The 114,800-nt window shown below is 70.1% G+C and carries 93 protein-coding genes and 1 pseudogene (1 of these 94 running past the window's edge); 33 read left to right on the plus strand and 61 right to left on the minus strand.

Features of this window, described 5'->3' with window-relative positions:
• Together O9255_RS10555 and O9255_RS15275 are read left to right on the plus strand one after the other, a co-directional pair.
• On the plus strand, positions 1–1,034 hold a 1,034-nt coding region (locus tag O9255_RS10555), incomplete at its 5' end, for a group II intron maturase-specific domain-containing protein (protein WP_297866821.1).
• A gap of 202 nt (positions 1,035–1,236) precedes the next feature.
• Entirely contained in the window at positions 1,237–1,641 is a 405-nt protein-coding gene (locus O9255_RS15275; protein ID WP_345781375.1) for a hypothetical protein, read from the plus strand.
• A 4-nt stretch (positions 1,642–1,645) separates the two neighbouring features.
• Here O9255_RS15275 and O9255_RS10565 read toward each other — a convergent pair whose 3' ends face one another.
• The 8 genes from O9255_RS10565 to O9255_RS10600 are packed head-to-tail and all read right to left on the minus strand — an operon-like array spanning position 1,646 to position 8,805.
• Positions 1,646–2,677 (minus strand): cyclopropane-fatty-acyl-phospholipid synthase family protein, encoded by a 1,032-nt coding sequence (locus tag O9255_RS10565; protein ID WP_297866822.1) that lies wholly within the window; start codon positions 2,675–2,677, stop codon positions 1,646–1,648.
• Positions 2,678–2,683: 6 nt separating this feature from the next.
• Entirely contained in the window at positions 2,684–3,463 is a 780-nt protein-coding gene (locus O9255_RS10570) for a DUF1295 domain-containing protein (protein ID WP_297866965.1), read from the minus strand.
• 11 nt (positions 3,464–3,474) lie between these two features.
• Positions 3,475–4,023, minus strand: coding sequence for a DUF2878 domain-containing protein (locus O9255_RS10575; RefSeq protein ID WP_297866823.1), 549 nt, complete (start codon positions 4,021–4,023; stop codon positions 3,475–3,477).
• Complete coding sequence (locus O9255_RS10580) at positions 4,023–5,297, minus strand: cyclopropane-fatty-acyl-phospholipid synthase family protein (protein WP_297866966.1); 1,275 nt, start codon at positions 5,295–5,297, stop codon at positions 4,023–4,025. The genes O9255_RS10575 and O9255_RS10580 overlap by 1 nt, the downstream gene beginning before the upstream one ends.
• A 2-nt stretch (positions 5,298–5,299) precedes the next feature.
• Entirely contained in the window at positions 5,300–6,082 is a 783-nt protein-coding gene (locus tag O9255_RS10585) for a DUF1365 domain-containing protein (RefSeq protein ID WP_297866967.1), read from the minus strand.
• 23 nt (positions 6,083–6,105) lie between these two features.
• Positions 6,106–7,347, minus strand: coding sequence for an FAD-dependent oxidoreductase (locus O9255_RS10590; protein WP_297866824.1), 1,242 nt, complete (start codon positions 7,345–7,347; stop codon positions 6,106–6,108).
• Positions 7,344–8,300, minus strand: coding sequence for an acyl-CoA desaturase (locus O9255_RS10595; RefSeq protein ID WP_297866825.1), 957 nt, complete (start codon positions 8,298–8,300; stop codon positions 7,344–7,346). The genes O9255_RS10590 and O9255_RS10595 overlap by 4 nt, the downstream gene beginning before the upstream one ends.
• A gap of 55 nt (positions 8,301–8,355) precedes the next feature.
• Positions 8,356–8,805 carry an OsmC family protein gene (locus tag O9255_RS10600; protein WP_297866826.1) on the minus strand — a complete coding sequence of 150 codons (450 nt, stop codon included), beginning with the start codon at positions 8,803–8,805 and terminating at the stop codon, positions 8,356–8,358.
• A 92-nt stretch (positions 8,806–8,897) separates the two neighbouring features.
• On the opposite strand from O9255_RS10600, the gene O9255_RS10605 reads away from it, so the two are divergent.
• Positions 8,898–9,683, plus strand: a complete 786-nt coding sequence (locus O9255_RS10605; protein ID WP_297866827.1) for a pseudouridine synthase — start codon at positions 8,898–8,900, stop codon at positions 9,681–9,683.
• Positions 9,684–9,698: 15 nt separating this feature from the next.
• On the opposite strand, the gene O9255_RS10610 is transcribed toward O9255_RS10605, so the two are convergent.
• Together O9255_RS10610 and kbl are read right to left on the minus strand one after the other, a co-directional pair.
• Entirely contained in the window at positions 9,699–10,097 is a 399-nt protein-coding gene (locus O9255_RS10610; protein ID WP_297866828.1) for an HNH endonuclease, read from the minus strand.
• Complete coding sequence (kbl, locus tag O9255_RS10615) at positions 10,097–11,311, minus strand: glycine C-acetyltransferase (protein WP_297866829.1); 1,215 nt, start codon at positions 11,309–11,311, stop codon at positions 10,097–10,099. Before kbl ends, O9255_RS10610 begins: the two co-directional genes overlap by 1 nt.
• 141 nt (positions 11,312–11,452) lie before the next feature.
• On the opposite strand from kbl, the gene O9255_RS10620 reads away from it, so the two are divergent.
• Entirely contained in the window at positions 11,453–12,187 is a 735-nt protein-coding gene (locus tag O9255_RS10620) for a response regulator transcription factor (RefSeq protein ID WP_297866830.1), read from the plus strand.
• A gap of 52 nt (positions 12,188–12,239) precedes the next feature.
• On the opposite strand, the gene O9255_RS10625 is transcribed toward O9255_RS10620, so the two are convergent.
• Genes O9255_RS10625 through O9255_RS10645 form a run of 5 tightly spaced genes read right to left on the minus strand, consistent with a single transcriptional unit; the run spans position 12,240 to position 18,366 of the window.
• On the minus strand, positions 12,240–13,634 hold the full coding sequence (locus O9255_RS10625; RefSeq protein WP_297866831.1) for a hypothetical protein: 1,395 nt from the start codon (positions 13,632–13,634) through the stop codon (positions 12,240–12,242).
• A complete protein-coding gene (locus O9255_RS10630; RefSeq protein ID WP_297866832.1) occupies positions 13,635–14,069 on the minus strand; it encodes a GNAT family N-acetyltransferase in 435 nt (144 codons plus the stop codon).
• 34 nt (positions 14,070–14,103) lie between these two features.
• Positions 14,104–15,138, minus strand: coding sequence for an L-threonine 3-dehydrogenase (gene tdh, locus O9255_RS10635; RefSeq protein ID WP_297866833.1), 1,035 nt, complete (start codon positions 15,136–15,138; stop codon positions 14,104–14,106).
• A gap of 37 nt (positions 15,139–15,175) precedes the next feature.
• Positions 15,176–17,197 (minus strand): GGDEF domain-containing phosphodiesterase, encoded by a 2,022-nt coding sequence (locus tag O9255_RS10640; protein ID WP_297866834.1) that lies wholly within the window; start codon positions 17,195–17,197, stop codon positions 15,176–15,178.
• Positions 17,198–17,205: 8 nt separating this feature from the next.
• Complete coding sequence (locus O9255_RS10645) at positions 17,206–18,366, minus strand: autotransporter outer membrane beta-barrel domain-containing protein (protein WP_297866835.1); 1,161 nt, start codon at positions 18,364–18,366, stop codon at positions 17,206–17,208.
• Between the two features lie 193 nt (positions 18,367–18,559).
• Here O9255_RS10645 and O9255_RS10650 point away from each other — a divergent pair, with 193 nt between their 5' ends.
• A complete protein-coding gene (locus O9255_RS10650; RefSeq protein ID WP_297866836.1) occupies positions 18,560–20,743 on the plus strand; it encodes a S46 family peptidase in 2,184 nt (727 codons plus the stop codon).
• A gap of 115 nt (positions 20,744–20,858) precedes the next feature.
• Positions 20,859–22,271 carry an MBL fold metallo-hydrolase gene (locus O9255_RS10655; protein WP_297866837.1) on the plus strand — a complete coding sequence of 471 codons (1,413 nt, stop codon included), beginning with the start codon at positions 20,859–20,861 and terminating at the stop codon, positions 22,269–22,271.
• Between the two features lie 10 nt (positions 22,272–22,281).
• On the opposite strand, the gene O9255_RS10660 is transcribed toward O9255_RS10655, so the two are convergent.
• From O9255_RS10660 to O9255_RS10670, 3 genes are read right to left on the minus strand one after another with little or no spacing between them, the layout of a single operon-like run.
• Positions 22,282–22,956 carry a PilZ domain-containing protein gene (locus O9255_RS10660; RefSeq protein ID WP_297866838.1) on the minus strand — a complete coding sequence of 225 codons (675 nt, stop codon included), beginning with the start codon at positions 22,954–22,956 and terminating at the stop codon, positions 22,282–22,284.
• Between the two features lie 28 nt (positions 22,957–22,984).
• Positions 22,985–24,070: a dihydroorotase gene (pyrC, locus tag O9255_RS10665; protein ID WP_297866839.1), complete on the minus strand. Its 1,086-nt coding sequence runs from the start codon at positions 24,068–24,070 to the stop codon at positions 22,985–22,987.
• 34 nt (positions 24,071–24,104) lie between these two features.
• A complete protein-coding gene (locus O9255_RS10670; RefSeq protein WP_297866840.1) occupies positions 24,105–24,848 on the minus strand; it encodes an SGNH/GDSL hydrolase family protein in 744 nt (247 codons plus the stop codon).
• A 124-nt stretch (positions 24,849–24,972) separates the two neighbouring features.
• Here O9255_RS10670 and O9255_RS10675 point away from each other — a divergent pair, with 124 nt between their 5' ends.
• Entirely contained in the window at positions 24,973–25,707 is a 735-nt protein-coding gene (locus O9255_RS10675) for a superoxide dismutase (protein ID WP_297866841.1), read from the plus strand.
• A gap of 16 nt (positions 25,708–25,723) precedes the next feature.
• On the opposite strand, the gene O9255_RS10680 is transcribed toward O9255_RS10675, so the two are convergent.
• The 10 genes from O9255_RS10680 to O9255_RS10725 form a co-directional block, all read right to left on the minus strand.
• Entirely contained in the window at positions 25,724–27,052 is a 1,329-nt protein-coding gene (locus O9255_RS10680; protein WP_297866842.1) for a hypothetical protein, read from the minus strand.
• A gap of 72 nt (positions 27,053–27,124) precedes the next feature.
• Positions 27,125–27,760 carry a DJ-1/PfpI family protein gene (locus O9255_RS10685; protein ID WP_297866843.1) on the minus strand — a complete coding sequence of 212 codons (636 nt, stop codon included), beginning with the start codon at positions 27,758–27,760 and terminating at the stop codon, positions 27,125–27,127.
• A 5-nt stretch (positions 27,761–27,765) separates the two neighbouring features.
• Positions 27,766–29,589 (minus strand): DUF885 family protein, encoded by a 1,824-nt coding sequence (locus O9255_RS10690; RefSeq protein ID WP_297866844.1) that lies wholly within the window; start codon positions 29,587–29,589, stop codon positions 27,766–27,768.
• An 86-nt stretch (positions 29,590–29,675) separates the two neighbouring features.
• Positions 29,676–30,197 carry a hypothetical protein gene (locus O9255_RS10695; protein ID WP_297866845.1) on the minus strand — a complete coding sequence of 174 codons (522 nt, stop codon included), beginning with the start codon at positions 30,195–30,197 and terminating at the stop codon, positions 29,676–29,678.
• A 3-nt stretch (positions 30,198–30,200) separates the two neighbouring features.
• Entirely contained in the window at positions 30,201–30,968 is a 768-nt protein-coding gene (locus tag O9255_RS10700; RefSeq protein ID WP_297866846.1) for a queuosine precursor transporter, read from the minus strand.
• Positions 30,965–31,612, minus strand: a complete 648-nt coding sequence (locus O9255_RS10705; RefSeq protein WP_297866847.1) for a DUF502 domain-containing protein — start codon at positions 31,610–31,612, stop codon at positions 30,965–30,967. The genes O9255_RS10700 and O9255_RS10705 overlap by 4 nt, the downstream gene beginning before the upstream one ends.
• Before the next feature lie 18 nt (positions 31,613–31,630).
• On the minus strand, positions 31,631–33,988 hold the full coding sequence (locus O9255_RS10710; protein ID WP_297866848.1) for a bifunctional serine/threonine-protein kinase/formylglycine-generating enzyme family protein: 2,358 nt from the start codon (positions 33,986–33,988) through the stop codon (positions 31,631–31,633).
• 86 nt (positions 33,989–34,074) lie between these two features.
• The gene (locus O9255_RS10715; protein ID WP_297866849.1) at positions 34,075–34,590 is read right to left on the minus strand and encodes a DUF4442 domain-containing protein; all 516 of its coding nucleotides are present in this window, start codon (positions 34,588–34,590) and stop codon (positions 34,075–34,077) included.
• Positions 34,591–34,649: 59 nt separating this feature from the next.
• The gene (gene trxA, locus O9255_RS10720) at positions 34,650–35,561 is read right to left on the minus strand and encodes a thioredoxin (protein ID WP_297866850.1); all 912 of its coding nucleotides are present in this window, start codon (positions 35,559–35,561) and stop codon (positions 34,650–34,652) included.
• Between the two features lie 76 nt (positions 35,562–35,637).
• A complete protein-coding gene (locus O9255_RS10725; protein ID WP_297866851.1) occupies positions 35,638–36,927 on the minus strand; it encodes an amidohydrolase family protein in 1,290 nt (429 codons plus the stop codon).
• Positions 36,928–37,083: 156 nt separating this feature from the next.
• Between O9255_RS10725 and leuS the strand changes: the two genes are divergently transcribed.
• From leuS to rlmH, 6 genes are all read left to right on the plus strand, one after another.
• Positions 37,084–39,711, plus strand: a complete 2,628-nt coding sequence (leuS, locus tag O9255_RS10730) for a leucine--tRNA ligase (protein ID WP_297866852.1) — start codon at positions 37,084–37,086, stop codon at positions 39,709–39,711.
• A 5-nt stretch (positions 39,712–39,716) separates the two neighbouring features.
• Positions 39,717–40,211: an LPS assembly lipoprotein LptE gene (lptE, locus tag O9255_RS10735; protein WP_297866853.1), complete on the plus strand. Its 495-nt coding sequence runs from the start codon at positions 39,717–39,719 to the stop codon at positions 40,209–40,211.
• Complete coding sequence (gene holA / locus O9255_RS10740; RefSeq protein WP_297866854.1) at positions 40,211–41,251, plus strand: DNA polymerase III subunit delta; 1,041 nt, start codon at positions 40,211–40,213, stop codon at positions 41,249–41,251. The genes lptE and holA overlap by 1 nt, the downstream gene beginning before the upstream one ends.
• Before the next feature lie 19 nt (positions 41,252–41,270).
• Complete coding sequence (nadD, locus tag O9255_RS10745) at positions 41,271–41,954, plus strand: nicotinate-nucleotide adenylyltransferase (protein WP_297866855.1); 684 nt, start codon at positions 41,271–41,273, stop codon at positions 41,952–41,954.
• Positions 41,955–42,050: 96 nt separating this feature from the next.
• A complete protein-coding gene (rsfS, locus tag O9255_RS10750) occupies positions 42,051–42,395 on the plus strand; it encodes a ribosome silencing factor (RefSeq protein ID WP_297866968.1) in 345 nt (114 codons plus the stop codon).
• A gap of 4 nt (positions 42,396–42,399) precedes the next feature.
• The gene (gene rlmH, locus O9255_RS10755; protein ID WP_297866969.1) at positions 42,400–42,870 is read left to right on the plus strand and encodes a 23S rRNA (pseudouridine(1915)-N(3))-methyltransferase RlmH; all 471 of its coding nucleotides are present in this window, start codon (positions 42,400–42,402) and stop codon (positions 42,868–42,870) included.
• Here rlmH and O9255_RS10760 read toward each other — a convergent pair.
• Positions 42,867–45,941: a ligand-binding sensor domain-containing diguanylate cyclase gene (locus O9255_RS10760; RefSeq protein ID WP_297866856.1), complete on the minus strand. Its 3,075-nt coding sequence runs from the start codon at positions 45,939–45,941 to the stop codon at positions 42,867–42,869. The two genes, rlmH and O9255_RS10760, sit on opposite strands and share 4 nt — an antisense overlap.
• A gap of 50 nt (positions 45,942–45,991) precedes the next feature.
• Between O9255_RS10760 and O9255_RS10765 the strand changes: the two genes are divergently transcribed.
• Genes O9255_RS10765 through tldD form a run of 4 tightly spaced genes read left to right on the plus strand, consistent with a single transcriptional unit; the run spans position 45,992 to position 53,307 of the window.
• Entirely contained in the window at positions 45,992–46,561 is a 570-nt protein-coding gene (locus tag O9255_RS10765; protein ID WP_297866857.1) for a Maf family protein, read from the plus strand.
• Positions 46,558–48,039 (plus strand): ribonuclease G, encoded by a 1,482-nt coding sequence (gene rng, locus O9255_RS10770; protein WP_297866858.1) that lies wholly within the window; start codon positions 46,558–46,560, stop codon positions 48,037–48,039. The genes O9255_RS10765 and rng overlap by 4 nt, the downstream gene beginning before the upstream one ends.
• Positions 48,040–48,053: 14 nt before the next feature.
• On the plus strand, positions 48,054–51,881 hold the full coding sequence (locus O9255_RS10775) for a YhdP family protein (RefSeq protein ID WP_297866859.1): 3,828 nt from the start codon (positions 48,054–48,056) through the stop codon (positions 51,879–51,881).
• Complete coding sequence (gene tldD, locus O9255_RS10780) at positions 51,868–53,307, plus strand: metalloprotease TldD (RefSeq protein ID WP_297866860.1); 1,440 nt, start codon at positions 51,868–51,870, stop codon at positions 53,305–53,307. The genes O9255_RS10775 and tldD overlap by 14 nt, the downstream gene beginning before the upstream one ends.
• A gap of 2 nt (positions 53,308–53,309) precedes the next feature.
• Here the strand turns inward: tldD and yjgA are convergent, their stop codons facing one another.
• Entirely contained in the window at positions 53,310–53,987 is a 678-nt protein-coding gene (gene yjgA, locus O9255_RS10785) for a ribosome biogenesis factor YjgA (RefSeq protein WP_297866861.1), read from the minus strand.
• A gap of 41 nt (positions 53,988–54,028) precedes the next feature.
• Here yjgA and pmbA point away from each other — a divergent pair, with 41 nt between their 5' ends.
• Positions 54,029–55,369, plus strand: a complete 1,341-nt coding sequence (gene pmbA, locus O9255_RS10790; protein ID WP_297866862.1) for a metalloprotease PmbA — start codon at positions 54,029–54,031, stop codon at positions 55,367–55,369.
• A 104-nt stretch (positions 55,370–55,473) separates the two neighbouring features.
• Positions 55,474–55,854 carry a DUF4870 domain-containing protein gene (locus O9255_RS10795; RefSeq protein WP_297866863.1) on the plus strand — a complete coding sequence of 127 codons (381 nt, stop codon included), beginning with the start codon at positions 55,474–55,476 and terminating at the stop codon, positions 55,852–55,854.
• Here O9255_RS10795 and O9255_RS10800 read toward each other — a convergent pair whose 3' ends face one another.
• The 8 genes from O9255_RS10800 to O9255_RS10835 all read right to left on the minus strand — a co-directional run bounded on the left by O9255_RS10800 (position 55,855) and on the right by O9255_RS10835 (position 65,025).
• Entirely contained in the window at positions 55,855–56,760 is a 906-nt protein-coding gene (locus tag O9255_RS10800; protein ID WP_297866864.1) for a polyprenyl synthetase family protein, read from the minus strand.
• Complete coding sequence (locus O9255_RS10805) at positions 56,750–56,992, minus strand: exodeoxyribonuclease VII small subunit (RefSeq protein ID WP_297866865.1); 243 nt, start codon at positions 56,990–56,992, stop codon at positions 56,750–56,752. Before O9255_RS10805 ends, O9255_RS10800 begins: the two co-directional genes overlap by 11 nt.
• Positions 56,993–57,001: 9 nt before the next feature.
• Entirely contained in the window at positions 57,002–58,336 is a 1,335-nt protein-coding gene (gene tilS, locus O9255_RS10810; protein ID WP_297866866.1) for a tRNA lysidine(34) synthetase TilS, read from the minus strand.
• 102 nt (positions 58,337–58,438) lie between these two features.
• Positions 58,439–58,843 (minus strand): phosphate ABC transporter substrate-binding protein, encoded by a 405-nt coding sequence (locus O9255_RS10815; RefSeq protein WP_297866867.1) that lies wholly within the window; start codon positions 58,841–58,843, stop codon positions 58,439–58,441.
• A gap of 13 nt (positions 58,844–58,856) precedes the next feature.
• Positions 58,857–59,990 carry a porin gene (locus O9255_RS10820; RefSeq protein WP_297866868.1) on the minus strand — a complete coding sequence of 378 codons (1,134 nt, stop codon included), beginning with the start codon at positions 59,988–59,990 and terminating at the stop codon, positions 58,857–58,859.
• Positions 59,991–60,205: 215 nt separating this feature from the next.
• On the minus strand, positions 60,206–61,165 hold the full coding sequence (locus O9255_RS10825; protein ID WP_297866869.1) for an acetyl-CoA carboxylase carboxyltransferase subunit alpha: 960 nt from the start codon (positions 61,163–61,165) through the stop codon (positions 60,206–60,208).
• 106 nt (positions 61,166–61,271) lie between these two features.
• The gene (gene dnaE, locus O9255_RS10830) at positions 61,272–64,781 is read right to left on the minus strand and encodes a DNA polymerase III subunit alpha (protein WP_297866870.1); all 3,510 of its coding nucleotides are present in this window, start codon (positions 64,779–64,781) and stop codon (positions 61,272–61,274) included.
• Between the two features lie 61 nt (positions 64,782–64,842).
• Positions 64,843–65,025, minus strand: coding sequence for a hypothetical protein (locus O9255_RS10835; protein ID WP_297866871.1), 183 nt, complete (start codon positions 65,023–65,025; stop codon positions 64,843–64,845).
• A 207-nt stretch (positions 65,026–65,232) separates the two neighbouring features.
• Between O9255_RS10835 and O9255_RS10840 the strand changes: the two genes are divergently transcribed.
• The gene (locus tag O9255_RS10840; protein ID WP_297866872.1) at positions 65,233–66,237 is read left to right on the plus strand and encodes an alpha/beta hydrolase; all 1,005 of its coding nucleotides are present in this window, start codon (positions 65,233–65,235) and stop codon (positions 66,235–66,237) included.
• Here O9255_RS10840 and rnhB read toward each other — a convergent pair.
• The 12 genes from rnhB to pyrH all read right to left on the minus strand — a co-directional run bounded on the left by rnhB (position 66,203) and on the right by pyrH (position 78,190).
• The gene (rnhB, locus tag O9255_RS10845; protein WP_297866873.1) at positions 66,203–66,805 is read right to left on the minus strand and encodes a ribonuclease HII; all 603 of its coding nucleotides are present in this window, start codon (positions 66,803–66,805) and stop codon (positions 66,203–66,205) included. The genes O9255_RS10840 and rnhB overlap by 35 nt on opposite strands.
• Positions 66,802–67,959 carry a lipid-A-disaccharide synthase gene (gene lpxB, locus O9255_RS10850; protein WP_297866874.1) on the minus strand — a complete coding sequence of 386 codons (1,158 nt, stop codon included), beginning with the start codon at positions 67,957–67,959 and terminating at the stop codon, positions 66,802–66,804. The genes rnhB and lpxB overlap by 4 nt, the downstream gene beginning before the upstream one ends.
• The gene (gene lpxA, locus O9255_RS10855; protein WP_297866875.1) at positions 67,959–68,744 is read right to left on the minus strand and encodes an acyl-ACP--UDP-N-acetylglucosamine O-acyltransferase; all 786 of its coding nucleotides are present in this window, start codon (positions 68,742–68,744) and stop codon (positions 67,959–67,961) included. The genes lpxB and lpxA overlap by 1 nt, the downstream gene beginning before the upstream one ends.
• Positions 68,741–69,208: a 3-hydroxyacyl-ACP dehydratase FabZ gene (gene fabZ / locus O9255_RS10860; RefSeq protein WP_297866876.1), complete on the minus strand. Its 468-nt coding sequence runs from the start codon at positions 69,206–69,208 to the stop codon at positions 68,741–68,743. The genes lpxA and fabZ overlap by 4 nt, the downstream gene beginning before the upstream one ends.
• Positions 69,205–70,236, minus strand: a complete 1,032-nt coding sequence (gene lpxD, locus O9255_RS10865; RefSeq protein WP_297866877.1) for a UDP-3-O-(3-hydroxymyristoyl)glucosamine N-acyltransferase — start codon at positions 70,234–70,236, stop codon at positions 69,205–69,207. The genes fabZ and lpxD overlap by 4 nt, the downstream gene beginning before the upstream one ends.
• Positions 70,237–70,242: 6 nt before the next feature.
• Positions 70,243–72,693 (minus strand): outer membrane protein assembly factor BamA, encoded by a 2,451-nt coding sequence (bamA, locus tag O9255_RS10870; protein ID WP_297866878.1) that lies wholly within the window; start codon positions 72,691–72,693, stop codon positions 70,243–70,245.
• A gap of 46 nt (positions 72,694–72,739) precedes the next feature.
• Positions 72,740–74,089, minus strand: a complete 1,350-nt coding sequence (rseP, locus tag O9255_RS10875; RefSeq protein ID WP_297866879.1) for an RIP metalloprotease RseP — start codon at positions 74,087–74,089, stop codon at positions 72,740–72,742.
• Positions 74,086–75,228 carry a 1-deoxy-D-xylulose-5-phosphate reductoisomerase gene (locus tag O9255_RS10880; protein ID WP_297866970.1) on the minus strand — a complete coding sequence of 381 codons (1,143 nt, stop codon included), beginning with the start codon at positions 75,226–75,228 and terminating at the stop codon, positions 74,086–74,088. The genes rseP and O9255_RS10880 overlap by 4 nt, the downstream gene beginning before the upstream one ends.
• 11 nt (positions 75,229–75,239) lie before the next feature.
• Positions 75,240–76,064: a phosphatidate cytidylyltransferase gene (locus tag O9255_RS10885; protein WP_297866880.1), complete on the minus strand. Its 825-nt coding sequence runs from the start codon at positions 76,062–76,064 to the stop codon at positions 75,240–75,242.
• Positions 76,061–76,807 (minus strand): polyprenyl diphosphate synthase, encoded by a 747-nt coding sequence (uppS, locus tag O9255_RS10890; protein WP_297866881.1) that lies wholly within the window; start codon positions 76,805–76,807, stop codon positions 76,061–76,063. The genes O9255_RS10885 and uppS overlap by 4 nt, the downstream gene beginning before the upstream one ends.
• Positions 76,808–76,818: 11 nt before the next feature.
• Positions 76,819–77,376, minus strand: coding sequence for a ribosome recycling factor (frr, locus tag O9255_RS10895; RefSeq protein ID WP_297866882.1), 558 nt, complete (start codon positions 77,374–77,376; stop codon positions 76,819–76,821).
• Between the two features lie 94 nt (positions 77,377–77,470).
• A complete protein-coding gene (gene pyrH, locus O9255_RS10900) occupies positions 77,471–78,190 on the minus strand; it encodes a UMP kinase (RefSeq protein WP_297866971.1) in 720 nt (239 codons plus the stop codon).
• Between the two features lie 135 nt (positions 78,191–78,325).
• On the opposite strand from pyrH, the gene O9255_RS10905 reads away from it, so the two are divergent.
• The gene (locus O9255_RS10905) at positions 78,326–79,024 is read left to right on the plus strand and encodes an AIM24 family protein (RefSeq protein ID WP_297866883.1); all 699 of its coding nucleotides are present in this window, start codon (positions 78,326–78,328) and stop codon (positions 79,022–79,024) included.
• A 108-nt stretch (positions 79,025–79,132) separates the two neighbouring features.
• On the opposite strand, the gene tsf is transcribed toward O9255_RS10905, so the two are convergent.
• Positions 79,133–80,005 (minus strand): translation elongation factor Ts, encoded by an 873-nt coding sequence (tsf, locus tag O9255_RS10910; protein WP_297866884.1) that lies wholly within the window; start codon positions 80,003–80,005, stop codon positions 79,133–79,135.
• 93 nt (positions 80,006–80,098) lie between these two features.
• On the minus strand, positions 80,099–80,977 hold the full coding sequence (gene rpsB, locus O9255_RS10915) for a 30S ribosomal protein S2 (protein ID WP_297866885.1): 879 nt from the start codon (positions 80,975–80,977) through the stop codon (positions 80,099–80,101).
• A 292-nt stretch (positions 80,978–81,269) separates the two neighbouring features.
• On the opposite strand from rpsB, the gene map reads away from it, so the two are divergent.
• The 4 genes and pseudogenes from map to O9255_RS10935 all read left to right on the plus strand — a co-directional run bounded on the left by map (position 81,270) and on the right by O9255_RS10935 (position 85,897).
• Positions 81,270–82,046, plus strand: coding sequence for a type I methionyl aminopeptidase (gene map, locus O9255_RS10920; protein ID WP_297866886.1), 777 nt, complete (start codon positions 81,270–81,272; stop codon positions 82,044–82,046).
• A complete protein-coding gene (gene glnD / locus O9255_RS10925; RefSeq protein WP_297866887.1) occupies positions 82,043–84,700 on the plus strand; it encodes a [protein-PII] uridylyltransferase in 2,658 nt (885 codons plus the stop codon). The genes map and glnD overlap by 4 nt, the downstream gene beginning before the upstream one ends.
• Positions 84,684–85,526, plus strand: a pseudogene (dapD, locus tag O9255_RS10930) (2,3,4,5-tetrahydropyridine-2,6-dicarboxylate N-succinyltransferase); the annotation flags it as partial. The gene glnD and the pseudogene dapD, both read left to right, overlap by 17 nt.
• On the plus strand, positions 85,523–85,897 hold the full coding sequence (locus O9255_RS10935; protein WP_297866888.1) for a Spx/MgsR family RNA polymerase-binding regulatory protein: 375 nt from the start codon (positions 85,523–85,525) through the stop codon (positions 85,895–85,897). The pseudogene dapD and the gene O9255_RS10935, both read left to right, overlap by 4 nt.
• Positions 85,898–85,927: 30 nt before the next feature.
• Here the strand turns inward: O9255_RS10935 and O9255_RS10940 are convergent, their stop codons facing one another.
• On the minus strand, positions 85,928–88,975 hold the full coding sequence (locus O9255_RS10940) for a MupA/Atu3671 family FMN-dependent luciferase-like monooxygenase (RefSeq protein ID WP_297866889.1): 3,048 nt from the start codon (positions 88,973–88,975) through the stop codon (positions 85,928–85,930).
• Positions 88,976–89,081: 106 nt separating this feature from the next.
• On the opposite strand from O9255_RS10940, the gene O9255_RS10945 reads away from it, so the two are divergent.
• From O9255_RS10945 to asnB, 4 genes are all read left to right on the plus strand, one after another.
• Positions 89,082–95,897 (plus strand): type I polyketide synthase, encoded by a 6,816-nt coding sequence (locus O9255_RS10945; RefSeq protein WP_297866890.1) that lies wholly within the window; start codon positions 89,082–89,084, stop codon positions 95,895–95,897.
• Entirely contained in the window at positions 95,894–97,033 is a 1,140-nt protein-coding gene (gene dapE / locus O9255_RS10950) for a succinyl-diaminopimelate desuccinylase (protein ID WP_297866891.1), read from the plus strand. Before O9255_RS10945 ends, dapE begins: the two co-directional genes overlap by 4 nt.
• A 113-nt stretch (positions 97,034–97,146) precedes the next feature.
• On the plus strand, positions 97,147–98,442 hold the full coding sequence (locus O9255_RS10955) for an MFS transporter (RefSeq protein WP_297866892.1): 1,296 nt from the start codon (positions 97,147–97,149) through the stop codon (positions 98,440–98,442).
• A gap of 159 nt (positions 98,443–98,601) precedes the next feature.
• Complete coding sequence (asnB, locus tag O9255_RS10960; RefSeq protein ID WP_297866893.1) at positions 98,602–100,293, plus strand: asparagine synthase B; 1,692 nt, start codon at positions 98,602–98,604, stop codon at positions 100,291–100,293.
• A gap of 22 nt (positions 100,294–100,315) precedes the next feature.
• Here asnB and O9255_RS10965 read toward each other — a convergent pair whose 3' ends face one another.
• Positions 100,316–101,314, minus strand: a complete 999-nt coding sequence (locus tag O9255_RS10965; RefSeq protein ID WP_297866894.1) for an META domain-containing protein — start codon at positions 101,312–101,314, stop codon at positions 100,316–100,318.
• 252 nt (positions 101,315–101,566) lie between these two features.
• On the opposite strand from O9255_RS10965, the gene O9255_RS10970 reads away from it, so the two are divergent.
• Entirely contained in the window at positions 101,567–102,466 is a 900-nt protein-coding gene (locus O9255_RS10970; protein WP_297866895.1) for a DUF808 domain-containing protein, read from the plus strand.
• On the opposite strand, the gene O9255_RS10975 is transcribed toward O9255_RS10970, so the two are convergent.
• From O9255_RS10975 to O9255_RS10995, 5 genes are all read right to left on the minus strand, one after another.
• Positions 102,463–103,035 (minus strand): hypothetical protein, encoded by a 573-nt coding sequence (locus tag O9255_RS10975; protein WP_297866896.1) that lies wholly within the window; start codon positions 103,033–103,035, stop codon positions 102,463–102,465. The genes O9255_RS10970 and O9255_RS10975 overlap by 4 nt on opposite strands.
• A gap of 111 nt (positions 103,036–103,146) precedes the next feature.
• The gene (locus O9255_RS10980) at positions 103,147–105,528 is read right to left on the minus strand and encodes a penicillin acylase family protein (protein ID WP_297866897.1); all 2,382 of its coding nucleotides are present in this window, start codon (positions 105,526–105,528) and stop codon (positions 103,147–103,149) included.
• A gap of 70 nt (positions 105,529–105,598) precedes the next feature.
• Positions 105,599–107,848 (minus strand): DNA topoisomerase IV subunit A, encoded by a 2,250-nt coding sequence (gene parC, locus O9255_RS10985; protein ID WP_297866898.1) that lies wholly within the window; start codon positions 107,846–107,848, stop codon positions 105,599–105,601.
• Between the two features lie 85 nt (positions 107,849–107,933).
• Positions 107,934–108,494, minus strand: a complete 561-nt coding sequence (locus O9255_RS10990; RefSeq protein WP_297866899.1) for a response regulator — start codon at positions 108,492–108,494, stop codon at positions 107,934–107,936.
• A complete protein-coding gene (locus O9255_RS10995) occupies positions 108,491–109,741 on the minus strand; it encodes an ATP-binding protein (RefSeq protein WP_297866900.1) in 1,251 nt (416 codons plus the stop codon). The genes O9255_RS10990 and O9255_RS10995 overlap by 4 nt, the downstream gene beginning before the upstream one ends.
• Before the next feature lie 124 nt (positions 109,742–109,865).
• Between O9255_RS10995 and O9255_RS11000 the strand changes: the two genes are divergently transcribed.
• On the plus strand, positions 109,866–111,308 hold the full coding sequence (locus tag O9255_RS11000) for a PepSY domain-containing protein (RefSeq protein ID WP_297866901.1): 1,443 nt from the start codon (positions 109,866–109,868) through the stop codon (positions 111,306–111,308).
• Positions 111,309–111,319: 11 nt separating this feature from the next.
• Positions 111,320–113,422 (plus strand): TonB-dependent receptor, encoded by a 2,103-nt coding sequence (locus tag O9255_RS11005; RefSeq protein WP_297866902.1) that lies wholly within the window; start codon positions 111,320–111,322, stop codon positions 113,420–113,422.
• Between the two features lie 109 nt (positions 113,423–113,531).
• Here O9255_RS11005 and trxC read toward each other — a convergent pair whose 3' ends face one another.
• The gene (trxC, locus tag O9255_RS11010; protein ID WP_297866903.1) at positions 113,532–113,990 is read right to left on the minus strand and encodes a thioredoxin TrxC; all 459 of its coding nucleotides are present in this window, start codon (positions 113,988–113,990) and stop codon (positions 113,532–113,534) included.
• 143 nt (positions 113,991–114,133) lie between these two features.
• Here trxC and O9255_RS11015 point away from each other — a divergent pair, with 143 nt between their 5' ends.
• Positions 114,134–114,601 carry a CopD family protein gene (locus O9255_RS11015; RefSeq protein WP_297866904.1) on the plus strand — a complete coding sequence of 156 codons (468 nt, stop codon included), beginning with the start codon at positions 114,134–114,136 and terminating at the stop codon, positions 114,599–114,601.
• Here the strand turns inward: O9255_RS11015 and O9255_RS11020 are convergent.
• Positions 114,588–114,800, minus strand: the 3' end of a protein-coding gene (locus O9255_RS11020) for a bile acid:sodium symporter family protein (RefSeq protein ID WP_297866905.1). Its footprint extends 654 nt past the window's final position; the window shows 213 of its 867 coding nt (coding positions 655–867); the start codon falls outside the window, past its right edge — the gene reads right to left on this strand; the stop codon is at positions 114,588–114,590. The genes O9255_RS11015 and O9255_RS11020 overlap by 14 nt on opposite strands.

Below are 114,800 nucleotides of genomic sequence, written 5' to 3' on the forward strand. Positions count from 1 at the left end.
GTGGCGACGTCCTATCTGCCGAACTATCTGGGCTGGTTCCGCGCCTTGGAGCGGAACGCCCAAACCGGCGCAGGAGCCGCATCATTGCTCAGGTTGGCCATGGCGTGACCGAATCAACCACAATCAACGCGAACAGCGCCAAGATCAATGTGGTTCGGTATGCCGACGACTTTGTCGTGACCGGCGCCTCGCAAGAGGTGTTGGCCGACCTCGTCCGACCATGGGTGGAGCGTTTTCTCGCAACCCGTGGTTTGGAGCTGTCGACGGAGAAGACCCGGATCACGCACATCGACGCCGGTTTTGATTTCCTGGGATGGAACTTCCGCAAGTACAAGGGGAAGTTGCTCATCAAGCCGAGCAAGAAGAACGTCTCGGCGTTCTACCGAAAGGTGGAAGGGGTCATCAGTAGCCAGAAGACGGTCAGGCAGGACGGCCTGATCAAGATGCTGAATCCTGTACTCAGAGGGTGGGCGAACTATCACCACCCGGTTGTGGCGAAGGCGGAGTTCAGCCGTCTGGATGCCCTGATCTTCGGGGCGATCTGGCGGTGGTGCCGACGACGCCACAACAACAAGGGCTCGCAATGGGTGAAAGAGCGTTACTTCCACCCCGTTGGGAACCGGCGCTGGGTATTCGCGGCACACCGCATCGACAAGGACGGGAAGAAGGGGGAACTGCGGACGCTCTACCGGCTCGCGGATACGCCGATCGTGCGACATGTGAAGGTCAAGGCGGAGTACAACCCGTACGACCCCGCATTCGAGCAATACGGCGAGAAGCGACGTCAGGACCGGCTAATGCGGTCTCTGGCCCACCGGACGCAATGGATTCGCCTGTACCACTCGCAGGGCGGCCGATGCGTTCACTGCGGGCTGCCGATCACCCGGCAAACCGGCTGGCACGACCATCACATCGTGCAGCGGACGGCTGGGGGGTCGAATGCCCTGTGGAACCGGGTTCTGCTCCATCCGTTCTGCCACATGCAGGTCCATGCCTTGGGTTTAACAGTGGTGAAGCCTGTTTCTGGGGCTTGAGCCGTGTGCGTCGAAAGGCGCACGCACGGTTCTTAGGGGGGAGGGGGCCAGCAATGGCTCCCTCCCACCCAACGGCGTTCTCCGGCAAGGCAGATTTTCTTTTGTGCGTCGTTCGTCGGGCATGACTCCCACCCCCCGGCTTGCCGCACCGCGTCACGCTGCGTAAGCTCCCGCTCACGTTCAGTTGCACGGAGTTGCCGCCATGGCGCGTCGCCACGTCCTTTCGTTCGCCCTGGCGGTCCTGGCCGCGTCGACGGTCCATGCCGCGCCCGCCCTCGAGCTGTCCGGTGGCCCCGTGGCTTCGCCGTCCCACTCTCCGGTGTCGGTGCAGGCCTTCCTGCAGCGCATCCGCCAGCCGGTGGCCGCGACGCCGGCGGCGTCGGCGCCCGGCGGCTACGTGCCGCGCACCGCGCACGACAACTCGCCCTACCGCTTCGACATGACCCAGAACGGCCGCCGCATGACCGCGGAGGAGTTCGACGCGTGGATGAAAGCCCGCGGCATCCGCGTGGCGACCGGCAAGCCTGCCGGCAGCGAGCCGGCCGCCGCCGCGCCGGCCGCGGCGACCGCACAGGCCTGCCAGCCGACCGCGACGACGTCCTGCTGAGGAATCAGCGCTTTACGAAGCGGTAGTGGGCGACGCCCCACTCCGAACCGCCGGCGTAACCGAACAACTCGGCGCAGGCCATCCAGAACATCCGCCAGCGCTGCGCCCAAACCGCGGCGTTCTTCGCGCCGTAGGTTTCGGCCAGCACGCGATGCACTTCCTCGGCGTGGCGATCCTGGTTCTCGAGCCAGTGGTTCGCGGTCTTCTCGTAGTGGATGCCCGAAAGCACCCAGCGCTGTTCGATCCGCAGCGCGTTCTGGAAGTGCAGCAGCGTGTCTGCGCTGGGCATCAGGCCGCCGGTGAAGAAATAGCGGCCCATCCAGTTGTCCGAGCCCTCGGTCTCGAACGGGTACATCAGGCTGCGATGGCAGAAGATGTGCACGAACAGCTTGCCGCCCGGCTTCAGCCAACGCGCCACGTTGCCGAGCAGCGTGTCGTAGTTGCGCATGTGCTCGAACATCTCGATCGAGACGCAGCGGTCGAAGGTCTCCGGGCTGAGGTCGAGCCGGTTCACGTCGGTGGTGATGATCTCGACGTTCGCCAAGCCGCGCACCGCGGCCTGCGCGAGGATGTGCTCGCGCTGCGTGCGTGAGTTGGAGACGCCGGTGATGCGGGAGTTCGGGAAGCGTTCCGCCATCCACAGCGTCAGCGAGCCCCAGCCGCAGCCGAGCTCGAGGATGCGCATGCCGTCCTTCAGCTCGGCGCGCTCGCTGTAGAGCGCGAGCATCTTCTCCTCGGCCTCGTCGAGGGTCTCGTTGCCGTCGGGGTAGTAGCAGCCCGAGTACTTCAGGCGCTTGCCGAGGCTGAGCTCGAAGAAGCGCGTCGGCACCTCGTAGTGCTGCTCGTTGGCGGCGGCCGTCTCGATGGCGATCGGGCTGGAGCGTAGCTCGGAGAGCAGGGTGCGGAAACGCGCATCGGCCCGGTCGAGGTCGGCGTCATGCTCGTCGCGAAGGCGCTGCTCGCAGAGCTTGCGGATGCCGTAGCGGGTGAGGAAGTCGGGCACGAGGCCGCGTTCACACAGATCGATCAGCGCCATGGGTTCTCAGTTCGAAGAAGGGTCGGACGCCTTGGGCGGCCACGGGAAGAATGCACTGACTTCGCGCTGGTAGCGACGGTAGGCGTCGCCGCGGCTGCGCAGGGCCTGCGCCTCCGTCCACGGGATGCCGCTGACCCGCCACAGGAAAGCGAACATCACCACCGGGCCCAGCAGGCTCCACCAGAAGTAGGGGCCGCACCAGGCCAGCAGCACGTAGGCGAACCAGTGCACCCACTCGAAGAAGTAGTTGGGGTGGCGCGACCACGCCCAAAGCCCCGCGCGGCACAGCTTGCCCTTGTTGGCCGGATCGCCGCGGAAGGCGTCGAGCTGGCGGTCGGCAAGGGTTTCACCGCCGATGGCGACGATCCACACCACCACGGCGAGCAGCATGATCGGGTCGATGCCGTCGGCGTCTCCCGAGGCAGCGGCGGTGAACGGGATCGCGAACAGCGCGACGATGAGCGCCTGCACTTGGAAGAACGCGAACCAGCGCAGCGGGGAACCGCCGATGGCGGCGCGCATGGCCTGGTAGCGGCCGTCCTCCGGCTCGCGCAGCACGCGATGCATCAGGTGCAGGCACAAGCGCGAACCCCAGACGCCGCCGAAGACGGCGACCAGGCCGCGCGGCATCTCATCGCCCTCGCCAGCGAGGCCGGCGAACATCGCCGCCAGCGCCATCAGGCCGGCCCAGGCCACGTCGACCCAGCCGGCGTTGCGCACGCGCATCGAGAAGGCCCAGACGGCCGCCATGCCCAACGCGGCGCCGATCCAAGTCAGCAGGATGATGGTCCAAAAGCTCACGCCGTCGCGCCCTCGCGCGCCGTGGCGGCCGGGGCCGTGCGATGCAGGGCGTAGAGAGCCGGCATCGCCACGCCCCAGACCACGGCCAGCGCGGCCAGGGCGATCGGCAAGCCCAGGCCGAAGTCGACCGCATCGAAGCCGCGTGCCGCGCCCCAGTACGCCAGCGGGCCGCCGATGGCGCCGAAAGCGGCGGCGACCAACCATCGACCGCGCAGGAAGGCCATGGAGTGGTTCAAGGTGAGCGCGAAGCCGGCCCACATGGCGAGGATCCACACCGGGGCGGCGAAGGTCCAAGGCCACGGGCTGGCGAAGGCCAGCACGCCGGTGGCGGCAAGCAGCGAGTCGGCCAGCACGCCCATGGCGAGGGCGATGGCGAGCATGCGCAGGTCACCGAGGCGGTCGGGCGTCCAGGCGAAATGCGCCGCGGCATAGATCACGACGGCCAGCGGCCCAGCCCACGGCAGGCCGTTCGCGGCACCGATCACGCTGGCGAACCACACGGTCTGGAAGCCGAGCACGTTCGCGATGAGGAACGCTTTCGGCATCACACGGACTCGGGCGCGGGCATCCACGGGTCGCGGCGGTTCATCGGCCGCGCGAACAGCAGCTGCGAGACACCGATCGAGCGCTCGAGGAAGCCGCCCTCGCAGTAGGCGAGGTAGAACTCCCACATCCGCACGAAACGCTCGTCGTAGCCGAGGGCGCGCACGTCGGCGAGCTTGGCCATGAAGCGCTCGCGCCAGTGGCGGAGCGTCAGGGCGTAGCTCGGGCCGAAATCCTCCTGCGAGACGAGCCGGAGGTCGGTGCTGCGGCCCATCGCGCCGGTGATCGCGCTGATCGAAGGAATGAAGCTGCCCGGGAAGATGTGGCGCTTGATGAAGTCGACCGAATGCAGCGCCTGCTCGTAGCGGTGGTCCTCGATGGTGATGGCCTGGACCATCGCGAGGCCGTCCGGCTTCAGCAGCGACGCGCACTTGGCGAGGTAGGTGTCGAGGTACTGGTGGCCAATGGCTTCGATCATCTCGATCGACACCAGCTTGTCGTAGGTGCCGGTGAGGTCGCGGTAGTCCTCGAGCAGCAGGGTCACGCGGTCGGAGAGCCCGGCGCGGGCGACGCGCTCGGTGGCCAGCGCGTGCTGCTCCTTCGAGATCGTCGTCGTGGTGACGCGGCAGCCGAAGTGCTTCGCGGCGTGCAGGGCCATGCCGCCCCAACCGGTGCCGATCTCGACGAGATGGTCCGACGGCTTGAGGTCGAGCTTGCGGCCGATGCGCTGGAGCTTGCGGAACGAGGCCGCTTCGAGCGTCTCGGTGGGATCCGCGAAGATGGCCGAGGAGTACATCAGGTCGTCGGACAGGAACAGGCGGAAGAGCTCGTTGCCGAGGTCGTAGTGCGCCGCGATGTTCTTGCGCGAGCCCGCGCGGGTGTTGCGGCGGAAGGCGTGCACGGCCTTCAGCAGCCAGCCGGACAGGCGGGCCATGCCGCCTTCCATCGCGTCGAGCAGGTCGCGGTTGAGCACCAGCAGGCGGATCAGGTCGACGAGCTCGTCGCAGCTCCACTGGCCGTCCATGTAGGCCTCGGCCGCGCCGACCGAACCGCCGGTGGCCATGCGGGCATAGGCCTCGAGGTCGTGCACGCGCAGGCGCGCGATGGGGGCGCCAGCCGCCGGTTCGGCCTCGCCGAGGCGGGTTTCGCCCAAGGCGTCGCTGATGATCAGGGCGCCATGGCGCAGGCCGCCGAGGCGCTCGAACAGGCGCGTGCGCAGCCAGCGCTCGTAGCTGCCCGATGAGGCGTTTTCGTTGGGCAGGGCGTCGGCGGGCAGGCTCACAGGCGGGCGTCCGGGTTGGGATGGGGATGGAAGGGCACGCGCTTCAGGCTCAGCTTCAGGGCCTGCCAGTAGATGGCGGCGGCCACCTTCACGGTGATGAATGGATACGCGGCGAGGCATGAAGCCAGCGTGTTGCCTCGCAGCGGACGCCGCTCCAGCGTGAGCGTCGCGTCGAACTCGCGCGTCTCGCCGGCGAGGACGTCCATGTGGATGTGCAGGTCCTCGCCGGGCGGGGTGAAAACCCAGTGGTAGCGGCGATCCATCGGCAGGAAAGGCGAGACATGGAAGGCCTTGTCGAAGCCAAAGTGCAGGGCACGGCCCTTCCGCTCCGCGCGCTCGACCGGCAGCAGGTAGGCGTGGCGCTCGCCCCAGGGGGTGTTGGTGATCTCCGCGAGGATCCAGTCGAGGGTCTCGCCGTCCTCGCGGTAGCCGTAATAGATGCTCACCGGGTTCTGCACGTAGCCGAAGTAGCGCAGGTGCGTCAGCACGCGGATGGGGCCGGGTGCCGGGCGGCCGAGCTCCGTTTCGACGCGCCGGCGCACGGCGACGTCCAAGGGCAGGGCGGCATCGCCGAAGTAGTCGCTGCGGCGGAACTCGGCGAGGTTGCGGCGGTTCACCGACCAGAACCAGCGCCGGTCGAACACGCGGTCCAGTTCGGCGAGATCGAGGTAGGGCTGGAAGATCCGGTAGCGGAAGGCGTTGTTCGCCACCGCGAAGCGGCGGTGCTGGACGCGGCCGACGTAGAGGGCGCTCCGCAGGCCGGAACCCGCGGGCGCCATCCGTTCGTCGCCGCCGTCCGTGTTCACCAGCGCACCCCGAGGCCGGCCGCGGCCTCGACGCCGGCGCGCATGCCGTCCTCATGGAAGCCGAAGCCCCAGTACGCCCCGGCGAACCAGGTGCGGCGGCGGCCATTGAGCTCCGTGCGGCGTTCCTGCGCGGCCACGCTCTCGTGCGTGTAGATCGGGTGGTGGTAGGTCATCCGCGCGATGACCTTGGCCGGGTCGATGGCGGCGGTGCGGTTCAAGGTGACGACGAAGGGCTCGGGCGATTCGATGCCCTGCAGCAGGTTCATGCAGTAGCTCACCGAGCACTCGGCCTTCGGGTCGGCCGGCACGAAGGCGTTCCATGCCGCCCAGGCCTTGCGGCGGGCGGGCAGGATCCGGCGGTCGGTGTGCAGCACCACCTCGTTGCGCTGGTAGGGCATGGCGCCCAGCACCTCGCGCTCGAGCGCGTCGGCATCGCCGAGCAGCGCCAGAGCCTGGTCGCTGTGCGTGGCCACCACGATCGCGTCGAAGCGGTCTTCGCCGGCGACATGCTTGACCGTCACGCCAGCCTCGTCGCGGGTGATCCGCTGCACCGGGCAGGCGAGGCGGACGTCCACCGTCCAACGCGCCTTCAGCGCGTCGATATAGCTCGACGAGCCGCCCTCGACCACGCGCCACTGCGGCCGGCCTTCCACCTGCAGCATGCGGTGGTGGTCCATGAAGCGCACGAGGTACTTGGCCGGGAAATCGAGGATCGTCGCCGAGGGCGAGGACCACAGCGCCGAGGCCATCGGGATCAGGTGGGCATCGCGGAACAGGGTGGAGTAGCGGTTCTGCTCCAGGTAGTCGCCCAACGACGGCCCCGGGCCCGGGTCGCGCAGCAGCGCGCCGGCCTCGCGGTAGAAGCGCAGTATCTCGCGCACCATCCGGATGAAGGACGGCGAGAGCAGGTTGCGGCGCTGGCAGAACAGGGCGTCGAGGTTGGTGGCGTTGTACTCGAGGCCGGTGGCCTCGACCTGCGCCCCGAAGCTCATCGTCGTGTCTTTCGACGCCACGCCGAGCTCGTCGAACATCCGCGTCAGCAGCGGGTAGTTGTGCGTGTTATGGACGATGAAGCCGGTATCGACGCGATAGCGCTTGCCGTCCTGCTCGACGTCATGCGTGTGCGTATGGCCACCGAGGCGCGCTTCGGCTTCGAACAGCACGACCTCGTGTTGGCGGGAGAGCAACCAGGCGGAGGACAGGCCGGCGATGCCGCTGCCGACGACGGCGACCCTCACGCGGCCTCCGCGGTCGGTTTGCGGAAGGTTTCCGGCACCGGCTTCAGGTCCCAGACGATGCGGAACAGGCTGAGCGCCTTCAGCGTGTAGTACGTGAAGTCATACTCCCACCAGCGGAAGCCCTGCCGCGCCGAGCCCGGGTAGTGGTGGTGGTTGTTGTGCCAGCCTTCGCCGAAGGTGAGCAGGGCGAGGAACCAGTTGTTGCGCGAGTCATCGCGGGTGGCGAAGCGGCGGCGGCCGAAACGATGGGCGAAGGAGTTGATCGTCACGGTGACGTGGAACAGCACCACTGTCGAGACGAAAAAGCCCCAGACCAGCAGCTGCGGGCCGTTGGTTTCCAGCGCGGGCGCTGCGGTTTCCAGCCAGCCACCGAGCAGGAAGAGGCCGACGGCCAACAGCACGGGCACGAGGATGTCGAAACGGTCGAGCAGGCGAAGTTCGGGGAACTTCGCGAGGTCCTTCACCGCGTCGAGATCGGTGCGGAATGCCCCGCGGGTGAGGAACCAGCCCATGTGGCTGTACCAGAAGCCCTTGTGCTTCGGCGAATGCGGGTCGTGCTCGGTGTCGCTGGCGCGGTGGTGCTGGCGATGGTGCGCCGCCCACCACAGCGGGCCGCGCTGCACGCTGCTGGCGCCGACGACGCCGAAGAGGAACTGCACTGGCCGCGAGGTACGGAAGGCCTTGTGCGAGAAGTAGCGGTGGTAGAAGCCGGTGATGGCGAACATGCGCAGCGCGTAGAGCGCCAGCGCGACGCCGACGGCGAACGGGCTGATGCCGACCCAGATCACGCCGAGGCAGGCCAGGTGCAGGCCGATGAAGGGCACGACGCGCAGCCAGTCGATGCGGGCGGCGGCTTCGGCGTCCACCGCGTCGGCCGCGGACGTGTCGAACCAGCGCACGATGGCGGTCAGCGAGCGAGCCCAGAGGGAGGCGGGAGGGGCGGTTTCAGACATGGCGCAAGCCTAGGGGAGCGGGCGGTGAGAGCGTGGTGAACCGGGGGCGGCAGGTTCAGCGCGGTTCGACGGCGACTTCGGCGCGGATCGAGCTGCCGATGAAGCAGTTCGCGTGCGCGCGCTCGTGCAGCTTCGCCAGTTCCTCGGCATTGGGCTGCTTGTCGCCCGAGAAAACGACCTTCGGCCGCAGCGTGATGCGGGTGATGGCCATCCTTCCCTCGGCGTTCTTGTCGAGGAGGCCCGAGGCCGCGTCGTCGTAGTGGTCGACCACGTAGCCGCGCCTCGCGCAGATCGCGAGGAAGGTGAGCATGTGGCACGAGGACAGCGAGCCGACCAGCAGGGTCTCCGGATTCAGCGCCTCGGGGTTGCCGAGAAAGGCGGGCGCCGAGGACGCGAGCGTCTTCTGCCCGTTCTCGAACGTGAGTTCGTGGTCGCGCGAGAAGGTCTCATAGCTGAAGTCGCGGCCATGGCGTGACCAGCGCAGCGCGGCGGTGTGTTCGGACATGGACGCTTCCTCGGAAAGTCGCGCCAAGGCTACACTCCGGCGCCGCGTCGCACATGCGGAAACCGTCAACGGCATCCGAAGGGAGAGTGAGGATGAGGCGGACGCCGCGACCTCCGAAGGCCCCCGGTCCAGGCCCGCGCCGCGAGGCGCAGGGGCAGGGCACCGTCGTCCGCCACGGCGTGGCCCGCGTCATTTCCAAGGCTGGCCTCGCGTCGCGGACGCAGGCCGCGGCGTGGGTGCGCGAAGGCCGCGTCAGCGTGGGCGGGCGTGTCGTGCACGATCCCGAGCATCCGGTGCGCGCCGGCGTGGATGAGGTCTGCGTGGATGGTCGGCCGCTGGGTTCGGAGGCGCGGGTCTATCTCGCCTTGAACAAGCCGCGTGGTCTGGTCACCACGGCGAGCGACGAGAAGGGCCGCGACACGGTGTACCGCTGCTTCGACGGTGCCGGCTTGCCGTGGGTGGCGCCGGTGGGCCGGCTCGACCAGGCCAGCGAGGGCCTGCTGCTGTTCACCAACGATCCGGCGTGGGCAGCCCACATCACCGACCCGGCCACCGGCCCCGACAAGACGTACCGCGTCCAGGTCGACGGCGTGCCGGGTGAGGACGCGCTGAGGGCGATGGTCGCTGGCCTCGATGAGGGCGGCGATCGGCTGTCGGCCAAATCGGTGGCGCTGCTGAAGAGCGGCGGCAAGACGGCATGGCTCGAGGTGGTGCTGGACGAGGGCAAGAACCGCCAGATCCGCCGCCTCGTGAAGGCCGCCGGCTTTCCCGTGCTGCGCTTGGTGCGCGTTGCGATCGGTGGGCTGGCGCTCGGTGAGCTGCCGAAAGGCGGCTGGCGCAGGCTCAGTGACGACGAGGTGGCGGCGCTGCGCTGCTGAGTCCCCGGGCGCTCATCAGCCTGTGGGGGTGTCCGCGACGGGCCGCCAGCGCGCAAGCCGCTTGGCCAGCAGGGCCGCCACGACCTCGCAAGCACGCGCATCCTGCGGCCCTTTCGCGTCCGGGCCCTTGCCCTTGTCCTGGTTGCAGCGGCGGCAGGCCACGGCGAGGTTGCGCGGGTCGTCGCGGTCTTCGCCGACCTGCGCCGTGAGGTCGGCGGCCGCGCGCAGGTCGAACCAGGCCTGCGGCACCACGTGCTCCAGCGAGCTCGCGCCGATCGCCTCGCCGTCGGCCGCCACCTGCAGCCGGGTGCGGCAATGCAGGCAGCGCGTGGTCCAGATGCCGTCCGGCGCCTGCACGGCCTCGGCGTCGGTGGCGATGGCGAGACGGAACAGGTGGCGGAGCTTGGCCCGCATCAGCCCGGGATGACTCCGAGCTCGCGGCCGACCTTGGCGAAGGCGTCGATGGCGCGGTCGAGGTGCTCGCGGGTGTGCGCTGCGCTCATCTGCGTGCGGATGCGGGCCTGGCCCTTCGGGACCACGGGGAAGAAGAAGCCGATCGCATAGATGCCCTCTTCCAGCAGGCGCGCGGCGAACCTCTGTGCCAGCGGCGCGTCGTAGAGCATCACCGGGCAGATCGGATGCACGCCGGGCTTGATGTCGAAGCCGAGCTTGGCCATTTCCGCCCGGAAGTAGGCGGTGTTGGCCGCGAGGCGCTCGCGCAGCTCACCGGCCTTGGCCAGCATGTCGAAGGCGGTGATCCCGGCGGCCACGACGTGCGGCGGCAGCGAGTTGCTGAACAGGTAGGGCCGCGAGCGCTGGCGCAGCAGTTCGATCACATCGCGGCGGCCGGTGGTGAAGCCGCCCAGCGCGCCGCCCATGGCCTTGCCGAGCGTGCCGGTGAAGATGTCGATCTTGTCCATCACGCCCTTGACCTCGGCGCTGCCGCGGCCGGTCGCGCCGAGGAAGCCGGTGGCGTGGCATTCGTCGATATGCACCATCGCGCCGTACTTCGCGGCCAGTGCGGTGATCTCGTCGAGCGGCGCGATGAAGCCGTCCATCGAAAACACGCCGTCGGTGGTGATCAGGATGTCGCGCACGCCGTCGGCGCGGGCCTGCTTCAGCTGTGTTTCCAGATCGGCCATATCGCAGTTGGCGTAGCGGTAGCGCTTGGCCTTGCAAAGGCGCACGCCGTCGATGATCGAGGCATGGTTCAGGCTGTCGGAGATGATGGCGTCCTGCTCGCCCAGCAGGGGCTCGAAGAGGCCGCCGTTGGCGTCGAAGCAGGCGGCGTAGAGGATGGTGTCCTCGGTGCCGAAGAACTCGGCGATCTTCGCTTCCAGCTGCTTGTGAAGATCCTGCGTGCCGCAGATGAAGCGCACCGAGGCCATGCCGAAGCCGTGGGTGTCGAGGGCCGCCTTGGCCGAGGCGATCACGTCCGGGTGGTCGGCCAGGCCCAGGTAGTTGTTCGCGCAAAAGTTCAGCACCGTGCGGCCGCCTTCCAGCGCAATCTCGGCCGACTGCGGGCTGGTGATGACCCGTTCCGCCTTGAACAGGCCGGCGGCGCGGATCTCGGCCAGTTCGGCGGCGTAGCGGGCGAGGGCGGGCGTGACGGGGGCGTTAGCGGCCATGGCGGTCGAGGTGTGCGGGGCGGGGGCGGCATTATGGACCGGGGCCGGGATGTCTTCCGTTGTCCTCCGGCGCTTGACACAATTCACACTTGTAAAACATGTTGCGGAACCGGACCTCCCGATCCGGTCACCCAGGGGACCATGTCGCGCACTCTGCAAATCGGACTCGTCGAAGACGATTCCACCCAGGCCAAGATCATCGCCACGATGATCGAGAACTCGGGCATGGATTGCCTTCACTACGGTACCGAGCTCGATTTCCGCCGCCGCATGGGGCCGGAATCGATCGACCTCCTGCTGCTCGACTGGAACCTGCCCGGTGTCTCGGGAATCGACCTTCTGCGCGAACTCCGCCAGACGAACGCCACGCTGCCGGTGATCTTCCTGACCGGCAACGATCAGGAATCCGACATCGTCACCGGCCTGCAGGCCGGCGCCGACGACTACATCGTGAAGCCGGCGCGCGCCGCCGAGCTGGTGGCGCGGATCAAGTCGGCCATGCGCCGCGCCGCGCCGCTCAGCAACGCCAACATCATCGAAGACGTCGAGCCCTTCGGCTTTGATCTCGACCGCCGCCGCCTCACCCTGCACGGCGAGCAGATCGAGCTCACCGACCGCGAATTCGACCTGCTGGTGTTCCTGTTCCAGCGCCGGGGCAAGGTGGTTTCGCGCGAGACCCTGCTCTCGCAAGTGTGGCGTGTTGGCCCGAACGTGGCCACGCGCAGCATCGACACCTACGTGAGCCGCCTGCGCAAGCGCCTCGGCCTGCAGGGCGACAGCGAATGGCGCCTCGAGGGCATCTACCAGCACGGTTACCGCTTGGTGCGCAGCAGCAACGACGATCCGGCCGACCTCCCCGAAGCCGACGTCGGCTGAGGCCTCGGGGGAGGCTCCGCGCGATGCCGGGGTTCGGCATCGCGCCCCCGGCTCAGTACCCCGCGTCGAAGCTCGGCTGCCGCACGCTGAATTCGCGGGCCGGCCCCATCGACTGCTCCACCACGGCCCAACCGTCCGCCAGCAGCGCGGCGCGTGCCCGCGGGCTGGCGTCGCGCGCGAGCAGCAGGCGCTTGTCGGCCACCCGCGCGAGCGCCGGGTCGGCGAAGAAGTCGGCGGTCTCGGGTGTCCACTGCAGCAGGTCGACGGGCAGCGCCAGCCACAGCCGCTCCTCGCCATCGCGCAGCACGAGGGCTTCGCCGAAGATCTCGAAACGCGTCGGGAAGCGCGGCCGTGCCGCCACCATCAGTTGCAGCGCATCGACGACGAAGCGCGCCTCGGCCTCGCGCTGCACGCTTGCCGCCAGCCCAAGGAAGCTTTCGCAGCCGCCCTGCGGCGCCAGCTCCAGCAGCGCATCGACGGCCTGCGTCTGCAGCGTCGGGCTGTAGCGCGAGTTGTCGAAGAAGGCGTCCTGCACGTCGGGACGGCAGGCCAGTGGCGCAAGGCGCGCCACGTTCCAGGCCTCGACTTCCTCCGGCGGTTTTTCCCACACCATGCGGTGGATGCGGCCGCTTTCGCCGAGCACCGTGCCGGCCGCCCCGCCGACTTGCCCGAGGCCGAAACCCACGCCGCGCCGACCGACCAGGGCCGACCAGGCGAGCCGGTCCATCTCGGCGCCCAGCCAGGGGTTGGTGGAGTAGGGGTCGATGCCCAGTTCGCGACCGAGTTCGCGTCGCGCCGCGTTGTAGCCCAGCCAGCGCTTCCCGAGCTTCAACGCGACGCCGCCGCCCTTCTGCCACCAGGGTTCCGGCTCGGGCGGCAGCGGCTCCGCCTCGCGCGGACGCAGGCTGGCGTCGAACAGGGCCTCGTCGGAGACGGCCTCGTAGGCGCGCTCGCCCAGATCGGAGGCCTGCCGTCCGTAGCGCGTGGCACGACGGCCGAACACCCGCAGCATGCCGGCCGGCAGGCCGATGACGCTCTCCACCGGCCGGGTGACCACGCCGGCCAGCGCCTCGCCGGTCTGCACCAGCGAGGAAGCCGCCGCGCGGCCCGCTGTGCCGGCCGCGCCCTGGGCGCGCAGGCGGCGCACCACCTCCATCTCGACGGCGCGGATCTCGAGCAGGTCGAGGCTCTCGACGCGGAGCTCCGCGGGCTCGATGTCGTCCACGCCCGGGCCGTGAGGGCGCAGCACGAACTGCGCCATGCCGCCGACGATGGTCGCGCAGGGCGAGGCGCTGAAGTCCTCGGCGCCGAGCAGGGTGGGCGAGGCGAGGGCTGCCGCGGGAAGGGCATCCGGGCCGCAATCCGGGGAGGACGCGTGGGCACCGGCATGGACGAACAGCAGGCCCGCTGCCAGCCAGGCGCGGGGTTCACGGAGAAGCGAAGGCATTCAGTCGAAGCGTTTTTCGAGGTAGTAGCGGGTGTAACCGGGCGGATTGTCCGCCTGCTGGCCGAACTGCCGGTAACCGAGCCGCTCGTAGAAGCCCAGCGCCTGAAACTCGATGGTCTCGAGGTACACGCCGAGCGCCCCGCGCTGCCGCGCCCAGTGTTCGGCCTGCTCGAGCAGCTGCATGCCGATGCCGGTGCGCCGGCGCTCCGGCAAGACGGCCAGCATGTCGACGTGCAGCCAACCCAGCCCGTACTGGCCGGCCAGCCCACCGACGAGATCGTCCTCGGCGTCGAGCGCGGTGATCACCATCGGCAGCCAGTCCGGGCGGCCGATGAAGCGCGCGTTGTAGTCGCGAAGCATCTCGCGGATGGCGAGGGCCTTCTCGCCGTCGAGGTCGGGGTCGACGGCGATGCGGACGCTGGAGGCGGAGCACATGGGCGTGGCCTCGTGGGGAGGGGGATGCCGCGGGTCAGTTCCAGCTGCAGACGACCTTGCCGCAGATGCCGGCATCCATCAGGTCGAAGCCGCGCTGGAAATCGTCGATGTGGATCTGGTGCGTGAGCACCTTCTGCAGCGGGAAGCCGGTGAGCACCATCTGCGTCATCTTGTACCAGGTCTCGTACATGCGCCGGCCATAGATGCCCTGCACGGTGAGCCCCTTGAAGATGATCCTGTCCCAATCCACGCCGGTGCCCTTGGGGAGGATGCCGAGCAGCGCGATCTTGCCGCCGTGGTACATGCAGTCGAGCATGTCGTTGAAGGCGCGCGGGTTGCCGCTCATTTCGAGGCCGACGTCGAAGCCCTCCATGTGGAGGTCCTTCATCACGTCCTTGAGGTTCTGGTTCGCGACGTTGACCACGCGGGTGGCGCCCATGTCGGCGGCCAGCTTCAGGCGGTAGTCGTTGACGTCGGTGACGACGACGTTGCGCGCGCCGATGTGCTTGCAGATGCCGGCGGCGATGATGCCGATGGGGCCGGCGCCGGTGATCAGCACGTCCTCGCCGATGACGTCGAACTCCAGCGCGCAGTGCGCGGCGTTGCCGTAGGGGTCGAAGAACGCGGCCAGCTCGCTCGGGATCTGGTCGGGGATCGGCCAAAGATTCGATGCCGGCATCGCGATGTATTCGGCGAAGGCGCCGGCGCGGTTCACGCCGATGCCGACCGTGTGCGGGCACAGGTGCTGCTTGCCGGCCCGGCAGTTGCGGCAGACGCCGCAGACGATGTGGCCTTCCGCCGAGACGCGGTCGCCAACCTTGTAGCCGGTGACGCCGTTTCCGAGTTCAACGATGCGGCCGACGAATTCATGGCCGATGACGAGGCCCGGCGTGATGGTGCGCTGGCTCCACTCGTCCCACTTGTAGATGTGCAGGTCGGTGCCGCAGATGGCGGTCTTCTCGAGCTTGATCAGCACCTCGTTGGGGCCGATCTTCGGGACCGGCACCTCCTCCATCCAGATGCCCTTCTCGGCGTGGCGCTTCACGAGCGCCTTCATCATCATGCCCATCGCGTGCTCCCGGGGCCCTCGGCCCGAAGGGCGCCGATTATACCGGCGTGCTTCCGGCCTCGCGGTGAGCGTCCGGGCCCGGCGGGGCGATCTGCTGGCCGTCGGGCCAGCGGACCGCTGGGCGATGGAACAACCAGCCCTGCACCTTGGCGAAGCCCTGGGCCTGGCAGAAGGCGAACTGCTCCGGCGTCTCCACGCCCTCCGCCACCACGTCCAGGCCGAGCGAGCGGCCGAGCACGCCGATGGCCGCGGCGATGGCATTGCCGAACCGGTCGCCGCTGCCGATGAAACTGCGGTCGATCTTCAGCCGGTCGGCGCGCAACTCGCGGAGGTGCGACAGCGAGGAATAGCCGGTGCCGAGGTCGTCGAGGGCGATGCGCACGCCGAGGGCGCGCAGCGCATCGACGATGTCGCGGGCGCGGGCGAGGTCGTGCATCGCGGCCGATTCAGTGATCTCCAGTTCCAGCAGGGCGGGCGGCAGCCGGTTGCGCCGCAGTTGCGCCTCGACGGCTGCGGGCAGGCCGAAATCGAGCACGGAGGCCGCGGACAGGTTCAGTGCCACGGGCACCTCCGGCAGGCCGGCCTCCTGGCGTTCGCGCAGGTGCCGGCAGACGCGGTCGAGCACCCAGCGGTCGATGTCGCCCATGAGGCCGCCGCGTTCGGCGGCCGGCAGGAAGCGGCCGGGCGGCAGCACGCCTTGCACCGGGTGCTTCCAGCGCAGCAGGGCTTCCACGCCGTCCAGATGCCCAGTGGCCACGTCGAAGATGCCCTGGTACTCGAGGAAGAGCTGGTCTTCGCCAATGGCGCGGTAGAGCGCGCCGACGATCTCGACCTCGTCGGCGTCGGAGCGCGCCTGCTCGGGCTCGAAGCGCAGCATGTGCATGCCGGCGGCTTCGGCCTTCTCCTGCGCGAGGCAGGCGCAGGCCAGCAGGCTCTCGACGCTCTCGCGCTGCTGGCGGACGGCGTAGCCGAAGCTCACGCCGACCGGATGGCCGAGGCCTTGGGCGACGGATTCGACCTCGCGGCGGCGGGCCAGCACGTCGGCGTCGGCCAGCGAACCGTCGGCGGTGATGGCGATCGCGAGGCGGTCGCTGTCGATGCGGCCGATCGCGAGGAAGTGGTAGCTGCGCCCCGCGACCAGGGCCTCGCCGACGCGCTGCAGCGCCTCGCGCGCCCAGGCAGAGCCGAGCGTGCGTTCCAGCATCGGGTAGCGCTGCAGGTGCACGGTCATCAGTGTGAGGGGAGCACCGCCCGCGGCCCCCTGGTCGATGCGCCGGAGGAAGCCGTGCCGGTTCGGCAGGCCCGTGTCCTCGTCGAAGTGCGCCATGCGTTCGGCAGTGAGCGTCTTGGCTTCGGCCATCGCCTGGGTGCGCTCCTGCACCCACACCAGCATCGCGATGGCGAGGGCCATCACGCCGACGAGGCAGAACAGCTGCAGCCACACCGTCACGTCCGCGCCCCAGGCCTGCCAGTCGTGCACGAGGGTGGTCACGGTGTTCACACCGTTGCTGGCGGCGAGGATCGACAGCGACCCCACCACCAGCCCTTGCCCGAGCGTGCGGCCGCTGTCGGGCCGGTGTCGCGCCATCAGCACCACGAGGGCCGCGTAGGCCAGGGTCGTGATCAGTGAGCGGACGCCGACGCGCAGCGTGGTGCGCAGTTCCGCACCGGCCGCGTCGAAGGCCCCGGGCCACGCGAGTGCGACGCCGACGACGACCGCTGCCGCGATGCTCAGGCGGAAGGTGCCGGGGCGAAGCCCTTGCCGCAGCACCGTGAGGTACAGCGCGAGGGCGAGGAAGACGAGATGGATGACCGAGGCGGACTGCGAGGCCGCGCTCACCAGCGTGCGCGTCAGGACCCACTGCGGCCCTTGCCCGGCCAGCCAGAACGAGAGCATGGACAGCGCGTGGAAGGCGCCCAGCGCGGCGAAGCTGGTGGCGAGGATGCGGCGCGACATCCGCAGCCGGTTGCCGCCCATCTGCGCCGCCACAGCCGCCATCGCGAAGGCGATGACCGCCTGCGTGATGTTGAGGAAAACCAGGATCTCGCTGCTCTCCATCGACGGACTCAGCGCTCGATGCGGATGCCGACGGCGAGCTGGTGCTCCCGCAGGAAGCGGTGGCCGAGCCGATGGCGGGTTTCGACGAAGAACGAGCGGCCGCCGGTGCGGACCCAGGTCAGCCCGAGGGCGACGTCGATCCACTGGTCATCGGGTTCTTCGGTGGCGAACCGGACCGGCGTGCCGCGCGCATCGTCGAGGAAGCGCACGCCCAGGGTGCGCGAGGGGTCATCGAGCTCACGGATGGCGGTGAGGCGCGCGCTCGGCACCCAGACGCCGGAGGGGCGGGAGATCGCGCCGGACACCAAGGCATCGAGCTGGACCCGGCGGGTGCGGCGCTCGCGCGCCGGCACCGCCAGCGCCCATCCGGCGCCGCCCGATTCCGCGTAAGGCGCGATGCGGACGCGCGAATCGTCGATGCCGAGCCCGCTGTCGATCGAGATCGCGCCAAAGCTGTCGTTGCGCCGGACCGCCAACGCCGCGCCGCGCCGGCGGGTGTCGGTGCGTGCGCGGGCTTCGCTGTCGATTGCTTCCCCGCCAGGCAGGGCGTAGCGCACGCGGCGCCGGCTTTCGAGGCGGCCCTCGCTCCAGTCCGCCTGGGCCTCGAGGCGCCAGGTCGTCGAAGGCATCCACGCCGCGACCAGCAGCGGGCCATCGACCCGGGCGTCGAGTCGGCCGTCCGAGGCGGTGTAGTCCAGCGTTTCGCGCAGGGACTGCCAGCCGCCGTCGAGGCTGAGCGTCGGCAACGGCTGCCAGCCCGCGCCCAGCAGCAGGCCGGTCCGTCCGGCCTCGAAACCGGCTTCGATCCGGCCCTCGCGCCGGTCGAGGCCGCCATCGATCACGCTGGCCCAGGCGCTCCAGCGCTGGGCCGTTTCGTCGGTCCGGGGTGCCGAAGGATCGGAGGTGCCACCTTGCGTGTCGGCCACGCGCGCATGTCCGGGCAGTTCTCCGAGTCGCTGCGCTTGGGCCGCGCTCTCGAAGCCGCCCGACCCGACGGCACCCAGCGCCGCGCAGCGTGAGGCCAGCTCGCGGACCGCGCCGGCACAGACCGCGGGCAAGGCGGCCCGGAGGGCATCGCTGGGGCTGGGCGCAGGCTGGGCCCGTGCCTGTGGCAGGAGGGCCGACGCGACCAGCAGGCTTACGAGGACACTGTGGCCGCGGATTCCCATCGCCTTGCTCCGTTCTGTCCAGCGGACACAGTAGAGACCTTGGCGCAGCGGCGAAAGTCGCCGACGGCCACGCCGCGTGAAATCGCACCCCCGACTTCCGGCAGGGGGGAGGGGGGAGGGGGCGGGCTAGACTCGGGAAGTTTCGTTCGCAAGCATTCCGCTGCGCCTAATTGTCCGAACCGGGGAACCCCTCATGCGTCGACTTCCGCTTGCCGCCGCCGTCGCGGCCACGCTCATCGCTTCCGCCGCCACCGCCCGCGAGGGCATGTGGGTGCCGCAGCAGTTGCCCGAGATCGCCGGGCCGCTGAAGGACGCCGGCCTCGAGCTCTCGCCCGAGCAGCTCGCCAACCTCACTGGCGACCCGATGGGCGCCGTCGTCGCACTGGGCGGCTGCACGGCGAGCTTCGTCTCGCCGAATGGCCTCGTCGCCACCAACCACCACTGCGCCTACGGCGCCATCCAGCTGAACTCGACGCCCGAGAAGAACCTGATGGCCACGGGCTTCAACGCCGCGACGCCGGCCGATGAAGTCTCCGCCGGCCCGAATGCGCGCGTGTTCGTGATGGACCAGATCACCGACGTCACCGCCGACATGCGCGCCGCGATCGCCGGCGCCGCCGACGGCCTCGCGCGCCAGAACGCGCTGGAGGCCAAGCAGAAGGCGCTGATCGCCGCCTGCGAAAGCGAAGCCGGCTTCCGCTGCACGCTTTACTCGTTCTTCGGCGGCCAGACCTTCCGCCTGTTCCGCCAGATGGAAATCCGCGACGTCCGCCTCGCCTACGCGCCGCCGTCCTCGATCGGCAACTACGGTGGCGAGGTCGACAACTGGATGTGGCCGCGCCACACCGGCGACTTCACCTTCTACCGCGCCTACGTGGGCCCGGACGGCAAGCCGGCCGCGTTCTCGAAGGACAACGTGCCCTACCAGCCGAAGCACTGGCTGAAGCTCGCCGACCAGCCGCTCGAGGCCGGTGATTTCGTCATGGTGGCCGGCTATCCGGGCCAGACCAACCGCTACGCGCTGTTCGACGAGTTCCAGAACGTCGCCGAGTGGCAGTACCCGGTGGTGGGCCAGCACCTGAAGAACGTCGTCGCCCTCGTCGAGACGGCCGGCAAGGCCGACAAGGACGTGGAGGTGAAGTACGCCGCCACGATCCGCGGTTGGCAGAACGCGATGAAGAACTGGGACGGCCAGCTGGAAGGCTTCCAGCGCATCGATGCGCTGGCCACCAAGCAGGCCGAGGAGCAGGCCGTGCTCGACTGGCTGCGTGCCGGCGCGGCCGGTGCCGAGGGCCTCGATGCGAAGGCCGCCCTCGACGCGCACGCCGCGCTCGAAGCCCTGGCCGCCAAGGCCCGCGAGACCCGCGAACGCGACCTCGCCCTGGGCCAGGTCGGCAACACTGGCCTGCTGGGCAGTGTGCGCCAGCTCTACCGCCTCGCCGTCGAGAAGGCGAAGCCGGACCTCGAGCGCGCGCCGGGCTTCCAGCAGCGCGACCTGCCGGGCATCGAAGGCGGCCAGCGCCAGCTGGAGCGCCGCTACGCCCGCAGCATGGAGATGCAGCTGATGGCCTACTGGCTGGGCCACTACGCCAAGCTGCCGGCCACGCAGCGCGTGCCGGCGCTGGACGCCATCGTCGGCGACGGCAGCGAGGCGGCGATCAAGGCCGGTCTCGAGAAGCTCTACGCGGGCACCCAGCTCGAAGGCACCGATGCGCGCCTTGCGCTGCTGACGGCCGACAAGGCCACGCTCGACGCGAGCACCGACCCGATGGTGAAGCTGGCCGCGGCCCTGCACCCGACGATGCTCGCCCTCGAGAACGAGGCGAAGTCGCGCGGTGGCGACAGCCTGCTGCACCGCCCTGCCTTCCTCGCCGCCGTGCAGGCCTACCGCAAGTCGAAGGGCGGCCACGTTTATCCGGACGCCAACCTCAGCTTGCGCATCACCTTCGGCAACGTGACGGGCTACACGCCGCGCGACGGCGTGGCCTACACCCCGTTCACCACGCTCGAAGGCCTCGCGGCCAAGGCGACGGGCACCGAGCCCTTCGACGCCCCGCAGGTGCAGCTCGACGCGATCCGCGAGCGCCGCCACGGCAACCGCGCCGATGCTGCGCTGGGCACCGTGCCGGTGAACTTCCTGTCCGACCTCGACATCACCGGTGGCAACTCCGGTTCGCCGGTGATGGACGCGCGCGGCCGCCTCGTTGGCCTCGCCTTCGACGGCAACTGGGAATCGGTGAGCTCGAACTGGGTGTTCGACCCGAAGATGACGCGCATGATCGCCGTCGATTCGCGCTACATGATGTGGACGATGGAGCACGCCTACCCGGCGCCGCAGTTCGTCAAGGAGCTCGAGGACGCCGCCAAGCCGCGCTGAGTCGCACGCGCCCGGCGTGCCCTTCGGGGCATGCCCGGGGCCTCGCACCGGGGGCGGCCGCAAGGCCGCCTTCGTCGTTTCCGGCTACGCTCGGGGCATCGACAGGAGAACGTGCATGCGGGTGATCTTCCACGGGGCTGCAGGCGAAGTGACGGGTTCCTGCCACGAGGTCGAAGCGGCTGGCCATCGCGTGCTGCTCGATTGCGGCCTGATCCAGGGCAGCCGCGCCGACGAGGCGCGCAACCGCGAGGATTTTGGCTTCGATTCCGAGGCCATCGATGCGGTGGTGCTGAGCCATGCGCACATCGACCACTGCGGCCGCCTGCCGCTGCTGGTGAAGCGCGGCTTCCGCGGCCCGATCTGGACCCAGCGCGCCACCGCCGATCTGCTGAAGGTGATGCTGGAGGATTCGGCGAAACTCGCGCAGGCCGATGCCGAGCGCGCGCGTCGTCGTTTGCACGAAGGGCGCGGCGGTCGCGACGACGAGGAGGAGCTCGAGCCGCTGTACACGCTCGACGACGTCACCAAGACGCTCAAACACGTGCGCGCGATCGGCTACGACGCGCCGACTGCGCTGTTCCCAGGCCTCGTCCTGACGCTGCGCGATGCCGGCCACATCCTCGGCTCGGCCAGCGTCGAGCTGGTCGAGACCGCCGCGGATGGCACGCGCCGGACCCTCGTGTTCTCCGGCGACCTCGGGCCTACGGGAACGCCGATCCTGCGCGACGCCGCGCCGGTGCCGCACGCCGACCTGCTGCTGCTGGAGGCCACCTACGGCGGCCGCCTGCACCGCGAGCGCGCGGCCACCGTCACCGAGCTCGGCGAGATCTTCGACGAAGCGTGGCGCGATCGCGGCAACGTCGTCATCCCGGCCTTCGCCGTCGGTCGCACGCAGGAGCTGCTCTACGCGTTCGCCCAACATTTCGACGACTGGGGCCTGGGCCGCTGGCAGATCTTCCTCGACAGCCCGATGGCCACCAAGGTGCTCGGCGTCTACGAGCGGCACGCGGAGCTCTTCGACGAGGAAGCGGCGCGCGTTTTCGCGACGACGCCCCATCCGCTGCGGCTGAAGAACCTGCACCTCACCGACAGCACCGAGGACTCGATGGCCATCAATCGCATCGACAGCGGGGCCATCATCATCGCCGGCTCGGGCATGGCCAACGGCGGGCGTGTGCGCCACCACCTGCGCCATCGCCTGCCGTTCGACCGCAACCACGTGGTGTTCGTTGGCTACCAGGCTGCGGGAACGCTGGGCCGACGCCTCGTGGATGGCGCGGCCTACGTGCGCGTGCTCGGCAGCGAGGTGCCCGTGCGAGCGAAGCGGCACACGGTGGGCGGGCTTTCGGCGCACGCCGACCAGGCCGGCCTGCTTGACTGGTACGGCCGCGTGGGCGGCCGCCCGGACACCGTGCTCGTGCACGGTGAAGACGATGCCCGCGAGGCCATGGCGCGCGAATTGCGCCGCCGCTTCGACGCCGACGTCGAACTGGCCCGACCGGACATGGCCCGCACCGTGGGCCGCTGAGCCGCGAACCTCAGGCCGCGTCGAGCGTGTCGGCGATGTCCTTGAGGTAGATCGAGAGCACGAGTCGCTCCGTCTTCGGCAGGGCGCGGAAGCTCAGCCCCAAGCGCTCGCGGCTGGGCGCCTCCATGGCGCGGCGATGGCAGATCACCGCCTCGGTGGTGATCTGCGTCTTCTCGCCGTCGGCATCGACGACGAAGCTGATGCGCAGCGTGTCGCCCACGTCGCCCATGGGATGCAGGGATTCCATCAGCGCTCCCGAAGCGCTGAGGTCGAGCACCGAGGCCGCCTGCGTCTCGCCTTTCGCGCTGACCGGCGCGAGCTGTGCCGGCAGCAGGGTGCGCACGCGCAGGGCCTGGCGAACCAGGCGCGCCTGCACGGCTTCCGGCCACGCCAGCAAGGCGTAGACGAAGGGCGCGTCGAAGGTGCCGACGGCCTGGGTTTCGAACTGGAAGTCGTACTGGCCGGTGAATCCCTGGACGCCGTAGCGCGCGCCGGCGGTGACCGGCGCCATCTTCTGCCCGGGCAGCGGCGCGAGCATCAGCCCTTTGCCCTCGATCGCCGCACAGAACTGCCACTCCTGCGCGATGCCGGTGTCACCGATGCGCCAGGTCTGCAGCAGGGTCTTGGGGCGCAGGCGCAACTGTCGGAGCGGGATGGCGCTTGCGTTGGAAGCGTCGGCGGGCATCGGGGGGGTCCTGCAGTGGGGGGGGGTCTCAAGCGGGGCCGAGGAAGCGCCACGCCATCGATTCGCCGGCTGCCAGCGGCACGAGCGTCTGCGTGCCGTAGGGCAGGGCGGTCGGGATCACGTTCGATTCCCTGCGCAGCTGGACGCGCGAGGCGTGCCGCGGCAGGCGGTAGAAATCCGGGCCGAAGTGGCTGGCGAAGCCCTCCAGCTTGTCCAGTGCACCGGCGGCCTCGAACGCACTCGCGTAAAGCTCCATGGCATGCAGCGCGGTGTAGCAGCCGGCACAGCCGCAGTCGGATTCTTTGTCCCCTTTGGCATGCGGCGCGGAATCGGTGCCGAGGAAGAAGCGCGCGCTGCCGGAGCTCGCCGCGGCGACGAGCGCCTGGCGATGCACTTCGCGCTTCAGCACCGGCAGGCAGTAGTAGTGCGGGCGGATGCCGCCGGTGAAGATCGCATTGCGGTTGTAAAGCAGGTGGTGCGCGGTGATCGTCGCCGCGATGTCGCCTTCCGCGTCGCGCACGTAGTCGGCGGCGTCCTTCGTCGTGATGTGTTCGAACACCACGCGCAGCCCGGGGAAATCGCGCCGCAGCGGGATCAGCTTCTCGTCGATGAACACCTTTTCGCGGTCGAACACGTCGATGTCGCGGTCGGTCACCTCGCCGTGGATGGCGAGCACCATGCCCACCTCCTGCATCGCCTCGAGCGCCTTGTAGGTGTGCTTGAGGTCGGTGACGCCGGAATCCGAGTTCGTCGTGGCGCCGGCCGGATAGAGCTTCACCGCATGCACGAAGCCGCTGTCCTTCGCCCGGCGGATCTCCTCGCCCGGCGTTTTGTCGGTGAGATAGAGCGTCATCAGCGGTTCGAAGTCCGAGCCCGCCGGACGTGCCGCGAGGATGCGCTCGCGGTATTCGGAAGCCAGTGCGGTGGTGGTCACCGGCGGCTTCAGGTTCGGCATCACGATGGCGCGGCCGAACTGCGCGGCCGTGTGCGGCAGCACGGCCTTCAAGGCCTCGCCGTCGCGCAGGTGCAGGTGCCAGTCGTCGGGACGGGTGATCGTGAGCGTGGTGCCGTCGGGCACCGAGGCCGGCTGGGTGAAGTGGTGGGCGAGGGTCATGGGACGTCAGCGAAGGCAAGCAGGGCCGAGGCCGCTAGTCTGCCATTGCCGTCAAGGGCGCCGGCTGCCAGCGCGCCGCAAGGCGCCGCGCCAGCACCGCTGCCCACGCCCCCTGCGTCGCGGCGTTGGCGTGGTAGCCGTCCGGAGCAAACTCGTCGGGGCGCGGCACGTAGGTGGTGGGCTCGTGCAGCACGCCCGGTCGTCGCGCGGCCACCCCGGCAGCGAGCGCATCCAGGCTCTGCGCGCGTAGTCCGGCCGCGAACCGCAGGGGCTGGGGGAGCAACGGGAAGTGCTGCATGCGCGGCAAGCCGCAAAGCAGCACCGTGGCGTTCGGCGCACGCGACTGCAGGCCCTCCACGAGTTCGACGAGGCGTCGTTCGAAGGCGGCGCTGCGCGTCAGCCCGGACACATCGTTCACGCCCACCGAGACCAGCACGAGGTCCCATGGCCCCGCGGGTACCTCGGGAAGCAGCGTTTCGCCCAACTCGCGCACGCAGGCGCCGGTGCGGCCGAGCGCGCGCCAGCGCACCTCGCGTTCGAACACCTGGGCCAGCTCGCGGCTGAAGTGGCCGGTGAGGGCGTACTCAATGCTTGGACAGCCCACGCCGTCGATTACCGAATCCCCGATCGCCAGCAGATGCAGCGGCGGGCCGTCGCCGACGCGCCCTTCGCGCGGCCCGGGGGCGGGCGCGAATCGCGGCGCCGTGCGCTTCAGGCGCAGGCCTTGCGGTGCGGCGAGGGGCATCAATCCCCAGAACAGGGCACGTTTCCAGAGCATGGCGGGGCGGGCAGGGGGGAAAAACCGGAGTATGGCCGGGGCGCTGCCTATGCGGCGCGCGGCGTGACGCCCCGCCGACGGCGCGCCGGGCACCATGGTCGTCCCGAAAACCGCTGGAACCGCCATGCGCCTCGCCCCCATCGCCCTCGCCCTCGGTCTTGCCATCGCCCTGCCGGTTGCCGCACAGGCGCCCGCCGCGCCGGCCACGGCCGCCGCACCGGTGGCGCAGGGCCCGTACGCGCTGCCGTCGCTGCCCTACGCCGCGAACGCGCTGGAGCCGGCGATCGATGCCGAAACCATGACGATCCACCACCAGCGCCACCACGGCGCGCAGGTGAATGGCCTGAACCAGCTGGCCGCCACCGTGCCGGAGTTGAAGGAAGGTGCCATCGAGCCGCTGCTGGCGCGCGTGTCGACCCTGCCGCCCGGTGTGCGCAACAACCTCGGTGGCCACTACAACCACAGCCTGTTCTGGACGGTGATGGCGCCGGCGGGGCAGGGCGGCGAACCCTCGGCCGAGCTGGCGGCAGCAATCACCGCTGCGTTCGGTTCGATGGACGCGATGAAGCAGCAGTTCTCGCAGGCCGCGGCCACGCGCTTCGGCTCCGGTTGGGCGTGGCTCATCGTCAAGGTCGACGGCACGCTCGCCATCACCAGCACGCCCAACCAGGACAACCCGCTGATGGACGTGGCCGAGCTGCGCGGCACGCCGGTGCTCGGGCTGGACGTCTGGGAGCACGCCTACTACCTGAAGTACCGCAACGTCCGCGGTGACTACATCGCAGCCTGGTGGGACGTGGTGAACTGGAACGAAGTGAACCGGCGCTACGCGGCCGCGCGCGCCGCCACGGCGCCCTGAGCCGCCGGCGAGGCCCTCAGCGCCAGAACGGGATGCGCCACGGGAGGTCGTCGTCGCCCGTGGCGTTGCCGTCGAGCTTCCGCTGCGATTCGGGCTGGTCGATCTCTAGCAGGAAGGGCCCGGTGCGTTTAGCCCGCAGGTCGATCATCACCTGGAAGCCGCGGCGATCGTGCCGCGCATCCTCGCTCCACCACCACAGGGCATCGACAGGGCGTCCGTCCAGTCGGATAGGCTGCGTGGCGGCGAGGCAGTCGAGCACGGCGCGGCTTTTCGCGAAATCGGCCCGCCAATCGCTGCGTTCTTTTGGCGCGCAGCGCGTCAGCGCAGCGTCGTGCCACTCCGATACGTAGGGAATCCAGAGCTTCGCGTAGGGGCTGGTGAGCACGTCGCTGGGGAGCGACGGCGCATGCTGCAGGTCGCCCGCACGCTGGCGGTCGAGGTAGTGCGCGGCGCGCAGCGTGCCGGCATCGCCGCCGTGCAAGCCCGGGAAATCGCCGTCGAGCAGACCGCCGATGCCGCGGTTCTGCAGCACCGGCACCAGCAGTGCCACCAGGATGACGCTGGTCACGATGGCCGCGATGGCGAACTGGGCCCGCCAGCCCCGCTTCACCCCGGCCACGCGGTAGGTGGCCATGGTCGTGCCGAGGTTGCGGTCCGCCGTGAATCCCGCCAGCGCATACCCCCGCAGGACCGGCATCACCCAGCGCGGTGCCGCTCGGCCGTGTTTGCCAGCATGGTTGTCGACCATCGTGGCCAGCATCAACGGCACGATCCACAGGGCCAGGAAGGCGAAATTGATGGGGACAAGGTGCTTGTCGAGCCCAAGGCCCTTCGCGAAGGCATACGCCAGCAGGAACAGCGCGCCGAGGGTCAGGGTGAGCCCCGTCATCATCTTGGCCAGCCCCAGGGCCGCACCGAACACCAGCGTGGCGGCGTCGTCGAGCGCTGCGATCCGCTGGGGCAGGGCATCGAGGGCCTCGCCGAGCAGGGCGCGCTGCGCCGGCCCGAGGTTCTCGTTCTCCCGCAGCCGGCCTTCCGGATCCACCGATCGCAGCCCGACCAGCGACACCCAGGCGGCGCGCAGCAGCAGATGCACGAGGAAGCCGAGCGCGAGCCCGAGCACGGCGCCCTGCACGTACAAGCCCAGCGGGCTGACGATGCCCCCCAGGTCGCTCGGCAGTCGTTCGAACAGCCAGAAGACAGCGACGTTGAGTTCGGCGTAGGCCTGGAACAGCGCGAAGACGGTCGCGCCGGAGAGCAGGGTCTCCATCTCCCAGGTCGGGGTGGTGCGCTGGGGCAGCGTGTCGCCGGTGTCGCTGGCTGCGGGCGTAGGGGTCTGGGTCATGGGCCGGGGGTTCCGAATTCGTTGGAACGCTGCCACGCCGCGTCGCTCCGGGCAATCACACCTGCTGAGCGTTCAAGCCTCGGGAAGGCGGCGCGCGTCGCTTTCCGGCCACGGGAATTCCATGTGCGCCGCGGTGGTGCGCGCGAGCGCCTCGCCGAAATCGGCTTCGATGAGCTTCAGCGCGAGGTCGATGCCGGCGCTGATGCCCGCGGAGCTGGCGACGCGCCCATCGATCACCCAGTGCCGTTCGCGCTGCACCTGCACCGACGGCCAGTCCCGCGCCATCCAGTCGAGGCTCTTCCAGTGCGTGGTGGCCCGCACGCCGTCGAGTTGCCCGGTTTCCGCGAGCAGCAGGCTGCCCGTGCACACCGACGCCAACCGGCGCGGCTGCGGCGCGGCCCGGCGAAGCCAAGCGAGGAAGGCGGCGTCCTGCAGCAGCGGGCGGACGCCGTAGCCGCCGGGCACGAGGAGCGTGTCGAGCGAGGCCGGGTCGAGTTCGGCGATCGTCGTGTCGGGTTGCACCTTCAGCCCGCCGCGGCAATGCACGAGGCCGGGCCGCACCCCGGCGACGATCACCTCGTACGGCGACGCGGTTTCACGCCGCGTGGCTTCGTCGAGGCGCAGCGCCGAGAACACCTCGAAGGGGCCGGCGAAGTCGAGCACTTCGACCTCGTCGAACACCACGATGGCGACGCGGCGCCGTTCCATGCGGCTCAGCCCTTGCGCGCCGCGATGAAGCGGTCGAGCTTCGCCTCCAGCACCGAGAGCGGCAGCGAGCCGTCCTCCAGCACTTCGGCGTGGAAGGCCTTGATGTCGAAGCGGTCGCCCAGCGCTTCTTCCGCACGGGCGCGCAGCTCGAGGATCTTCAGCTCACCGATCTTGTAGGCCAGGGCTTGGCCCGGGATGGCGATGTAGCGCTCGGCTTCGGAGACGGCCTCGGTGTCGGTCGTCGCCGAGTTCGCCTTCATGTAGGCGATGACCTGTTCGCGCGTCCAGGCCTTGCTGTGCAGGCCGGTGTCGACGACGAGGCGGATGGCGCGCCAGATCTCGGCCTGCAAGCGACCGAAGTACTGCTGCGGCGTGTCGTAGGCGCCGAGCTCCTTGCCGAGCGACTCGGCGTACAGGCCCCAGCCCTCGGCGAAGGCCGTTTCGCCACCGAAGCGGCGGAACATCGGCAGGTCGGTGAGCTCCTGCTGCAGCGCGATCTGGAAGTGGTGGCCGGGCACGGCTTCATGCAGGTACAGCGCGTCGCGATCCCAGTTCTTGCGGCTCGGAAGGTCGTACGTGTTCACGTAGAACACGCCCGGGCGCGTGCCGTCCTGGCTCGGGCCCTGGTAGCTGCCGCCGGCTGCCGAGGCGGCGCGGAAGGCTTCCACCGGACGGATCTCGAAGCCGGCCTTCGGGACCAGCGAGAACATGTCTTTGGCACGCAGATCGATGCGCTCGCGCAGCGAGTTGTAGTCGGCGAGCAGCGCCTCTTCGGTCGGGTACTCGTACTCCTTCGCCGTCGTCATGTGCACGAAGAAGTCCTGCAGGCTGCCTTCGAAGCCCATCTGCTTCATCACGTCGTGCATCTCGCCCTGGATGCGCGCCACTTCGGCGAGCCCGATGTCGTGGATCTGCGCCGGCGTGAGGTCGGTCGTCGTCTGCACCTTGGCGAGGTAGGCGTACCAGGCCTCGCCGTCCGGCAGCGCGGAAATGGCGACGGTCTCGCGGGTCTTCGGCAGGTACTCGTCGGCCACGAAGCGGCGCAGCTCGCGGTAGGCCGGCATCAGCTCGTCGGCGATCAGCGCGCGGTAGGCGGCGGTCAGGCGCTCCTTCTCCGCGGCGGGCATGTCGGCGGGCAGGTTGGCGATCGGGCGCCAGAACAGCGTGTCCTCGGGCTTGTCCTTGATCAGCGCGTCGAGCTGCGGGATCACTTTCTGCATCAGCACGCGCGGCTGCACCACGCCGCTGGCCATGCCTTCGCGCATGTTGCCCTGCATGGTGGTGAACAGCACCGGCAGGCGCGAGGCGCGCTTCAGCCAGTTGTCGTAGTCCTGCACGGTCTTGAACGGCTGGGCGTTCGTGCCCGAGCCGAGCTGGGCGAACAGGGCTGCGACGTTGCGGAACTGGTCGAGCGGCTGCTGCCAGCTCGGGAAGCGCTCGCCCTCGATCTCGAGCTTGAGGTCGCGCAGCAGGATCTCGGCGCTGAGGCGGCGCTGCGGCGACAGCGCGTCGAGGTCGAGGGCTTCCACGCGGGCCAGCCAGGCCTTGTTGAAGGCCGAGGCTTCGGCGCGGCTCTCCGCACTGAAGAGGTCGGGCAACTGGTCGTTGTAGCGGGCGTCGCCGACGAAGGTGGCGCGCAGCGGCGAGAGCTTCAGCGAAGCTTCCCAGTACTCGGCGAACAGCGCGTCAGCAGCGGCATCGGCGGGCTGCACAGCCTCGCTGGCCGTCGTGGTCGCCGGTGCCGCGGACGTCGCCTGCGCGTGGGAAACGGCGGGCAAGCCGACGGCGAGGCTGATCGCCAGGGCAAGGGTGAGCGGGCGCAAAGGCATGGCGGGGAACTCCGGCAGCGGTCGACACGGAAGGTCGGGGAATGCCGAGCTTCCGCCGACGTGAGGACGGCCGCATGGGCCTGAGGTCACGGTGCGGCGGGAGGAAGCGCGCCCTCGAGCCGCAGGGCCCGGTCGAGGCGCGCCCGGGCCTCGGCATTCCACGGGCCAGCGTGTTCGAAGCGCCATCGCGCTCGTTCGTTGCGCAGCACGACCGCGGGCAGCGTGGAGCGCGTGAGGTCGGCAGGCAGGACGGCGGCGCGTGGCACGCGTAGGCGGGCGGCCCAGTCGTCGAGCGCCGCCGCGTCCGCCACCGGCCCCGCGCCCTCGCGGGTGAGCAGGTGCACCACGCGAAGTCCGCCGGGCAATGTGGAGCGAAGCGCCTTCCACTCCTCGATGCAGGTGCTGCACGACGGTGCGCCGTAGACCACGAGGAAGGGCTGGCCCCGCATGGGCGAGAAGTCCGGTTCGCCGCGCAGGCCTGGGGGCTCGTCGCCGTGCACCCACCACGCCAAGGCCAACACCAGCCCGACGCCGACGAAGAAACCGGCGTTCAGGGTGAGGGTGCGCTGGCGCGGCTTGGGCCGTTCACCGGTGCGCGAGGCGCGCATGGTTCAGCCCTGCGCGGCGGCCATCCGCAGCTGCTCGGCGCGTTCGCGACCGAGCCACGCGGTGAAGGCGCGGCGCGCGAGGTAGATCAGCGGGATCAGCGCGATCGCCGCCGCCAGCTTGTAGCCGTAGTTCACCGTGCCCACCGCCAGCCACAGCGAGGTCGGCCAGGCCTGCGGGCCGATCACGAAGGCGATGTACAGCACGATGAAGCTGTCGATGAGCTGCGAGATGGCCGTCGAACCGGTGGCGCGCAGCCACACCCAGCGCTCGCCGGTCAGCCGGCGGATGCGCACGAAGATCGCGATGTCGATGAACTGGCCGATGAGGAAGGCCACGGTCGAGCCGAGGATCGACCACAGCCCCTGCCCGAAGATCGCCGCGAAGGCGGCCTGCTGGTCCGGCACCCCCTGCGCACTCGCGGCGCCCACCCACCAGCCGGCCGGCACCAGCGCGATGGCCGCATAGGCGAACAGGAAGCCGTAGACGATCAGGCCCACCGACAGCAGGCTGATGAAGCGCACGCCGCGCCGGCCGTAGAACTCGTTGACGAGGTCGGTGAGCACGAAGATCAGCGGCCACACCAGCACGCCGGCGGTGAACGAAAGCGAGCCGCTCTGCCCGAACAGCGACCACTCGAACGGCGCGAGGCCCAGCGTGTCCTCGAGTGCGAAGATATTGATGCCGATGAAGTTCGCCAGCACCGCGTTCACCGCGAAGAACGCGGCAAGCACCAGGAAAAGCCGCGTCGCGCGGTCGTCGAGCAGGGTCACGGGCGCGGCCCTTCGAAGGGCACTTCCTTCGGAGCCACGGCACCGCCGGAAATGATGAAGGCCATCGCCTCGTCGAAGGTCCACTGCGTCGGCGTCAGGCGGTCGACCGGCACGATCTCGAGGTAGCCCGAGGTCGGGTTCGGCGTGGTCGGCACGTACACGGCCGCGAGTTCGCGGCCGGTGCCTTCCTCGCGCAGCGTGCGGGTGACGAAGCCGACGGCCTTCATGTCGCGATGCGGGAAATCGATCAGCACGACGCGCTGGGCACCGCCCCCCGGCGGGTGCTGTAGCAGGTCAAGCAGTTTGCGTGCACTGGAGTAGATGACGTTCACCAGCGGCACGCGGGCGATCAGGCCTTCCGTCCAGCGCAGCAGGGTCTGGCCGACGACTCGGCGGGTGAGGGCGCCGACGCCGAGGATGATCACCAAGGTGCCGACGAGGGCCACCACCGGCAGCACCCACGGGTGTACGGCCCAGCCGAACATCTCGGGCTGCGCGCCGGCAAGGCCGTTGAGCAGGGGGCCCACCCACGGCCGCGAGAGGTCGGAGAGCAGGGTGAACAGCAGGCTGATGACGAACCACGCCAGCCAGAGCGGCAGCAGGGTCAGGAGGCCGGTGAGGAACCAGGTGCGGAGATTGCGCATGCCGCCATCGTAGCGGGCTCAGCGTGGACGGCGGGGCGAAGCGTCGAGCAATTCATCCAGCGAGACCTCGCGCACGAGGCGGAAGCCGAGGTCGTCCTGCCCGCGTTCGTCGGACACCGCCTGCGTCGCACCGGCACGGGCCTGCGCGGCATTGGTGCGCCAGCCAGCGCCGGCCGTCTGACGGCCGGCCGCCAGCCATTCACGGGCGTTGCCACCGATGTCCACGAGTCCCAGCGACGAGGCCTTGCCATCGCCCACGGGCACCGTGCCCTCGCGGCGGTCGCAATTCAGTCGGGTGCCGGCGCAATCGCCCGCGGCGCCCTGGCTCAACTGGCTCCATTCACCGGCCGTCGGCAGGCGATAGCGCACGCCATCGCGCTGGCCGCGCCATTGCGCGTAGGCGTCGGCGTCGGCGGCGGTGACGCACACCGCCGGGTCGCGCGTCGTCTGGGCGAAACCGGGATCACTCCAGGTGCGGCGCTCGAGGAAGCCGCCGCGGCAGCGCGACACCGGTCGGCCGGTGGCCTGCACGAAGGCGAGGAAATCGCCGCGCGTCACTTCGGTTTCCATCGCCGCGAGGCCCGGCCGTGCCTCGCTCGGCGCGGTGACCAGACGCATCGCCGGCCCACCGCCTTCGAGGCGGGCGCCCGGCCGCGGCAGCAGCGCCACGCGGGCGGTGCGGATGGCGTCGGCGAAGCGCGCCTCGTCGAGGCCGTAGATGGCGATCTCGTCGGTGGCGCGCTTCAGTTCCCGCGCACTGCGGCGGGAGGCGGCGTTGGCCAGGCGGCGTTCCACGGCGGTGGCCCGCGCGTCGACCAGCGTCGTCCAGGACTCGCTGTCCTTCAGCTCGGCCTGCTCGACGTAGCGCTGGGCGCGCTGCCACAGCGCGACCGCGTTGGCGTTGTCGTCGTCGTCGAGGGCCTTGTCGATCTGCGCGCCGAAAGCGGCGATGAGCGCGGCCTCCAGCCGTGGCAGGGCGGGGTCGCGAGGGGCCAGGGCGCGTGCCGCCAGCAGGGATTCGATGGCGTTGTCGCCGGCCGGCGTGGACAGGCGCAGCCGCGCGATCTGCCGCTGCGCGGCGGCGAGTTCACGGGCCGCCGGCACGCGCGGGTCGTAGGGCAGGGCCTGCGAGACGAAGGCAGCTGAAGCCGTCGGCGTCGGCGCGTTGTCGGCGCGATCCGCAGGCGTCGCTTCGGCCAGAGGGGCGGTGGGCGGCATTGCGGCGTCGGCGCCCGCCGGGGCGGGTGCGGCCCCCGCGGCGATCGCGACGGAGCCGATCGGGTCGTCGACCACGGTCGGTGCGCTGCCATCGATGGTGAGGAAATCCGTTGCCTGATCGCGTGAGGCCATCCACCAGGCCGCACCTGCCGCGATCACCAGCGCCGCGGCACCCACGCCCAACCAGCGTCCGGCGGGCCGCAAGGTGGAAGGGCTTTCGCCGTTGGTGCGGCCCGGGGGCGTCGCTGCTGGTTCGGGCGTCGCGTCGCCGCCGGGGCCGAGCCGATGCCGGCGCTCGAGTTCGTCGAGCGCGCTGAGCATCTGCTCGGCATTGCGGAAGCGTTGTTCCTTCGTCTTCGCCATCGCCAGCGAGATGAAGGGCTGCCAATGCCGGCGGTTGCTCGGCAGGGGCGGGATCGGGTCGTGGGCGTGCATCACCGCCAATGCGAGGGCGTCATTGGCCTGGAACGGCAGATGGCCGGTGACCATCTCGTAGGCCAGCACGCCAACGGCATACAGGTCGGCGCGGCCATCGACGTTGTCGCCACGGGCCTGTTCGGGCGCCATGTAGGCCGCGCTGCCGACCGCGAAACCCACATTGGTGATGCGCGTCGAGCTGCGGAACGGCAGGGCGATGCCGAAATCCGCCAGCACCGGGCGATCGGCGTTGTCGAACAGGACGTTCTCGGCCTTGACGTCGCGGTGCACGATGCCGCGCGTATGCGCATAGCCCAGCGCCGACAGCAGCGAGCGCAGCACGGCGATGATCCGCGGCTCGTCGTTGCGCAGGTCGCGCTGGCCGAGATGCCCCTTCGACAGGTAAGGCATCACGTAGTACATCAGCCCCTGCGGCGAGCGGCCGACTTCGTAGATGCCGACGATGCAGGGGTGTTCCAGTTTCGCGATCGTCCGCGCTTCCTGCTCGAAGCGCTGCTTGCTGATCTCGTCGCGGAGGATGTCCGGCGCGGTGATCTTGATCGCGACCTGGCGGTCGAGCGATTCCTGCACCGCGAGGTAGACGAAGCTCATCCCGCCCTTGCCGATGCGCCGCATCACCCGGTAGCCGGGGATGTCCGGCATCATCGAGGTCAGCAGGGCCGACAACTCCTCCGGCGACATCTCCTCGTCGGGCGACGGCGTGAAGCGCAGGATGGCCATGCAGGTCGGGCGGGGGGGTATGGGCCGCCAGCTTCGCGTGTCGTCCAGGGCCTGTCCAGCAAAGAAACCGCCCTGATCCGCGTCGATCAGGGCCTTGGGGCGGTGGTGCCGTGCTGGCTGTGAACCCCGTCACGTTCCGCGGCGGCCTCGCGGCGCACCCGCGGCTTCAGGCGCACGTAGACCTGCTTGCGCACCCGCGCGACCACGTCGCCTTGGGCATCGACCACCGGGCAGTCCATCCAGCGCAGCACCTTGCCGCCGCCGGCCGCCTCGGCACGCAGTTCGTCGAGCACGGCGTCCGTGAGGTCGAAGCGGCAGCGCACGGTGCCGCGGCCGGGCTTCACGAACTCGATTTCGCCGGCCTTGTCCCAGACGACGTAGTCCTCGCCCAGCGCGCGCAGGGTGAGGATCATCCAGAACGGGTCGGTCATCGCGAACAGCGAGCCACCGAAGTGGGTGCCGACGTAGTTGCGGTTCCAGGGCCGCATCCGCAGCTCAACTTCGGCGCTGCGCCAGTCGGCACCGAGGTGGGTGACGTGGATGCCCGACAGCAGGAACGGCGGCCAGACGTTGAAGAAGTGACGGAGCAGGCGGGGTGACATGGCGGCAGGACACCGGCAACGGGTGCCGGATCATGCCATACGCAGGCGTACGGTGGGGCTCAGAACAGCACGGTGGCCATCTTCCGCCGGTAGGTGCCGACCAGGTCCTCGTCGTCCACCACGCGGAACGCATCGATCAGCGCCTTCTTCGGCAGGCCGTCTTCGTGGGCCCGGTTGCGCTTGAGCATCTCGAGGAACTGCACGAGGCCGGCTTCCGAATCACCCTCGACGATGCAGCGCGCGCCAAGCAGATGGCGGGCGCGCAGGTCGTCGGGGTTCGCGGCGATGGCCTGCTCCAGCACCACGGCCGGCGGTGCGTCCTTCAGCAGGGCAGCGAAACCCAGCCGCGCGCGGGCCTTCACGGCCCGGTCGTCGGTGGCGAGGTTCGCGGGCAGGGCGTCGAGCAGGGTTTCCGCCTCGGCGGCGGCGCCGACTTTCAGCAGGGCCAGCACGAGGTCGAGCTTCAGCGCACCGTCGTCGGGGGCTTCGGCCACGGCGTGGCGCAGGCGGATCACCTCGGCTTCCGGGTCGACCGGCGGGGCCTCGGCCGCGGCCGCCTCGGCCACGGGTTCGGCCGGCGTGATGCCGTGCTGGGCGAGGAACTGCTTGAGTTGCCCTTCCGGCAGCGCCCCCGGGAAGCCGTCGACGATCTGGCCGCCCTTCAGGAGCATCACCGTCGGCACGGAGCGGATCTGGAAATAGCCGGCGAGCTGCTGCTCCTTGTCCACATCGACCTTCGCCAGCAGGAAGGCGCCGTGGTACTCGGCGGCCAGCTTCTCGAGGATGGGGCCGAGCGTCTTGCAGGGGCCGCACCACGTGGCCCAGAAGTCGACGAGGACCGGCACCTCCTTCGACTTCAGCAGCACCTCGGCCTCGAAGCGCTCCAGCGTCACGTCGAACACGTGCGGCGACGCGGCGTCGGCGGTGGGGGTGGAGGCGGGCGGCGTGCCGAAGGCGTCGAGGCGGATCATCCAAGTCTCACGAGTGGAAGGCGCAAGGCGCCGATGCCCCCACGGATGGGGGCGGGAGCACCGGCTTGCAAGGCGGTCAGTTGGCGAGCGGCTTCACGACCTGGCCGCCCTTCATCACGAAGTCGACCTTGCGGGTCAGGCTGATGTCGGCCAGCGGATTCCCCGGGACGGCGACGATGTCGGCGTGGAAGCCCGGCGCGATCTGGCCGAGGTCGGTGGCACCGAGCACGGTGGCGGCGTTCACGGTCGCGGCCTGCAGGGCCACGTTGGCCGGCATGCCGCCCTCCACCATGAACTCGAACTCGCGGGCGTTGTCGCCGTGCGGGCTGACGCCGGCGTCGGTGCCGAAGGCGATGGGCACGCCCGCGGCATACGCGCGGCGGAACGTCGCCATGATCTGCGTGCCGACGGCGCGCGCCTTCGGACGGATGATCTCCGGGTAGAAGCCGTCGATCTCGGCCTTCTCGCCGACGAAGCGGCCGGCGGAGAGCGTCGGCACCCACCACGTGCCCTTCTCCTTCATCAGCCGCATGGTGGCGTCGCTCATGAAGGTGCCGTGTTCGATGCTGGTGACGCCGCCCTCGATGGCACGGCGCATGCCGACATCGCCGTGCGCGTGGGCCGCCACCGTGTAGCCGTAGTCCTTCGCCGTGTCGACGATGGCGCGGATCTCTTCCACCGTGAACTGCGGGGCGTCGGCGCTGCGGGCGTAGCTCAGCACGCCGCCGGTCGCGGTGATCTTGATGGTGTCGCTGCCTTCCTTGTAGCGCTGGCGCACGGCCTGGCGGGCCGCGTCGACGCCGTTGATCACGCCATCGGTCGGGCCGGGCGGGCCCATCAGCGTGGACAGGGTGTTGTTCAGGCCGTTCGTCGGGTCGGCGTGGCCGCCAGTGGTCGCGATCGACTTGCCCGCGGCATAGATGCGCGGGCCCGGGATCGTGCCGGCATTGATGGCATCACGCAGGTGCGGGGCGATCTCGCCGCCCAGGTCGCGGACGCTGGTGAAGCCGGCTTCGACCGTGCGGCGCGTATAGAGCGTGGCGCGCAGGGCGAAGTCGACGTCATCGAGGCGGAAGCCTTCCGAATAGCTGTTCGGATTGGATTCCTGGCCGACGTGCACGTGCAGGTCGATCCAGCCCGGTGAGCAGGTGTGGCCGCCGAGGTCGATGGTCGTGGCGCCTTCCACCGCCACCTTGCCCGGCTGGAGTGCCGTGATGCGGCCGGCATCGACCACGATGGTCTGGGCGCCGATCAGGCGGCCGGCCTTGGCGTCGAAGACGTCGCCGCACTGCAGAGCGGTGGGCGCGGCCTGCAGGGGCAGGGCGAACAGCATGGCGGTGGCCAGCAGGCCGGGGCGAAGCGACATCGGCACTCTCCTTGGACGCCGGTGGGACGTTCACCGCGGGCCCCGGCACAGCCCATGGCGCGACGCCCGACTCTACGGCCTGCGCAGCCGCTGCGGTACTCTTGGCGGCTTGCCGAATTCCGGGCAGCCCGTCGCGGGCGCCCCCGCCGAGAGCCCATGCACGCCGAATCCACCGCCCCGAACGACACCGCCGAGACCGGTTTCCAGCCCAAGGCCCTCGAGGCTGCCGCCCAGCAGTGCTGGGACGCCGCCAAAGCCTTCGAGGTCGTCGAAGACCCGTCCAAGCCCAAGTACTACGCGCTGTGCATGCTGCCGTACCCCTCGGGCGCGCTGCACATGGGCCACGTGCGCAACTACACGATCGGCGACGTGATCAGCCGCTTCAAGCGCATGCAGGGCTTCAACGTGCTGCAGCCGATGGGTTGGGACGCCTTCGGCCTGCCGGCCGAGAACGCCGCGATCAAGAACAACACCGCGCCGGCGAAGTGGACCTACGAGAACATCGGGAAGATGCGCAACCAGCTGAAGTCGCTGGGCTACGCCTACGACTGGTCGCGTGAGGTCACCACCTGCACGCCGGAGTACTACCGTTGGGAGCAGCAGTTCTTCACCCGCCTGTATGCCAAGGGCCTCGTCTACCGCAAGAACAGCGTGGTGAACTGGGACCCGATCGACCAGACGGTGCTCGCCAACGAGCAGGTGGTCGACGGCCGCGGCTGGCGCTCCGGCGCGCTGGTGGAAAAGCGCGAGATCCCGCAGTGGTTCCTGAAGATCACCGATTACGCGCAGGAGCTGCTGGACGGCCTTGACGCGCTGCCGGGCTGGCCGGAATCGGTCAAGACCATGCAGCGCAACTGGATCGGTCGCTCGGAAGGCTTGGAGATCAGCTTCGCGGTTGAAGGCGAGCGTGATCCGATGGTGGTGTTCACCACCCGCCCAGACACGCTGATGGGCGTGACCTACGTGGCCGTCGCCGCCGAGCATGCGCTGGCGGCGAAAGCGGCGGCGATGAACCCCGAGGTCGCGGCCTTCGTGGCCGGTTGCAAGCAGGGCGGCGTGTCCGAGGCCGAGCTGGAGACGCAGGAGAAGCGCGGCATCGCCACCGGCCTGTTCGCCATCCACCCGATCAGCGGCGCGAAAGTGCCGGTGTGGATCGCCAACTTCGTGCTGATGGGTTACGGCACCGGTGCCGTCATGGCCGTGCCCGGCCACGACGAGCGCGACTTCGAATTCGCCACCAAGTACGGCCTGCCGATCACGCAGGTCATCGCGGTGGACGGCGAAAGCTACGACGCCACCCGCTGGCAGGACTGGTACGGCGACAAGACGGCGCCGAGCCTGCGCACGGTGAACTCCGGCGCGATGGACGGCCTGGGCTACAAGGCCGCCTTCGACAAGGCCGCCGCGCTGCTGGGCGACAAGGCCACCCGCCGCGTGAACTACCGCCTGCGCGACTGGGGCGTTTCCCGCCAGCGCTACTGGGGTTGCCCGATCCCGATGCTCTACGACGCCGAGGGCAACGCCCACGCGGTGCCGGAAGAGCAGCTGCCGGTCGTGCTGCCGGAAGACGTGCGCTTCGAGGGCGTCGCCTCGCCGATCAAGTCGAACCCGGCGTGGCGCCAGCACACCGATGCGAACGGCCAGCGCTTCGAGCGCGAGACCGACACTTTCGACACCTTCATGGAGTCGAGTTGGTACTACGCGCGCTACTGCTGCCCGGGTGCCACCGACATGTTGGACGACCGCGCCAAGTACTGGCTGCCGGTCGACCAGTACATCGGCGGCATCGAGCACGCCGTGATGCACCTGATGTACTTCCGCTTCTTCCACAAGCTGCTGCGCGATGCGGGCTACGTGGACAGCGACGAGCCGGCGACGAATCTCCTTTGCCAAGGCATGGTGATCGCCGAGACCTTCTATCGCGAGAACGCCGACGGTTCGAAGGATTGGCACAACCCTGCCGATGTCGACGTCGAGCGCGACGAGCGCGGTCGCGTGGTGGCCGCCAAGCTGCGCGCCGACGGCCAGCCGGTGATCATCGGCGGCACCGAGAAAATGTCGAAGTCGAAGAACAACGGCGTCGACCCGCAGGTGATGGTCGACCGCTACGGCGCCGATACCGTGCGCCTGTTCTCGATGTTCGCCGCGCCGCCGGAGCAGTCGCTGGACTGGAACGAGTCGGGCGTGGAGGGCATGGCGCGCTTCCTGCGCCGCCTGTGGAACCAGGTGCAGAAGCACGTTGACGCGGGTGTGGCACCGAAGCTCGATGCCGCTGCGCTGTCGCCCGCGGGCAAGGCGATCCGCCGCCAGCTGCACGAAACGATCCAGAAGGTGACGGACGACTACGCCCGCCGCTACAGCTTCAACACCGCCATCGCCGCGGTGATGGAGCTGCTGAACGCGCTGTCGAAGTTTGATGAGGCCGGCGACGCCTCCCGCGCGCTGCGGCAGGAGGCCTTCGAGGCCGTCACCCTGCTGCTCAACCCGATCACCCCGCACACCAGCCACGCGCTGTGGCAGGTGCTGGGCCACCCGGAAACGGTGCTGGAGACGCTGCCGTTCCCGGCCGTCGACCCGGCGGCGCTGGTGCGCGACTCGCTGACGCTGGCGGTGCAGGTCAACGGCAAGCTGCGCGGCACCATCGAGGTGCCGGCCGCCGCCGACAAGGCCGCCATCGAGGCGATGGCGCTGGCCGAGCCGAACGTGGTGAAGTTCATCGAAGGCCAGGCGGTGAAGAAGGTGATCATCGTCCCGGGCAAGATCGTCAACATCGTCGTCGGATGACCCCCATGCGCGCTCGCTTCCTCGTTCCCGCCCTCGTCGCCGCGCTCGCATTGGGTTGCGGCTTCGCCCCGCGCGGCGCGCTGAAGGTGCCCGAGGGCTTCGGCGCCATCGCGGTGACCGCGGCCGATCCCTACAGCCCGCTGGCCGACGAACTGCGCCGCTCGCTGCAGCGCGCGGGCGCGAACACCACGGCCTCGGCCGAGGGCGCGGCGCGCCTCGCGATCACCAGCGAGAGCTGGGAGACGCGCCCGATCTCGGTCGACGCCTTCGTCGCCGTGCGCGAGGTCGAGACCCGCTACCGCGTCACCTTCGACCTCGTCGACGCCGCCGGCGGCAAGCGTCTCGACCAGCAGACGGTCGAGCTGACGCGCGACTACGTCTACGAAGCCGCCGAGGCCTTCGGCAACCCGGGCGAGCAGGAGATCGTGCAGCAGGAGCTCCGCCGCGACATGCAGGCGGCGATCCTCCGTCGTGTCGACCTCGCCCTGCGCGCCGACTGATGGCGGAGATCCGCCCCGACGCCTTCATGAAGCGGGTGGCGGCGGAGGCGCTGCCGTCCGTGATCCTGATCGCCGGGGACGAGCCGCTGGTGGTGCAGGAATGCGCCGACGCCGTGCGCGAGAAGGCCAAGGCCGAAGGCTACGGCGAGCGCGAGGTGCTGGATGCCGAGGGCAACTTCGACTGGAACCGGCTCACGCAGGGCCTCGCCTCGCTCAGCCTGTTCGCGCAGCGCCGCCTCTTCGACCTGCGCCTGCCCAGCGGCAAGCCCGGCAAGGACGGCAGCGAGGCGATCCGCGATTACTGCGCGAACCCGCCGCCCGACACCGTGCTGCTGATCACCGCGCAGGACTGGAGCCGGCAGCACGCGGGCAAGTGGAGCGAAGCGATCACCGCGACGGGCCACATGGTGCCGGTGTGGCCACTGAAGGCGCACGAGCTGCCCGAATGGCTGGCCACGCGCCTGCGTCGCAAGGGCCTCGCCGCCACGCCCGAAGCGCTGGCGCGCCTCGTCGAACGCGTCGAAGGCAACTTGCTGGCCGCCGCGCAGGAGATCGACAAGCTCGCCCTGCTGCTCGACAAGGGCGCCGGCCCGATCGACGTCGAGACGCTCGAGCGCCTCGTCGCCGAAGCCTCGCGTTACGACGTCTTCAAGCTGGTCGACGCCGCGCTGGCCGGCGAAGCCGCCCGCGTGCCGCGCATCCTCGCCGCGCTGCGCGGCGAGGGCGAACAGGTGGCCGGCCTGCTGGGCTGGACGCTCGGCGAGATCACCAAGATCGCCGGTTTCGCGGCGGTGAAGGCCCGTGGCGGCAACGTCATGGCCGAGATGCGCGCGGCGAAGCTCTGGGAATCGAAGATGGCGCAGTACACCCGTGCGCTGGAGCGGCATCCGCCCTCGTCCTGGGAGCGTTTCGCGATCGCCGTCGGCGAGGTCGAACGCATGGCCAAGGGTCGGGCCAGCGGCGATGCGTGGCGCGCTCTGGAGCGCCTGCTGCTGGCGGTCGCGCGGCCGCGCGCGGCGATGACCCTGCTGGCGAAGTGAGCGGCCGGGAGCGCGCCGGATGAGGCCTGCCACCGCTGTTCCCCTGCATCTGCTGTACGGCGGCACCTTCGACCCGATCCATCTCGGCCACTTGGCGGTGGCGCGCGCCGCACTGGCCACCACCGGGGCGGCGCACCTCGATTTCCTGCCGGCCGCGGACCCGCCGCACCGCGGCCCACCGGGCGCTGCGTTCGCCGATCGGCTCGACCTCCTTCGCGCCGCGCTGGCCGGCGAGCCGCCGCCGACCGTCGGCACCTGGGCCATCGATCCCCGCGAGGGGGCGCGCCAAGGCCCCAGCTACACCGTCCACACCTTGCGGGAGTGGCGGCAGGAGCAGGGCGAGGCCCGCCCGCTGGGCTTCGTCCTCGGCGCCGATGCCTTCCTCGGCCTGACCAGCTGGCACGAGTGGCGGTCGCTGTTCGGCTTGGCCCACCTGCTGGTGGCGCGCCGCCCCGGCTGCGCCCTCGAAGGCCTCCCGCCAGCGCTGCGCGAGGCGCTGGACGGCCGCTGGGCCACCGAACCGGCCGATTTCCACACGGCACCGGCCGGGCGCGTCGCGGTGCTCGACCTGCCCCTTCAGCCGGAAAGCGCCACCGCCGTGCGCGAGGCCGTGGCCGGCCGACGGCCGCCCTTCGGCCTGCCTGCGGGCGTGGCGGCGGTGATCGCCGCCCGGGGCCTGTACCGCGATCCAGCGCCGGGTTGAGGCGGGAGGGTCGGGGGTATACTCCGTGCCATCCCACACAGGACCGCCCCGTTGTCGCATCCGCAGCACGTCATCAAGCCGCAGCCGCCGAACCCCCTGCCGGCCCCCGCCGACCTCCTGAAGCTCGCCACCGCGGCGCTCGAGGAGATCAAGGCCAAGGACCTCGTCGAGATCGACGTGCGCGGCAAGACTTCGGTCTGCGACTACATGCTGATCGCCTCGGGCACCTCGACCCGCCACGTGAAGTCGCTGGCCGACGAAGTGGTGAAGGCCTCGAAGCACGCCGGCTACCAGCCGCTGGGCGTCGAAGGCGAGCGCGAAGCCGAGTGGGTGCTGGTCGACCTCGGTGATGTCGTGGTCCACGTGATGCTGCCGCGCGTGCGCGAGTTCTACGCGCTGGAGCGCCTGTGGACGGTCGGCGACCAGCCGCCGGAAGCCTGATCGCCTGAAAGCGAAGCTGATCGCCGTCGGTGAACGGCCGCCCTGCTGGGTGGCCGAGGGCTACGCCGACTACACCAAGCGGCTCTCTCGCGAGCTCCCGCTGGAGCTCGTCGAGGTGGCACCCGGAATGCGCGGCAAAGGCCGCGACGCCGCCCGTGCGATGCATGACGAAGGCGAGCGTGTGCTCGCTGCGCTGCCGAAGAACGCCTGGGTCGTCGCCCTCGATGGCCGCGGCAAGCCCTACACCTCCGAGCAGCTCGCCGAACGCCTCGCGGCGTGGCGCCAGCAGGGCCGCGATCTCGCCTTCCTGATCGGTGGGCCGGAAGGCCATGCGCCCGACGTCTGGGCGCGCGCCGACGAACGTTGGGCCTTTGGCCCGATGACGCTGCCGCACATGCTGGTGCGCCTGCTGGTGGCCGAGCAGCTCTACCGGGCCTGCTCGATCCTCGGCAACCACCCCTACCACCGCGCCTAGGCCGAGCGCTCCTCGCGGGGCACGGGCGTGAGGCGGGGGCGGAGGTTCTGCCACTGAAGGCGGCCTTCGCCGACGAGTTCCGCGATGCGCTTGCCCGGATGGCCGCCGAGCGCGGCGTCGCCCATGTGCGGGCCCGCGGTGAGGCCCACCCAGGTGTTCCTTCCACTGGCTTTGGCCTGGTACAGCGCGGCGTCGGCGAGCTCCAGCGCGTGCGCCCAGTCGGACTGTGCGGTGGCGCCGAGCGGATGCCGGGTCCAGCCGACGGAGAAGGTCAGTGTCAGCGGGCGCTCGGTGCCGAGGTCGAAGTTGAGGCTGTGACCGTCGTTGAGCAGCCGGGTCATGCGTGCGGCGACCGCGTCCTCGCGCAGGCCGCCGAAAACGATGATGAATTCCTCGCCGCCCCAGCGCGCGAGCAGGTCGCCTTCGCGCGTCGCCCGGCGAAGGAAGCCGGCGAAATCACGCAGCACCGTGTCGCCGGCGGCGTGCCCGTAGTCGTCGTTGACGTGCTTGAAGTGGTCGATGTCCACCAGCGCCAGAACCACGCCTTCCGGGTATCGCGCAAGCATCGCCGGCATCTGCTGGAACACCGCGCGCCGGTTCGGCAGGCCGGTGAGCGCGTCGGTCTGGCTTTCGACGGCCAGCACGGCGTTCGCCTGCTCGAGGCGTTCGTTCGCGCGCTGCCATTGCGCCGTGCGCTCATCGACGAGGGTCTGCAGGTGCGCCATCCGGGAACGCTGCCGGCGCTGGCCCAGCATCACGCCGCCCACCAGCAGCAAAAGGCCGGCCACGACGGCGAGCACGCGCAGCTCCGGCCGCTCCGACCAGCGTGGCTCGACGCGCAGGTCGAGCGGGTTGCCGGCCTGCACGGATTTGCCGAATTCGTCGCGCGCGCGCACCTGGAACCGGAAGTCGCCCGGGGGCAGGTTGGTGTAGAACGCGCTGCGCCGGTCGCCGGCATCGACCCAGTCACGGTCATAGCCGTCGAGGCGGTAGTCGAAACGCATGGCGCGCGGGCTGCGGAAGTTCAGCGCGGTGAAGTCGAAGCGCAGGTCGCGCAGCTCGCCGTCGAGCACCAGCGGGCCGGCATCCGCGGGGTGGCGGCGGTCGCCGACGGTGGCGGCTTCGACGTGCACCAGCGGCTCGGTACTGCCGCTGCCAATGGCGTCGAGGTCGACACGAAGCACGCCGGAGATCGAGGGCAGCCAGAGCTGGCCGCCGACGAGCAGGGCGCGCGAGCGGGCGCCGCCGTTGCAGCAGCGGGCCCGCTGGCCGCTCTGGTTGCGCCCGGCCATCGACAGCACCCACGAGGCCCCCACGTCGGCGCCATGCGCGGCATCGGCATTGGTCGTCGTCGGGTCAGGCAGGCGGGACAGCGGCACGCGGTACAGGCCTTCGATCGAACTCACGTACAGATGGTCGTCGTGGGTCCGAAGCGTCCACGCATTCATCGTGGGCAGGCCTTCATCGAGGGTGATCGCCCGCTCGCCGGCCACGAGGGTCAAGCCGGAATCGAGCGTTCCCGCCACCAGCAGGCCGTTCGGCAGCCGCAGCAGGCTGCTCACCATCCGGCCGCGCAGCGTGCGTGCCCAGTCCGGAACGCTCACCTGGGCGCCATCGACGTAGCGCAGGCCGTCCTCGGTGCCGACCAGCACGCGCTGGCCGTCGATCGGCAGCAGCGAGCGGATGCGCAGCGCCGACCCCTCGAAGGCGCCCTCGCCGACGGGGCGCAGGCCGTCGTCCGGCGTCGAGCGGTACAGGCCGTTGGACGTGCCCACCCAGACGGCCTCCGCCGTCGGGGCGATCACGTTGACCTGCGTGCCTTCCAGGGCCTCGGCGCCGCGCGGGACGCTCAGCTGGCCGTTCGAGCGCTCGCGCAGGCCGCCGCGGGTGCCGATCCACAGCCGCTCCGCGTCGAGTCGCGCGAGCTCGTAGACCGCGGGTTCCGGCAGCGCGCTGCCGGCGACCAGCGTCTCGATGCGCCCGTCGCGCCAGTGGGACAGCCCCGAATTCGTGCCAACCAGGACGCCGCCCCGTCCGTCGTCCTCCAAGGCCCAGACGAAGGGGTCGACGAGGCCGTCGGCTTCGGTCAGGCGTGTGACGAGGCCGTCCCAGGCGCGGAACAGGCTTTCCGTCTGGCTGCCCAGCCACAGGTTCCCCTCGCGGTCTTCGAAGCAGGTGTTCACCCAGGGATTGCGGACGAACTGCGCGTCCTCGATGGCGTCGAGCTCACCGTTCGAGCGGAGCCGGTAGAGGCGCGGCGCCGTGCTGATCCAGAGGCTGCCGCCGCTGTCGGTGCACAGCGTCTCGATCGGCTGGCGGGCGAGCTCCGGAAGCGGCGCGAACGGCGCCGGCGGTCGGTCGCCGTCCTGCAGCCAGAGCCCGCGCGGCGTCGCGATCCACAGCCTGGGGCCGTCAGCTAGGAGGTGGGTGATGCGCAGGTCCTCGCCGCCGGGCAGGGTGATGCTGCGGGTCTGTTCACCCTCGCGGCGCAACAGGCGGCCGCGCGCGCCGATCCAGAGCACCGGGCCGTCGGACACCAGCGCTCCGATGTCCAGACCTTCGAGGCCGGCGGGCACGAGCGTCCCGTCCTCCTGCTCGTAGAGGCCGCGCGCCGTGCCGAAGAGCATCCGCCCCACCGGCCATTCGGTGATGGCCTGAACCGCCACGCCGGTGCCCGCGGCGGCAACGCGCGTCACGCGGTCGCGGCGCAGGCGCAGGGCCCCCGCGCGGTTGGCGAACCAGACATCGCCGTCGCGCGAGCGGTAGCTGGATTCCGCCATCGACGTGTCGATGCCGCCCGTGCGGCGGCGATCGAAGGGTTCGAAGCGCACGCCGTCGAAGCGCGCGATCGACGACTGCGTGCCGACCCACACGTAGCCATCGCCGTCCTGCGCGAGGCTCTGCACGGCCACCTGGGGCAGGCCGTCGGCGACGGTCCAGTTGTCGATGGCGAAGTCGCTGAAGCGACGATCCTCGCTCAGGGCCAGCGCGGCGCTGCTGACGCACAGCAGCGCTGCGCCCATCCAGAGGGCGAAGCGGGTGCGTCGGCGTTGGGGGGGCTGCCGTTCCATGGAGTAAGGCTAGCGTGCCTGCGGCCTGAACGGGCGGCTATGCTTGGGGCATGCTTTATCTCGCGTCCCAATCGCCGCGTCGTCGTGCGCTGTTGCAGCAGCTCGGCGTCGAGCCCGGCCTCCTCGATGTCGATGTGCCGGAGGTCCGCCAGCCCGGCGAGCCGGCCCTCGACTACGTCAACCGCGTCGCCCGCGAGAAGGCGGGTGCCGGCCTGCTCGCCGTGGCCGCGGTTCCCGGGGCGCGGGTTCTGGCCGCCGACACCGAGGTGATCCTCGACGACGAGGTCTTCGGCAAGCCCGCTGATGCCGCGGACGCGGCGCGCATGCTCCGCAGGCTCTCGGGGCGGACCCATGCCGTGGCCACGGTGGTCTGGCTGCTCCATGCCGGCGGCGAGGCCTCGGCCACGTCGTTGTCGGACGTGACCTTTGCCGCGCTGGACGAGCCGACCCTCGAGGCCTACCTCGCCAGCGGCGAATGGCAGGGAAAGGCCGGGGCCTACGCCATCCAGGGCCGTGCGGCCGCCTTCATCGCCCATCTTTCCGGCAGCTACACCGGCGTGATGGGCCTGCCCCTGTTCGAGACGGCCGCGCTGTTGCGCCGCCACGGAGTGACGATTTGAGCGCCGAGATCCTGATCAACGTCACGCCGCGCGAGACGCGCGTGGCGCTCGCCGAGCAGGGCATGCTGCAGGAGCTGCACATCGAGCGCAGTTTGCGCCGGGGCGTGGTCGGCAACCTCTACAAGGGCCGCGTGCAGCGGGTGATGCCGGGCATGCAGGCCGCCTTCGTGGAGCTCGGCCTCGAGCGCGCCGCCTTCCTGCACGCCTCCGACATCGTCCGCGTCCCGCAGGTGCAGCCCTCCGAGAGCGAGGAGCTGGGGCCGCCGGCGCCGCCGCCGTCGATCACCTCGCTGGTGCACGAGGGCCAGGAGATCGTCGTGCAGGTGGTGAAGGACCCGATCGGCAGCAAGGGCGCCCGCCTCACCACCCAGGTCAGCATCCCGTCGCGTTACCTCGTGCTGCTGCCCTATTCGAAGGTGATTGGCGTCTCCGCGCGCATCGAGGACGACACCGAGCGCGCGCGGCTGAAGGGGCTGGTAACCGAACTGGCCGAAGGCAGCGGCATGGGCTTCATCGTCCGCACCAATGCCGAGGGGCTGGATCGCGATGCGCTGGAGGCCGACGTGGCCTACCTGCGGCTGGCCTGGCAACTCATTCGCGAGGCCAGCGCCAGCACACCGGTGGGCGCCCGCATCTACGAGGACCTGTCGCTGCCCATGCGCGCCCTGCGCGACATGATGAGTACGCAGATCGACCGGGTGCTGGTGGATTCCCGCGAGACGCATGAACGGCTGCTGCGCTTCGCCGGGCAGTTCATGCCCGATTTGGCCGGGCGGATCGAGCATTACGCTGGCGAGAGGCCGCTGTTCGACCTGAACGGCGTGGAGGACGAGATCTCCCGCGCGCTGCAGAAGGAAGTGCCGCTGAAATCGGGCGGTTACCTCGTGGTCGACCAGACCGAGGCGATGACCACGGTGGACGTCAACACCGGGTCCTTCCTCGGCCAGCGCAACCTCGAGGAAACCGCCTTCCGCACCAACCTCGAAGCCGCGCAGGCGGTGGCGAGGCAGCTCCGGCTGCGCAACCTCGGCGGAATCATCATCATCGACTTCATCGACATGCACGACGCCGACCATCGCCGCCAGGTGCTTCGCACGCTGGAGAAGGCCTTGGCGCGCGACCATGCGAAGACGACGGTGTACGACTTCTCGCCGCTCGGCCTCGTGGAGATGACGCGCAAGCGCACGACCGAGAGTCTCGAGCACCAGCTTTGCGAGACCTGCCCGACCTGCAGCGGGCGCGGCATGCTGAAGTCGCCGGAGACGTTGAGCTACGAAATCTTCCGCGAGGTCACGCGCGCCGTGCGTCAGTTCGAGGCCGAGCGCCTGCTGGTGATCGCCGCGCCGAATGTCGTCGCGCGCATCACCGACGAGGAGTCGGTCGCCGTCGCCGAACTCGAGGAATTCCTCGGCAAGACCATCCGCTTCCAGCCCGACGAGCAATACGGGCAGGAACAGTACGACGTCGTCCTGCTGTGAGCTGCGCCTGAGCCATGGCCTCCGTCGCGCGCCGCTGGTGGCGTCGCTGCCGCCGCATCGGCGGCTACGGGGTATTGGTCGTACTGATCGTCGTGGCCCTGCTCGTCGCGGTGGCGAACCAGTTCCTGCCGGCCGTCGAGAAGCATCCTGACGAGGTCGCGCGCTGGCTGTCGGAGCGCGTCGGACAGTCGGTGCGTTTCAGCGGCCTCGATGCGCGCTGGACCCGGCAGGGCCCGCGTTTTGCGCTGGACGGCCTGGTGGTCGGCGAGGGCGATCGGCAGCTCGCCATCGGGCGTGCCGACCTGCAGGTGTCGGTGTATTCCGGCCTCTTCCCGGGCATGCCGCTGACCGAGCTGAGTGTCGATGGGCTGTCGCTCACGTTGCACCAGGATCTCGAAGGTCGTTGGCGGATGAGCGGCCTGCCCGAGCCGGCACGGCCGGGCATCGATCCCTTCGACGTGCTCGCCGGCTTCGGGGAATTGCGCGTGCAGGACGCGAGGTTGCGCATCCTCGCCGAGCGCTGGGACATCGACCACACGCTGCCGCGCATCGATGGCCGCCTGCGCGTCAGCGATTCGCAGGTGCGTGGCGGTGTCCGCTTGTGGTCGGCGGACGGCCGCGCACCGCTGGATGTCAGTGCCGATGTGGCCCGCGACGGCCGCCTCGGACGCCTCTGGGTGGGCGCCGAACAGGTCGATCTGCCGGCATGGGGCCCTCTGCTCGCGGCGCTGGGCGTCGAGCCGCTCGCCGGTCGAGGCGAATTGGGCGCGTGGGTGGAGTTGGATGATCGCCGCATCGCCCGCGTGCAGGTGCGCGCGGCGCTGGAAGGGGTGAGCCTGCGGCGCGTGGGGACGGCCTTGCCGCCCGTGCGTTTCGAGCGCGCCGGTTTCGATGCGCAATGGCGTCTGGAGGCGCGGGGCTGGCAGGTCTCCGTGCCGGCCGGCACGTTCGCCAATGGCTCGAGCGAGCAGCGCATCGACGGATTCTGGATGGCGGGTGGCGAGCGGGTTGCCATCGAGGCCGAGCGCATCGACATGGGGCCGCTGCTGGCCCTAGGTGCCCTCAGCAACCGCCTGCCGGGCGGTGTATCCGCGTGGGTGGCCGAAGCGCGTCCGTCCGGCACGGTGCGCGCCTTGTCGATGCCCGCGTCGCTCCCGGGAGCCTTCGCCGGTCGGGCGACGCTCGAAGACGTCGGTTTCGCGCCTGTCGGCTCGCGTCCCGGCCTGCGCAGCCTGGCGGGTGAGGTGGCGTTCGACGCCGACGGGGGCGTGCTGGCCCTCGATGGGGCGCCGATCGGCCTCGACTGGCCGGCGGAATTCGGGCCAGTGCTGCCGCTCGGCCTGCGCGGGGAACTGGCGCTTTGGCGCGACGGCGAGGGCTGGAGCCTCGGCAGCGACGCGCTCGGCATCGAGGCGCCAGGTCTTCGGATCGCCACACGCTTCGCCCTCGGCTTCCAAGGCGACGGCACGCGGCCGACGCTGGACCTCGCCGCCGACCTCGATGATTTCAGTGTGGTGGACGCGAAGCGCTTCTGGCTGCAGACCACGATGAAGCCGCCGGTGCGTCAGTGGCTCGACACCGCACTGGTGGCCGGGCAGGCGCGCGGTGGACGGGTCGCGATGGGCGGTGATCTCGACCACTGGCCGTTCCGCGACGGCGGCGGACGCTTCGATGCGCGCGTCTCGCTGGAGGACGTCACGCTGAAGTTCAACAACGCGTGGCCAGCGGCGACCGCATTCCATGGCGAGGCGCTGTTCAATGGCCCGGGCATGGCCCTGAACAGCATGCGCGCGAACCTGCTCGACGCCGTGGTGAGCGAGGCCAGCGGCGGCATCGACGACTTCAAGTCGGCATGGCTCGACCTGCAGGTGCGCGGCGGCGGCGATGCCGGTGGCCTGCGCACGCTGGTGATGCAGAGCCCGCTCTACGCGCCGCAGCGCGCGAACATCGATGCCCTGTCGATCACTGGCCCTGCCGCGGTCGACCTGCGGCTGCGGCTGCCGTTGAAGAAGGAGTTCGGGGAGCGCGAAGTCGAAGGCACGCTCTCGCTCGACAACGCCAGCGTCGCCGATGCGCGCTGGAAGATCGGTTTCGAAGGACTGAGCGGCGCGATTCCCTTCACCGACAAGGGCTTCCTCGCCGACGCGCTGCCGGTGCGCTACGGCGACAGCGACGGCGCGCTGTCCTTGCGCGTCGGCGATACGGTGCGTGACGCCGAGAACGTGGCCGAACTGCAGCTCGATGCCGCGCTGGCGCCGTCGCAGTTGCTCGAACGCAGCCCGGAGCTCGCATGGCTGAAGCCCTGGCTCGAGGGCCGCAGCCTGTGGGACGTGCGCGTCGACGTGCCGCGGGCGCGCGCCGATGCGCCACCGCCGCCGGCGCGCCTCAGCCTTCGTTCCGACCTCGTTGGCACACGCCTCGGGTTGCCGGCGCCGCTGCGCAAGAGTGCGGCCACGCCGCTGCCGCTGCGTCTCGACCTTCCGCTGCCGGCCAGTGCCGGGGCGCTCCAGTTGCGACTGGGCCGTCTGATGCAACTGCGCGGGCGGATGGCCGACGGCGAGCGCCCGTTCGCCGCCGTCGCCGAGTTCGGCAACATCGGCGACCCGCTGCCGATTCCCGAGGCCGGCATCGCCGTGCGCGGCCAGGTGCCCAGCCTCGACATCGGCGGTTGGGTGGCGGCGGCGTCTGGCGGAGGCACTGGGCAGGGTGGCCTGCAGTCCGTCGACGTCCAGGTTGGTGCCATCGATGTGCTCGACCGGAGCTTCGGCGAGGGCCGGGTGCGCCTGCGACGCGAGGCCCAGGGGCTGTGGGTCGGCTTCGACGGCGCCGCCATCGCTGGCGAGATCCGCGTGCCCTCGGCCGAAGGCGCCGCGGTGGACGGCCGCTTCGCGCGCCTGCACTGGCCGCCGATGGATACCAAAGCGATGACCGGCAGCCGCGCCGAGTCCACCCCAGCGGTCGACCAGACCGACCCCTCGGGGCTGCCGCCGCTGCAGTTCCGGATCGAGGATTTCCGCCTCGGCGAAGCGCGCCTCGGCCGCACCGAGCTGCAGACCTTCCCGACGCCGGAAGGCATGCATGTGGACCGCTTCAGCACCACGTCCGAGGCGCTGACGGTGATGGCCAGCGGTGACTGGACGCGGATCGGCGGGCAGACCCGCTCGCGTTTCGCGGTGGATTTCGACGCCGACAGCCTCGGCGGCATGCTCGATGCGCTCGGCTTCACGGGCATGGTCGAGGAGGGGCCGGTGAAGTCGCGCATGGTCGGCGACTGGCCGGGCTCGCCGGGCAGCTTCCGGCTCGACCGCTTCGACGGCAATTTGCGCGTGGACGTTGGCGCCGGCCGACTGCTCGATGTCGAGCCCGGCACCGGCCGGTTCATCGGCCTCGTCTCCATCGCCGAGATCCCGCGCCGCCTGACCTTTGATTTCAGCGATTTCTTCGAGAAGGGTTTCGCCTTCAACGGCATGAGCGGCGACTTCGAGTTCAAGGGCGGCGATGCGCGCACCGCCAACCTGCGCATCGATGGGCCCTCCGCGGAAATCAACGTGAGCGGCACCACGGCGCTCGCCGCGCGCGAGTACGACCAGCGCGTCGAAGTGTTGCCCAAGGCCGGCGGCGTGCTCCCGGCGATCGGGGCCGTGACTGGCGGGCCGGCGGGTGCAGCGCTGGGCGCCGTGGCGCAGGCCGTCCTGCAGGTGCCGTTGAAGCAGGCGACGCGCACGGTCTACAGCGTGCAGGGCCCCTGGGCCGAACCTGATGTCGATGTCGTCGAACGCGGCCCGCGCCGCACCAGCCCCAATCGTGAAACCCCCGAAGGAATCCGCAATGACGCCGCTTGAACTGGCCGAACGCACGCTGCTCACGCCGACCGGCCTCGGCCTCGACGATGTCGACCGCGCGCTGGCCGAACTGCTCGGCCCCGGCGTCGACGACGGCGACCTCTATTTCGAGCACAGCCGCCGCGAGAGCTGGACGGTGGAGGACGGCATCGTCAAGGACGGCGCCCACAGCATCGAGCAGGGCGTGGGCGTGCGCGCCATCAGCGGCGAGAAGACCGGCTTCGCCTACACGGATGAAATCGACCTGCTGGCCCTGCTGGAATCGGCCCGCGCCGCCCGCGCGATCAGCCGCGAGGGCCTGAAGACCGCCCGCGGCCAGCGCGTCCAGGTGGCCGGCCACTCGCTGTACCCGGCCATCGACCCCATCGACCGCTTCGCGCCGGAAGGCAAGCTGTCGAAGCTGCGCGAGATCGAGGCCTGGGTGCGCGCGGCCGATCCGCGCGTGGTGCAGGTCAGTGCTTCGCTGTCGGCCGCGGTCGACACGGTCCTCGTGGCTCGCGCCGACGGCACGCTGGCCGCCGACGTGCGGCCGCTGGTGCGCTTCAACGTGCAGGTCATCGTCGAGCAGGGCGGGCGCCGCGAATCCGGCTACGCCGGCGGTGGCGGGCGCTTCGACTACGTCGAACTGTTCGCGAACGGCCGCGCGGAAGGCCTCGCGAAAGAAGCGCTGCGGCAGGCGCTGGTGAACCTCGAGGCCATCGACGCCCCGGCTGGCGCGATGCCGGTGGTGCTGGGCCCCGGCTGGCCCGGCGTGCTGCTGCACGAGGCCGTCGGCCACGGGCTGGAAGGCGACTTCAACCGCAAGGGCACGTCGATCTATTCGGGCCGCGTTGGCGAACGCGTGGCGGCGCCGGGCGTCACCGTCATCGACGACGGCACGCTCGATGCCCGCCGCGGCTCGCTGAACATCGACGACGAGGGCGCGCCGACCCAGCGCACCGTGCTGATCGAGGACGGCATCCTCAAGGGCTACATGCAGGACAGCCTCAACGCCCGCCTGATGGGCGTGGCCCGCACCGGCAACGGCCGTCGCGAGAGCTTCGCGCACTTGCCGATGCCGCGCATGACCAACACCACGATGGCGGCGGGCTCGCACACACTGGAGGAGATGATCGCCTCGGTCGAACGCGGCCTGTTCGCGCCGAACTTCGGCGGCGGCCAGGTGGACATCACCACCGGCAAGTTCGTGTTCTCGGCCAGCGAGGCCTACCTGATCGAGAACGGGAAGATCACCGCGCCGGTGAAGGGCGCCACGCTGATCGGCAACGGCCCGGAAGTGATGAACCGCGTGGTCATGATCGGCAACGACCTGCAGCTCGATGCCGGCGTCGGCGTGTGCGGCAAGAACGGCCAGAGCGTTCCCGTGGGCGTGGGCCAACCCTCGCTGAAGATCGCCCAGATGACGGTGGGCGGGACGAAGGCGTGACCTCAGTCGTCGCGGCGCCCGCCGAAGTCGTCGTGGCGGTATTCGTCCAGCCCTTCGAGGCCGCCGATCTCGTCGATGTCCTCGAGACCGTGGTCGACGCTGTTCGCCTCGGCTTCCAGCGCCTCGTCGATCGCATCGGCGTCGTCGCCACGGCCCTCGTCGGCCTCGGCCATCAGCTCGCGCAGCACGCGGAAGATCTCGCGGAAGCTGTGCGGCGGCTTGTTCGCCAGGCGCTCGGCCTTGGCATTGCGCGCCAGCGTGCGCAGCTGCTGGCGGTCGGCCATCGGGTACAGCGCGATGAACTCCGCGAGGCCGGCATCGCCGCCATCGACGATCTTCAGTCGCCAGTGTTCCACGCGATGCAGGGCCGCGGCTTCGCGGCGGGCGTCTTCCTTGGTGTGCTCGAGCGCCGCGCGCAGCGTGTCCAGCACGGCGTCGTCCTCGCGCCGCATCTGCTTCGCCAGCCATTGGGTCTGGCGCTTGCGGGCGATGTTCGAGCGGATTCGCTGCGAGTCGACCACCAGCGCGCGCAGCTCGTCGGGCATCGGCAGCAGCGCCAGTGCGGCGTGGCCGGTGTCCATCAGTTTGCCGGCCATGGCCAGAACATCAAGGGCCTCGCGCCGCTTCGCGCTGCGGCTCTCGTCGAGGAATTCGCCGGTTTCGGGGTCGCGTCCGCGCATGCGCCGGGGCCGTACAGTTGAACGATGCACAGGATAACGCAGTGACCACCGACGCCACCCTCGACCGCCTCGCCGAGCTCTCGGCCCTTGCCGTGGCCGAAGCCCGACGCCTCGGCGCCTCCCAAGCCGAAGCCAGCGCCAACGACGAGCGCGGCCTGAACGTGAACGTGCGCATGGGCGAGGTCGAGTCCGTCGAGCGCACGCGCGACCGCGGCATCGCCGTCACCGTTTACTTCGGCCAGAGGAAAGCCAACGCCAGCACGGCCGACCTCAAGCCCGAGAGCTTGAAGCGGACGGTTGAGATGGCCTGCGCCATCGCGAAGCACACCGAGCCGGACACGGCGAACGGGCTGGCCGACGAAGCTCGCATGGCGCGCGAATCGCGGGATTTCGACCAGTGGCACCCGTGGGCCATCGAGGCCGATGCCGCGGTGGCGCTGGCGCTGGAGGCCGAAGCCGCGGGGCGCAGCTTCGACCCGCGCATCAGCAATTCCGAGGGGGCCTCCGTTTCGACCAACGAGGGGTTGTCGGTCTACGCCAACTCGCACGGTTTCGTCGGCCGCGAGAAGAGCACCAGCCATTCGATCAGCGCTTCGCTGATCGCCGGGGCCGGCGAGGCCATGCAGGGCCAGTACTGGTACACCGCGGCCCTTCGCGCCGACGCTCTCGAGAGCGCCGCCGAAGTGGGGCGCAAGGCGGCCGAGCGCACGCTGGCGCGGCTCGATCCGCGCAGCGCGCCGACCGGCGAGTTCCCGGTGCTGTTCGTGCCTGAGGTGGCGCGTTCGCTGATCGCGCACCTCGTCGGTGCGGTGTCGGGCGGCGCGCTTTACCGCAAGGCCAGTTTCCTCGTCGGGGCACAGGGGCAGCGGCTGTTCCCCGAATGGTTCCGCATCGTCGAGCGCCCGCATCTCGTCGGCGGGTGGCGCAGCGGTGATTTCGACGCCGACGGCGTGGCCACGTGCGAATCGCCGCTGGTCGATGGAGGCGTGCTGCAGCGCTACGTACTTGGCACCTATTCCGCGCGGCGGCTCGGCTTGGAAAGCACCGGCAATGCCGGCGGCGTGCACAACCTCGAGGTCGCGGCCAATGCCGAGGGCTTCGACGCGATGCTGAAAGGAATGCGCCGCGGACTCGTCGTGACCGAGCTGATGGGGCAGGGCGTCAACACCGTCACTGGCGACTACTCGCGCGGTGCGGCCGGTTTCTGGGTCGAGGACGGGGCCATCGCCTACCCGGTGGACGAGCTCACCATCGCCTCCAATCTCCGCGACATGTTCCTCGGCATCGAGGCGGTCGGCGCGGACATCGACCGGCGTTCAGCGACGGCCATCGGCAGCCTGCTGGTCGGGAAAATGACCGTGGCGGGCGGTGACGGGGGCTGAAGTCGCCCCCGCGGTTCCGAGGGCTCAGGCACGGCCGGATTCCTTGACAGCCATTCACCTTTTCTCGACAGTGACCGGGCGTTTTCACCACCAAGGAAATCCCGATGTCCGACGCCTTTTCGCCGCCGCCCTCCCCCGGGGGTGAAGTCTCCGCCGAACAGCGCCAGTGGGGCCTGTTCGCCCACTTGTCGTCGCTGGTCGGATTGATCATTCCGCTGGGCAACATCCTCGGCCCGCTGATCATCTGGCAGGTCAAGAAGGACGAGATGCCCTTCGCCGCCGACCAGGCCAAGGAAGCGCTGAACTTCAACATCACCATGGCCATCGCCGGCATCGTGGCGTGGCTGCTGGTCTTCGTGCTGATCGGCTTCCTGCTGCTCCCGCTGATCGGCATCGCCTGGATCGTGCTGACGATCCTCGCGGCCATCAAGGCGAACGGCGGTGAAGCCTACCGCTACCCCTTCGCGCTCCGCCTGGTCAAGTAATCAGCGCGAGCGCTGCACGGCCATGACGGCCAGGTCCGCGAGGGCCTGGCCGTTGTCGTTTCCTCTGCCGGTGAGCGACGCCAGCGCCGCGTCGAGATCGCGCGCCACGGCGTCGAGCCGCGCGCGGGCGCCGTCGAGGCCGAGCAGGGTCATGTAGGTGCTCTTGCCCTGCGCTTGGTCCTTGCCGGCGGTCTTGCCCAGCGTGGCGGAATCCGCCTCGGCGTCGAGCAGGTCGTCCTTGATCTGGAAGCCGAGGCCGAGCAGGGCACCAACACGGCGCAGGGCGTCGATCGTCGCGGCGTCCGCACCGCGCAGCAGGCCGCCCATCACCACGGCCGCTTCGATCAGTGCGCCGGTCTTCATCCGGTGCATCGTCGCGAGGGCCTCCAGCGCCTGCGACTGGCCAGTCATCGCCATGTCGATGGCCTGGCCGCCGCACATGCCGCGCGAGCCGGCGGCGTGGGCGAGTTCGCGCAGCGCGGCGCGCACCGCGTCGGCCGGCGCCGGCGCGGCCGAGAGAACGAGGAAGGCTTCCGATTGCAGCGCGTCGCCGACGAGGATCGCCGTCGCCTCGTCGAACGCGATGTGCACCGTGGGCCGACCGCGGCGCAGTGCGTCGTCGTCCATCGCGGGCAGATCGTCGTGCACCAGCGAATACGCGTGGACGAGTTCGATGGCGACCGCAGCGTGGTCCAGCGCGTCGTCGTGTGCATCCTCGGGCGGGCTGCCGAGCGCGGCGCCGGCGGCGTAGACCAGCAGCGGACGCAGGCGCTTGCCGTCGCCGAGCACGGCGTAGCGCATCGCGGCGTGGAGGGTGCGGGGTTCGCGCGTGTCGTCGGGAAGGTGCCGCGCCAGCGCGGCGTCGACGCGTTCGCGCCACGCGTCGAGCGTGGCCTTACTCCGCATCGGCGCGGAACTCGCGCGCGCTGCCCGGGTCGGCCGGATCGGCCAGCAGGCGGATACGCAGTTCGGCCTGCTCCAAAGCGCCCTGGCATTGCCGGTAGAGGGCGACGCCGCGCTCGTAGGCGCCGAGCGATTCCTCGAGGCTCAGGTCGCCGCCTTCCAATCGTTGCACCAGCGCCTCGAGTTCATCGAGGGCGCGCTCGAAATCCTGCGGCGGCGTCGGGGTCGGGCTCATGACTGCAGTTTACCCGGCTGGGTCGGCTGGCTGCCAAACCAGACGCGCGCCGCGGGCGCGTAGCCAAGTGTCGAGCTCGGCCCCATAGGCGAGATCGCCCAAGGCTTGCAGCTCGCCTTCCGCATCGATGAGCAAGGGCACGGCGTCGCGCGCCCACGGCGGCACGCCGAGCGCAGCGAAATGCGTCTGCAGCGCGCGGGCGTGCCGGTCGCCGGCGGCACGGAAGCGCGCGGGGGCGTCGCGTCGCGCGACCCGTCGGAGCGGTGCCTCGAAGCCCTCGGCGCCGAGCAGTTGGAGCGTGCCCGCGTCCGCGTCGTCGGCGCCGTGGCCCAGCCGCAGCGGGGCGCGGCCGTCCCATGCGAGCTGGGAGAGTGGCGCGATGGCGTGCGCGTCCGTGGCGGGCTCCGTCGATTCGCGCGGCGTGAGCCAGAGGCGTCCGCCCCACTGCCGCAGCGTGGCGTCGCCCAGCGGATGCCGGAGCGCCCGGCCGGCCGGCCGCCGCGACCAGTCGCCGAGCACGCGCCGAAGGGCATCGCCGGTGAGCCGGAGGTTCCGCGATTCCGCCCACAGCCGCAGCGCGCGCGCGGCGCGCTCCTGCGGAAGAGCGCGTAAGGCCGACACCTCGACCACGTCATCGCGCAGCCCCAGCACCGTGGCGAGGTCCCGCTTCGCTTGCGCCCGCAGCAGGCCGTCCGCCTCTGCCAGACGCTGCGCACTGGCAGCGAGCGCCGCGTCCGCTTGCGGCCAGTGGCGGCGCAGCAGCGGCATCACGGTGTACCGAAGCTGGTTCCGCGACAGCCGCTCGTCACGGTTCGAGGGGTCCTCGATCCACGACAGCTCGTGCTGCGCGGCGTAGTCCGCCACCGCGGCACCGGGCGTGGCGAGCAGCGGGCGCCAGATCGGTCCGCGGGCATCGACGGTGAAGTCGCGCATCGCCGACAGCCCGCGTTCGCCGCTGCCGCGCAGCAGCGCCAGAAGCAGCGTCTCGGCCTGGTCGTCGCGGTGGTGGGCGAGCACCAGGCACTCATCGGCGCGACGTTCCGCGTCGAAGGCGGCATAGCGGGCTTGGCGTGCGGCGTCCTCGAGGCCGCGTCCCTCGCGCTTCACCGCCACACGGCGCACGGCGCAGTCCACGTTCCAATCCCGTGCCTGCGCTTCGCACTGCTGCGCCCAGCGATCGGCGCCGGCATGCAGGCCATGGTGCACGTGGATGGCGCGAAGCCCGGCCCAAGGCGCATCCGGGAGCGTCGCCAGGCGGTGCAGCAGGGCGGTCGAATCGCGCCCGCCGCTGAAGCCGACGAGCAGTCGTCGCGGCGCGTCGGCGGGGAAGGGCGTCAGGTCCATCCGGCAAGCCTGCCGTTTGCCGCCCGGCCCACGCAAACCGCGGGGCTCGAAACGACAACGCCCGCCTCAGGGGCGGGCGCTGCCGATGCCACGGAGGCGCGATCAGAAGTCGAACAGCACCTTGACCGAGGCGTCCACGGCGCCGTCGCTGATGTAGCCGATGGCGCCCGGCGTCGAAGCCACCTTGGCCTTGACCGCGGCGTCGTCCGCGAGGTCTTCCGGGGCCTTGGCGCGGCCGGTGAACACCAGACGCGACCAGTGCGAGGCGAGCTGCGCGCCGGCGCGGCCGACGACACCCGATTCGAAGGGGGCGCGGACCGGCCCTTTCTGGAACACGACGACGGCCGGCTGGCCACCGACCTGGGCCGTACGGCCGAGGAAGATGGCCTGCACGCCGGCCTTGTCGAGGGTGCCCTGGCTGGAGTTGGCGGCAACCACCACCTTGCCGGCGAAGGCCGGAGATGCGGTGAGGAGGGCGAGGGCGGCGATGCTGAGAATGCGCTTCATGGTCGTCCTCCGGTCAGAACGTGAACACGACGCCGACGGCGAGTGAATCCGCGTCTGCGCTGGCGGGCGTGTCGTTGGTGTACTGGGTGTAATCGGCCTTCAACGCGACGTTGGTCGCGACGTCCCAGCGAAGGCCATAGCTCCAGTACGTGGCGTCGAGGGCTTCCGACTGAACCACGCCAGAGGTTGCTGCGCGCAGTCCGGCCAGCGGCGGGACGTTCGGCAGCAGGGCGATGATGCCCGGCTTGGCCTCGTTGTCGCGACGGCCCCAAGTAAGGTTTGGCGTCCACGCGCCGAAACGGTATGCGCCGGTGACGTAGTACTGGGTACGGTCCGAGTAAGAGGAGTCGTCGATAGTGGTCTTGGTCCACTCTCCGATCACCAGCCAATTTCCGCGGTTAATCTCGGCAGAAATTCCGACAAATTCGGCTGGGTCCTCGCTGTAATCGATTTCCTCGGCCACATTGGAGAATCCGTTGCCTCGCAAGGCCGATAGCAGGGGTTCGAGATCGAGGATGTTGACCGACACATCTGCCTGCAAATAGCTCGCACGCAGACTCAGCCAATCGCTATACGTGGTGTCGACGTAGACACCCGTGAGCGAGTCGATCTCTTGCGAGGCGTTGTCGCTCAACTCTTCCTCGTTCTTGCCGCCGACGACGCCGACATTCGAGAACCAGTCGCCCGAGCCGAACGAGTAGGCGGCGCTGAAGCCGTCGTAGTTGCTGAAGGAAGCGTTGTAGACGGCATGCGGCGGACGCAGCCACGGGTAGGCGTAGCCCACCTCGAGGAAGTCGGAGTAGCGGAAGAAGGGCACGCGCTGGCGGCCGGCCTTCGCCGACCAGCCGTTGCCGCCGTTCCAGCCGACGTAGGCCCAGGCGAACTCGGGGTCGAAATCGTCGCGGCCACGGGCCACGATCTGCGCCGTCGCCGACCACTGCTCGTTGAGGTCGCCACGGACCTGCAGCGCGAAGAGCGATTCGTCCTTGAAGTCCCAGTCCGAGTCATAGCCGGTGCCGGGGAAAGTCGTTCCGTCGGAGACGGTGCCGGCCACCATCTGGCCGAAACCGGTGATCTGGACGCTTTGTGCCGCAGTGGACGTCGCCGCAAGGGCGGCGAGGATGCCGAGGGCCAACAGGCGCTTCATCGAGAGTTCTCCGATAGGTGGTGACGCGAACAGGGCATCGGCCCCGGGCAGCGAAACTTTAACGTTTGCCTTCACGCGAACACTTGAAGCCGATCCCGCAATTCACACACGGGACACGCCATTTTGCGATTCCGTCGACATTCCCTTGACGCGGTGCGACATCGTTCAGCCTGGACGCCCTCACGGCGTGCTGCAACACACCATCAAGCGATCGCTCAGGCCGACGCGAACGCCCCGTACTTGCGCAGACGCGCGTAGCGGCGGTCAAGCAGGGCGTCCTTCGACAGCCCTTCGAGTTTCGCCAGCTCCGCCATCAGCGTGGTCTTGAGGGTCTGGGCCATCGCCGCCGGGTCGCGGTGGGCGCCGCCCAGCGGCTCCTTGACGATGAGGTCGATGAGCCCGTTGTCCTTGAGCCGCGGCGCGGTCAGGCCCATGGCCTCGGCCGCGTCCTTGGCCTTGTCGGCCGACTTCCAGAGGATCGACGCGCAGCCTTCGGGCGAAATCACCGAGTAGGTGCCGTACTCGAGCATCAGGGTGACGTCGCCCACGCCCACGGCCAGCGCGCCGCCGGAGCCGCCTTCGCCGATCACCGTGCACAGGATCGGCACGCCGAGCTCGGCCATCTCGAGCAGGTTGCGGGCGATGGCCTCCGACTGCCCGCGCTCTTCGGCGCCGATGCCCGGGTAGGCGCCCGGCGTATCGATGAAGGTGAGGATGGGCAGCTTGAAGCGCTCGGCCGTCTGCATGAGGCGCAGCGCTTTGCGGTAGCCCTCGGGGCGCGGCATGCCGAAATTGCGGCGGATCTTGCTCTTGGTGTCGCGGCCCTTCTGGTGGCCGATCACCATGACGCTGCGGCCGTCGATGCGGGCGAGGCCGCCCACGATCGCGGCGTCGTCGGCGAAGGCGCGGTCGCCGGCCAGCTCGTGGAACTCCTCGGCGATCAGGCCGAGGTAGTCGAGCGTGTAGGGGCGCTGCGGGTGACGCGCCAGCTGGCTGATCTGCCAGGGCGTGAGCGTGGCGAAGATCTCGGCGGTGCGGGCCTTGAGCTTGTCCTCGAGGCCGCGGATCTCGTTCTCGATGTCCACGGCGGGGCCCGTGCTTGCATGCCGGAGCTCGTTGATCTTGGCTTCAAGATCGGCGATGGGCTGTTCGAAATCGAGGGAGTTCGGATTCATTTGCTTGGGACTTGGAGGGCGTTCCCCGATCGTTCCGGGGCCGCTAGAGCAAAGAGTCTAGCTGGCGGGGCGGGGTGCCGGCCATGGGGCCGGGCGGGGTAAGCCCTCAGCCCTGCAACCAGGGTTTGTGCAATTGGAGCTTGACCGCCTCCACGAAGGGCAGGTGGCGGAGGCGGGACAGCAGGTCGGAGGCTGTCCGGACGCCCTCGCGGCCGCCGAGGTCGAGGCTGCCCGCCGCGCCGGGGCGCTTGATGTCCAGGCGCAGCGGGGTGGGGCCGGGCCGGTACTCGGCCAGCAGCGCCTGAAGCTGTTCGAAGGCGCCCTTGCCCCGCAGGTCGGCCGACAGGGCGATGCGGCGGGCATGGGTGTCGAGCAGGGCCTTGAAGTCCCAGGCCTGCTTCACTCGCATGGAGAGCTCCCCGCTCACCCGGTCCGCGCCCACCTGGCCCTCGACGATCAGGATGCGGTCGCGGGAGAGGAGGTGGCCGAAGCTGGTGCAGGCCTCGCGGAAGAAGGCCAGCTCGATCTGGCCGTGACCGTCGTCGATCTGCGCGAAGGCCATGGCGTCGCCGCGCTTGCGCACGTTGCCGACGAGGCCGGCGAGGATCATCGTCGCCTCGTTTCGGCGGTCCTTGCGCTGGGCCCACGTGGCTTCGACCTCGCCGAGGTGGATGTTGACCAGCTCCGAGAGTTCGGCCCGCCACGGGTCGATGGGGTGGCCGCTGAGGTAATGGCCCAGCGTCTCGCGTTCGCCGGCCAGCAGCTGCTCCAGCGGCCACTCGTCGCAGGCCGGCAGGTCGACCTTGGCTACCGGCGCATCGGCGAAGCCGCCGAACAGGGAGACCTGCCCGGCCGCCGCCGAGCGCGCGGCCTGCTCGCTGGCCTTCACCGCCTCCGGCAGCTGCAGCAGCAGCGAGGCCCGGTTCGGCGCGAAGCCGTCCAGCGCGCCGGCATTGATCATCGCCTCGACCGCGCGCCGGTTCATCTTGGTGGGGTCGACGCGCTCGCAGAAATCCAGCAGGTCGCGAAATTTTCCCGATGAAGAGCCTGGCCCCTTGGCGCCACGCGCCTGCACGATGGCTTCGGTCAAGCCGGTGCCGACACCCTTGATGGCGCCGAGGCCGTAGCGGATCGTCCGCGCGTCCTTCGCTTCGAACATCGTCGCCGACTCGTTCGCCTTCGGCGGCAGTACGGTGAGCTGCAGCGCGCGGCACTCGTCGAGGAAGTTGACGACCTTGTCGGTGTTGTCCATGTCGGAGGACAGCACCGCGGCCATGAACTCCGCCGGGTAATGCGTCTTCAGCCAGGCCGTCTGGTAGCTCACCAGCGCGTAGGCCGCGGCGTGCGACTTGTTGAAGCCGTAGCCGGCGAACTTCTCCATCAGATCGAAAACGGCGTCGGCCTTGGCTTCGTCGATGCCGTTCGTCGCCGCGCCTTCGCGGAACATGGCGCGGTGCTTGGCCATCTCCTCGGGCTTCTTCTTGCCCATCGCGCGGCGCAGCAGGTCGGCGCCGCCGAGCGAGTAGCCGCCCAGCACCTGCGCCATCTGCATGACCTGCTCCTGGTAGACCATGATCCCGTAGGTCTCCTCCAGCACCGGCTTCACGCGCGGGTCGGGGTACTCGACTTCTTCCTTGCCGTGCTTTCGGGCGTTGAAGCTGGGGATCAGGTCCATCGGGCCCGGGCGGAACAGCGACACCAGGGCGATCAGGTCCTCGAAGCGGTCGGGCCGCGCTTCGCGCAGCAGGTTGCGCATGCCCGAGGATTCGAACTGGAACACCGCCACCGTCTGCGCGCGGCTGAACAGCTCGAAGGTGGGGCGGTCGTCGAGCGGGATGCGCGCGATGTCGAGCGGTGCTTCGCCTTTCGCGGCGCGGCGCGTGTTGATGGCCTTCACCGCCCAATCGATGATCGTCAGCGTGCGCAGGCCGAGGAAGTCGAACTTCACGAGGCCGATGGCTTCGACGTCGTCCTTGTCGAACTGCGTCACCGCGCCCTTGCCACCCGGTTCCGAGAACAGCGGGCAGAAGTCGGTGAGCGGCGTCGGCGCGATCACCACACCGCCCGCATGTTTACCGGCGTTGCGCGTGAGGTCCTCGAGCTGTCGCGCCAGGTCCATCAGGTCGCGCACGTCGTCCTCGCGGGCGTAGCGTTCGATCAGCTCACCCGAGCGCACGGTGTCGTCGGTCTTGCCCTTCTCCGTTTCGCCCAGCGCGTCGTCGAGGGCGATGCCGAGCACGTTCGGGATCAGTTTGGCGACGCCGTCGACGAAGCCGTAGGGATGGCCGAGCACGCGGCCGCAGTCGCGCACCACGGCCTTCGCGGCCATGGTGCCGTAGGTGATGATCTGGCTGACGCGTTCGCTGCCGTACTTGCGGCTGACGTAGTCGATGACCTCGTCGCGCCGGTCCATGCAGAAGTCGATGTCGAAGTCGGGCATCGACACGCGTTCCGGGTTCAGGAAGCGCTCGAACAGCAGGTTGTAGGCCAGCGGGTCGAGGTCCGTGATGCCGAGCGCGTAGGCCACCAGCGAGCCCGCGCCCGAACCGCGGCCCGGGCCCACGGGGATGCCGTGTTCCTTACCCCAGTTGATGAAGTCGGCCACGATCAGGAAGTAGCCGGGGAAGCCCATCTTGATGATGACGTCGACTTCGCGCGTGAGGCGGTCGGCGTAGTCCTGCGCGGTCAGGCCCGCCGCAGGATCGTGCGAGGCGAGTCGCTTGGCGAGGCCGCGTTCGGCTTCCGAGCGGATCCAGGTGTCCAGCGTCTCGCCGTCCGGCACCGGGAAGGCTGGCAGGTAGTAGGTGCCGAGGTTGAGCTGGAAGTTGCAGCGCGCCGCGAGGTCGACGGTGTTCGCCAAGGCATCGGGCAGGTCATGGAAAAGGGCTTCCATTTCCTCGGTCGATTTCAGGTACTGCTCGGCGGTGAAGTCGCGCGGGCGCTTCGGGTCGTCGAGCACGCGGCCCGTCGCGATGCAGACGCGCGCCTCGTGCGCGTCGAAATCATCGCGGTCGAGGAAGCGAACCGCATTGGTCGCGATCGCCGGCAGGCCGCGCGCGGCGGCGAGTTCCAGTGCGGCGCGGTTGAAGGCTTCATCGCCCGGTTTGCCCGTGCGCGTCAGCTCGAGGTACAGGCGGTCGTCGAAGCGGCGTGCGTAGCGGTCGAGCAGTTGGGCGGCGTGGTCGTCGCGGCCGCCGCTGAAGGCCTGGCCCGGCGGACTGTCGGCACCGAGCGCAAGGATCAGGCCCTCGTGGTCGTCGAACAGCCAGTCCGGGCGGACGCCGAGCACGTCGCCGCGCTGGCCGTCGGCATAGGCGCGGGTGATCAGGCGCGAGAGCGAGAGGTAGCCGCGGCGGTCGAGGCACCAGGCGGTGACGCGGCCCAGCACGGCCTCGCCGTCGTCGAGGGTGAGCTGCGCGCCGGCGATGGGCTTGAGGCCCTTGCCCTCGGTTTCCTTGTAGAACTTCACCAGCCCGAACAGGTTGGTCGGGTCGGTGAGCGCGACCGCCGGCTGCCCGCGCTGCGCGCAGCGCTTGGCGAGGTCGGGCAGACGGATCGTGGAATCCGTCAGCGCGTACTCGCTGTGGACGTTGAGATGGACGAAGCGGGGCGGCATGGCGGCGTCCGGGGCAGACGCCGCAGGCTACGTGCCCCGCTGCGGCGGGACAAGGCTTGACTCAGCCGGCGTAGCGGGCCGTCGCGTAGCTGCGCTCGCGGTGCAACTGGCGGTCGAGGCGCTGCACCCGGTCGGCCAGCTGGCGCAGGGCGAGGTACTCGGCTTCGCGGCGCTGGTGCTCGGCGCGCGGCGACGGGTTGGGCGTCGGAGCGTGGGTGGGGTAGGGGCGGCTGGGGGCGTTCATGGCAGGGCTCGTCGCGGGTCTCGGGGCATCGCCGCGGAATGTGGCGATGTGGCGACAGTCTCTACGCACGTCCGTCGTGCGGTAAGTCACAAAAGTCAGAATGACCACCGGCGCAATGCCGGAAGTCATGCCCTTGCCGTCGCGATGTCATTTGCCGCCCCGAGACTGCCGAGAGGCAACTGGGCGCTGTGTGGAATGAACCGACGGATGTCCGAACTGAGAATCTTCGTCCTCATGCTCGTTGCCCTCGCGTGGTTGCCGCCGCCTTTGGGCGCCGCTGGCGTGCCAGCGCCGGAGGGCTTTACCAAGCCGTTTCCGAACAGCCGCCATGTCGCGGTGCAGGGCGTCGAGCTGCACGTCCGCGAATGGCGTCCCCGGGGCGAAGCCCCAGCCGCGGACCGCGCGCGCTGTCCGGTGTTGCTCGTCCACGCCCTTGCGGGTTCGACCTACTCGTTCCGGCACGTGGCACCGGCCTTGGCGAACGCCGGGCATCGGGTGCTGGCGGTCGACCTGCCGGGCTACGGCTACAGCGCCCGTCGACCTTTCGAGGGCAGCGCAGCGGCGGCGCTCTGGTCGTTTCTCGAAGCGGAGGCTCCGGCACACGCGTGGTGCCTGGTTGGGCATTCGATGGGCGCGCGCGTCGTGGGGCAGATGGTGGCGGACGCGCCGTCGCGGGTCGCCGCCGTCGCCTACCTTTCCGGCTCCCCGATGCGGGAGCGCCGACGCAATCCCGCGATGTTCCGTGCGCAGCCTCTGCGCGGGATCGTCCTCGCGCTCGCGGAGCGCCGCTACCTGCACGCGCAAGGCCTTTCCAAGGCTTTGGAGGATGGCCTGGGGCGTCCTCCCGATGCTGCGGAGTTGGCCGCGTATCTCGCGCCGCTGCAGGTGCCCGGTACCTTGCCGGCGATTCTCGACGGCTATGCGAGCGACATGGGTCCGGACCGCACCGATCCCTCGCGGCTTTCCGGCGTGCCCAGCCTCGTGTTGTGGGGGAGCCACGACCGTTGGTTGAAGCCGGACGTTGGGGAGCGGCTGGCTTCGTCGCTGCCCGCCGCGACCTGGGTGCAGGTGGACGGTGCCGCGCACAGCCCGATGGAGACGCATCCCCGCGAGGTCGTCACGCCGATGCTCGACCTGTTCGCGAAAAGCAACGAAGGCGGGGCCTTCGCCGGCTCGATCAATCCAGCAGCGGCGGAACCATCGATGCCCTGACGGGCGCGAAACTGCGCCGATGCGCCGGGCAGGGTCCGAAGCGGCGAAGCGCGTCGAGGTGCTCGGGCGTCGGATAGCCCTTGTGTGCGGCGAAGCCGTACTCCGGGTGCGCCGCATTGAGGTCCAGCATCCAGCGATCGCGCGCCACCTTGGCGAGAATCGAGGCCGCCGAGATCGCAGCGATCTTCGCGTCGCCCTTGACGATGGCTTCGGCGGCGATACCCAGGCCGGGCGGCACGCGGTTGCCGTCGACGAGCACGCGCGAGGGCGTGGTCGCCAGCGCCGCCACCGCGCGCCGCATGCCGGCCATCGTGGCCTGCAGGATGTTGAGGCGGTCGATCTCGTCGGCGTGCACGAACACGATGGCGAAGGCGAGCGCCTCGGACTGGATGCGCGGGAACAGCGCCTCGCGGCGGGCTTCCGACAGCGCCTTGGAATCGCCGAGACCGTCGATGCGTCGGGCCGGGTCGAGGATCACCGCGGCCACCGCCACCGGGCCGGCCAGCGGCCCGCGGCCGGCTTCGTCGACGCCGGCGACGCCGGGCACGGTCCACGACGGATCGATCATTGCGGCAACAGCGTCGACACCGCCTCGGCCGCCGCCCGCGGCATCGGGGCGTGCAGCGCCTCGTGCAGGCCTTCGAAGCGCAGGCGGTGGGCCGGCGTGAGGCCCTCGCGCAGCAGGCGCTCGATGTCGTCCGCCAGCACGTCGGCGCGGCAGTCGGCCTGCATACGTTCCGGCACCAGCGATTCGCCGGCCAGCACGTTCGGCAGGCTGTAGCGCTCGACCTTCAACAGGCCGAAGGCCTTGACGATGAAATGCGTGAGCGGCGCGATGCGGTAGGCCACGACCATCGGCCGCTTGGCCAGCATCGCTTCGAGGGCCGCCGTGCCGGAGGCCAGCAGCACCGCATCGCTGGCCACCATGGCCTCGCGTGCACGGCCGTCGACGAGGTGCAGGGCCCCATGCAGGGCGAGCGAGGCCGGGTGTGCCGCGAGCAGGGCCTGGAAGCGTTCGCGGCAGCGCGGGTTCGCCATCGGGGCGAGCACGCGGAGGTCCGGCAGGCGCTGGCGCAGCAGGTCGACCGCGTCGAGGAACACCGGCCCGAGCCGGGCGATCTCGCTGCCGCGGCTGCCGGGCAGCAGGGCGAGCAGCGGGCCGCCGCCGTCGAGGCCCAGCGCGCGCCGGGCGGCGTCGCGGTCCGGGTGCATTGGCAGCATCGCTGCGAGGGGGTGGCCGACGAAGCTCGCCTCGACGCCGTGCTTCGCATAGATGGCCGGCTCCATCGGGAACAGGCAGAGCACGCGGTCGGCCGACGTGCCGATTTTCGCGGCGCGGCCTTCGCGCCAGGCCCAGACCGAGGGGCTGACGTAGTGCACGGTGCGAATGCCGCGCTGCTTCAGCCACTTCTCCAGCCCGAGGTTGAAATCGGGGGCGTCGATGCCGATCACCACGTCCGGCTGCCAAGCCAGCAGGTGTTCGCGCAAGTTGCGGCGGAGGCGAAGCAGGCGCGGCAGATGCTTGAGCACCTCGACGAGGCCCATGACCGCGAGTTCCTCGCAGTCGTGCCAGGCGGTGACGCCGGCGGCGCGCATCTCCGGCCCGGCGATGCCGACGAACTCGGCATCAGGGTGCAGGGCCTTCAGGTCACGAACGAGGGCAGCGCCGAGCAGGTCGCCCGAGGCCTCGCCCGCGACCAGCGCGATGCGCGGCGAGCCCATCAGCGCAGCAGGCCGCGCTCGCTCGACTCGATGAAGGCGAGCATGCGGGCGACGTCTTCCGATGTGGTAGCGGCTTCCGCGAGCTGCTGCTTGGCCTCGGCCAGCGGCGCGCCCGACATGAACACGGCGCGGTAGGCGCGCTTGATGGCCGCGATGCGTTCGGCGTCGAAGCCGCGGCGCTTCAGGCCTTCCGAATTGATGCCGCGCGGCACCGCGTACTTGTCGGCGACGATCACGAAGGGCGCGACGTCGGCGTTGACCAGGCTGCCCATGCCCACGAAGGCATGCGCGCCAATGCGGCAGAACTGATGAATGCCCGCGAATCCACCAAGAATCGCCCAGTCCTCCACGACGACGTGGCCGGCGAGCGTGGCGTTGTTGGCGAAGATACAGTGGTTGCCGATCACCACGTCGTGGGCGACGTGCACGTAGGCCATCACCCAGTTGTCGTTGCCGACGGTGGTGACGCCGCCGCCATCGACGGTGCCGCGCGAGAACGTGGTGAATTCGAAGATGGTGTTGCGGTCGCCGATGACGAGCTGCGTCGGTTCGCCCTTGTGCTTCTTGTCCTGCGGCTGGCCGCCGAGGCTGGCGTGCGCATGGATCACGTTGTCCCGGCCGATGCGGGTCGGGCCGAGGATCGAGCAGTGCGAGCCGATGCTCGTGCCCGCGCCGATCTCGACGTCCGGCCCGATCACCGTGAACGGCCCCACGGAGACGCCGTCGTCCAGCCGGGCCTTCGGGTCGATGATGGCGGTCGGGTGGATGGCGGCGTTCGCGTTCATGCGGCCTTGGTCTCCGCGCACAGCATCTCGGCGCTGGCCACTTCCTTGCCGTCCACGAGCGCCTTGCCTTCGTAGAGGGCCATGTTGCGGATGGTGCGCTTCAGCGTGACTTCGAGGATGAGCTGGTCGCCGGGCACCACCATCTTCGAGAAGCGCGCGTTGTCGACCTTCACCAGGTAGAACTGGCTCGGGCCGTTGTTCTCGGCGCAGGCCTTGCCTTCCGAGAGCATCGACAGCAGGCCGCCGGCCTGCGCCATCGCCTCGATCACCAAGACGCCCGGCATCACCGGGTTGCCGGGGAAGTGGCCGGTGAAGTGCGGCTCGCTCGCGGTAACGTTCTTCAGCGCGACGATGCGCTGGCGCGGCTCGACGGACAGCACGCGGTCGACCAGCAGGAACGGGAAGCGGTGCGGCAGCAGGCGTTCGATGCAGCGGACGTCGAGCGGGAAGGGGGGCAGGGTCATGAGCTGGAATCGTTCTTCTTGAGCAGGATTCTGGCGAGTCGGTCGAGCTGGCCGAAACGGGCGGCGTTCTTGCGCCATTCGCGCTTGGGCTGCAGGGGCGTCCCGGAAGCGTACTCCCCCGGCTCGCCGAGCGAATGGGTGACGAGGCTCATGGCGCCGATCGTCACCTTGTCGGTGATCTCGAGATGGCCAATGATGCCGGCCGCGCCGCCCACCAGGCACCAGCGGCCGATGCGCGTGGAGCCCGCCACCGCGACGCAGCCGGCCATCGCCGTATGCGCGCCGATGCGGACGTTGTGGCCGATCTGGATCTGGTTGTCGAGGCGCACGTCCTCCTCGAGCACGGTGTCATCGATGGCGCCGCGGTCGATCGTGGTGTTCGCGCCGATCTCGCAGTCGTCGCCCACCACCACGCCGCCGAGCTGGGGCACGTTGATCCAGCGGCCACCATCCACCGCGAGCCCGAAGCCGTCGGCGCCGAGCACGGCGCCCGGATGGATGCGGACGCGCTCGCCAAGTCGCACGCGGCGCACGAGGGTGACGCGCGCCACCAGCTCGCTGCCCGCGCCGACCACGCAGTCCTCGCCGATCACGCTGCCCGCACCGACCATCGCGCCCGCGGCAACGACGCTGCGCGCGCCGACGCTGACAAAGGCGCCGATGTGCGCGGTGGGATCGACGGTGGCGGTCGGGTCGATGTCCGCGCTGGCGTGGACGCCCGCCGGGCGCGTAGGCACGCGCTCGAACAGCGCGGCGATGCGCGCGTAGGTCGCGTAGGGATTCGCACTCAGAAGCGCCGGTACCGGGCAGTGCTCGGCTTCCGCCGGGTGCAGCACCACGGCCGCCACGCGGGTGGCGGCCAGATGCTTGCGATAGGCCGGGTTGGCCAGGAAGGCCAGCGTGCCGGGCGGGGGCGCCTCCGCCTGCAGCGGCGCGACGCCGTAGACCTCCGCATCCTCGCCGCGCCACTCGAGCCCGAAGCGTTCGGCGAGCGCGGACAGCCGGAAGCGCGGGGTCGTCGCTTCCATCCGCCGTTAGAACTGGCCGCCGAAGGTGAACTGCAGGTTCTCGGTGCGGTCCGTGTCCTCGGAGCGGAACGGCGACGCCCACGAAATCGAGATCGGGCCCATCGGCGACTGCCACTGCAGCGCGATGCCCGTCGAGGCGCGGATGTCGCCCGAGCCGAACTCGCGCGTGTTGCGCCACACGTTGCCGAAATCGAGGAAGGCCGAGATGCGGATGCCGCGCGAGTCGAACAGCGACGGGAAGTAGGTTTCCACCGAGCCGATGGCCTTGAACGCACCGCCGAGCGACTGGCGGAAGTTGGAGTTGCTGCCGAAATCGAGCGAGGAGACCGGGCCCAGCGTGTTCTGCTCGAAGCCGCGCAGCGAACCGGGGCCGCCGGCGTAGAAGTTCTCGAAGAACGGCAGGCCGGCGTTGCCGGTCTTGCCGTAGCTGTCGCCGTAGCCGATCGAGGTGCGCGTCTCGACCACGAGTGCGCGGTTGATCGGCCAGAACTTCGAGAAGTCGTACGAGAGCTTGTAGTACTCGAGGTCCGAGCCCGGCAGTGCCACTTCGGCGCTGATGCGGTTGAGCGTGCCCGCGGTCGGCGCGTAGAAGTCATTGCGCGTATCGCGGGCCCAGCCGGCCTGCATGCGCCACGCGTTCACCGTCCAGAGGCGGTTGAAAGCGACCTGGGTGATCACGCAAGGCTGCGGGACACCGTTGATGGGGTCCCGCGGCAGGCAAGGGAAGGCATTCGTGGTGTCGCCGGGGGCGAACGCGAAGCGCGCGCGGTCGCCGAGCGTGGCCACCAGGTAGTCGATCAACTCCGGCGGCGTCGAGCCGTCGACCGAGGTCAGGTCGACCTTGTCGATGCCGATCGAGGCCGAGATGCTGTCCGTCTCCGAGAGCGGCAGGCCGAACACCGCCTCGAAGGCAGCGTTGTCGGTCTGGTAGCTGGCGATGTTGAAATCGCTGAAGTCGTTCTCGCTGTAAGACAGGTTGTAGCCCAGCGAGACGCCGCTATCGGTGAAGTAAGGGTCCATGAACGAGAAGCTCACGCCCTTGCTGTAGCTGTTGTTCTGCACCGACACCGACACCTTGTTGCCGGAGCCGAGGAAGTTGTTCTGCGAGAGCGACAGCTGCACGCTCGCGCCGTAGAGCTGGCTGTAGCCGAGGCCGAACTGGAACTGGCCGAACTGGCGTTCCTTCACGGTGACCACCACGTCGACCTTGTCCGGCTCGCCGGTGACCGCCGGCGTCTCGATCTCGACGGTGTCGAAATAACCCAGGCGCTGCAGGCGGATCTTCGAGCGGTCGATCGCCGCCTGCGAGTACCACGTGCCCTCGAACTGGCGCAGTTCGCGGCGCATCACCTCGTCGGCGGTGGTGTCGTTGCCCTTGAAGGTGATGCGGCGGACCTGGACGCGCGGGCCCGGGTTGACGACGAAGTTGATGGCGACCTCGGTCTTCTCGCGGTCGATCGTCGGCACCGGATTCACTTCGGCGAAGGCGTAGCCGATGTTGCCGAGCACGGCGGTGATGCCGTCCGAGGTGAGCTCGAGCAGCTGTCGCGAGAAGGTCTGGCCTTCGCGCACGAACAGCATGCTCTCGACTTCCTCCACCGGCAGGATGGTGTCGCCGCTGACCTGCACCGACGAGATGCTGAACACCTCGCCCTCGGTCACGCTGGCGCCGATGGTCATGTCCTTGCGGTCGGGGCTGATCGCGACTTGTGTCGATTCGACGTTGAAGTCGACGTAGCCGCGGTCGAGGTAGTAATTGGTGAGCTTCTCGAGGTCGCCGGAGAGCTTCTCGCGCGAGTACTGGTCGTCGCGCTTGTACCAGGACAGCCAGTTGCTGGTGTTCGATTCCCAGCTCTGGCGCAGCTCGTCGTCGCCGTAGACGGTGTTGCCGACGATGTTGATGTCGCGGATGCGCGCGGCCTTGCCCTCGTCGACGGTGATGGTCACGTCGACGCGGTTCAACGGCAGGTTGGTGACCGTCGGGGTGATCGTCACCGAGTACTTGCCGCGGTTGTTGTACTGGCGGATCAGCTCCTGGGTCACCCGGTCGACGTTGAGCGGGTTGTAGGTCTCGCCTTCGGCGAGGCCGATGCCGCGCAGGCCCTTCATCAGCTCCTCGGACTTGATGTCCTTGTTGCCGGAGAGGGTGATCTTGTTGATGGCCGGGCGCTCGACCACCTTGATGACCAAGATGTTCCCCTCGCGGGCCAGCGACACGTCGCTGAAGAACCCGGTCCGGAACAGCGCGCGGATCGCTTCGCCGGCGCGGCCCTGGTCGAGGGTCTCGCCGCGTTCGACGGGCAGGTAGGAGAAGACCGTGCCGTTCGAGATGCGCTGCAGACCGTCGACGCGGATGTCCTGCACCTCGAAGGCGCCGATGGACTGGGCCATGGCGGTGCCCGACAGGGCAGCGGCGAGGGCGAGGGCGAGCAGGCGGCGGGTGGGGCGATGCGTCATGGAAACGTCCAAAAGCGGCAGGCCCGGTGGGCCCGCGGGGTGACGGTCAGGGAACGAGCCTCAGCACGTCGTTGAAGAGAGCGAGGCCCATCAGCGATGCGAGCAGGACGAGGCCGAAGTACTGCCCGGCCACGAGCACGCGGTCGCCCAGCGGCCGCCCTTGAACCAGCTCGATAAGGTAAACCAGCAGGTGCCCCCCGTCCAAGACAGGAATGGGCAGCAGGTTCAGGATGGCGATGCTCACCGAGAGCATCGCCAGGAAGTACAGGAACCAGGCCACGCCGCGCGCCGCGGTGGTGTTCGCGACCTGGGCGATGGTGATCGGGCCGGAAAGGTTCTGCAGCGAGGCGGCCCCGGTGACCATCCGCCAGAGCATGCCGACGGTGTCATTGGCCAGCTGGCCGGTGGCCTTCACGGCTTCGGGCAGGGCCTCCAGCGGGCCGTGCCGGAGCAGGGCATCGCGCGGGTCGGGGGCCGACACGCCGAGTCGCCAGGCGGCCGGAGCGCCCTCCGGGGCCACGCGCTGGGGCACGAGCGCGCGCTCGAGGGTCTCGCCGTCGCGCTCGATCCGCAGCCGGAGCGTCGGCGCCGGGCCGTCGGCGGGGTGGGCGGCGAGGGCAGCTTGCAGGTCGTCGAAGTCGGCCACGGGCGCGCCGTCGATGGACACGATGCGATCGCCGACTTCGAGCGCCCCGGAGGCCGGGCTGCCTGGTGCGAGGCCGCCGACCACGGCCGGAGGGACCGGTCGGCGCGGCACGAAGCCCAGCGCCCGGAACGCCGCCGTTTCCTCCAGCGCCGGGTCGAGCGTGGCCAGCTTGAGCTCGCGCTGGACGAGGTTCCCGTCGGCATCGGAGACCTCGATGGCGATGCTGCGGCGGTCGACCATCGGGCCGAGCAGTGCGTTTTGCGCGTCGGTCCAGGTCGGCGTGTCGCGGCCGTCGACGACGAGCAGGCGGTCGCCAGCCTCGAAGCCGGAGGCCGCCGCCAGCGCCTGCGGTTCAGCCAGCACCGGCACGTAGTCGGGCTTGCCGACGACGAACATCACGTAGAGCAGGCCGACGGCGAGCACGAGGTTCGCCAGCGGGCCCGCGGCGACGATGGCGATGCGCTGGCCGACGGGCTTCGACGTGAAGGCGCGCGGGCGGTCCGCATCGGCGACCTCGCCTTCGCGCTCGTCGAGCATGCTGACGTAGCCGCCCAGCGGGATCAGGCCGATCCTCCATTCGATGCCGTCGCGGTCGGTGCGCGACCAGAGGGCACGGCCGAAGCCCACCGAGAAGCGCAGCACCTTGACCCCGCAGCGGCGCGCCACCCAGTAGTGGCCGAACTCGTGGAAGGTGATGAGCACGCCGAGCGCGACCACCAGCCAGAACGCGGAGGAGATGATTTCGCTCACGCCAGCAGCCCGGTGGCGACGCGGCGCGCCTCGGCATCGGCCGCGAGGCGGTCGTCGAGGGTCGCGCTGGACAGGGCAGGCAGGCGATGCATGGTGCGTTCGATCAGCGCAGGGATGCCAAGGAAAGCGAGCCGGCGCTGAAGAAAGGCTGAAACGGCCACTTCATTGGCGGCATTCAGGACTGCCGGCGCGCTGCCGCCGGCCCGCAGGGCTTCGAAAGCGAGGCCGAGGCAGGGGAAGGCGGCGAGGTCCGGGGCCTGGAAATCCAGCCGGGCGATGGCGAGCAGGTCGAGCGGCGCGACGCCGGCCTCGATGCGCTCGGGCCAGGCCAGGCCGACCGCCAGCGTCGTGCGCATGTCGGGCTGGCCGAGCTGGGCCAGCATCGAACCGTCGACGTAATCGACCAGCGAGTGGATGGTCGACTGCGGGTGGACGACCACGTCGATGCGTTCCGCCGGAAGGTCGAACAGGTGGTGCGCCTCGATGACTTCGAGGCCCTTGTTCATCAGCGTGGCCGAATCGACCGAGATCTTGCGGCCCATCGACCAGTTCGGGTGCGCGCAGGCCTGTTCGGGCGTGATGTCGACGAGCTGCTCGCGCGACCAGCCGCGGAACGGGCCACCCGAGGCTGTCAGAACGATGCGCCGCACGCCGCCGTGGCCGCCCTGCGAGGGCAGGCACTGGAAGATCGCGCTGTGTTCGCTGTCGATCGGCACGAGGGTGGCGCCGCCTGCGGCCACTTCGGCCATCAGCAGCTCGCCGGCCAGCACCACCGACTCCTTGTTCGCCAGCAGCAGGCGCTTGCCGGCGCGCGCGGCGGCGAGGGTCGAAGCGACGCCTGCGGCACCGACGATGGCGGCGATCACCGTGTCGTTGCGGTGGTCCGTGGCGATGGCGTCGAGGGCGGCCGCGCCGGCCACCGCGACGGTGTCGAGGCCGGCGGCCGCCAAACCCTCGCGAAGCGCGGCGTAGCGCGTTTCGTCAGTGATGGCGGCCACGCGCGGGCGGAAGCGGGCGCACAGGGCGACCAGCGCCTCGACCTGCGAGTGCGCGCTGAGCGCATCGACGGCATAGCGGCCGGGATGCCGGGCGATGACATCGAGGGCCGAGGCGCCAATCGAGCCGGTCGCCCCGAACAGCGCGATCCGTTTCAGAGGCCCAGCCACAGCTTGCCCACCATGAATACCGGCAGCGCCGCGAGCAGGCTGTCGAGACGGTCGAGCATGCCGCCGTGCCCGGGGATCAAGCGGCCCGAATCCTTGTGGCCGGAATGGCGCTTCAGCAGGCTCTCGAACAGGTCGCCGGCCACCGACATCATCGCGGCGACGATCGTGAGGAACACCAGCACCGGCAGGTCGTCCCAGCCGAGGCCGAGTGGCTTCACCGCGAGGACCGCAATCAGCGAGGCGCCGGCGAGACCGCCCCAGAAGCCTTCCCAGCTCTTGTTCGGGCTGATGCGCGGGGCCATCTTGTGCTTGCCCATGCGCACGCCGACGAAGTACGCGCCGGTGTCGGCGGCCCACACCAGCATCACCGCGAACAGCGCCCAGCGCGGGCCGTGCCCGGGCAGCTGGTGCAGCCAGACGAGGGCCGCCCAGGCCGGCACGGCGGCGAGGCTGCCGGCCAGCAGCTTGAGGATGCGGAAGCGGCCGCGGTCGGCCTGCCCGAACTCGAAGCGCCAGAGCCAGGCCAGCGCCAGCACCCACCACGCCACGCCGAGCAGGGCCGCGGCCTTGAGTGCGAACAGGTTGGGGCCGGCCGCCCAGGCCAACGCGGCGATCATCAGGGCGTTGGCGGTGATGTAGCCGAGCCGCGGCATCGGGTCGGACAGGCCGGTGAGGCGCGTCCACTCCCACAGCCCGGCCAGAAGCAGCACGGCCGCCACCAGGGCCAGCCACTCCGTGGGCAGCCACAGCAGGCCGGCGACGGCGGTTGGCGCGAGCACGAGCCCGGTGAGGATTCGGGTGCGGCTCATCGCGCCTCCAGGGCCGGGGTCGGCAGCTGTTCGGAAATCAGGCCGAAGCGCCGTTCGCGACCTGCGAAGTCGGCGATGGCTGTATCGAGCAGCGCGTCGTCGAGGTCGGGCCAAAGCACGTCGGTGAACCAGAGCTCGGTGTAGGCGAGCTGCCAAAGCAGGAAATTGCTGATGCGGTGCTCGCCGCCGGTGCGGATGAAGAGATCCGGCGGCGGCAGGTCGGCGAGGCTCATCGCTTCGCCGAGAGTGGCTTCATCGATCTGGTCCGGACGCAGTGTGCCGGCCTGCACGCGCTCGGCAAGGCGGCGCGCGGCCTGTGCCAGGTCGGCGCGACCGCCGTAGCCCGCGGCGAGGGTGAGCGTGAGCTTCGGCGAGGGCAGGCGGATGGCTTCCGCGGCGCCCATGCGGGCGCGGATCCCCTCAGGGAAGCGCGAGCGGTCGCCGATGAAGCGAAGGTGCACCTGCTGCCGCGTCAGCTCCTCGACTTCCGATTCCAGCACGCGCAGGAACAGGCGCATCAGCGCGCCGACCTCGTCCTCGGGGCGGTTCCAGTTCTCGCTGGAGAAGGCGAACAGCGTCAGTGCGGGGATGCCGCGCTTCAGGCAGTACTCGACGATCGTGCGCACCGCGCGCGCGCCGGCGCGATGGCCGAGCGAGCGCGGCCGCTGGCGCTGCTTCGCCCAGCGCCCGTTGCCGTCCATGATGACGGCGAGGTGGTTGGGCAGCGCGGCAGAATGCGACATGCGGCTGGCGCTCAGAGGGCCAGCAGTTCCTGTTCCTTGGCCTTCACCACGTCATCGACGCCCTTGACCCAGGTGTCGGTGAGCTTCTGGATGTCTTCCTCGGCCTTGCGCTGCTCGTCCTCGGAGATCTTCTTCTCCTTGAGCAGCTCCTTCACATGGGTGATGGCGTCGCGGCGCACGTTGCGGATGGCGACCTTGGTGTTCTCGCCTTCGCCGGCTACGTGCTTGGAGAGATCGCGGCGGCGCTCCTCGGTGAGCGGCGGCAGGTTGATGCGAATGACCGTGCCGGCGGTGTTCGGCGTCAGGCCGAGGTCGGAGGCAAGGATCGCCTTCTCGACGGCGCCGACCATCGGCTTCTCCCACGGCGTGATGGTGAGCGAGCGGGCGTCGGCGACGGCCACCGAAGCGACCTGCGACAGCGGCACGTTCGAGCCGTAGTAGTTGACCTGCAGGTGATCGACGATCGCCGTGGTGGCGCGGCCCGTGCGCAGCTTCGTGAGGTCGGTCTTCAGCACCTCCACGCACTTCTGCATGCGGGTCTGGGCGTCCTTCTTGATGTCGTTGATCATGGGGCGGATCTCTGGGGGTGGTGCGGCACGGTGGCCCGGCCGGGAAGTATAGATCGCCGCGCCGCCGGGGCTTCCGGGCGGGGCGGGGCCGGCCTCAGCCGGCGTGGACGAGGGTGCCGAGCGGCTCGCCGCGCAGGATCCGCATCAGGGCCCCCGGCTGCATCATGTCGTAGATGCGGATCGGCAGGTTCTGGTCACGGCAGAGGGCGAAAGCCGCGGTGTCCATCACCTGCAGGTTGCGGGCGATGACTTCGTCGTAGGTGAGGCTGTCGTAGCGCTTGGCTTCCGGCACCTTCTTGGGATCGGCCTCGTAGATGCCGTCGACCTTGGTGGCCTTGAGCAGCAGTTCGGCGCCGACCTCGATGGCGCGCAGGGCGGCGGCCGAATCGGTGGTGAAGAAGGGGTTGCCGGTGCCGGCCGCGAAGATCGCGATGCGGCCCTTCTCGAGGTGGCGGATGGCGCGGCGGCGGATGTAGTCCTCGGCCACTTCGTTGATCTTCAGCGCGCTCATCGTGCGGGCATAGGCGCCAAGGCGCTCGAGGGCATCCTGCATGGCCAGCGCGTTCATCACCGTGGCGAGCATGCCCATGTGGTCGCCGGTGACGCGGTCCATGCCCTTCGATTGCAGGCCGGCACCGCGGAAGATGTTGCCGCCGCCGATCACGAGGCCGATCTGCGCCCCGGCCTTCTGCGCCTCGATGACCTCCTTGGCCAGCCAGGTCAGGACTTCCGGGTCGATGCCGTAATCGCCGCGGCCCATGAGGGCTTCGCCGGAGAGCTTCAGCAGGACGCGCTTGTACTTCAGTGCAGGCACGCTCATTCGTGATCTCCGTTGGGCAAACGGCGGAATTCTAGCGGTTGGGCGGGTTGCCGTCACGCGCGGATGACATCCGCGGCCGGGTGCCGCAGGCTTTCCGGCGACGATCCGTCCACCCCCGGGAGCCCCGCCATGCCGATCACCAACGTCGCCGACTTCCTCGCCGCCACCGCTGAACGCGACCGCGGGCAGGGCGAAGTGTTCGAGCTCGAAAGCCCCTACATGCTGGAAGCCAAGGTCACGGGGCGGGTCTGGGCCAAGGCCGGATCGATGGTGGCCTACCGCGGCGGCATCAAGTTCAAGCGGCAGGGCCTGCTCTCGCAGGGCATGGGCACGCTGTTCAAGAAGTTCATCAGCGGCGAGGGTGCCTCGCTGATGGCGGTCGAAGGCAATGGCCGGGTCTACCTCGCCGACCGCGGCAAGAAGATCACGCTGCTGCGGCTGTCGGGCGAATCCATCGTCGTCAACGGCAACGACGTGCTGGCCTTCGAGGACGGCATCGCCAACGAGATCACGATGATGCGGCGGGTCGCCGGGATGCTGGCGGGTGGTCTGTTCAACATCCGGCTGTCGGGCAGCGGCGTGGTCGCCATCGCCAGCCACTACGACCCGATGACGCTGGCGGTGAAGCCTGGCCAGGCGCTGTACACCGATCCGAATGCCACCGTCGCCTGGTCGGGCAACCTCGAACCGGAATTCGCCACCGACATTCAGCTCGGCACGGTGTGGGGCCGCGGCTCCGGCGAGAGCGTGCAGATGAAGTTCCAGGGCGAGGGCTGGGTGGTGGTGCAGCCCTACGAGGAGATCGCCTGGCAGCCGCAGGCGCGTTGAGATCGCTGCGCCCCTGGCCCCGGTCGCCCGCCGATCCGAAGCCGGGCCCATGAATGCGAAGAGCCCGCTTTCGCGGGCTCTCCGTTCCATCGACGATGCGGCGGTCGATCAGACCTGCATGGCCTTCGCCACTTCCGCGGCGTAGTCCTCGACGACCTTCTCGATGCCTTCGCCGACGGCGAGGCGGGTCATCGACACCATCTCGGCGCCGCCGACCTTGAGGGCGGCTTCGACGGTCATGTTGGTGTCCATGACGTAGGGCTGGCCCGTCAGGGTGTTGTCATTGACGATCTTCGCGATCTTGCCGCTGATGATCTTCTCGAGGATGTCGGCCGGCTTGTTCTTGTCCTTGTCGGACATCTTGGCCAGCTCGATGTCCTTTTCCTTGGACAGGAACTCGGCCGGGACCTGCGCGGCGGTCATGTAGGGCGGGTTCATCGCCGCGACGTGCATGGCGATGCCGCGGGCCAGCTCGTCGTTGCCACCCTTGATCTCGACCAGCACGCCGATCTTGCCGCCGTGGATGTAGGCGCCGACCGTGTTGCCGCCGTCGACGCGCACCATGCGGCGCACCTGGACGTTCTCGCCGATCTTGGCGATCAGCAGGGCGCGGGCTTCCTCGACGGTGACGTCGCCGAGCTTGACGGCCTTGAGGGCTTCCACGTCGGCGGCGCCGGACTCCAGCGCGGCCTTGGCGACGCCGTCGGTGTAGGCGACGAAGTTGGCGTCCTTGGCGACGAAGTCGGTCTCGGAGTTGATCTCGACCAGCACGGCCTTCTGGCCGGCGGCGGCCATCGCGATGCGGCCTTCGGCGGCCACGCGGCCGGCCTTCTTGTCGGCCTTCGCGAGGCCCGACTTGCGCAGGGCTTCCATCGCGGCTTCGATGTCGCCGCCGTGCTCGGTGAGCGCCTTCTTGCACTCCATCATGCCGGCGCCGGAGCGCTCACGCAGGTCCTTGACGAGCGAAGCAGTGATTTCCATGGGGAACCTCGTTGTGTCTGTAATGGAAGCGGCCCGCAGGATGCGCGGGCCGCGTTGCGGTACGGCGACGGCGGGGCGTCGCCGGCGCGGGTTTTACTCGCCGTCGGTCTCGGCGGTGGCGCGGCCGGTGCCGTTGCCACGGCGCGGGGCGCCCTTCTTGGCCGGCGGACGACGGTCGTTGCGCGGCTTGTCGTTGCGCGGACGGCGGTTGTCGGCTTCCTTCGCGATCGGGTTGCCCTCGGCGTCGAGCTCGACGAACTCGTCGTCACCGGCGTTGGCCTGGATCGGGGCGGCGGCCTTGCCTTCCAGCACGGCGTCGGCCACGGCGCGGGTGTACAGCTGAACGGCGCGGATGGCGTCGTCGTTGCCCGGGATGGCGTAGTCGACGAGGTTCGGGTCGTAGTTCGAGTCGACCACGGCGACGACCGGGATGCCGAGCTTCTTGGCTTCCTGGACGGCGATCTCTTCGTGGCCGATGTCGATGACGAACAGGGCGTCCGGCAGGCGGTTCATCGCCTTGATGCCGCCCAGCGAGGCTTCCAGCTTGTCGCGCTCGCGGCGCAGCGAGAGCACTTCATGCTTGACGAGGCGCTCGAAGGTGCCGTCGGTCTCAGCCGCTTCCAGTTCCTTCAGGCGCGAGATCGAGCCCTTCAGGGTGCGGAAGTTGGTGAGGGTGCCGCCGAGCCAGCGCTGGCTCATGTACGGCATGCCGCAGCGGATGGCTTCTTCCTTCAGCGACTCGCGCGCCGAGCGCTTCGTGCCGACGAACAGGATGGTGCCGCGCTTCTGGGCGATGCCCGAGATGAAGTTCATCGCGTCGTTGAAGAGCGGGAGCGTCTTCTCGAGGTTGATGATGTGGATCTTGCCGCGGGCGCCGAAGATGTACGGGCCCATCTTGGGGTTCCAGTAGCGGGTCTGGTGGCCGAAATGGACGCCGGCTTCCAGCATCTGGCGCATGGTGACCTGGGGCATTGCTCTTTCCTTCTGAATGGAGCGCGGCCGGGCCCGTTCGCGGGCATCGCGGCTTGGTCACTCCGGGGTTGGGCCTCCCCGCGCGTCCGTGGCCGAACCCCTCGCGCCTTCGTGAAGGCTTGGGGGCACCCCGGCACGGGATGGTTCACGCGGGTGTGGATTCCTCTGTCGCCGGGGCTTTGGAACCCGGGCCGCCGGAGGTCGGCGCCCACGCCGGCCGGGTGGCCGAAGCGTGAGGCGCGGGATTCTAGCCCGCTGGCAGGGTTGTGGACAAGTCGGCACAATCCCGGGCATGAAAGTGACCTTCAAGACCCCCGAGCAGATCGAGAAGATGCGCGAGGCCGGCCGGCTGGCCGCCGAAGTGCTGCAGGTCGTGGCCCCGTACGTGAAGGCGGGCGTGACCACCGCCGAACTCGACCGCATCTGCAACGAACACATCGTCAACGTCCAGAAGGCCATTCCGGCCAACGTGGGCTACAGGGGCTTCCCGAAGACGGTCTGCACCTCGGTCAACAACGTCATCTGCCATGGCATCCCGTCGGAGGCCAAGGTGCTGAAGGACGGCGACATCCTGAACATCGACGTCACCGTCATCAAGGACGGCTGGCACGGCGACACCTCGCGGATGTACGTGGTGGGCAGTCCGTCGGTGCTGGCGAAGCGCCTGATCGACGTGACCCGCGAGGCCATGTTCCGTGGCATCCGCATGGTGAAGCCGGGCGCCACGCTGGGCGACATCGGCCACGCCATCCAGAGCTATGCGGAAGCCGAGCGCTTCTCGGTGGTGCGCGAGTACTGCGGCCATGGCATCGGCCAGATCTACCACGAGGACCCGCAGGTGCTGCATTACGGCCGCCCCGGCGAGGGCGTCCGCCTGCAGGAAGGCATGACCTTCACCATCGAGCCGATGATCAACGCCGGTGCACGGCACACCAAGCTGCTGCCGGACGGCTGGACCGTCGTCACCAAGGACAAGTCGCTGTCGGCGCAGTGGGAGCACACCGTGGCGGTCACCCGTGATGGCGTGGAGATCCTCACGCGCCTGCCCGGCGACGACAACGACCTGTGAGCACGCCGGCCTCGCCCGTGCCGGTGGCGGCGTCGCTCGCGACGCCGGACGGTGTGCGAGGCTGGCAGGACGCGGCGAAGGCCGCCTTCCTCGAGGTGCGTGCCGCGATCGTGGCCCGTTTCGATGCTGGCGAAGGCATCGAACGCTTGCTGGGTGCGCAGGCCGCCGCCGTCGACGCCGCGGTGCGCGCGGCTTGGGCCGCGTGTTTGCCGACCGAGGCGCCGCTCGACCTGCTGGCCACCGGAGGCTACGGCCGCGGCGAGCAATACCCCTTCTCCGACGTCGACCTGCTGGTGCTCGGCGAAGTCGAGGCGCAACAGGCGCATGAGGCGTCCCTGGGAGCGTTCTTCGCCGCGCTCTGGGACCTCGGCCTGAAGCCCGGCACGGCGGTTCGCTCGCTCGCCGATTGCGTGCAGGCCTGCCGCGAGGACGTGACCACGCTGACCGCGCTCACCGAAGCGCGCTTGCTCGCCGGTTCGCCGGCCGTGCTCGACGCGCTCGAGGACGCGCTGCGCAGCGATGGGCTCTGGCCGGCGGCGGACTACTTCGATGCCAAGCGCGCCGAATGGAACGGCCGGCACGCGCGCTACAACGACACGGCGAACAACCTCGAACCCAACCTCAAGGAAGGCCCGGGCGGTCTGCGCGACCTGCACACGCTCACCTGGCTGGCACGGCGCATCTACCGCGTGCCCGGACTGGAGGCGCTGGTGCCGCTCGGCCTGTTGGGCCCCGACGAGGAGCGCACCTTGAAGCGCGACTGGGCGGTGATCGCCCGCCTGCGTTTCGGCCTGCACCTCGTCGCGAACCGTCGCGAGGAGCGGCTGCGCTTCGACCACCAGAAGGTGCTGGCCGCACGCCTCGGCTACAAGGACGAGGCCAGCGACAACCTCGCCGTCGAGCAGATGATGCAGTCGATGTTCCGCGCCGCGAAGACCGTGCAGCGCATCAGCGAGCGCCTGCTGCAGCGCTTCGAGGAGCAGTTGGCCGGCCGCGTCGAGCGCGTGCCGGTAGCGCCCGGCTTCGCATTGGTGAACGGCTACCTGCAGCGCGAGGCGCAGGGGCCGGTGCGTTCCGCGATCGAGGCCTTCGCCGTGTTCGCGACCTGGGCGGCCTGCCCCGAAGCCAAGGGCCTGCATTCAGAAACCGCGCGGGCCATGGCCGAGGCGCTGCCGCGCATTGCGCCCGGCGAGCAGCAGGATGCCGACACGCGCGCGATGTTCCTCTCGCTGCTGCAGGGCCCGCAGCCGGTCGACACGCTGGCGCGCATGGCGCACCTCGGCGTGCTCGGCCGCTACCTCCCGGCCTTCGCGCGCGTTTCGGGGCGCATGCAGTACGACCTGTTCCACGTGTACACGGTCGACCAGCACACGCTGGAAGTGCTGCGCATCATGGCCAGCTTCGTGCAGGGGAGTGATCCACGCTTCCCGAAGGCCAAGAGCGTGCACGACCGCCTGAAGGCGCCGTGGCTGCTGCTGGTGGCCGGGCTCTTCCACGACATCGCCAAGGGCCGCGGTGGCGACCACTCGGTGCTGGGCGCGGTCGACGTGCGCGAGTTCGGCGCCGCGCATCGGCTGAAGGAGCACGACATCGAACTGCTGGCTTGGTTGGTCGAACAGCACCTGCTGATGTCGACGACCGCGCAGCGCCAGGACATCAGCGACGCCACCGTGGTGGAGCGCTTCGCCCGCGCGGTGGGCGACCGCACGCGGCTCGACTTCCTCTACCTGCTGACCTGCGCCGACATCGCCGGCACCAGCCCCAAGCTGTGGAACACCTGGAAGGAGCGCCTGCTCGGCGACCTGTACGACGCCACGCGCCTGGCGTTCCGTCGCGGCCTCGAGCATCGCGTCGATGCCGAAGCGCGCGTCGCCGAGGCTCGGGCCGAGGTGCGGGCGCTGCTGGCCGACATCGGCGATGCCGAACTGGCGCGCGTGTTTGGCGAGTTCCCCGACGAGAGCTTCCTGCGCTACCGGCCCGAGCAGCTGGCGACGCAGGCCCGCGCGATCCTGCGCCACGGCGACCCGGGCAAGCCGCTGATCATCGTGCGGCCGCAGGGCGAGGCCTTCGAGGTCTTCGTCTACTCGCCCGACCGCGACGGCCTGTTCGCCACGCTGACCGCGACGCTTGATCGCCTCGGGTTCTCGGTGGCGGTGGCGCGCATCGTCACGTCGACCTCGGGCATGAGCCTCGACACCTTCCAGCTGCTGCCGATCCATGACACCGGCGAAGCGCCGGACGCGCGTGCCGCCCACGCCAGCCGCGTGCTGGGCGAGATGCTCTCTCGGACGGCGGCGGTGCTGCATCCGCCGCGTCGCGCCATGCCGGCCGCGCTGAAGCATTTCCGCGTGTCGCCGCGCGTCGAGGTTCGCGACATGGGCGATGGCGCCCGCACCCAGCTCGTGCTCATCGGCACCGACCGCCCCGGCCTGCTGGCCGACATCGCCCGCGTGCTGCGCGAGCAGCGGCTGCGCGTGCACGACGCCCGCATCGCCACCTTCGGCGAGCGTGCCGAAGACTTGTTCCTGATTTCCGACGAGCACGACCATGCGCTCGCCGACACCGCCCAGATCGAGCGCCTGACCGCCGCGCTCACCGCCTGCCTCGAAGGAGACCGTCCGCATGCCCCGCCGCAAGACCCCCGTCCTCGCTGACCTTCAGCCGATCATCGAATCGGCCTTCGAACGCCGCGCCTCGCTGTCCGAAGCCGAGATCGAAGGTTCGCTGCGCGAGATGGTCGAGACCGTCGTCGCCGCGCTGGAATCGGGCAAGGCACGCGTGGCGGAGCCGAACAGCGACGGCACGTGGCGCGTCAACGAGTGGCTGAAGAAGGCGGTGCTGCTGTACTTCCGCTGCAACGACATGCGTCTGGTCGAAGCCGAGCCGGCGCCGTTCTGGGACAAGGTTCCGCTGCGCTTCGAGGGCTTCGACGCGGCGGATTTCCGCGAAGTCGGCGCGCGCGTGGTGCCGGGTGCGGTGGTGCGCCGCGGTGCGCATATCGGCAAGGATGTGGTGCTGATGCCGAGCTTCGTGAACATCGGTGCCCACGTCGGCGCCGGCACGATGGTCGACACCTGGGCGACGGTGGGCAGCTGTGCCCAGGTCGGCGCGCGCTGCCATCTTTCGGGCGGCGCCGGCATCGGCGGCGTGCTGGAGCCGCTGCAGGCCAGCCCGACGATCATCGAGGACGATTGCTTCATCGGCGCACGTTCCGAAGTGGTGGAAGGCGTCGTCGTCGAACGCGGCAGCGTGATCGGGATGGGCGTGTTCATCGGCCAGAGCACCCGCATCTACAACCGGATGACCGGTGAGATCAGCTACGGGCGAGTGCCGGCCGGCAGCGTCGTGGTCTCCGGCCAGCTGCCCTCGGCGGACGGCAAGTACTCGCTGTACGCGGCCGTGATCGTCAAGCAGGTCGACGCCAAGACGCGCAGCAAGACCTCGATCAACGAGCTGCTGCGCAGCGGCCACGCGGAATGAGCGCCGCCCCTGCGAACGTCGTCTTCGGGCTCACGGCCTGCGACAGCTGCAAGAAGGCGCGGAACTGGCTCGAGCGCTTCGACGTGCCGTACGCCTTCGTCGACTTGCGCACCGACCGCCAGCCGCCCGAAACGCTGAAGGCCTGGGCGATGCAGCTCGGCGGCTGGGACAAGCTGATCAACAAGGCCAGCACCACGTGGCGACAGTTGCCCGACGCGCGCAAGGTGCCGGGCAGCGATCCGGAGTGGTTCCTGCTGTTGAAGGAGCATCCGGCGCTGGTGAAGCGGCCGGTGCTGGTGACGGCGGACGGCGTGGTCTCAGTGGGCTTCACCGACAACGCTTACAAGGCGCGCTTCGGGCTGCGCAAGTAGGCGACGCATGCGGGCGGTGCCCGCGACGCGTCATTCCCCGCGCAGGGCAGCCAATGCGCGCCTCGCCTCGGCGCGGGCGCGTCCGCGGTCGAGGGCGATGGGGGCTTCGCCGCCGGTCGTGGCCGGCGTGTCGACGGTTCCCGCAGGCGCCGCTGCCGGAGCCTGGGGAGGCGCAGCCGGGGCCACCAGCGAGGCGACGAAGCGCGTCTGTGCCGAGAGCGTGACGTGGCGGAACAGGTCGGTGACGCGGATCGATTCGCTGAAGCCCTCGCGCAAGTGGCGCAGCAGCTGCACCACCAGCAGCGAGTGGCCCCCGATGTCGAAAAAGTTGTCGTCGCGGCCGAAGTCGTCGATGCCGAGCAGCGCGATCCAATGCGCACGGAGCGTGGTTTCGATCGCACTGGTGTCGATCGACCGCGTCGTGGCGGGGCGCTGCGGTGCGGGCGTCGGCGCGGGAGACGAAGGCTCGGGCCGTGTTGCGATCGGCGTGGCCGGCCGGGGTGCCGATGCGGATCGCCCGACGGTGGCGGCGTTCGCGTTGGCCGTCGTCGACGTCGCCAATGCCGCGCGCACGCGATCGAGCGCTGGCAGGTGGGCGAGCACCGTGTCGGCGTCGAGGCCGAAGTCGATCAGGCAGGCAATCTCGTCCACGTCGATGCCGGCCACGCGCCGCGCCATCGCGATCGCGTCGGATTCGCTGCCAAACAGCCCGCTGTCGCGGAAGTAGCGCTGGAAGGCGAATTCCAGCAGCTCATCCATGTCCTCCGGCGAGGCCGACTGGAAGAACGCGTCGAGGTTCTGCCCCTGTTCCGCCGACATGCGCTTGAAGGTGGGGAACTGCCAGGCCGCGGCCTTGACCAGGGCCATCGCGGTCTTCAGGTAGGCCTTCATCGGGCCGCGCACGACGGCCTCCACGGCCTCGCGGTTGTCGCCGACCAGCGTGTGCAGCATCAGCGAGACGATGCCTTCGCCGGCATGGCCGGCCTCGCGCCAGGCCTTGCGGTAGGCGGCGATCTTCGCGGCGAGTTCCTCGACGGACTGCCCGAGCAGGTGGGTGAGCAGGTGCGCGCCCATGCGCCCGGCCTCGGCGAAGGTCTCGGGATTGCCCGCCGTCGTCACCCAGATCGGCAGTTCCGCCTGCAGTGGCCGGGGCAGGGTGCGCACCTTCACCGGGCCCTGCGGGCCGGGGAACTCCAGCGCTTCGCCGCGCCACAGGCGGCGGACCTGCTCGGCGGCTTCGAACATCACGCGCTTGGCTTCGGCGTGGTTCTCGGGGCGCAGCGCGAAGTCCGGCGTGGCCCAGCCGGCGGCGATCGAGATGCCGACACGGCCGTTCGACAGGTTGTCGACGACGGCCCACTCCTCGGCGATGCGGATCGGGTGGTGCAGCGGCACCACGCAGCTGCCGGCGCGTAGCGCGACCTTCGTCGTGATGGTCGCGAGCGCGGCGCTGGTGACGGCCGGGTTGGGGAAGAGGCCGCCGAAGGCCTGGAAGTGCCGCTCGGGCGTCCACACCGCGTTGAAGCCGTGGGTGTCGGCGAAGCGCGCGCTTTCCAGCAGCAGGCGGTACTTGTCGCTGCGGCCGAGGTCGTGCTCCTCGGCGACGTTCCAGAAGAACAGGCCGAACTGCAGGGCACGTGCGGCGGCAGGCCGCTGGATCGCGAGGCTTGCGCGGCCGTGTGCGGGCCAGCCGCCCGTCTGTTCGTCGAGCTGCAGCTGCGCGGGCCAGTCCGCCGGTGCGGCGGTACCCGCGAGGCGCGGATCACGGGCGCGGAGATCGTTGGGCACGCCGCCGGCACGTCGGGCTGCGTCGATGGCGGCGACGAGCCGCGAGGCGAGAACGTCGAGGGCCAAGCCATCGTCGTTGGCTGTGCCGTCCGGCAGTTCCACCACCAGCGGCAGCACGGGATCGACCCATCGCGAGGGCTCGGACGCGCTCGCGAAGCGCAGGCCTACGGCGAGGTGCCGGCCATCCGCGCCGCGGGCGACGGCAAGCAGGGCGCGGGCGAGTGCCTGCGGGTCGGTCAAGCCCTCCGCCGGCACCTCGGTCGTCGATGGCACTGCCGTGGGCTGGGCACGCTGCAGCGCGGCGCGCGCCCCGGCCTCGTGCCGGGCGGCGCGGCGGAGCGCCTTGGCCTCGTCGTCGCGGGGCCGTGCCCATGCGGGCAGGCGAACCCCGGCGCCACCGGCGAGGGCGAGTGCCTCGTCGGCAGAAAGCCGTGTGCCGTCGAGCCGCGCCAGTCCGCCGAGGTGCAATACGCCGTCGCCGCAGCGCAGGCGCAGGCCGTCGGCGTCGGCGCCGATCAGGGTTGCCGGCGGCAGCGTGGTTTCGGTCGGGAGCATCTCGACGGGCTCGGCGGCAGCCACCAGCACATCGACCTCGGCGAGCCGCAGCCGTGGTTTCAGCAGCGCCTGCCAGTAGGCGCCGTTGTCGAGCGCGCGGACGATGCGCGCGAGTTCCACGGCGGGGCGCATCGGGTCGAGCAGTGCCTCACGCATCGGCCGGTCGGCACCGAGGTGCACGCGACGCTCGCCCGGGGGCTGCGGCTCGCCGGCCTCGTCGCCCGTGGCCAGCCGGTCCAGCAGCGCGTCGAATCCGGCGAGTCCGGCTTCGAAGCACTTGGCGTTGAGGCTGAAGGCGGTCTCGTCGGCATCGATGGCGAAATCGCGGGCCACCAGCACGCGGCCGCCGTCGATCTCGGTGGTCATCCGGTGCCAGCGGATGCCGTGGCGGGTTTCGCCATTCAGCAGGGCCCACATCGGGGTGTTGAGGCCGGCGTACTGCGGCAGCGGGCCGTCGTGGAAATTCAGCGCGCCGCGTCGGCCCAGGGCGAGCACCTCGTCGGCCAGCGGCTTCAGCCAGGTGATGGCGAACAGCCAGTCCACGTCGGCGGGCGGCGCGGCGAGCAACGCCTCGGGCGTGTGTTCGATGCGAAGCGAGCGCTGCACGGCCCATTCGCGAAGGCGCGGCGTGTCGGTGACCACGGCGGCGATGGTGTGTCCGGCGGCGAGCATGCGCTCACCGCACTCGACCAAGAGGGCTTGCTCGCCGAGGAGGACGCAACGGAAGGGGGGCAAGGCGGGGTCGTCCATGAGCCGGAGGGGGCGGCGGTGCGGCGGGCACCGGGTGAATATGGGATTCTAATCACGCTTTTGCATCCCTTTCACGGAAACGCCCCCCCGCATGGATCCGCGCGCCCCCCTCGACCCCCGCAGCCACATCGCCATCGTCGGCATGGCCTGCGACCTGCCTATGGCCGACTCGCCCGAGGCCTTCTGGCGGGCCCTGGCCGAGGGGCGCTGCGCCGTCGAGGACTTCGACGATGCCGCGATGCGGGAGGCCGGAGCACGGGACGCGGACCTCGCCCTGCCCGAGTACGTGCGCGCTGGCGTGCGCCTTCCCGCCCACGACCAGTTCGACGCGGCCTTCTTCGGCCTGTCGCCGCGCGAGGCGGCGGTGATGGACCCGCAGCACCGGCGCTTCCTGCAGTGCGCCTGGGCGGCGTTGGAGCATGCCGGGCATCGTCCGGACGACCTCGATCGGCAGACCGGCGTGTTCGCCGGCGCCGGCATGGGCTGGTACCTGATCCGCAACGTGATCGGCCACCGCGCGCTCGTCGAGGACCTTGGCGAATTCCTCGTGCGCCATCTGTCGAACGACAAGGATTTCCTGTCGACACGGGTGTCGTACCAGCTCGACCTGCGCGGCCCCAGCCTCAACGTGCAGACGGCCTGTTCGACCTCACTGGTAGCCGTGCATCTGGCCTGCCAGAGCCTGATCGCCGGCGAATGCGACATGGCCTTGGCTGGTGGCGTCACCCACGAAATCCCGCAGGGGCAGGGCTACCGCTATCGCGAGGAAGAGGTGCGCTCGCCCGACGGCCGCTGCCGCGCCTTCGACGCGAGATCCGGCGGCACGGTGTTCGGCAGCGGTGCCGGCATCGTCGTGTTGCGGCGGCTCGGTGACGCGCTGCGCGACGGCGACACCATCCATGCGGTGATCCGCGGCACCGCCATCAACAACGACGGCGCCGGCAAGGCCGGTTACCTCGCGCCCAGCGTGGACGGGCAGGCCGAAGCGGCGGCGCAGGCCCTGGCCGTGGCCGGCGTGGACGCCGACAGCCTCGGCTACGTCGAAGCCCACGGCACCGGCACGCGGCTCGGCGACCCGATCGAGATCGCTGCGCTGTCGCAGGCCTTCGACGGGGCGACACCGGGCGGCTGTGGCATCGGTTCGGTGAAGACGAACATCGGCCACCTCGACACCGCGGCGGGCGTCGCTGGCCTGATCAAGACCGCGTTGTCCCTGCGGCACGGCGAGCTGCCGGCCTCGTTGTTCTTCGAATCGCCGAATCCGGAGATCGACTTCGCGCGCTCGCCGTTCGCGGTGGCTGCCAGCCATCGCGCCTGGCCGAAGGCCGGGCCGCGCCGAGCCGCGGTGAACTCGCTGGGCGTGGGCGGAACCAATGCCTTCGCCGTGCTGGAGCAGGCGCCGCGCGAGGGCGAGCCGCCGATCGATGCCGGCGACACCCCGCAGGCGGCGCCGATCGTGTTGCCGCTTTCCGCGAAGACGCCTGACGCGCTGCGTGCGCGCGCCGAAGCACTCGCCGAGACGCTGGCAACGAGCACGTTGCCTCTGGTCGATATCGCTTGGACTCTCCGCCAGGGCCGCGTGGCCATGCCGGTGCGCGGCAGCGTCGCCGCACGCACGCGCGCCGAAGCCGTGGACGCGCTGGGCGCGATGTCGCGGATGCGCGACGGTGATTTCGCCACGGCGAACGATGCGGCTTCGGCTCCGGTGTTCGCGTTCCCCGGGCAAGGCGCGCAGCGCGTCGGCATGGCACGCGGGATCGCGCGCGCCGACGCGGCGGTACGCGAGGCGCTTGAGGCCTGCGTGGCCGAGCTTCGCGCCTTGGGTGCACACGAGGTCGTGGCCCTTCTGCTCGATGCCGAACCCACGCCTGGGACGAGTGCGCGCCTCCGGGGCACCGAGATCGCGCAGCCGGCGCTGTTCGCGGTCGAATACGCGCTGGCGAAGGGGCTGATGGCTCGCGGCCTGAAGCCGGCTGCGATGCTCGGCCACTCGCTGGGCGAGTACGTGGCGGCGACGCTGGCCGGTGTATTCACGCTGCCGGCGGCGCTGCGCCTGATGGTGGCGCGCGGCGCGCTGTGCGCCGCTGCGCCGGAGGGCGCGATGCTGGCCGTCGCCCTCGACGAAGGCGAGTTGCGCGCGCTGCTGCCCGCCACGCTGGATGTCGCGGCCATCAACGCACCGGGGCAGACCGTCGTCGCCGGTGCCGACGTTGCCATCGCTGACTTCGAGCGCGCGCTGGTCGAACGGGGTGTCGGTGCGCGTCGCCTCGAAACCTCGGCGGCCTTCCACTCGCGGCAGCTCGATGGTGTTCTCGACACGTTCCGCGCCGCCGTGGTGGTCGCGGCGCCGGCGCGCGTGGACGGCCTGCGCGTGGTCTCGACCTGCACGGGCGATTGGCTGACCACAGAACTCGCCGCCAGCCCCGACTACTGGGTGCGCCATCTGCGCGAGCCGGTGCGCTTCGTCGAGGCACTGGCCACGATCGACCGGCTGCGCCATGCCGTGCTCGTCGAAGTGGGGCCGGGCCGCACGCTGTCGACGTTCGCGGCGATGCGTCGGGCCGATGCGCGCACGGTGCTGCTGTTGCCCAAAGACGCCGACGACACTTCGGCGTGGGCCGCGCTTCCGGGCCGGCTGTGGGCCGGCGGTGTGGCCGTCGATTGGGCACGCTGGGGCCAGCCGACGGCGGGACGGCGCGTGCCGTTGCCGACGTACCCGTTCGCTGCTGTGAAGCATTGGATCGACCCACCGAAGGCTGTGGCCGCGAGCGACGAAGGCGCCGCCGCGCTGCCGCCCGAGAGTTGGCTGCAGACGCCGGTGTGGCAGCCCGTGCCGCTGCCGCGCGAGCTGTCGAGCGCGCTTCCCGCCTCGGCGCTGGTGCTCTGCGATGGCGCCGGGATCGGTGATGCCCTGGCCGATGCCCTGGCCGCGGAAGGCGTGGCGGTGCGTCGCGTGCATCGCGCGGCCGCCTTCACGCAGGAGGAATCCCACATCACGCTGGACCCGGGCGAACGGGCGCATTGGCATGCCCTGGCCGCCACGTCGGCCCCGGCCGTGCTGCTCGATCTCTGGGCGCTCGATGCGCCGCTGGACGGACTCGAAGCGTCCTGCCGCATGGTGTTCGACGATGCGTTGCGAATGGCGCAGGGGCTGGCCGCCTGGGCTGACGGTGCCGGGATGACGTGGCTCAGCGTCGGCGTGCATGCGCAGGCGGTGGGTGACGCCTCGGCCCTTCGCCCGGCCCAGGCCTTGCGCGCCGGCCCCGTGCGCACCTGGCCGCAGGAGGCCACGGCGCTCCGAACCTGCTGGTTCGATCTCGACGCCGCCGCGCTGGCCGTGCCTCGGCGCGCGATCGACGCCGTGCTGGCGGAGCTGCGCGCCAGTTGCCCCGCGGAGACCGTCGCCCTGCGCGGCCGCCAGCGCTGGGTGCCGCATTCGCAGCCGCTGGGTATCGCGCCGGCCAAGGCCGATGCCGCTGCGGCGTTCCGCGGCCACGTGCTGCTGACGGGTGCGTTTGGTGGCGCCGGTCGCGACATCGCGGAGCGTCTCGCACTGGCGGGTGGCGTCGAGTGCCTGTGGCTGGTGAGTCGGACGGCGATCGAGGCCGGTTCCTCGCGCGCCGCGTGGATCGACGCGTTGCGCATCTTGGGGCTCGATGCGCGCGTGCTGGTCGCCGACCTCGCGCGGCCCGGGGCGCTGGCCGGAGCCGCGCAGGCCGCAGGCCTGGTGCGGCTCGACACCGCGCTGCATGCCGCCGGCGTGCTCGACGACGCCTTGATCGCGATGAAGTCGACCGAGGCCGCCCACGCGGTGCTCGCGCCGAAACTGGTGGGCGCCCACGAGGTCGCGGCCCTGGCCGAGTCCCTCGGGGCCTCGCAGGTGCTGTACTTCTCGTCGATCAGCGCGCAGATGGGCGCCTCCGGGCAGGTCGACTACACGGCCGCGAACGCCTTCCTCGACGCCTTCGCCGCCCATGCGGATGCGAGGTCGGCCACCACGCGGCACACCGCGCTGGCCTTCAGCATCTGGCGCGACGCCGGCATGGCGGCGCGCCTCGCGGCCGAGCGTGGACTCGCGCCGCCGCCGTTCGATGACGGCCTGCCGCAAGCGCATCCGCTGTTGCGCCATCGCCGCGACGAGGGCCTTGCCGCCGTCTTCGGCGGCGTGGTCGGCCCGGAAAGCGACTGGGTGCTCGACGGGCATCGTCTCGCCAGTGGTGACGCGCTGCTTCCCGGCACGGGCCTGCTCGACCTGGTCGCTTGGGGACTCCAGGCGCTGCGCGGTCGCTTCACGCCCTTCGCCTGCGAAGGACTGACCATCGCGGCACCGCTGGTGTTCGCGGGTGGCGAATCGCGTCAGATCGCCTTGCGCTTCGTTCCTCTCGATGCGGCCGGCCAAGCCACGACGCCCGCATCGGCGAAGCGCTTCGAGGTGAGCCTGACCAGCCGAGGCGCCGGTGAAGGCGAAGCCACCGAGCACGTCCTGCTGCAGCTCGACGTGTTGGCCGACGGCGCGCCCTCGGGCCCGACGTTGCCGCTCGACTTGCAGGCACCGCGCACGGCGCGCCCGCCGGTGTACGCCCATCCGGCACTGCACTTCGGGCCGGAGTGGGACTGCCTGCGCGGTTTCGAAGTGGGTGAGGGCGAGGCGGAGTTGCAGCTCGAAGCCGCGCTCGGCCTCGATGGCCCGCATCCGCTGCATCCGGCCCTGCTCGACATGGCGCTCGGCGCCGCGCAGGCGGCGCTGGCACCGCCCGGGGTCGATGCCGCGCGGCTGCTGCCCTTCCGCTACGGCCGCATCGAGGTGCTCGCGCCCCTGCCGCCCCGCGTGACCAGCCGCCAGCGCGCCCGCGCCGAGGACGACAGCCTCGTGCTCGACATCGACGTGCTCGACGAGGTCGATCGTCCCGCTGTTCGCGTGCGCGGCTTCATTCTGAAGCCCGCGCGCCGGCTCGGCACCGCGACCCGGGCCCGACGCGCCGGCACGCCCGGCGGCGCACTGCTCGACGTGGGCTTCCGCGACGGTTTCGGCAGCGACGACGCGTTCGCCGCCATCGCCACCGTGCTCGTCCATGCGCTGCCGCCGCAGGTCGCGCTGGCGCGTCGCTCCGTCGACGCCTTGGTGGCCGACACGCGTCGCGCCGCGCATGCCGCGGACGCTTCGGCCGATGTCGGCACGACGAGCGCGACGCCGGTGGCGCGTCGCTCCGGCGGCACGCCCTTCATCGCCGCAGGAACCCCGATGCAGTCGAGGATGGTGGCGCTGTGGGAACGCCTGCTCGACCTCTCCGGCATCGGCATCGAGGATGACTTCTTCGCCCTTGGTGGGCACAGCCTGCTACTGACGCGCGCGCTGTCGCGACTGAAGCGCGAGGACGGCGTATCGCTGCCGATCGACGCCGCCTTCGAAGCACCGCGGATCCGCGACTGGAGCGCCTTGGCCGAACAGGCTGGGGCCTTGTCGCCCGGCGGCGCCTCGCCGCTGACCCCGCTGCAATCCGTGGCGCGTGTTCCCGGTCTGGACGGGCGCTTCCGCTTCCCGACCACCCACAGCCAGCGCCAGTTGTTCTACGTGCAGGCCACCGCGCCGGAGAACACGGCCTACAACATTCCCTTCGCCTTTACGCTGCGCGGCCCGCTCGATGCCGATGCGTTGGCCGGTGCGATCCGCGATGTGGTCGCCGCCCACGAGGCCCTGCGCACGAATTTCGAAGTGGCCGATGGCGAGGTGCGGCAGGTCGTCGACCCCTCCGCCGTGCCCATGCACGAATCGGTGGATCTCTCGGTGATGCCGGAGACCGAGCGCGCGGCGGCGCTGGCCGAAGTGCGCGAGCTGGTCGCGAGGCATGTCTTCGATCTCGCCGCCGGTCCGCCATGCCTGTTCCTCACCGTCAAGCTCGCCGCCGAGGAGCACGTGCTGCTGTTCTGCCTGCACCACGTGCTGGTCGACCACCTCGCCGTGCTGCACATCGGTCGAGCGCTCGAAGAGCGCTACGCGCTGCGTCGTCGGGGTTCGGTGCCGGCCCTCGTCGCCGCCGGGTTGCAGTTGCCGGACTTCGCCGTCTGGCAGGCCGCCGCCCTCGATGCGTCGGCGATCGCGCAGCGCCTGCCGCACTGGATGGACAGCCTGGCCGCCTGTTCGCCGGTGCTGCGCCTGCCCACGGATCGTCCGCGACCCGCTCGGCAGGACTTCGCCGGCGCGGAGCATCGGTTGGCCCTGTCGGCCGGCACCAGCGCGCGACTTCGTGCCTTCGCGCAGGCCACGCAGCAGACGCCCTTCGTCGTCATGCTGGCGGCACTGGCGCGGTTGCTGCGCGCGGCCAGCGGCCAGGATCGCCTCGTCATCGGCTGCCCGTTCGCGAACCGCAACGCGGAGGAATTGGAGCCCGTCGTCGGCCTGTTCATGAACCTGCTGCCGCTCGGACTGCATTTGCCGGAAGGGCAAGGCTTCGACGAACTGCTGGCGCAAGTGCGCCGCCAGGTGACGCGCACGCAGGCCGTGCAGGACACGCCGTTCCCGGCCATCCTGCAGGCGCTCGGCGTGCCGCGTGACCCCTCGCGCAACCCGCTGGTGCAGGTCTGGTACACCTTCCAGGAGGCGCCGATGGCCCTGCGCTTCGATGGCCTCGAGGTGACGAGCGAGGCGCTGCCGAACGGCGGTGCCAAGCTCGACCTGAGCTTCTGGTTCTGGGACGACGGTGAGCGGGTTCGCGGGCTCGTGGAGTACGCGACGGCGCTCTACGACGAGCCCACCGTCGAGGCGCTCGTTCGCGAACTCGAGGCGACGCTCGATGCGTGCATGGCGGGAGTGGGCGGACTGTCGCCGCCGCCCGCGGACGATGTGGCGTCCACATCGCCATCGCTAGACTCTGCACCTCTCGACGTGATTACGACGGTGCTCGAATGAGTGATGTGGTCGCCCTGGCGAAGGACCTGATCGCGCGTCCTTCGGTGACGCCGGAAGACGCCGGCTGCCAAGCCTTGATCGCCGCGCGGCTCGCACCGCTGGGCTTCCGCTGCGAGTCGCTCGACTTTGGCGACGTGAAGAACCTCTGGGCCACGCGGGGGCAGGGCAGCCCGGTCATCGTGCTGCTCGGCCACACCGACGTGGTGCCGCCGGGCCCGCGCGAGGCCTGGGCCTCCGATCCCTTCGTGCCGACGGTGCGCGACGGCGTGCTGCATGGCCGAGGTGCTGCCGACATGAAGGGCAGCGTCGCCGCCTTCGTCGTCGCGATGGAACAGCTGGTCGCCGCGAACCTGGACCACCCCGGAACCCTGGCCGTGCTGCTGACCTCCGATGAGGAAGGCCCGTCGATCGACGGCGTCCGCAAGGTGGCCGAGCACTTCCGCGCCACCGGCCAGCGCATCGACTACTGCATCACCGGCGAGCCCTCGTCGAGCGAGCGGCTCGGTGACGTATTGCGCGTCGGTCGTCGTGGCTCGCTGTCCGTCGCGGTCGACGTGCGCGGCGTGCAGGGCCACGTGGCCTATCCCGAGAAGGCGTTGAACCCGATCCACGCGCTGGCCCCCGCTTTGGCCGAGCTCTGCGCGCGGCGCTGGGACGAGGGCTATGCCAGCTTCCCGTCCACCAGCTTCCAGGTGTCGAACATCACGGCGGGCACCGGCGCGGACAACGTCATCCCCGGCGCGCTGCAGTTCGTGGCGAACTTCCGTTTCAACCCGAACTGGACCAGCGATGCGCTGGTGGCCGAGTTCGAGGCGATCCTCGCCAAGTACGGCGTCGATGCCGCGTGCCGCTGGCGCCGCTCGGGCGAACCCTTCCACTGCGATGAAGGCGTGCTGCGCCGAGCCGCCCGCGCGGCCATCCAGGCGCGCTGCGGGATCACGCCGGACGAGAACACAAAGGGCGGCACCTCCGATGCCCGCTTCATCGCGCCGCTCGGCGCCGAATGCGTCGAACTGGGGCCGGGCAACGCCAGCATCCACAAGATCGACGAGGGCGTGCGCCTCGACGAGCTCGAGGCGCTACCGGCGCTGTTCGCCGAGGTCATCACGCGCGTCTGGGACGGGCACGGCGCTTAGTCGTCGGCGGACCGGTGGGGCCATCGTGGTTGGGGCGAAGGCATGGCCTTCGGCACGTGGCGAGCGGCCGGCTGAGTTCTAAGGTCGGTGAGGTCACTGACAAGGGAACGCCGATGGCCGCGCTGCTTCGACTGTTCAACCTGAAGGCCGGCGAGTGGCGCGCGGTGCTGTTGGCGGGCCTCTACTTCTTCACGGTCCTGGCCGCGCTGATGCTGTTGCGGCCCGCGCGGGACGCGCTCGGCATGCAGCGTGGCATGGATGAGATCCGATGGTTGTTCTTCGGGACAGCCCTGGTAACGCTGCTGGCGCAGCCACTTTTCGGCTGGCTGGTGGCCCGCTTGCGGCGGATGCACGTCATCGCCGCCTGCTACGGCTTCTTCGCCGTCTCGCTGGCGGGTTTCCACCTGCTGCTCGTGGCGGCGCCCGAGGCGGTGGGCGAGCGCAGCGGTCAGGTGTTCTACGTGTGGTTCAGCGTCTTCAATTTCTTCGTGACCATGGTGTTCTGGGCGCTGATGGCGGACCGGTTCACGATGGGGCAGTCACAGCGATTGTTCCCTCTGATCGCTGCCGGCGGAACACTGGGTGCTATCGCCGGTTCCTGGGTGGCCGGGGCCTCGGTCGAATCGGTGGGTACCCCGATGCTCCTGCTGATGGCTGCAGGACTTCTTGTTACGGCCTTGGGCTTGGCGGCACTGGTGATCCGCCACACCGAAGCGGTGCCGGTAGGGGTCGCGGCCAGCCATGGCGAAGCGCCGGTCGGCGGCAGTGCATGGGCTGGCTTGCGCGCGGTGCTGCGTTCGCCGTACCTGTCTGGGATCGCGCTGTACGTGTTGATCCTCGCGGTGATGGTGACCTTCCTCTACTTCACTCGCCTGCAGCTGGTGGCGGGCATGGAGAGCGAGCTTGATGCGCGTACGGCACTTTTCGCGCAGGTGGACTTCTACACGCAAGTGGCCACGCTGCTGCTGCAGATGGTCTTCGCTGGCCATCTCATCAAGCGCATCGGCATGCCGATGACGCTAGCCTTCCTGCCCGCTGTCGCCGCGCTGGGCTTCGTCGGGCTTGCGATGGTCGGCTCGCTGGTAGCCCTGGTGGTTTTCGAGGCCGTGTTCCGCGCCGTGCAGCGCGCGGTGATGCGGCCGGCACGCGAGACGCTGTTCACCGTGCTTGGCCGCGAGGACAAGTACAAGGCGAAGGCCGTGATCGATACCTTCGTCTACCGTGTGGGCGACATCGTGGGCGCACAGTCCGAAGGTTTGCTGGGCCGACTGGGCCTCGGCCTCTACGCTCTCGCTGGCGCTGCCGTGCCGCTGGCCCTGCTGTGGGCCGCGCTCGGCCTGTGGCTGGGCTGGCGGCAGCGTGTGCTTGCCAAGGCCTCGACAGAAGGGGTAGGGTCACAACCATGCTAACGCTCGCGCTCAACCGCAATAACGCCAATAACCGCAACGCCGAAAGGCGGCCGCGGCGTTAGGCGCGTTCAGCACATCGAACCCCGAACCCCGAAGGCCCGCCTGGCAACAGCGCGGGCCTTCTCCTTTTTGCGCTTTCGAAACCCCAAGGAGATTCCCATGTGCGGCATCGTCGCGATCTTCGGGCTCAAGCCCGGCACCGAACTCGAACCGCTGCGCCGGCAGGCCGTGCAGGCCGCGGCGCGCATCCGCCATCGCGGCCCCGACTGGAGCGGCGTGTATGCCGACGCCGGTGCCGTGCTGGCGCATGAGCGCCTCTCCATCGTCGATATCCACGGCGGCGCTCAGCCGCTGCGCTCGACCGACGGCGCGCTGGCGCTGGCGGTGAACGGCGAGATCTACAACCACCGCGAACTCGAAGCCGGCCTGTCCGTGCCTTACACCCTGACGACCCAGAGCGACTGCGAGGTGATCAACGCGCTGTGGCGCGAGCAAGGGCCGGGCTTTGTCGATTCGCTCAACGGCATCTTCGCCTTCGCGCTGTGGGATTCGGCGCAGCAGCGATATCTGATCGCCCGCGACCCGATGGGCGTGATTCCGCTGTACTTCGGCCACGACCGCGAAGGCCGGTTGTGGGTGGCTTCGGAGATGAAGGCGCTGGTCGGCATCTGCGAGGACGTGGCGATCTTCCCGCCCGGCCACCTGCTGGATTCCGCCGAAGGGCAGATCCGCCCGTACCGCACGCGCGAATGGCGTGAATTCGCCAAAGTCGACGGCCAGGCCATCGCGCCCGCCGCGCTGAAGGACGCGCTGATGCAGGCCGTGCGTCGCCAGCTGATGTGCGACGTGCCCTACGGCGTGCTGCTGTCGGGCGGCCTCGATTCCTCGGTGGTGGCCTGGTGCGCGGCGCAGTTCGCCAAGAAGCGCGTCGAAGACGACGGCAAGAGCGAAGCCTGGTGGCCGCGCCTGCACAGCTTCGCGGTGGGCCTCGAAGGCTCGCCCGACCTCGCCGCGGCGCGTGTGGCCGCCGAGGCGCTGGGTACCGCCCACCACGAATTCCATTTCACTTTCGAAGAAGGATTGGATGCACTCAGCGAAGTCATCCGCCACATCGAGACCTACGACGTCACCACCATCCGCGCCTCGACGCCGATGTTCCTGCTGGCGCGGCGCATCCGCTCGATGGGCATCAAGATGGTGCTGTCGGGCGAGGGCAGTGACGAGGTGTTCGGCGGCTACCTGTACTTCCACAAGGCGCCGGACGCGCGCGAGTTCCACGCCGAGACGGTGCGCAAGCTCGACGCCCTGCACCAGTTCGACTGCCTGCGCGCCAACAAGAGCATGGCGGCCTTCGGCATCGAAGCGCGCGTGCCCTTCCTCGACCTCGCCTTCCTCGACACGGCGATGGCCATCGACCCCGAGCAGAAGCGCGTCCGCGCGCGCGCCGCAGGTGGCCGCCCGGTGGAGAAGTGGCTGCTGCGCACGGCGTTCGAGGGCTGCCTGCCCGAGAGCATCCTGTGGCGGCAGAAGGAGCAGTTCAGCGACGGCGTTGGCTACGGCTGGATCGACGGCCTGAAGGCGCATGCCGAGGCGCAGGTCAGTGATGCGGAGTTCGCTGGCGCCGAGCGCCGCTTCCCGATCAACCCGCCGCAGACCAAGGAGGCCTACTTCTACCGCCGCATCTTCGAAACGCACTTCCCGGGCGGCGCAGCGGCGGCCACGGTGCCAGGCGGCAAGTCCATCGCGTGCTCTTCGCCGGCGGCGATCGCCTGGGACGCGGCCTTCGCGAAGGCGGCCGACCCGAGCGGCCGCGCCATCGCGGGCGTGCACGAGCAGGCCGTCGCAGGCTGAGCCGCGGCCCGCGAGGCAGGGCTCAGCCTTCGGGCTGCCCTGCGTCGACGGCGGTCCGTGTCGCGCGGATCACCGTCTCGTCGCCGGCCTTCAGCAGCAGATCGCCGTTGGTGTCGATGTCGAAGCGGGTGACGCGGCCAAGCGCGGCGAGGAAGTCGGATTCCTGCTTCGATGCCGTGTCGTCGAGGCAGGCCATCCGGGTGGCGGCGGCCATGCCAATCCTCAGGCCCTCGCCGCTGAGCACTGCCGACGAGGTCCAGCGATTGCAGCCCGCGAAGCCCGAGGCTTGCCCGTCGGCGCTGAACTGCATCGTCGGCGGGCGGCCGCTCATCGCCACACCGCCGATACCCGCCACCGTCCACGCGTTCGGCGTCAGCACGTCGATGGGGTTGCCACCGCAGCCCGTGAATTCGCGACCGTCCACCTGAACGACGACGGTGTCCGGGTGCGGCATGCCCGTCATGCTGTCGCGGCACACGGTGGCATTGGCCGACAGCGCCAGCGCGCCGCCCTCGCGCGTTGCCGTGAGGGCGAAGCCGTCCGCGCGCGTCGTGCGGGTCAGGCCGGTGAACACGTCGGCCGCCACGTGGTCGGCCGTGCTCCAGCGCACTTCGGTTGCGTCGGCCTGCACCAGCCAGAACGGCTCATTGCCGCGCGCGGAATACGTGCGGATCACCGCCGGCGCAGGCGCGGTGGTCGGGGTTTCGGCGGGGCTCGTGGCCTCCGTTTCGGCTGCGACGGGCGCTTCGATGAGCGTGCACTCCGGGTAATCATGGCCAGCCACGTTGAGCGTCGCGGTGTCGCCCTTGCCCCAGAAGTCGATGAGCACGCCGTCGGCGCGCCAGCCCTGGTAGCGCGCACCCGACGCTGCGGCCACCGGGCCGAGACGAACGGATTCACCGTCGAACTTCAGGATCGCCCTGTGCTCGAAGTAGATCACCTCGATGGCGGTACCGGCGCAGTCGTAGTCCTTCGGAACCCCGATGTCCTTCGCTGCTGGCGGGGGCGGGGCGGGCGTCACGGGGGCGGTGGGTGTCGCGGATGGCGGAGTGACGGCGGTCCCCTCGGGCGCGTCGGGCTGGCTGCAGGCAGTGAGGCCAGGCAGGGCGAGCAGTGCTGCGCCAAGAAATGCGCAGCGGCGAATCAGGTGCGGGGACATCGAACCACTCCATTGGACCGGGCGGAATCGTGCCATGGGCCGTGGAGAAATCCGCGTCGATGCCGCTGCGTGTGACAATCCTCCACTTCGCCCCCACGCCCCTGAGACGTCCCCATGGCCGGAAGCAGCCTGTTCGCCCTGATCGACGACATCGCCACCCTGCTGGACGACGTCTCGGTGATGACCAAGGTCGCCGCGAAGAAGACCGCTGGCGTGCTCGGCGACGACCTCGCGCTGAACGCGAACCAGGTGGCGGGCGTGAACGCCGACCGCGAGCTGCCGGTCGTCTGGGCGGTGGCCAAGGGCTCGGCCATCAACAAGGTGATCCTCGTACCCGCGGCCCTGGCCATTGCCGCCTTCGCGCCTTGGGCCATCCCGCCGCTGTTGATCATCGGCGGCGCCTTCCTGTGCTTCGAGGGCGTGGAGAAGCTCGCCCACCGCTGGCTGCATCCGGCGGAGGGCGCCGCCGAAGAAGCGGCGCTGCGTGCGGCCGTGGCCGACAAGAGCGTCGACATGGTCGCGTTCGAGAAGGACAAGATCAAAGGCGCGATCCGCACCGACTTCATCCTCTCCGCCGAGATCATCGTCATCGCGCTCGGCACCGTGGCGACGCAGCCGCTCGTGAAGCAGTTCGGCGTGCTGGCCGGCATCTCGGTGCTGATGACCGTCGGCGTTTACGGCCTCGTGGCCGGCATCGTCAAGATCGATGACGCGGGCCTCTGGCTGCAGTCGAAGGCGAGCGCCGCGGCGAAGGCCGTCGGCCGCGCGATGCTGGTCGGGGCCCCGCTGCTGATGAAGTTCCTCTCGATCGCCGGCACCGCCGCGATGTTCCTCGTGGGCGGCAGCATCTTCGTGCACAACCTGCCGGCGGTGCATCACCTCGTGCAGGGCTGGGCGGCCATGACGGGCGCGGCGTCGGGCGTCGTCGCCGTGCTTCTGGAAGCCTTGATCGGCGTGCTCGTCGGCGCGCTGGTGCTGGCGGCCGTCGAGGGCTTCAAGAAGCTCAAGCGCTAGAACAGCTCGATGTCGTCGCCCTTGCTGTTCATCTTGTCCATGAACTCGCGGATGGCCTGTTCGACGGTGAGGCCGCGCACCAGCACGGCTTCGAACATCTCCACTTCTTCGGGCATGGAGTAGCGCGAGCGGATCTTGCCTTGCAGCGCGGCCCAAGCGGCCGTCGAGGACGCTTGGTCCTGGTCGCTGACGAGCTCGGCCAGCCAGGCGAGGCCGTGGTTGACGTGGGCAAGGCGCTGCGAAAGGCGGTCGTAGAACTGGAAGGCCACGATGGCCTGGTTGACCATGCCGGCGACGTTCATCGTCGCCATCATCAGCTCCATCTTCACCGGGCCGGTGGCCTCGGTGTCGGCCAAGCCGGAAATGCGCTCGTTGATGAGCTTGATGGTGTTCGCCATCGTGGTGAAGGTGCCGGTCAGCGCATCCACGGAGGCGTTGCTGTCGGTCATCGCGGCTTCCACCTGCGCGACCGCCAGTTCCATCATCAACACCGTTTCGCGCAGGTGATTCCAGTCCGGACCCGGGTTGTTCACCTGGGTGCCGCGAACCACGCCGTCATTACCAGCCATGAGACCCCCTCGATGCCCCGGTTCATCCCATAGTGGGGGAAACCGGAGTCCGCCCGCCAGCGGTTTCGAACCGGTTTGCCCAGTTTGAAGGTTGCGGCCCGGCGAGCGTCGTCACGGCGTGAGTTCGAGCTTCGCGGTGGCAGGGCCGGGCAGGAAGGACGACGGGCGGCCCTGCGCCCAGTCCCCGTGGCCGGCGCCCCAATAGGGCGAGAGCGGGTGGCCGGCTTGGCCCCCGGGCAACTGGAAGATCGCGTCCTCGCGGTGCGCCGGCGAGACCACCATGCGCTGGCTGGCACCGAAGGCTGGGGCCTGGATCCGCGGCATCTGCACGTCGCCGGGCAGGGGTTCGGCCGGCATGCACAAGTGCGGGCGCAGCCATTCCGGGACACCGCTGGTCAGCGGATGGCAGACGCGGCTGAAGTTGGCCTCGCCCCAGGTCCGCGCCGTTAGCGGGCCCTCCCGGCCGCCGCGCACCTCGGTGGCGGCGGCGCGGGCAGCGTCGGCCAGCAGGGCGTCCCAGCTTTCGAAGCGCGGCGGCAGCAGGTGCGCCGGGCGCTGTTCGAGCAGCGGCCACAGCACGCCCTCGAGCTGCGGCAGGTCGGGCATGACGAACCGGTCGCCGAGCTCGGCCTTGGCCGGCCCGAGCAGGCCGTTGCGGACGCGGGCCAGCACTTCGAGGCGGAAGGCGCGGGTGAGCCGGTAGCCGCTGGAGTCGATCGAGGCGTGGCCCTCCCAGCCCTCGGCGGCCTCGGCGATGTCCCGCCATTCAGTGGCCGACATCGGGGCGACGGTGTCGCGCAGCAGGCGGTTCCAGCGCTCCAGGAAGAGCGCACGATCGTCCAGCTGCAGTGCCAGCAGGGCCGGTTCGTCGAGCGGTGCGCTTTCCATGAGGGTGTCCGCGATCTGCTTCTGTCGCGCACCCAAGGCATAGCCGGAATCACCGATCAGCGCGAGCAGTTCGCCGTCGGTGATGCGCGCATTCGCCGACCACAGGCGGCCGGAGGGCGGATCGACGAGTTCGGGCTGCAGCGGCGCATCGGCCGGGTGCCAGCCCGCCCAATCGCAGCCCTGAAGGGGTAGCAGCGGGGCCTTCGGATCGCAGCCTCCGACGCGCGCCGGGACACGCCCGACCAGCCGCCACGCGATGCGGCCCTCGGCGTCGCCGAGCAGCATGTTCTGCGCCGGCACGCCGGCCTGCCGGGCCATCCGCAGCGCGGCGTCCAGGTCGGCCGCATGGACGAGGTCGAGCAGGCCGAAGTTGAGGCTGCCCGGCATCTGCGCGGTCCAGCGCAGGGCCAATGCACTGCCGTCCGCTTCGTCGTGCGCGATCGGGCCCCAGCGGGTTTCGCGGATCTCGAGGGTCTCCGCCGTGCCGTTCGCCACCTCGATGGTTTCGCGATGGACGACGATGTCGGCTTCGCCTTCGGGCGTGCGATAGCGCGTCTTCGCCGCATCCGTGAAATCGACACGGAAGAAGTCGAGCCAGTCGCCGTAGCTGTTGGTGAAGGCCCAGGCCACGCGCTGGCTACTGCCAGCGATGACGCCCGGCACGCCGGGCAGGGTGACGCCGACGACATCCACTTGGCCGTCGGGAGCCTCCGGGTCGGCATAGCGCAGCCGGGCGCGGTACCACAGCGACGGCGCGCGCAGGCCGAGGTGCATGTCGCCGGCCACGATGGCGCGGCCATCGGCGGTCGCGGACGCCCCTGCGGCGAAGTTGTTGCTGCCCGGCGCGGCGGGCTCGGCGGCGGCCGTGGGGACCTCGTCCGGGGCCTGGGGCAGCGTACGCAGGTCGAGCACCTCGGGTCCGGGCAGTGCGGCGTCGCCGCGCGCGCTGCCGAACAGCGGCGCATCCCACGCCGTGCCGTCGCGCAGCATCAGGTCGGCCAAGGGTGCCGGCAACACGCCGCGGATGCGCCAGAGCGCGAGCTCGCGCGAGTTCGCTTCATCCTGCAGGTCGAAGAACATGGCGTAGCCGGTGAGCGCGGAATCCACTTCGCTCCAGGGTTTCGGCGACTGCTCCAGCAGCAGGTAGGGCCAGGGGCGCACCGACAGGGAATCCAGCCCGGCGTTCACGCCTTCGGTGTAGGCCTTCAAGGCCGCCGCGCGCGGGCCGGCGATGTCGGCGAGCGAGGCTTCGCTGCGGGCCCGCAGGCGGTGAAGCCGGTTGGTGCGGTCGACCTCCAGCGCGCGGGCGCCGAACAGCGCCGAGAGTTCGCCCGCGGCGACGCGCCGCGTCAGGTCCATCTCGAAGAAGCGCTCCTGCCCGTGCACGAAACCCAGCGCGCGCGCCATGTCGAGCTCGTTCGCGGCTTCGATGTCGACCACGCCGTTGGCGTCGCGCGTGACCGAGACCGGCGCCGACAGGCCGGGCAGGCTCAGTTCACCGTCGTAGGTCGGGACGCTGCCGCGCAGCACCAGCCAGGCGGAGAGCGCGAGCAGCAATGCCAGCGTGAGCAGGGCCAGCAGGCCGCGGCGGATCCACTTCAGCATCGGCGTCGTCCTCGGGAAGAGGGCGACAGCCTAGCCGAGGCGTCGGGGCTTCGGAGCGGCCCCGGCGAGGTCAGGCGCTCTCGATGCGATCGACCTTCTGGAACCCGCGCGGCAGCATCTGCCCGCGGCTGGCGCGCGCGCCTTCGTAGGCCTGCAGGTCGCGCCAGCCCAGGGTGAGCTTGCGCGCGCCGCAGAACAGCGTGGCTTCGCCGCCCTGGCGCACCACGGCGAGGGCCGTCACCACTTCCTCGCCGCTCTTGAGCTTGGCCGGCGGGATCTGGATCAGCTTGTTGCCCTTGCCCTTGTCGAGTTCCGGCAGCTCCTTTAGCGGGAAGGCCAGCAGATGGCCGGCGGTGGTGACCGCCACGACCCAATCGGTGGCCGGATCGTTCACTGGTACGGGGGCCAGCACGGCCGCGCCGTTGTCCGGATTGAACAGCGCCTTGCCGGCCTTGTTGCGGCCGACCAGGTTCTCGAAGCGCGTAGTGAAGCCGTAGCCGAACGAAGACGCCAGCAGGAAGCGCTGGTCGTTCTCGGCGGCCAGCGTCGCCACCATCTGCGCGCCGGCCGGCAGGGTGAAGCGGCCGGTGATCGGCTCGCCGTTGCCACGCGCCGAGGGCAGGGTGTGCGCCGCCGTCGAGTACGCGCGGCCGGTGGAATCGAGGAAGGCGGCCTGCAGGTTGCTTCGGCCGCGGGCGAAGCTCTGCAGGGCATCGCCCTCGCGGTAGCTCAAGGTGGCCGGGTCGACATCGTGGCCCTTGGCGGCGCGGATCCAGCCCTTCTGCGAGAGCACCACCGTGACCGGCTCGCTCGGCACCAGCTCGGTCTCGTCGATGGCCTGCGCGGCGCTGCGCGCCACCAGCGGGCTGCGTCGAGCGTCGCCGAACTTCTTGGCGTCGGCCAGCAGCTCGTCCTTCAGCAGCTTCTTCAGTTTGGCCGCGCTTTCCAGCGTCGAGGCGAGCTTCTCGCGCTCCTTGGCGAGCTCGTCCTGCTCGCCGCGGATCTTCATTTCCTCGAGGCGTGCGAGCTGCTTCAGCTTGGTCTCGAGGATGTACTCGGCCTGGTCCTCGGACAGCCCGAAGCGTGCGATCAGCACGGCCTTCGGCTCGTCCTCGGTGCGGATGATGCGGATCACCTCGTCGAGGTTCAGGAAGGCGACGAGCAGGCCTTCCAGCAGGTGCAGGCGGCGCTCGACCTTGTCGAGGCGGTGCTTGAGGCGGCGCTTCAGCGTGTCGGTGCGGAACTGCAGCCACTCGCCGATGATCGACCTCAGGCCGCGCACTTGCGGGCGACCGTCGAGGCCGATGATGTTGAGGTTGACGCGGAAGCTCTTCTCGAGGTCCGTCGTCGCCATCAGGTGGCCCATCAGCGCGTCGATGTCGACGCGGTTGCTGCGCGGCACGAGCACCAGGCGCACCGGGTTCTGGTGGTCGCTCTCGTCGCGCAGGTCTTCCAGCCACGGCAGCTTCTTGGCGCGAAGCTGGGCGGCGATCTGCTCCATGATCTTCGACGGCGAGACCTGGTAGGGCAGGGCCGTCACGACGATGTTCTGGCCTTCCTTGATGTAGGTGGCGCGGGCGCGGACGCTGCCGTTGCCGGTCTCGTACATCGAGAGCAGGTCGGCGGCCGGCGTGATGATCTCGGCGGCGGTCGGGTAATCCGGGCCGCGGATGTGTTCGCAGAGGTCGCGCGTAGTGGCGTCCGGGTCGTCGAGCAGGCGCACGCAGGCGCTGACGACTTCATTGAGGTTGTGCGGCGGCACGTCGGTGGCCATGCCCACCGCGATGCCTGTGGTGCCATTGAGCAGCAGGTGTGGCAGGCGCGCCGGCATCCACGTGGGCTCGTCGAGCGTGCCATCGAAGTTCGGCGTCCACTCCACCGTGCCCTGGCCGAGTTCGCCCAGCAGCACTTCGGCGATCGGCGTGAGCTTCGACTCGGTGTAGCGCATCGCCGCGAAGCTCTTCGGGTCGTCCGGCGAACCGAAGTTGCCTTGGCCTTCGATGAGCGGATAGCGGTACGAGAAGGGCTGGGCCATCAGCACCAGCGCCTCGTAGCAGGCCGAATCGCCGTGCGGGTGGTATTTGCCGATGACGTCGCCGACGGTGCGGGCGGACTTCTTCGGCTTCGCCCCGGCGTTCAGCCCCAGCTCGCTCATGGCGTAGATGATCCGGCGCTGCACCGGCTTCAGCCCGTCGCCGAGGAAGGGCAGGGCGCGGTCGAGCACCACGTACATCGAGTAGTCGAGGTAGGCGCGCTCGGCGTACTCGTGCAGCGGGATCTGTTCGAAACCGTGGAAGGCGGGACGGGCGGGATCGGTCATCGGGACACGGCAAGCCGGTGGATCGGGGCCGCGAGTTTACCGGGTCGGGCGTCGCGGGCCTTGCGACGGGCCGGGCGCCGCCGCTTCACTCGCCGGAGGCCCGCTCCGGCAGTGGCTTCTTGGCGAGCTTGCGCTGCAGGCTGCGGCGATGCAGGCCGAGTGCCCGCGCAGCCGATGACACGTTGCCGTCGTGTTCCGCCAGCACGCGTTGAAGGTGTTCCCATTCCAGGCGCTTGGGGTGAAGCGGGCCGTCGGCGGGTGTGGGCAGTTCGTCCTCGCCGTCGTTGCCGTCCTCGGGCCCGAACAGCGCGCGCAGCACGTCGTCGGCGCTGACCGGCTTCGGCCGGTAGTCGGTCGCGCCGCGCTTGATCGCCTCGACGGCGGTGGCGATCGAGGCGTAGCCGGTGAGAAGCAGGATCGGCACGTCGGGCTGCAGGCCTCGCAGGGGTTCGATCAGCGCGAGGCCGTTGTCGGCACCCAGCTTCAGGTCGAGCACGATGCCGGACAGTGGCTCGCGGGCCTGCTGCAGGGCCGACGCGGCGTCCGCGGCGTGACGGCAGGGCTGGCCCCGGCGCTCCAGCGCGCGGGCGAGGACGCTGGCGAACGCGGCGTCATCGTCGATCAGCAGGACGGGGAGGGTGGTCATCGGCTTGCCGGAACCTTGGGATCGAGCGCCTCCCAGGGCAACTCCAGCCGGCTCAGGCTGCCCCCGCCCTCGGCCGGATGCACGTGCAGGGCGCCCCCGAGGTGCTCGATGGTGGCGTTCGCAATCGCCAGGCCGATGCCCAATCCCCCAGATGTCTGGTCGGCGAGCGGTCGGGCGGCGCGGCTGTCGAAGCCTGCGCCGCGATCGTGGACGACGATCCGCAGTCCGCCGCCCGGCCCGGACTCGGCGCGGAGCGCGAGCTGCGCGTCCCCGGCGGCGATGCCGGCATCGGCGGCGTTCTCCAACAGGTGGCCGAGGCTTCCCCAAAGGGCCAGCGACGGTTGCACGGTGCGCCCCGCGACCGCGGGGTCGACGTCCACCGCCAGGGTGGCCTGGGGGCGCAGCAGGAGCAGACGATCCCTCAAGGTGTCGAGCATGGCCGCCAGGGTCTGCGGCGGCGGCACCTCGCGGGTGGTGGCTGCGAGCCGGCGCACGGCATCGCGGGCGAAAGCGAGTTGCTGGGCCATGAGCGCGAGGTCTTCGCGCGTCGGTCCCTGCTTCGGATCGGCTCGCCACTCGTCGACGAGCAGGGCGGCGGTGTTCAGTGGCGTGTTGATGTCGTGCGCCGCCGAGGCGGATTGCAGCGCGAGCGCATGCAGGCCTTCGTCGCGCAAGCGACGTTCACGCGCGTCGCGCAGGGCCTCGTCGCGGGACTTCAGCCGACGGGCCAGTGCGAGGCCAAACACGCAGAACAGCAACAGGCCCAAGGCGAAGTTCGCGGCCATGCCTGTGAGGTGCAGGTCGAACAGCACGGCGCCGTGCTGGTGGGCGAGCGGTGGTGCGAAACGCGCCAGCAGGGCGTAACCGAGCGCTGCCGTGGCGGCAATCGCGAGCACCCGCGAAGGCGCCAGCGCCGTCGCCGTCAGCGCCACCGGAACCAGATAGAGCTGGATGAAGGGGTTCATCACCCCGCCCGAGAAAAACAGTGCCCAGGTGAGGGCCACGAGGTCGACGGCCAATCCGGTCATCAGGCGCGCTTCGCTGGCCGCCTCGCGTTGCCGCCACAGGCCGATCAGGGCGTTCGCCGCACCGAGCGCGCAGGCGCCCAGCAGTAGCGGCGGCCATGGCAACTCGAGGCGCAAGGCCTCCTGCGCGACGGCGAAGGCGACGAACTGTCCGGCCACGGCGAACCAGCGCAGGGCATAGAGCGTGGCTTCGAGGCTTTCGTGGCGGGCATCCGAGGACATGGCGCAAAGGGTAGCCGGCGCGGTCCGGGCGCGGTACGCAGGCGGGGTGCGACCTTGTGTCGCATTCCCGAAGGCGGCAGCGCCCCGGAAACTGCGCGGCCGTCCCGTGCCGCCCTCGTCCGCCGTGTCCGCCCGCTTCGCCACGCTGCCGTTCGTGTCCCGACTCCACCGCGCGTTGGCGTGGGTGGCGCTCGTCGTCCTCATGGCCTGGACGCTGTCCGGCTTCCTGCATCCGTTGATGGGCCTGCTGGCCCCGATGCCCGCGCAGCGATCGCTGCCGACCGCGGCACTCGCGCCCGACGCACTGGCGGCCGGACTGTCCGCGGTGCTCCGCGGCAGCGACGGCGCGGCCGTGGTGCGCACGGTACCCGGGCCGGGCGGCCCGCTCTGGCAACGAACCGGGCCGGATGGCGAGCGCCGCTACCTGCGCATGGACGGCAGCCCCTGGCCCGGCAGCGACCGCGACTACGCGCGCTGGCTGGCCAGCACGTATCTCGGCGAAGAACGCGCGATCCGTTCGATTGAACGCGTCGACCGCTTCGGCGACGAGTACCCGTGGGTGAACCGCCTGCTGCCGGTCTGGGCCGTGAGCTTCGAAGGTGATGAGGGGCTGGTCGCCTACGTCCACACCGAGACCGGCGTACTGGCCTCGCTCTCGGACACGCGGAGGCGATGGATGCAGGCCGGCTTCCGGCAGGTGCACACGCTGGCCTTCCTCGGCGCGCTCGATCCGCTGCGTCGCACCGTAGTGGCGTCCGCGATGACCGTGCTGCTGGTGCTGGGCCTCGCGGGCCTCGTGCTGTGGTGGCGGCGCCCGGCCTCGCCGAAGGCGCCATCGGCCCGTCGTTGGCACCGCCGGCTTGCTCTGTGGGCCGGCATTCCCCTGCTCGGCATGGCTTCGAGCGGCTTGATCCACACCCTTTGGAAAGCGGGTGATGCGCCCGATCGCGGCCTGTCGCTTCCCGCGGGGCTGGTCCTGCCGCCGATCGGCTTCGACGCGACGCGTCTCACGCAAGCCTTGGTGCTTTCGGAAGGCGGCCGCGCCTGGTCGCAAGCCAGCGTCGCGACGCTGCCGGACGGCCGCGCGGTGCTGGTGTTTCGCGCGCCGCTCGCGCCGGGCTGGGGCGTGCCGGTGCCGGAGGCGCGCGTCGTCGATCTGGCCAGCGGCAGCACCGTGGCGGACGGTGAGCGCGAGTTGGCGCGGGCGGCTGCGGCTCGCCATGGGCTGGACGGCGATGCGCTGCGTCGGTTCACGCGCTTCGGCCCCGACTACGACTTCCGCAACCGCCGGCTTCCGGCGTGGATCGCCACCACGCCCGAAGGCCGCCGAATCGCCCTCGATCCGGACACCGCGCAGCGCCTCGACGTGATGAGTGCGACCGCGGTTGCCGAGGCCTGGGTGTTCTCGATCGTCCACAAGTGGCAGCCGCTGGCCGGCCTGCTCGGTTCGCCCGCGCGCCGCGACGCACTTCAGGTTGCCGTGTTGGCGCTGGGGCTCGTTCTCGCCGGACTCGGCATCGCGCTGCGACGGCGTCGCCGCGTCGCCCCATCTTCCGTTTCCCCTTGAGAGATCTGTCCATGCTCCTGCTTCGTCGCCATCCCCTCGCGTTCGCGCTCAGCGCGGCGCTCGTCGCACTGCCCGCCGCAGCCGCCGAGACCCCGAATGATCCGGCCGTGCTGGATCGTGTCGAGGTCGAGGGCCAGAACCTCACGCCGCTGGCGCCGCTCTCGCTGGAGGGTGCGAAGAAGCGTCTTGCCGAGCGCGCGGGTGCCACCACGCTGGTCGATGCCGAAGCCCTTCGCCAGGGCCGCGTCAGCACGCTCTCGGACGCGCTGGGTTTCGCCGCCGGCGTGTTCGTGCAGCCGCGTTTCGGTTCGGAAGAGTCGCGCATCGCGATCCGCGGTTCCGGCGTGCAGCGCACCTTCCACGGCCGCGGCCTGGTGGTTCTGCAGGACGGCATTCCGATCAACCTCGCCGACGGCGGTTTCGACATGCAGTCGATCGATGCGCTGTCGGCGCGCTACATCGAAGTGTGGCGCGGCCCGAACGCGCTGGAGTACGGCGCGGCTTCGCTGGGCGGCGCGATCAACTACGTCTCACCGACCGGCTACGACATTGACGGCACGCGCCTGCGCGCCGAGGCCGGCAGCTTCGGCTACGGGCGCTGGCAGGCGCAGTGGGGCGGCCACTCGGGTGCGCATGACGCGGTCGTGTCGCTGGGCGGCTTTGCGCAGGATGGCTATCGCGCCAACGCTCGCCAGGAAAACCACCGCCTTGGCGCGAACTGGGGCTACCGCTTCAGCGACATGCTGGACGCCCGCGTGTACCTCACGCACGTCGACACCCGATCGGCGCTGCCTGGCTCGCTGACGCGCGCGCAGTTCCTCGCCAATCCGCGGCAGGCCAATGGCGGCAGCGTGCTGCTCGACCAGCGCCGCGACTTCGAGCTCACCCGTGCGTCGCTGCGCGTGGCCTATCGCCCCGAGGCCGGCCGCGAGCTGCTGGTCTCGGCCTTCGCCAGCGACAAGTTCCTCGACCACCCGATCTTCCAGGTGTTGCAGCAGGACAGCCTCGACCGCGGCATCGACGTGCGCGTGCGCGAGGAAGGTGAGATCAACGGCCGCCGCAACGTGTTCGTGGCGGGCTTTGGGCACGTGCGCGGCGATACCCGCGACGACCGCTGGGTGAACCGCGGCCGCGCCAATCCGGACGACCATCGCGGCGCCCGCACCGACCAGAACGACCAGCTCGCGACGAGTACGACGGTTTTCTTCGAGAACCAGCACTGGCTGGGCCAGCGCTGGGTGGCCGTGGTGGGCGCGCAGGCGCTGTCAGCAAAACGCCGGTTCGAAGACCGCCTGCCGGTGCCATTCGATGCCAGCTTCGACCGCCGCTACGACGCCTTCAGCCCCAAGCTCGGCCTGCGCTTCGAGGGCGCCGAAGGCGTGCAGTGGTTCGCCAACCTGAGCCGCAGCGCGGAGCCGCCGAGCTTCGGCGAGCTGGCCGGCGGCCCGAACGTCACTCTCGTTGACCTGCAGCGCGCCAACAGCGGCGAGGTCGGCCTGCGCTACTCGCGTGATGGCCTGGACCTCGATGCGGTCGTGTACCGCGCGAATGTCGAGAACGAACTGCTGGCGCTCACCGACGGCAACGGCAATCCGCTGGGCACGCGCAATGCCGACCGCACGATCCACCAGGGCCTCGAGTTGTCCACCCGGTGGGCTTTCGCGCCGCAGTGGCAAGTCGCCTTGAACGCGTTGGTAAACGACTTCCGCTTTGACGGCGACGCCGCCTTCGGCGACAACGAGCTCGCCGGCCTGCCGCGCGAGTGGCTGCGCGCCGAGCTGGCGTGGGCGCCGTCGGACGCTATCCGCATTGCGCCGAACGTGGAGTGGGTGCCGAACGACTATTCCATCGACCACGCCAACACCTTCAGCGCGCCGGGCTACGCCATCTGGGGGCTCAAAGTTTCGGGGAGCGTGAGCGAGGGCCTGTCGTGGTTCGTCGATGGCCGCAACCTTGGCGACCGCGCCTACGTCGCGACCACCGGTGTCGTCGCGGACACCCGCGTGCCATTCAACCCGGCCAACCCGGCCGCGGTGCGCCCGCCGCGCGACGGGGCCTACTACCTGCCGGGCGACGGCCGCTCGGTGTACGTCGGCCTCGAGTGGCGCCTCTGAGTCAGCGCAGCATCCACCACGCCAGCGTGGCCAAGGCCAAGCCCTTGAGCGTCACGGCGAGCAGGGCGATCGCGGTCGCGCGTCGGTCGCGACGCTCTTGTTGGGACATTCAGGCGAGCCCGTAGCTGGTCGCAATCCACTGCATGAAGGCGGGCATCGGCATCGCGCCGCTGCTCCGGGCGACCTCGTGTCCACCGTCGCGGCTGCCCTGCCAAGCGATCAGCGTCGGCAGGCTCTGGATGCGGAACTGCGAGGCCAACTGGGGTTCGGCTTCGGTGTCGAGCTTCACGAAGCGGAACTGCGGCTCCAGGCGCTGGCAAGCCGTGGCGAACACCGGCGCGAAGCTGCGGCAGGGGCCGCACCAGCCGGCCCACGCGTCGATGATCACCGGCTGCTCGGATTTCAGCAGCAGGGCCTCGGCGTTCTTCGCCGTCAGCGCCAGCGGCATGCCGGTGAACAGGCCATGGCCGCAGCGCCCGCACTTCGGGTCGTCGCCGAGGCGCGCGTCGGGCACGCGGTTGATCGACAGGCAGTGCGGGCAGGCGAGCTGGGTGGTGTCGGTGTCCATGGCGCGCAGGGTAGCGCCCCGCGGGCGATGCGGCATGGTGCAGGGCCGCATCGCGCCCGGCGTCACGACCACGTCGTACCAACACCGCGCCGAGGCCGGCGTGGCATCCTTCGCCGCCTTCCCACTCTTGGAACCCTGGTCCGATGGAGCTCTACGCCGGCAACACCTACTTGTGGACCAAGCTGCTCCACACCCTGTTCGTCATCGCGTGGATGGCCACCGTCTTCTACCTGCCGCGGATCCTCGTGAACATCGCGGAGGCGGCTTCGGAGCCCGCGGTCGTCGCGCGCCTCGTGCTGATGGGCAAGCGACTCTACCGTTTCGGCCACGTGATGCTGGGCTTCGTGTTCCTGTTCGGTTTCCTGCTGTGGTTCGGCCGCGTCATCGACGATTCGCTTTGGCCCCACATCACCGCCGCCCGCGGCTGGATGCACCTGAAGTTCCTGCTGGTGCTCGGCATCGTCGCCCACTTCATCGTCGCCGGCCGAATGGTGAAGGCCATCGAGAAAGGCGCGGCGCCGAAGTCGGCCACGTGGCTGCGCTGGTTCAACGAGATTCCGGTGGTGCTGCTGCTCGTGATCCTCGTGCTGGTCTTCATCAAGCCGATCTGAGCGCCCGCTTCAGCACCCACCACGCGAACAGCCCGCCGGTGAGGTACATCAGCAGCGAATAGAGCGCCGGCACCACCGCGGCGCCCGGCATCGACAGCACATGGAGGGCGACGAAGATCGCCAGCGTGCCGTTGTGGATGCCGATCTCGAAGGCGATGGCGGTGGCCTGCGGCACGCCGAGGCGCGCGGCTCGGCCCGC

The sequence above is a fragment of the Silanimonas sp. genome (assembly GCF_027530345.1).
Classification (GTDB): domain Bacteria; phylum Pseudomonadota; class Gammaproteobacteria; order Xanthomonadales; family Xanthomonadaceae; genus Silanimonas.

Coding starts and splice junctions, on each gene's coding strand:
- O9255_RS15275 (WP_345781375.1), top strand. CDS start 1,237: ATGGCGCGTCGCCACGTCCTTTCGTTCGCCCTGGCGGTCCTGGCCGCG.
- O9255_RS10565 (WP_297866822.1), bottom strand. CDS start 2,677: ATGGCGCTGATCGATCTGTGTGAACGCGGCCTCGTGCCCGACTTCCTC.
- O9255_RS10575 (WP_297866823.1), bottom strand. CDS start 4,023: ATGCCGAAAGCGTTCCTCATCGCGAACGTGCTCGGCTTCCAGACCGTG.
- O9255_RS10585 (WP_297866967.1), bottom strand. CDS start 6,082: ATGGCGCCCGCGGGTTCCGGCCTGCGGAGCGCCCTCTACGTCGGCCGC.
- O9255_RS10595 (WP_297866825.1), bottom strand. CDS start 8,300: ATGTCTGAAACCGCCCCTCCCGCCTCCCTCTGGGCTCGCTCGCTGACC.
- O9255_RS10600 (WP_297866826.1), bottom strand. CDS start 8,805: ATGTCCGAACACACCGCCGCGCTGCGCTGGTCACGCCATGGCCGCGAC.
- O9255_RS10605 (WP_297866827.1), top strand. CDS start 8,898: ATGAGGCGGACGCCGCGACCTCCGAAGGCCCCCGGTCCAGGCCCGCGC.
- O9255_RS10610 (WP_297866828.1), bottom strand. CDS start 10,097: ATGCGGGCCAAGCTCCGCCACCTGTTCCGTCTCGCCATCGCCACCGAC.
- kbl (WP_297866829.1), bottom strand. CDS start 11,311: ATGGCCGCTAACGCCCCCGTCACGCCCGCCCTCGCCCGCTACGCCGCC.
- O9255_RS10620 (WP_297866830.1), top strand. CDS start 11,453: ATGTCGCGCACTCTGCAAATCGGACTCGTCGAAGACGATTCCACCCAG.
- O9255_RS10625 (WP_297866831.1), bottom strand. CDS start 13,634: ATGCCTTCGCTTCTCCGTGAACCCCGCGCCTGGCTGGCAGCGGGCCTG.
- O9255_RS10630 (WP_297866832.1), bottom strand. CDS start 14,069: ATGTGCTCCGCCTCCAGCGTCCGCATCGCCGTCGACCCCGACCTCGAC.
- tdh (WP_297866833.1), bottom strand. CDS start 15,138: ATGGGCATGATGATGAAGGCGCTCGTGAAGCGCCACGCCGAGAAGGGC.
- O9255_RS10640 (WP_297866834.1), bottom strand. CDS start 17,197: ATGGAGAGCAGCGAGATCCTGGTTTTCCTCAACATCACGCAGGCGGTC.
- O9255_RS10645 (WP_297866835.1), bottom strand. CDS start 18,366: ATGGGAATCCGCGGCCACAGTGTCCTCGTAAGCCTGCTGGTCGCGTCG.
- O9255_RS10650 (WP_297866836.1), top strand. CDS start 18,560: ATGCGTCGACTTCCGCTTGCCGCCGCCGTCGCGGCCACGCTCATCGCT.
- O9255_RS10655 (WP_297866837.1), top strand. CDS start 20,859: ATGCGGGTGATCTTCCACGGGGCTGCAGGCGAAGTGACGGGTTCCTGC.
- O9255_RS10660 (WP_297866838.1), bottom strand. CDS start 22,956: ATGCCCGCCGACGCTTCCAACGCAAGCGCCATCCCGCTCCGACAGTTG.
- pyrC (WP_297866839.1), bottom strand. CDS start 24,070: ATGACCCTCGCCCACCACTTCACCCAGCCGGCCTCGGTGCCCGACGGC.
- O9255_RS10670 (WP_297866840.1), bottom strand. CDS start 24,848: ATGCTCTGGAAACGTGCCCTGTTCTGGGGATTGATGCCCCTCGCCGCA.
- O9255_RS10675 (WP_297866841.1), top strand. CDS start 24,973: ATGCGCCTCGCCCCCATCGCCCTCGCCCTCGGTCTTGCCATCGCCCTG.
- O9255_RS10680 (WP_297866842.1), bottom strand. CDS start 27,052: ATGACCCAGACCCCTACGCCCGCAGCCAGCGACACCGGCGACACGCTG.
- O9255_RS10685 (WP_297866843.1), bottom strand. CDS start 27,760: ATGGAACGGCGCCGCGTCGCCATCGTGGTGTTCGACGAGGTCGAAGTG.
- O9255_RS10690 (WP_297866844.1), bottom strand. CDS start 29,589: ATGCCTTTGCGCCCGCTCACCCTTGCCCTGGCGATCAGCCTCGCCGTC.
- O9255_RS10695 (WP_297866845.1), bottom strand. CDS start 30,197: ATGCGCGCCTCGCGCACCGGTGAACGGCCCAAGCCGCGCCAGCGCACC.
- O9255_RS10705 (WP_297866847.1), bottom strand. CDS start 31,612: ATGCGCAATCTCCGCACCTGGTTCCTCACCGGCCTCCTGACCCTGCTG.
- O9255_RS10710 (WP_297866848.1), bottom strand. CDS start 33,988: ATGGCCATCCTGCGCTTCACGCCGTCGCCCGACGAGGAGATGTCGCCG.
- O9255_RS10715 (WP_297866849.1), bottom strand. CDS start 34,590: ATGTCACCCCGCCTGCTCCGTCACTTCTTCAACGTCTGGCCGCCGTTC.
- trxA (WP_297866850.1), bottom strand. CDS start 35,561: ATGATCCGCCTCGACGCCTTCGGCACGCCGCCCGCCTCCACCCCCACC.
- O9255_RS10725 (WP_297866851.1), bottom strand. CDS start 36,927: ATGTCGCTTCGCCCCGGCCTGCTGGCCACCGCCATGCTGTTCGCCCTG.
- leuS (WP_297866852.1), top strand. CDS start 37,084: ATGCACGCCGAATCCACCGCCCCGAACGACACCGCCGAGACCGGTTTC.
- lptE (WP_297866853.1), top strand. CDS start 39,717: ATGCGCGCTCGCTTCCTCGTTCCCGCCCTCGTCGCCGCGCTCGCATTG.
- holA (WP_297866854.1), top strand. CDS start 40,211: ATGGCGGAGATCCGCCCCGACGCCTTCATGAAGCGGGTGGCGGCGGAG.
- nadD (WP_297866855.1), top strand. CDS start 41,271: ATGAGGCCTGCCACCGCTGTTCCCCTGCATCTGCTGTACGGCGGCACC.
- O9255_RS10760 (WP_297866856.1), bottom strand. CDS start 45,941: ATGGAACGGCAGCCCCCCCAACGCCGACGCACCCGCTTCGCCCTCTGG.
- O9255_RS10765 (WP_297866857.1), top strand. CDS start 45,992: ATGCTTTATCTCGCGTCCCAATCGCCGCGTCGTCGTGCGCTGTTGCAG.
- O9255_RS10775 (WP_297866859.1), top strand. CDS start 48,054: ATGGCCTCCGTCGCGCGCCGCTGGTGGCGTCGCTGCCGCCGCATCGGC.
- tldD (WP_297866860.1), top strand. CDS start 51,868: ATGACGCCGCTTGAACTGGCCGAACGCACGCTGCTCACGCCGACCGGC.
- yjgA (WP_297866861.1), bottom strand. CDS start 53,987: ATGCGCGGACGCGACCCCGAAACCGGCGAATTCCTCGACGAGAGCCGC.
- O9255_RS10795 (WP_297866863.1), top strand. CDS start 55,474: ATGTCCGACGCCTTTTCGCCGCCGCCCTCCCCCGGGGGTGAAGTCTCC.
- O9255_RS10800 (WP_297866864.1), bottom strand. CDS start 56,760: ATGCGGAGTAAGGCCACGCTCGACGCGTGGCGCGAACGCGTCGACGCC.
- O9255_RS10805 (WP_297866865.1), bottom strand. CDS start 56,992: ATGAGCCCGACCCCGACGCCGCCGCAGGATTTCGAGCGCGCCCTCGAT.
- tilS (WP_297866866.1), bottom strand. CDS start 58,336: ATGGACCTGACGCCCTTCCCCGCCGACGCGCCGCGACGACTGCTCGTC.
- O9255_RS10815 (WP_297866867.1), bottom strand. CDS start 58,843: ATGAAGCGCATTCTCAGCATCGCCGCCCTCGCCCTCCTCACCGCATCT.
- O9255_RS10820 (WP_297866868.1), bottom strand. CDS start 59,990: ATGAAGCGCCTGTTGGCCCTCGGCATCCTCGCCGCCCTTGCGGCGACG.
- O9255_RS10825 (WP_297866869.1), bottom strand. CDS start 61,165: ATGAATCCGAACTCCCTCGATTTCGAACAGCCCATCGCCGATCTTGAA.
- dnaE (WP_297866870.1), bottom strand. CDS start 64,781: ATGCCGCCCCGCTTCGTCCATCTCAACGTCCACAGCGAGTACGCGCTG.
- O9255_RS10835 (WP_297866871.1), bottom strand. CDS start 65,025: ATGAACGCCCCCAGCCGCCCCTACCCCACCCACGCTCCGACGCCCAAC.
- O9255_RS10840 (WP_297866872.1), top strand. CDS start 65,233: ATGTCCGAACTGAGAATCTTCGTCCTCATGCTCGTTGCCCTCGCGTGG.
- rnhB (WP_297866873.1), bottom strand. CDS start 66,805: ATGATCGATCCGTCGTGGACCGTGCCCGGCGTCGCCGGCGTCGACGAA.
- lpxB (WP_297866874.1), bottom strand. CDS start 67,959: ATGGGCTCGCCGCGCATCGCGCTGGTCGCGGGCGAGGCCTCGGGCGAC.
- lpxA (WP_297866875.1), bottom strand. CDS start 68,744: ATGAACGCGAACGCCGCCATCCACCCGACCGCCATCATCGACCCGAAG.
- fabZ (WP_297866876.1), bottom strand. CDS start 69,208: ATGACCCTGCCCCCCTTCCCGCTCGACGTCCGCTGCATCGAACGCCTG.
- lpxD (WP_297866877.1), bottom strand. CDS start 70,236: ATGGAAGCGACGACCCCGCGCTTCCGGCTGTCCGCGCTCGCCGAACGC.
- bamA (WP_297866878.1), bottom strand. CDS start 72,693: ATGACGCATCGCCCCACCCGCCGCCTGCTCGCCCTCGCCCTCGCCGCT.
- O9255_RS10885 (WP_297866880.1), bottom strand. CDS start 76,064: ATGAGCCGCACCCGAATCCTCACCGGGCTCGTGCTCGCGCCAACCGCC.
- uppS (WP_297866881.1), bottom strand. CDS start 76,807: ATGTCGCATTCTGCCGCGCTGCCCAACCACCTCGCCGTCATCATGGAC.
- frr (WP_297866882.1), bottom strand. CDS start 77,376: ATGATCAACGACATCAAGAAGGACGCCCAGACCCGCATGCAGAAGTGC.
- O9255_RS10905 (WP_297866883.1), top strand. CDS start 78,326: ATGCCGATCACCAACGTCGCCGACTTCCTCGCCGCCACCGCTGAACGC.
- tsf (WP_297866884.1), bottom strand. CDS start 80,005: ATGGAAATCACTGCTTCGCTCGTCAAGGACCTGCGTGAGCGCTCCGGC.
- rpsB (WP_297866885.1), bottom strand. CDS start 80,977: ATGCCCCAGGTCACCATGCGCCAGATGCTGGAAGCCGGCGTCCATTTC.
- map (WP_297866886.1), top strand. CDS start 81,270: ATGAAAGTGACCTTCAAGACCCCCGAGCAGATCGAGAAGATGCGCGAG.
- O9255_RS10935 (WP_297866888.1), top strand. CDS start 85,523: ATGAGCGCCGCCCCTGCGAACGTCGTCTTCGGGCTCACGGCCTGCGAC.
- O9255_RS10945 (WP_297866890.1), top strand. CDS start 89,082: ATGGATCCGCGCGCCCCCCTCGACCCCCGCAGCCACATCGCCATCGTC.
- dapE (WP_297866891.1), top strand. CDS start 95,894: ATGAGTGATGTGGTCGCCCTGGCGAAGGACCTGATCGCGCGTCCTTCG.
- O9255_RS10955 (WP_297866892.1), top strand. CDS start 97,147: ATGGCCGCGCTGCTTCGACTGTTCAACCTGAAGGCCGGCGAGTGGCGC.
- asnB (WP_297866893.1), top strand. CDS start 98,602: ATGTGCGGCATCGTCGCGATCTTCGGGCTCAAGCCCGGCACCGAACTC.
- O9255_RS10970 (WP_297866895.1), top strand. CDS start 101,567: ATGGCCGGAAGCAGCCTGTTCGCCCTGATCGACGACATCGCCACCCTG.
- O9255_RS10975 (WP_297866896.1), bottom strand. CDS start 103,035: ATGGCTGGTAATGACGGCGTGGTTCGCGGCACCCAGGTGAACAACCCG.
- O9255_RS10980 (WP_297866897.1), bottom strand. CDS start 105,528: ATGCTGAAGTGGATCCGCCGCGGCCTGCTGGCCCTGCTCACGCTGGCA.
- parC (WP_297866898.1), bottom strand. CDS start 107,848: ATGACCGATCCCGCCCGTCCCGCCTTCCACGGTTTCGAACAGATCCCG.
- O9255_RS10990 (WP_297866899.1), bottom strand. CDS start 108,494: ATGACCACCCTCCCCGTCCTGCTGATCGACGATGACGCCGCGTTCGCC.
- O9255_RS10995 (WP_297866900.1), bottom strand. CDS start 109,741: ATGTCCTCGGATGCCCGCCACGAAAGCCTCGAAGCCACGCTCTATGCC.
- O9255_RS11005 (WP_297866902.1), top strand. CDS start 111,320: ATGCTCCTGCTTCGTCGCCATCCCCTCGCGTTCGCGCTCAGCGCGGCG.
- trxC (WP_297866903.1), bottom strand. CDS start 113,990: ATGGACACCGACACCACCCAGCTCGCCTGCCCGCACTGCCTGTCGATC.
- O9255_RS11015 (WP_297866904.1), top strand. CDS start 114,134: ATGGAGCTCTACGCCGGCAACACCTACTTGTGGACCAAGCTGCTCCAC.